Origin of the sequence: Lysinibacillus sp. NPDC096382 (genome assembly GCF_044762845.1) — a bacterium.
Lineage (GTDB): Bacteria > Bacillota > Bacilli > Bacillales_A > Planococcaceae > Lysinibacillus.
In genome coordinates this window covers 1-115343 of the sequence record NZ_JBIWFC010000011.1, presented here as the reverse complement: position 1 = coordinate 115343, position 115343 = coordinate 1, and the positions used below count along the sequence as shown (strand labels likewise).

109 protein-coding genes and 7 pseudogenes (1 of these 116 running past the window's edge) are annotated in these 115343 nt (G+C 34.9%); 84 read left to right on the top strand and 32 right to left on the bottom strand.

The window, feature by feature from the left end; all coding sequences use genetic code 11:
• Positions 1–160 carry the final stretch of a GNAT family N-acetyltransferase gene (locus ACIQZA_RS16115; RefSeq protein WP_402882422.1) on the top strand. The gene continues 248 nt to the left of window position 1, outside the view, so only the last 160 of its 408 coding nucleotides appear in the window; its start codon lies beyond the left edge, outside the window; the stop codon is at positions 158–160.
• Between the two features lie 92 nt (positions 161–252).
• Here ACIQZA_RS16115 and ACIQZA_RS16110 read toward each other — a convergent pair whose 3' ends face one another.
• Entirely contained in the window at positions 253–627 is a 375-nt protein-coding gene (locus ACIQZA_RS16110) for a hypothetical protein (RefSeq protein ID WP_402882423.1), read from the bottom strand.
• 1 nt (position 628) lies between these two features.
• The gene (locus tag ACIQZA_RS16105; RefSeq protein WP_402882425.1) at positions 629–1012 is read right to left on the bottom strand and encodes a class I SAM-dependent methyltransferase; all 384 of its coding nucleotides are present in this window, start codon (positions 1010–1012) and stop codon (positions 629–631) included.
• Positions 1013–1313: 301 nt separating this feature from the next.
• Here ACIQZA_RS16105 and ytaF point away from each other — a divergent pair, with 301 nt between their 5' ends.
• The 4 genes from ytaF (at position 1314) to ACIQZA_RS16085 (ending at position 4192) form a co-directional block, all read left to right on the top strand.
• Positions 1314–1943, top strand: coding sequence for a sporulation membrane protein YtaF (ytaF, locus tag ACIQZA_RS16100; protein ID WP_402882427.1), 630 nt, complete (start codon positions 1314–1316; stop codon positions 1941–1943).
• A gap of 99 nt (positions 1944–2042) precedes the next feature.
• Positions 2043–2696, top strand: coding sequence for a DUF1232 domain-containing protein (locus tag ACIQZA_RS16095; protein ID WP_402882428.1), 654 nt, complete (start codon positions 2043–2045; stop codon positions 2694–2696).
• Positions 2697–2726: 30 nt separating this feature from the next.
• Positions 2727–3665, top strand: a complete 939-nt coding sequence (locus ACIQZA_RS16090) for an LCP family protein (protein WP_402882429.1) — start codon at positions 2727–2729, stop codon at positions 3663–3665.
• A 314-nt stretch (positions 3666–3979) separates the two neighbouring features.
• The gene (locus ACIQZA_RS16085) at positions 3980–4192 is read left to right on the top strand and encodes an Ig-like domain-containing protein (RefSeq protein WP_400935888.1); all 213 of its coding nucleotides are present in this window, start codon (positions 3980–3982) and stop codon (positions 4190–4192) included.
• A 189-nt stretch (positions 4193–4381) separates the two neighbouring features.
• Here the strand turns inward: ACIQZA_RS16085 and nhaC are convergent, their stop codons facing one another.
• Together nhaC and ACIQZA_RS16075 are read right to left on the bottom strand one after the other, a co-directional pair.
• Positions 4382–5764 (bottom strand): Na+/H+ antiporter NhaC, encoded by a 1383-nt coding sequence (gene nhaC / locus ACIQZA_RS16080; protein WP_400935614.1) that lies wholly within the window; start codon positions 5762–5764, stop codon positions 4382–4384.
• A gap of 122 nt (positions 5765–5886) precedes the next feature.
• Positions 5887–6654 (bottom strand): sulfite exporter TauE/SafE family protein, encoded by a 768-nt coding sequence (locus tag ACIQZA_RS16075; RefSeq protein WP_402882430.1) that lies wholly within the window; start codon positions 6652–6654, stop codon positions 5887–5889.
• A gap of 399 nt (positions 6655–7053) precedes the next feature.
• Here ACIQZA_RS16075 and ACIQZA_RS16070 point away from each other — a divergent pair, with 399 nt between their 5' ends.
• The 4 genes from ACIQZA_RS16070 to ACIQZA_RS16055 all read left to right on the top strand — a co-directional run bounded on the left by ACIQZA_RS16070 (position 7054) and on the right by ACIQZA_RS16055 (position 10233).
• Positions 7054–7674: a DUF47 domain-containing protein gene (locus tag ACIQZA_RS16070; RefSeq protein ID WP_132363005.1), complete on the top strand. Its 621-nt coding sequence runs from the start codon at positions 7054–7056 to the stop codon at positions 7672–7674.
• A gap of 15 nt (positions 7675–7689) precedes the next feature.
• Positions 7690–8706 carry an inorganic phosphate transporter gene (locus ACIQZA_RS16065; protein ID WP_142507818.1) on the top strand — a complete coding sequence of 339 codons (1017 nt, stop codon included), beginning with the start codon at positions 7690–7692 and terminating at the stop codon, positions 8704–8706.
• Between the two features lie 316 nt (positions 8707–9022).
• On the top strand, positions 9023–9169 hold the full coding sequence (locus tag ACIQZA_RS16060; protein WP_402882433.1) for a hypothetical protein: 147 nt from the start codon (positions 9023–9025) through the stop codon (positions 9167–9169).
• A gap of 347 nt (positions 9170–9516) precedes the next feature.
• Complete coding sequence (locus ACIQZA_RS16055; RefSeq protein WP_400935609.1) at positions 9517–10233, top strand: hypothetical protein; 717 nt, start codon at positions 9517–9519, stop codon at positions 10231–10233.
• Between the two features lie 349 nt (positions 10234–10582).
• Here ACIQZA_RS16055 and ACIQZA_RS16050 read toward each other — a convergent pair.
• Together ACIQZA_RS16050 and ACIQZA_RS16045 are read right to left on the bottom strand one after the other, a co-directional pair.
• Positions 10583–10817: pseudogene (locus tag ACIQZA_RS16050) on the bottom strand (IS110 family transposase); the annotation flags it as partial.
• A 337-nt stretch (positions 10818–11154) separates the two neighbouring features.
• A complete protein-coding gene (locus ACIQZA_RS16045; RefSeq protein WP_402882434.1) occupies positions 11155–12216 on the bottom strand; it encodes a hypothetical protein in 1062 nt (353 codons plus the stop codon).
• Positions 12217–12499: 283 nt separating this feature from the next.
• On the opposite strand from ACIQZA_RS16045, the gene ACIQZA_RS16040 reads away from it, so the two are divergent.
• Together ACIQZA_RS16040 and ACIQZA_RS16035 are read left to right on the top strand one after the other, a co-directional pair.
• A complete protein-coding gene (locus ACIQZA_RS16040) occupies positions 12500–12859 on the top strand; it encodes a hypothetical protein (protein WP_402882436.1) in 360 nt (119 codons plus the stop codon).
• A 394-nt stretch (positions 12860–13253) separates the two neighbouring features.
• Positions 13254–13706, top strand: coding sequence for a GNAT family N-acetyltransferase (locus tag ACIQZA_RS16035; protein ID WP_402882437.1), 453 nt, complete (start codon positions 13254–13256; stop codon positions 13704–13706).
• Positions 13707–14092: 386 nt separating this feature from the next.
• On the opposite strand, the gene ACIQZA_RS16030 is transcribed toward ACIQZA_RS16035, so the two are convergent.
• Positions 14093–15799, bottom strand: coding sequence for a methyl-accepting chemotaxis protein (locus ACIQZA_RS16030; RefSeq protein ID WP_402882438.1), 1707 nt, complete (start codon positions 15797–15799; stop codon positions 14093–14095).
• A gap of 378 nt (positions 15800–16177) precedes the next feature.
• Complete coding sequence (locus tag ACIQZA_RS16025) at positions 16178–17293, bottom strand: hypothetical protein (RefSeq protein WP_402882441.1); 1116 nt, start codon at positions 17291–17293, stop codon at positions 16178–16180.
• A gap of 478 nt (positions 17294–17771) precedes the next feature.
• Here ACIQZA_RS16025 and ACIQZA_RS16020 point away from each other — a divergent pair.
• The 3 genes and pseudogenes from ACIQZA_RS16020 to ACIQZA_RS16010 form a co-directional block, all read left to right on the top strand.
• Positions 17772–18442, top strand: a pseudogene (locus tag ACIQZA_RS16020) (HTH domain-containing protein); the annotation flags it as partial.
• 50 nt (positions 18443–18492) lie between these two features.
• Entirely contained in the window at positions 18493–18771 is a 279-nt protein-coding gene (locus ACIQZA_RS16015; protein WP_403009922.1) for an SPOR domain-containing protein, read from the top strand.
• 715 nt (positions 18772–19486) lie between these two features.
• A complete protein-coding gene (locus ACIQZA_RS16010) occupies positions 19487–21043 on the top strand; it encodes an esterase/lipase family protein (RefSeq protein ID WP_402882442.1) in 1557 nt (518 codons plus the stop codon).
• A 208-nt stretch (positions 21044–21251) separates the two neighbouring features.
• On the opposite strand, the pseudogene ACIQZA_RS16005 reads toward ACIQZA_RS16010, so the two are convergent.
• Positions 21252–21356: pseudogene (locus tag ACIQZA_RS16005) on the bottom strand (flagellin N-terminal helical domain-containing protein); the annotation flags it as partial.
• A gap of 450 nt (positions 21357–21806) precedes the next feature.
• Here ACIQZA_RS16005 and ACIQZA_RS16000 point away from each other — a divergent pair.
• Positions 21807–22892: an SH3 domain-containing protein gene (locus ACIQZA_RS16000; RefSeq protein WP_402882443.1), complete on the top strand. Its 1086-nt coding sequence runs from the start codon at positions 21807–21809 to the stop codon at positions 22890–22892.
• A gap of 614 nt (positions 22893–23506) precedes the next feature.
• Here ACIQZA_RS16000 and ACIQZA_RS15995 read toward each other — a convergent pair.
• Positions 23507–23776, bottom strand: a complete 270-nt coding sequence (locus tag ACIQZA_RS15995) for a hypothetical protein (RefSeq protein WP_142507808.1) — start codon at positions 23774–23776, stop codon at positions 23507–23509.
• Positions 23777–24688: 912 nt separating this feature from the next.
• Between ACIQZA_RS15995 and ACIQZA_RS15990 the strand changes: the two genes are divergently transcribed.
• Genes ACIQZA_RS15990 through ACIQZA_RS15965 form a run of 4 tightly spaced genes read left to right on the top strand, consistent with a single transcriptional unit; the run spans position 24689 to position 28132 of the window.
• Positions 24689–25387 carry a response regulator transcription factor gene (locus ACIQZA_RS15990; RefSeq protein WP_402882445.1) on the top strand — a complete coding sequence of 233 codons (699 nt, stop codon included), beginning with the start codon at positions 24689–24691 and terminating at the stop codon, positions 25385–25387.
• Positions 25384–26832 (top strand): HAMP domain-containing sensor histidine kinase, encoded by a 1449-nt coding sequence (locus tag ACIQZA_RS25570; protein ID WP_427495207.1) that lies wholly within the window; start codon positions 25384–25386, stop codon positions 26830–26832. Before ACIQZA_RS15990 ends, ACIQZA_RS25570 begins: the two co-directional genes overlap by 4 nt.
• The gene (locus ACIQZA_RS15970) at positions 26832–27899 is read left to right on the top strand and encodes a LolA family protein (protein ID WP_402882447.1); all 1068 of its coding nucleotides are present in this window, start codon (positions 26832–26834) and stop codon (positions 27897–27899) included. The genes ACIQZA_RS25570 and ACIQZA_RS15970 overlap by 1 nt, the downstream gene beginning before the upstream one ends.
• Positions 27900–27910: 11 nt before the next feature.
• Positions 27911–28132 carry a hypothetical protein gene (locus ACIQZA_RS15965; RefSeq protein WP_402882449.1) on the top strand — a complete coding sequence of 74 codons (222 nt, stop codon included), beginning with the start codon at positions 27911–27913 and terminating at the stop codon, positions 28130–28132.
• A 254-nt stretch (positions 28133–28386) separates the two neighbouring features.
• Here ACIQZA_RS15965 and fabF read toward each other — a convergent pair whose 3' ends face one another.
• The gene (fabF, locus tag ACIQZA_RS15960) at positions 28387–29622 is read right to left on the bottom strand and encodes a beta-ketoacyl-ACP synthase II (RefSeq protein WP_400935578.1); all 1236 of its coding nucleotides are present in this window, start codon (positions 29620–29622) and stop codon (positions 28387–28389) included.
• A 122-nt stretch (positions 29623–29744) separates the two neighbouring features.
• Between fabF and ACIQZA_RS15955 the strand changes: the two genes are divergently transcribed.
• Both ACIQZA_RS15955 and ACIQZA_RS15950 read left to right on the top strand, forming a co-directional pair.
• On the top strand, positions 29745–30596 hold the full coding sequence (locus tag ACIQZA_RS15955) for a helix-turn-helix transcriptional regulator (RefSeq protein WP_400935576.1): 852 nt from the start codon (positions 29745–29747) through the stop codon (positions 30594–30596).
• A gap of 194 nt (positions 30597–30790) precedes the next feature.
• Positions 30791–31735, top strand: a complete 945-nt coding sequence (locus ACIQZA_RS15950) for an MBL fold metallo-hydrolase (protein ID WP_402882451.1) — start codon at positions 30791–30793, stop codon at positions 31733–31735.
• Here ACIQZA_RS15950 and ACIQZA_RS15945 read toward each other — a convergent pair.
• The 3 genes from ACIQZA_RS15945 to ACIQZA_RS15935 form a co-directional block, all read right to left on the bottom strand.
• A complete protein-coding gene (locus ACIQZA_RS15945) occupies positions 31718–32266 on the bottom strand; it encodes a YrdB family protein (protein WP_402882453.1) in 549 nt (182 codons plus the stop codon). The genes ACIQZA_RS15950 and ACIQZA_RS15945 overlap by 18 nt on opposite strands.
• 283 nt (positions 32267–32549) lie before the next feature.
• The gene (locus tag ACIQZA_RS15940) at positions 32550–32903 is read right to left on the bottom strand and encodes a DUF4260 domain-containing protein (protein ID WP_400935570.1); all 354 of its coding nucleotides are present in this window, start codon (positions 32901–32903) and stop codon (positions 32550–32552) included.
• The gene (locus ACIQZA_RS15935; RefSeq protein ID WP_402882456.1) at positions 32890–33330 is read right to left on the bottom strand and encodes a MerR family transcriptional regulator; all 441 of its coding nucleotides are present in this window, start codon (positions 33328–33330) and stop codon (positions 32890–32892) included. Before ACIQZA_RS15935 ends, ACIQZA_RS15940 begins: the two co-directional genes overlap by 14 nt.
• Positions 33331–33481: 151 nt before the next feature.
• On the opposite strand from ACIQZA_RS15935, the gene ACIQZA_RS15930 reads away from it, so the two are divergent.
• The 7 genes from ACIQZA_RS15930 (at position 33482) to ACIQZA_RS15900 (ending at position 39248) form a co-directional block, all read left to right on the top strand.
• Positions 33482–33706, top strand: a complete 225-nt coding sequence (locus tag ACIQZA_RS15930) for a sigma factor-like helix-turn-helix DNA-binding protein (protein WP_402882459.1) — start codon at positions 33482–33484, stop codon at positions 33704–33706.
• Entirely contained in the window at positions 33703–33930 is a 228-nt protein-coding gene (locus tag ACIQZA_RS15925) for a hypothetical protein (protein ID WP_400935564.1), read from the top strand. Before ACIQZA_RS15930 ends, ACIQZA_RS15925 begins: the two co-directional genes overlap by 4 nt.
• 131 nt (positions 33931–34061) lie before the next feature.
• On the top strand, positions 34062–35510 hold the full coding sequence (locus tag ACIQZA_RS15920) for a GGDEF domain-containing protein (protein WP_402882462.1): 1449 nt from the start codon (positions 34062–34064) through the stop codon (positions 35508–35510).
• Between the two features lie 244 nt (positions 35511–35754).
• Positions 35755–36270: a sigma-70 family RNA polymerase sigma factor gene (locus ACIQZA_RS15915; protein WP_400935560.1), complete on the top strand. Its 516-nt coding sequence runs from the start codon at positions 35755–35757 to the stop codon at positions 36268–36270.
• Positions 36257–36919 carry a TIGR04104 family putative zinc finger protein gene (locus ACIQZA_RS15910; protein ID WP_402882464.1) on the top strand — a complete coding sequence of 221 codons (663 nt, stop codon included), beginning with the start codon at positions 36257–36259 and terminating at the stop codon, positions 36917–36919. Before ACIQZA_RS15915 ends, ACIQZA_RS15910 begins: the two co-directional genes overlap by 14 nt.
• Before the next feature lie 146 nt (positions 36920–37065).
• The gene (locus tag ACIQZA_RS15905; protein ID WP_402882467.1) at positions 37066–37641 is read left to right on the top strand and encodes a biotin transporter BioY; all 576 of its coding nucleotides are present in this window, start codon (positions 37066–37068) and stop codon (positions 37639–37641) included.
• A 32-nt stretch (positions 37642–37673) separates the two neighbouring features.
• Positions 37674–39248 (top strand): amidohydrolase, encoded by a 1575-nt coding sequence (locus ACIQZA_RS15900; RefSeq protein ID WP_402882470.1) that lies wholly within the window; start codon positions 37674–37676, stop codon positions 39246–39248.
• A 128-nt stretch (positions 39249–39376) separates the two neighbouring features.
• Here the strand turns inward: ACIQZA_RS15900 and ACIQZA_RS15895 are convergent, their stop codons facing one another.
• Complete coding sequence (locus tag ACIQZA_RS15895; protein ID WP_402882472.1) at positions 39377–39595, bottom strand: hypothetical protein; 219 nt, start codon at positions 39593–39595, stop codon at positions 39377–39379.
• A 256-nt stretch (positions 39596–39851) separates the two neighbouring features.
• On the opposite strand from ACIQZA_RS15895, the gene ACIQZA_RS15890 reads away from it, so the two are divergent.
• From ACIQZA_RS15890 to ACIQZA_RS15855, 8 genes are all read left to right on the top strand, one after another.
• A complete protein-coding gene (locus ACIQZA_RS15890; RefSeq protein WP_402882474.1) occupies positions 39852–41621 on the top strand; it encodes a glycerophosphoryl diester phosphodiesterase membrane domain-containing protein in 1770 nt (589 codons plus the stop codon).
• 218 nt (positions 41622–41839) lie between these two features.
• Positions 41840–42772 carry a stalk domain-containing protein gene (locus ACIQZA_RS15885; protein ID WP_402882476.1) on the top strand — a complete coding sequence of 311 codons (933 nt, stop codon included), beginning with the start codon at positions 41840–41842 and terminating at the stop codon, positions 42770–42772.
• A gap of 233 nt (positions 42773–43005) precedes the next feature.
• Complete coding sequence (locus ACIQZA_RS15880) at positions 43006–43437, top strand: NUDIX hydrolase (RefSeq protein WP_402882478.1); 432 nt, start codon at positions 43006–43008, stop codon at positions 43435–43437.
• Positions 43438–43627: 190 nt separating this feature from the next.
• Positions 43628–44161 (top strand): cysteine hydrolase family protein, encoded by a 534-nt coding sequence (locus ACIQZA_RS15875; RefSeq protein WP_400935544.1) that lies wholly within the window; start codon positions 43628–43630, stop codon positions 44159–44161.
• Between the two features lie 14 nt (positions 44162–44175).
• Positions 44176–44727 carry a GNAT family N-acetyltransferase gene (locus tag ACIQZA_RS15870; RefSeq protein WP_402882479.1) on the top strand — a complete coding sequence of 184 codons (552 nt, stop codon included), beginning with the start codon at positions 44176–44178 and terminating at the stop codon, positions 44725–44727.
• 742 nt (positions 44728–45469) lie between these two features.
• On the top strand, positions 45470–46060 hold the full coding sequence (lepB, locus tag ACIQZA_RS15865) for a signal peptidase I (protein ID WP_402882480.1): 591 nt from the start codon (positions 45470–45472) through the stop codon (positions 46058–46060).
• A gap of 224 nt (positions 46061–46284) precedes the next feature.
• Positions 46285–46836, top strand: a complete 552-nt coding sequence (locus tag ACIQZA_RS15860) for a DUF6773 family protein (RefSeq protein ID WP_402882482.1) — start codon at positions 46285–46287, stop codon at positions 46834–46836.
• Positions 46802–46996 carry a helix-turn-helix transcriptional regulator gene (locus ACIQZA_RS15855; RefSeq protein ID WP_053482180.1) on the top strand — a complete coding sequence of 65 codons (195 nt, stop codon included), beginning with the start codon at positions 46802–46804 and terminating at the stop codon, positions 46994–46996. The genes ACIQZA_RS15860 and ACIQZA_RS15855 overlap by 35 nt, the downstream gene beginning before the upstream one ends.
• Positions 46997–47164: 168 nt before the next feature.
• Here ACIQZA_RS15855 and ACIQZA_RS15850 read toward each other — a convergent pair whose 3' ends face one another.
• Positions 47165–47758 (bottom strand): YdeI/OmpD-associated family protein, encoded by a 594-nt coding sequence (locus ACIQZA_RS15850; protein WP_402882484.1) that lies wholly within the window; start codon positions 47756–47758, stop codon positions 47165–47167.
• 717 nt (positions 47759–48475) lie between these two features.
• Here ACIQZA_RS15850 and ACIQZA_RS15845 point away from each other — a divergent pair.
• Entirely contained in the window at positions 48476–49225 is a 750-nt protein-coding gene (locus tag ACIQZA_RS15845) for a hypothetical protein (RefSeq protein WP_402882485.1), read from the top strand.
• Positions 49226–49316: 91 nt separating this feature from the next.
• Here ACIQZA_RS15845 and ACIQZA_RS15840 read toward each other — a convergent pair whose 3' ends face one another.
• Positions 49317–49451 (bottom strand): hypothetical protein, encoded by a 135-nt coding sequence (locus tag ACIQZA_RS15840; protein WP_402882487.1) that lies wholly within the window; start codon positions 49449–49451, stop codon positions 49317–49319.
• A gap of 103 nt (positions 49452–49554) precedes the next feature.
• On the opposite strand from ACIQZA_RS15840, the gene ACIQZA_RS15835 reads away from it, so the two are divergent.
• Positions 49555–50004 (top strand): HTH domain-containing protein, encoded by a 450-nt coding sequence (locus ACIQZA_RS15835; RefSeq protein WP_402882489.1) that lies wholly within the window; start codon positions 49555–49557, stop codon positions 50002–50004.
• Positions 50005–50601: 597 nt separating this feature from the next.
• Positions 50602–50796 carry a hypothetical protein gene (locus ACIQZA_RS15830; RefSeq protein ID WP_402882493.1) on the top strand — a complete coding sequence of 65 codons (195 nt, stop codon included), beginning with the start codon at positions 50602–50604 and terminating at the stop codon, positions 50794–50796.
• A 258-nt stretch (positions 50797–51054) separates the two neighbouring features.
• Here ACIQZA_RS15830 and fumC read toward each other — a convergent pair whose 3' ends face one another.
• Positions 51055–52446 (bottom strand): class II fumarate hydratase, encoded by a 1392-nt coding sequence (gene fumC / locus ACIQZA_RS15825; protein ID WP_400941009.1) that lies wholly within the window; start codon positions 52444–52446, stop codon positions 51055–51057.
• Positions 52447–52810: 364 nt separating this feature from the next.
• Entirely contained in the window at positions 52811–53026 is a 216-nt protein-coding gene (locus ACIQZA_RS15820) for a hypothetical protein (protein ID WP_370083458.1), read from the bottom strand.
• Positions 53027–53365: 339 nt separating this feature from the next.
• Here ACIQZA_RS15820 and ACIQZA_RS15815 point away from each other — a divergent pair, with 339 nt between their 5' ends.
• From ACIQZA_RS15815 to ACIQZA_RS15805, 3 genes are all read left to right on the top strand, one after another.
• On the top strand, positions 53366–54388 hold the full coding sequence (locus tag ACIQZA_RS15815) for a trypsin-like serine peptidase (RefSeq protein ID WP_400941011.1): 1023 nt from the start codon (positions 53366–53368) through the stop codon (positions 54386–54388).
• Between the two features lie 704 nt (positions 54389–55092).
• Positions 55093–55824, top strand: coding sequence for an AAA family ATPase (locus ACIQZA_RS15810; RefSeq protein WP_400941014.1), 732 nt, complete (start codon positions 55093–55095; stop codon positions 55822–55824).
• Positions 55821–57044 carry a GNAT family N-acetyltransferase gene (locus ACIQZA_RS15805; RefSeq protein WP_400941016.1) on the top strand — a complete coding sequence of 408 codons (1224 nt, stop codon included), beginning with the start codon at positions 55821–55823 and terminating at the stop codon, positions 57042–57044. The genes ACIQZA_RS15810 and ACIQZA_RS15805 overlap by 4 nt, the downstream gene beginning before the upstream one ends.
• Positions 57045–57295: 251 nt before the next feature.
• Here the strand turns inward: ACIQZA_RS15805 and pdxR are convergent, their stop codons facing one another.
• Positions 57296–58684: a MocR-like pyridoxine biosynthesis transcription factor PdxR gene (gene pdxR / locus ACIQZA_RS15800; protein ID WP_400941018.1), complete on the bottom strand. Its 1389-nt coding sequence runs from the start codon at positions 58682–58684 to the stop codon at positions 57296–57298.
• A 112-nt stretch (positions 58685–58796) separates the two neighbouring features.
• Here pdxR and ACIQZA_RS15795 point away from each other — a divergent pair, with 112 nt between their 5' ends.
• The 8 genes from ACIQZA_RS15795 (at position 58797) to ACIQZA_RS15760 (ending at position 63942) form a co-directional block, all read left to right on the top strand.
• Entirely contained in the window at positions 58797–59237 is a 441-nt protein-coding gene (locus ACIQZA_RS15795) for a GNAT family N-acetyltransferase (RefSeq protein WP_402882496.1), read from the top strand.
• Between the two features lie 15 nt (positions 59238–59252).
• Positions 59253–59681: a GNAT family N-acetyltransferase gene (locus ACIQZA_RS15790; RefSeq protein ID WP_402882498.1), complete on the top strand. Its 429-nt coding sequence runs from the start codon at positions 59253–59255 to the stop codon at positions 59679–59681.
• Positions 59682–59741: 60 nt separating this feature from the next.
• Positions 59742–60143 (top strand): hypothetical protein, encoded by a 402-nt coding sequence (locus tag ACIQZA_RS15785; protein ID WP_402882500.1) that lies wholly within the window; start codon positions 59742–59744, stop codon positions 60141–60143.
• A 539-nt stretch (positions 60144–60682) separates the two neighbouring features.
• Positions 60683–61135 carry a CPBP family intramembrane glutamic endopeptidase gene (locus ACIQZA_RS15780; protein ID WP_402882503.1) on the top strand — a complete coding sequence of 151 codons (453 nt, stop codon included), beginning with the start codon at positions 60683–60685 and terminating at the stop codon, positions 61133–61135.
• A 356-nt stretch (positions 61136–61491) separates the two neighbouring features.
• Positions 61492–61677, top strand: coding sequence for a helix-hairpin-helix domain-containing protein (locus ACIQZA_RS15775; protein ID WP_402882505.1), 186 nt, complete (start codon positions 61492–61494; stop codon positions 61675–61677).
• A gap of 168 nt (positions 61678–61845) precedes the next feature.
• Positions 61846–62469, top strand: a complete 624-nt coding sequence (locus ACIQZA_RS15770; protein WP_402882507.1) for a hypothetical protein — start codon at positions 61846–61848, stop codon at positions 62467–62469.
• 122 nt (positions 62470–62591) lie between these two features.
• Complete coding sequence (locus ACIQZA_RS15765) at positions 62592–63110, top strand: RNA polymerase sigma factor (RefSeq protein WP_402882508.1); 519 nt, start codon at positions 62592–62594, stop codon at positions 63108–63110.
• On the top strand, positions 63076–63942 hold the full coding sequence (locus tag ACIQZA_RS15760; RefSeq protein ID WP_402882511.1) for a hypothetical protein: 867 nt from the start codon (positions 63076–63078) through the stop codon (positions 63940–63942). The genes ACIQZA_RS15765 and ACIQZA_RS15760 overlap by 35 nt, the downstream gene beginning before the upstream one ends.
• A 104-nt stretch (positions 63943–64046) precedes the next feature.
• On the opposite strand, the gene ACIQZA_RS15755 is transcribed toward ACIQZA_RS15760, so the two are convergent.
• Positions 64047–64544, bottom strand: coding sequence for a DUF1648 domain-containing protein (locus tag ACIQZA_RS15755; protein WP_402882512.1), 498 nt, complete (start codon positions 64542–64544; stop codon positions 64047–64049).
• Between the two features lie 91 nt (positions 64545–64635).
• Here ACIQZA_RS15755 and ACIQZA_RS15750 point away from each other — a divergent pair, with 91 nt between their 5' ends.
• The 4 genes from ACIQZA_RS15750 (at position 64636) to ACIQZA_RS15735 (ending at position 66994) form a co-directional block, all read left to right on the top strand.
• On the top strand, positions 64636–65376 hold the full coding sequence (locus ACIQZA_RS15750; RefSeq protein WP_400941035.1) for a sulfite exporter TauE/SafE family protein: 741 nt from the start codon (positions 64636–64638) through the stop codon (positions 65374–65376).
• A gap of 195 nt (positions 65377–65571) precedes the next feature.
• Positions 65572–65952 (top strand): hypothetical protein, encoded by a 381-nt coding sequence (locus ACIQZA_RS15745; RefSeq protein ID WP_402882514.1) that lies wholly within the window; start codon positions 65572–65574, stop codon positions 65950–65952.
• Positions 65953–65997: 45 nt separating this feature from the next.
• On the top strand, positions 65998–66519 hold the full coding sequence (locus ACIQZA_RS15740) for a PD-(D/E)XK nuclease family protein (RefSeq protein WP_402882516.1): 522 nt from the start codon (positions 65998–66000) through the stop codon (positions 66517–66519).
• A 247-nt stretch (positions 66520–66766) separates the two neighbouring features.
• Positions 66767–66994, top strand: coding sequence for a hypothetical protein (locus tag ACIQZA_RS15735; protein ID WP_400941041.1), 228 nt, complete (start codon positions 66767–66769; stop codon positions 66992–66994).
• Positions 66995–67169: 175 nt separating this feature from the next.
• On the opposite strand, the gene ACIQZA_RS25565 is transcribed toward ACIQZA_RS15735, so the two are convergent.
• On the bottom strand, positions 67170–67661 hold the full coding sequence (locus ACIQZA_RS25565; protein ID WP_427495236.1) for a tubby C-terminal domain-like protein: 492 nt from the start codon (positions 67659–67661) through the stop codon (positions 67170–67172).
• 504 nt (positions 67662–68165) lie between these two features.
• On the opposite strand from ACIQZA_RS25565, the gene ACIQZA_RS15725 reads away from it, so the two are divergent.
• Positions 68166–68390 (top strand): YfzA family protein, encoded by a 225-nt coding sequence (locus ACIQZA_RS15725; protein ID WP_402882520.1) that lies wholly within the window; start codon positions 68166–68168, stop codon positions 68388–68390.
• Between the two features lie 53 nt (positions 68391–68443).
• Positions 68444–69333, top strand: a pseudogene (locus tag ACIQZA_RS15720) (IS30 family transposase).
• Between the two features lie 229 nt (positions 69334–69562).
• On the opposite strand, the gene ACIQZA_RS15715 reads toward ACIQZA_RS15720, so the two are convergent.
• The gene (locus ACIQZA_RS15715) at positions 69563–70054 is read right to left on the bottom strand and encodes a 4'-phosphopantetheinyl transferase family protein (RefSeq protein WP_403009920.1); all 492 of its coding nucleotides are present in this window, start codon (positions 70052–70054) and stop codon (positions 69563–69565) included.
• A 46-nt stretch (positions 70055–70100) separates the two neighbouring features.
• Positions 70101–71060, bottom strand: coding sequence for a helix-turn-helix transcriptional regulator (locus ACIQZA_RS15710; RefSeq protein ID WP_400941051.1), 960 nt, complete (start codon positions 71058–71060; stop codon positions 70101–70103).
• Positions 71061–71229: 169 nt separating this feature from the next.
• On the opposite strand from ACIQZA_RS15710, the gene ACIQZA_RS15705 reads away from it, so the two are divergent.
• The 17 genes and pseudogenes from ACIQZA_RS15705 (at position 71230) to ACIQZA_RS15635 (ending at position 99140) form a co-directional block, all read left to right on the top strand.
• Positions 71230–71838 carry an MptD family putative ECF transporter S component gene (locus tag ACIQZA_RS15705; RefSeq protein WP_142507764.1) on the top strand — a complete coding sequence of 203 codons (609 nt, stop codon included), beginning with the start codon at positions 71230–71232 and terminating at the stop codon, positions 71836–71838.
• A 16-nt stretch (positions 71839–71854) separates the two neighbouring features.
• Positions 71855–72589, top strand: a complete 735-nt coding sequence (locus ACIQZA_RS15700; protein WP_402882522.1) for an energy-coupling factor transporter transmembrane component T — start codon at positions 71855–71857, stop codon at positions 72587–72589.
• Complete coding sequence (locus tag ACIQZA_RS15695; protein WP_402882525.1) at positions 72583–74043, top strand: ABC transporter ATP-binding protein; 1461 nt, start codon at positions 72583–72585, stop codon at positions 74041–74043. Before ACIQZA_RS15700 ends, ACIQZA_RS15695 begins: the two co-directional genes overlap by 7 nt.
• Before the next feature lie 87 nt (positions 74044–74130).
• Positions 74131–75882, top strand: a complete 1752-nt coding sequence (locus ACIQZA_RS15690; RefSeq protein WP_402882526.1) for an ABC transporter ATP-binding protein — start codon at positions 74131–74133, stop codon at positions 75880–75882.
• A gap of 66 nt (positions 75883–75948) precedes the next feature.
• Positions 75949–77661, top strand: coding sequence for an ABC transporter ATP-binding protein (locus tag ACIQZA_RS15685; RefSeq protein WP_402882529.1), 1713 nt, complete (start codon positions 75949–75951; stop codon positions 77659–77661).
• A 40-nt stretch (positions 77662–77701) separates the two neighbouring features.
• Positions 77702–79345, top strand: a complete 1644-nt coding sequence (locus ACIQZA_RS15680) for a (2,3-dihydroxybenzoyl)adenylate synthase (RefSeq protein WP_402882532.1) — start codon at positions 77702–77704, stop codon at positions 79343–79345.
• Positions 79342–85251 (top strand): annotated as a pseudogene (locus ACIQZA_RS15675) (amino acid adenylation domain-containing protein); the annotation flags it as partial. The gene ACIQZA_RS15680 and the pseudogene ACIQZA_RS15675, both read left to right, overlap by 4 nt.
• Positions 85252–85296: 45 nt before the next feature.
• A pseudogene (locus tag ACIQZA_RS25560) lies at positions 85297–86814 on the top strand (amino acid adenylation domain-containing protein); the annotation flags it as partial.
• Positions 86803–87141 carry a phosphopantetheine-binding protein gene (locus tag ACIQZA_RS25555; protein WP_427495234.1) on the top strand — a complete coding sequence of 113 codons (339 nt, stop codon included), beginning with the start codon at positions 86803–86805 and terminating at the stop codon, positions 87139–87141. The pseudogene ACIQZA_RS25560 and the gene ACIQZA_RS25555, both read left to right, overlap by 12 nt.
• The gene (locus tag ACIQZA_RS15670) at positions 87138–88106 is read left to right on the top strand and encodes an ABC transporter substrate-binding protein (RefSeq protein WP_402882537.1); all 969 of its coding nucleotides are present in this window, start codon (positions 87138–87140) and stop codon (positions 88104–88106) included. The genes ACIQZA_RS25555 and ACIQZA_RS15670 overlap by 4 nt, the downstream gene beginning before the upstream one ends.
• Before the next feature lie 15 nt (positions 88107–88121).
• Positions 88122–88880 carry an ABC transporter ATP-binding protein gene (locus ACIQZA_RS15665; RefSeq protein WP_402882539.1) on the top strand — a complete coding sequence of 253 codons (759 nt, stop codon included), beginning with the start codon at positions 88122–88124 and terminating at the stop codon, positions 88878–88880.
• Positions 88864–89625, top strand: a complete 762-nt coding sequence (locus ACIQZA_RS15660; protein ID WP_402882542.1) for an ABC transporter permease — start codon at positions 88864–88866, stop codon at positions 89623–89625. Before ACIQZA_RS15665 ends, ACIQZA_RS15660 begins: the two co-directional genes overlap by 17 nt.
• 14 nt (positions 89626–89639) lie before the next feature.
• Positions 89640–90677 (top strand): methyltransferase, encoded by a 1038-nt coding sequence (locus tag ACIQZA_RS15655; RefSeq protein ID WP_402882545.1) that lies wholly within the window; start codon positions 89640–89642, stop codon positions 90675–90677.
• Position 90678: 1 nt separating this feature from the next.
• Positions 90679–96192 carry an amino acid adenylation domain-containing protein gene (locus ACIQZA_RS15650; RefSeq protein ID WP_402882547.1) on the top strand — a complete coding sequence of 1838 codons (5514 nt, stop codon included), beginning with the start codon at positions 90679–90681 and terminating at the stop codon, positions 96190–96192.
• Complete coding sequence (locus ACIQZA_RS15645; RefSeq protein WP_402882550.1) at positions 96176–97297, top strand: saccharopine dehydrogenase NADP-binding domain-containing protein; 1122 nt, start codon at positions 96176–96178, stop codon at positions 97295–97297. Before ACIQZA_RS15650 ends, ACIQZA_RS15645 begins: the two co-directional genes overlap by 17 nt.
• A complete protein-coding gene (locus ACIQZA_RS15640; protein WP_402882552.1) occupies positions 97294–98379 on the top strand; it encodes a Gfo/Idh/MocA family oxidoreductase in 1086 nt (361 codons plus the stop codon). Before ACIQZA_RS15645 ends, ACIQZA_RS15640 begins: the two co-directional genes overlap by 4 nt.
• Positions 98367–99140, top strand: a complete 774-nt coding sequence (locus tag ACIQZA_RS15635; RefSeq protein WP_402882554.1) for a thioesterase II family protein — start codon at positions 98367–98369, stop codon at positions 99138–99140. The genes ACIQZA_RS15640 and ACIQZA_RS15635 overlap by 13 nt, the downstream gene beginning before the upstream one ends.
• Before the next feature lie 308 nt (positions 99141–99448).
• On the opposite strand, the gene ACIQZA_RS15630 is transcribed toward ACIQZA_RS15635, so the two are convergent.
• On the bottom strand, positions 99449–99694 hold the full coding sequence (locus ACIQZA_RS15630) for a YkuS family protein (protein ID WP_132358618.1): 246 nt from the start codon (positions 99692–99694) through the stop codon (positions 99449–99451).
• A gap of 278 nt (positions 99695–99972) precedes the next feature.
• Between ACIQZA_RS15630 and ACIQZA_RS15625 the strand changes: the two genes are divergently transcribed.
• The 3 genes from ACIQZA_RS15625 (at position 99973) to ACIQZA_RS15615 (ending at position 102231) form a co-directional block, all read left to right on the top strand.
• A complete protein-coding gene (locus ACIQZA_RS15625) occupies positions 99973–100407 on the top strand; it encodes a MarR family winged helix-turn-helix transcriptional regulator (protein ID WP_142507747.1) in 435 nt (144 codons plus the stop codon).
• 53 nt (positions 100408–100460) lie between these two features.
• Positions 100461–101657 carry a serine hydrolase domain-containing protein gene (locus ACIQZA_RS15620; RefSeq protein ID WP_402882556.1) on the top strand — a complete coding sequence of 399 codons (1197 nt, stop codon included), beginning with the start codon at positions 100461–100463 and terminating at the stop codon, positions 101655–101657.
• 175 nt (positions 101658–101832) lie between these two features.
• Positions 101833–102231 (top strand): hypothetical protein, encoded by a 399-nt coding sequence (locus ACIQZA_RS15615; protein WP_402882559.1) that lies wholly within the window; start codon positions 101833–101835, stop codon positions 102229–102231.
• Positions 102232–102319: 88 nt separating this feature from the next.
• On the opposite strand, the gene ACIQZA_RS15610 is transcribed toward ACIQZA_RS15615, so the two are convergent.
• The 5 genes from ACIQZA_RS15610 to ACIQZA_RS15590 form a co-directional block, all read right to left on the bottom strand.
• On the bottom strand, positions 102320–103477 hold the full coding sequence (locus tag ACIQZA_RS15610; RefSeq protein WP_402882561.1) for a hypothetical protein: 1158 nt from the start codon (positions 103475–103477) through the stop codon (positions 102320–102322).
• Positions 103478–104096: 619 nt separating this feature from the next.
• Positions 104097–105242, bottom strand: a complete 1146-nt coding sequence (locus ACIQZA_RS15605; RefSeq protein ID WP_402882562.1) for a hypothetical protein — start codon at positions 105240–105242, stop codon at positions 104097–104099.
• A gap of 506 nt (positions 105243–105748) precedes the next feature.
• Positions 105749–106900 (bottom strand): hypothetical protein, encoded by a 1152-nt coding sequence (locus ACIQZA_RS15600; protein ID WP_402882564.1) that lies wholly within the window; start codon positions 106898–106900, stop codon positions 105749–105751.
• A 455-nt stretch (positions 106901–107355) separates the two neighbouring features.
• A complete protein-coding gene (locus tag ACIQZA_RS15595) occupies positions 107356–108162 on the bottom strand; it encodes a hypothetical protein (protein WP_402882566.1) in 807 nt (268 codons plus the stop codon).
• Positions 108147–108503: a hypothetical protein gene (locus tag ACIQZA_RS15590; protein WP_402882567.1), complete on the bottom strand. Its 357-nt coding sequence runs from the start codon at positions 108501–108503 to the stop codon at positions 108147–108149. Before ACIQZA_RS15590 ends, ACIQZA_RS15595 begins: the two co-directional genes overlap by 16 nt.
• Positions 108504–108723: 220 nt before the next feature.
• On the opposite strand from ACIQZA_RS15590, the gene ACIQZA_RS15585 reads away from it, so the two are divergent.
• Together ACIQZA_RS15585 and ACIQZA_RS15580 are read left to right on the top strand one after the other, a co-directional pair.
• Positions 108724–108912 (top strand): transmembrane Fragile-X-F protein, encoded by a 189-nt coding sequence (locus tag ACIQZA_RS15585; protein WP_402882588.1) that lies wholly within the window; start codon positions 108724–108726, stop codon positions 108910–108912.
• A gap of 158 nt (positions 108913–109070) precedes the next feature.
• Positions 109071–109721, top strand: coding sequence for a DUF4085 family protein (locus tag ACIQZA_RS15580; protein WP_402882569.1), 651 nt, complete (start codon positions 109071–109073; stop codon positions 109719–109721).
• Between the two features lie 350 nt (positions 109722–110071).
• Here the strand turns inward: ACIQZA_RS15580 and ACIQZA_RS15575 are convergent.
• A pseudogene (locus ACIQZA_RS15575) lies at positions 110072–110320 on the bottom strand (LOG family protein); the annotation flags it as partial.
• A gap of 216 nt (positions 110321–110536) precedes the next feature.
• On the opposite strand from ACIQZA_RS15575, the gene ACIQZA_RS15570 reads away from it, so the two are divergent.
• The 5 genes from ACIQZA_RS15570 (at position 110537) to ACIQZA_RS15550 (ending at position 112454) form a co-directional block, all read left to right on the top strand.
• Positions 110537–110854: a MazG nucleotide pyrophosphohydrolase domain-containing protein gene (locus ACIQZA_RS15570; RefSeq protein WP_142507928.1), complete on the top strand. Its 318-nt coding sequence runs from the start codon at positions 110537–110539 to the stop codon at positions 110852–110854.
• 24 nt (positions 110855–110878) lie between these two features.
• Positions 110879–111322: a GNAT family N-acetyltransferase gene (locus ACIQZA_RS15565; protein WP_402882571.1), complete on the top strand. Its 444-nt coding sequence runs from the start codon at positions 110879–110881 to the stop codon at positions 111320–111322.
• A gap of 266 nt (positions 111323–111588) precedes the next feature.
• On the top strand, positions 111589–111690 hold the full coding sequence (locus ACIQZA_RS15560) for a DUF6440 family protein (protein WP_402882573.1): 102 nt from the start codon (positions 111589–111591) through the stop codon (positions 111688–111690).
• Positions 111659–111727, top strand: coding sequence for a DUF6440 family protein (locus ACIQZA_RS15555; protein WP_402882592.1), 69 nt, complete (start codon positions 111659–111661; stop codon positions 111725–111727). Before ACIQZA_RS15560 ends, ACIQZA_RS15555 begins: the two co-directional genes overlap by 32 nt.
• A 220-nt stretch (positions 111728–111947) precedes the next feature.
• On the top strand, positions 111948–112454 hold the full coding sequence (locus ACIQZA_RS15550) for a hypothetical protein (protein ID WP_402882575.1): 507 nt from the start codon (positions 111948–111950) through the stop codon (positions 112452–112454).
• Positions 112455–112532: 78 nt separating this feature from the next.
• Here ACIQZA_RS15550 and ACIQZA_RS15545 read toward each other — a convergent pair whose 3' ends face one another.
• Positions 112533–113705 (bottom strand): multidrug effflux MFS transporter, encoded by a 1173-nt coding sequence (locus ACIQZA_RS15545; RefSeq protein WP_402882576.1) that lies wholly within the window; start codon positions 113703–113705, stop codon positions 112533–112535.
• A 500-nt stretch (positions 113706–114205) separates the two neighbouring features.
• On the opposite strand from ACIQZA_RS15545, the gene ACIQZA_RS15540 reads away from it, so the two are divergent.
• The gene (locus ACIQZA_RS15540; protein ID WP_402882578.1) at positions 114206–115072 is read left to right on the top strand and encodes a GNAT family N-acetyltransferase; all 867 of its coding nucleotides are present in this window, start codon (positions 114206–114208) and stop codon (positions 115070–115072) included.
• Positions 115073–115343 lie beyond the last annotated feature (271 nt).

Genomic DNA, 115343 nt, shown 5'->3' with positions numbered 1-115343 from the left:
CAAGGAATTAGTCAAACAAATGTTAAAGGAACTTGAAGATATCTATATGATTGATTTATGTTGTGATGATGACTTAGTTCCTTATTATGAGAAGTTAGGAATGTTAAAATCAAACGGAATGCTCGTTAGAAATTACGAAATGCAGTCTGGAATTAAATAAAAATAAAGAAAAACGCTTGGATATTTTCAAGCGTTTTTACGTGCTACGTTATTCATCAAAGCTTTCTTTCGATTTCATGTGTGAAAGGGCTGTTATTTTTTTATGGCAACAAAGCGTAATCTGCAATAATCAGCAAACCATTGATGATTCTGATAAAATTCTGACTGTAATAATTTTTCGCATTTTGCATAAATCTGTTCTTTTTCAGTTTCTGATAAATACTTTAGCATATTATTACTGAACATTTTTAGCCAATTACGTAACCCGTCTTCGCCTAGAAGCGGTGTTGGGCGTTCATATAGCGTAATCATTTCAACTGTCAATCCAGCGCCTTCTAATTTCGACTGATATTCTTCTAAAGTTGGAAAATACCATGGGAAGTAATCCTCAATATAAGAAAGTTTTAATTCCTCCATACTTTTTTGCAGTGCCCAAACAATAGAAGCAATATTACCGTGACCTCCCATTTTAGCAACGAAACGACCCCCCTTGTTTCAGTGCATTGTAAATATTTTGAATGACTTCATCCGGCTGTTTCATCCAATGTAATGCAGCATTTGAAAAGACTGCGTCGAATTGATTTGTCAAGTTAAGTACGGTAGCATCCATTGTGTGAAACGTAATATCTGGGTATTTTTGCAGTGCAGCGATAATCATGTCATGAGAGGCATCTATCCCATGAATTTTGGCACCAAGAGCTGCAATTTCATGGGCTAAATCACCTGTGCCACAACCTACGTCTAAAATTTCTTCATTTATTTGTGGTGCAAGCAGATCTACTAAGCTCCCTCCAAATTTTGAAACAAAGTCATGCTTTTGATCATATAAATTGGCACTCCATTTTGTTGTCATCTCTCCTCTCCTTTCTTTGAGCTTACCAAAAAGTTTAATTGACAGAAATGCGTAAAATGATCAGCTTTGATTCCATATTGGAATCTAGAGGGATAAACGCTATAAACAATGCGATACTGCTTTCTGACTAATACCCGTTGGCTTAATTGGTTCATTGAAACCGCTGAAAGCCAATATTTTTTTTCATTCGCACACTTTATTGTGTTACCAAAATATGTTGTTTTTTTGTCAATGTTTTTCGGATAAATAGGTACCATTTGTCAATACGAGTAATATGATATAAAAAAATAAGGGATGTGGTATGGTGACTTGGTTAATCATTTTGGCTTTTACTTTTTCATCTAGTATTGATAATTTGGGTGTCGGACTTTCTTACGGCATTCGAAAGATAAATGTTAGATTTGATAAAAATATTTTAATTTCGGTCATTTGTTTTCTAATGAGTATGGCAGGCATTACATTTGGAGTATGGCTGTCAAAAATTCTTCCAGGTATGCTTCCTGTCGTCATCGGAGCGATATTATTATGTATAATCGGAATTCGGATTATTCTTTTGGCGAAACCGCGGAAACAAGAAACTTCAAAAGTGAATGGAAACAATGCTAATAATAATGTTCAAGATATTTTAAGAAATCCCGAGGAAGCTCAATTCAATAAGTCTGGAGAAATTGGATGGGGAGAGGCTGTACTTCTCGGCATTGCCTTAGCGGCGAATGCATTAACGAATGGTGTAGGTGCAGGTCTACTTGGTCTTTCACCACTTGTCATCTCGATACTTGCTGCAATTGGGAGTTTTATTACTGTTTGGTTAGGTGTCAAGTTAGGGGGTAAAGTAGCAGATGTTCGGATCGGTTCATTTACTGTAGGGCAATTTGGAACAATAATTAGTGGAGTAATGTTGATAATAATCGCTTTTGCTGCTTTCTTCTAATTAATTTGTTGACAAAATGTCAACATAATTATACACTTCTTGAGAATGATCATTTCATGTTTGACAACTACTTTAGTCTGTAAGAAGGGAGAATCGAAAATGGCTGAACAGAGAAACAGTACACTTGGTTTATTGCTAAGAGGGTTATTGAAAGAACGTTCATTATCTATGCGGAAGTTTGGTGAACTTACTGGAATCGACACAGCTACGATCTCACGGATAATAAATGGTAAGAGAAATGCGACACCACAACATTTAGAAAAATTTGCAGACTGCCTTGATGTTCCTTTAATCAATCTTTTTGAAGCAGCAGGATACCCAATTGAACAGAGACAAGAAGAGTCAGAATCAGATTCAGATTCAGATATTCATACCTCTGTTGACGCAATACAATCTCTTCTTAAATCTTCTAATGTTTATGATGATGAATTTTCGGTGTCTCATGTTGAACAGAAACTAGAAAGCTATGGACTCTATGCGCAAACAGAAGAAGGGAAAAATTCGATTCTTAAGGATTTTGACGAAAAAATTAAGAGTGTAGGAAGCATTGGACCGTTTATAAGCAAATTAAAAGAGTTATATGAGAAGTTTACATTGGGGAAGGGAACCATTTTTGAACTAACTTTAATTGGAAGTACATTATTATATTTTATTATTCCAGTAGATGTTATACCGGATTATTTATTTCCTATTGGTTATCTAGACGATGCAATAGCTGTGCAACTTACTACAAAGGCATTACTAAAAAAATAACTTAGACTTAAGTGATAGGTGGATTTATTTATGAAAAGAAGCAAAAAGGGCAGTAAATGGCTAAGGAATTTGTTCTTAGCATTCGCATTAGTAATCGTAGCAGGGATTATTTATGGGGTTTATCAATATAATAGCGGATTGGCTATGGCAGACGATAGTCATTTAAAAGATAACGAAAAGGCGTTTGACCCATTTGAAGGAGCTGATGTGCAATTTGGTCAGATTAATGTGTTATTAATGGGAAGTGACGCTAGAGACGAGGATGGTAGATCGGATAGTTTAATGATTGCACACTACGATCAAACGACAAATGATGTCAAACTTGTTTCGATTATGAGGGATACGTATGTCGACATCCCAGATCACGGAATGAATAAAATAAATGCTGCTTTTGCTTTAGGAGGTCCTGAACTTGTAAGGAAAACAATTAAGCAAAATTTTGATATTGATGTAAATTACTACGCTCTTGTAGATTTTAAAGGATTCCCTAAAATTATAGATCTTTTAGCACCTGATGGGATAGAGGTTGATATTCCTTATGAAATGTCTCATGGAATTGGTATGACATTACATCCTGGGGAACAAGTTTTACATGGTAACGAGTTATTAGGTTATGTACGTTTCCGTCACGATCGCTTAAGTGATTTTGGGCGAGTGGAACGCCAGCAAGAGGTTTTGGGTAAGGTGAAAGAACAAATCGGTGTTTCGAGCTTAATGAATTTGCCAAAAATACTTGGCGTTGCAGATTCCTACATTGATACAAATGTTGATAATAAAACAATCCTTACAATTGCAAAAGGGATAGTAAAAGGAAACTCTAAAGGTATTGACACTTTACGAATTCCTGTTGCAGATGCTTATGAAGACAAACGTGTCAACGTAGGTGACGTCTTGGATATTGACTTAGATAAGAACAAACAGGCATTAGAAGACTTTTTATCATCAAAGGACAATGAAAAAAATGACTAAGATACTTGATGGGACAAAAGGTAACAACAAAATTAAGTAATCAGCAGGGCAAAAATTAGAGTATGTTTTGAACAATTATTTCAAAACATACTCTTCTGTTATTTTATGGGTTCCTTTATCAGCAAATTACATTACCATCAGATTCGTGAAAATTCTCATATTAACGGATGAGCTAAATCACTTTTGCTACATCCAAAATTCCTTGTGCAAGCAAATCTACTAAACTATCTCCAACTAGGCAGCTATGGTTATATCTCTAGTCTGCTTCCTTTAACAAATATGCCAAATTTCACTGCACCTAAAAGCTCCTTGAAATAGATAAAGTAACAGTAAAACCTAAAACAGTTACAGGTACAACTGAAAAGAATGCTACTGTACAAGAACGGGGAAACATTATTAGGGGAAGCAAAAGCAAATTCACAGTGAAGATTAAAGCCAAAAAGGCAGGCACAAGCCTAACTGTTGAAGCTAAAGACAAGGATGGAAACAAAATTGAATCAACAGTCATAGAAGTTGTTTTTAAATAACAAACACTGACATTTTATTGTGCAAGTAAAAAATGAAAAGGGCTGTCATAAAAGTGACTTTTGTGACAGCTTTCATTCTATCCAATGGTTTTCCGTAATAATAGATTAATTCCATAGTTTTAGATATTAAAGTACCGCCTAGATCGGACTCTTAAAAAAGGTAGCTGACGAATTCATCAGCTACCAATCTTATTTTTCAAGCTTCGTTAATGTTTTACCGCTCCAACCAAAGATAATCGTCAAAATTGGTCCGAGTAGACAGAAGAAGGTAAAGGGCAAGTAAGTTGTTGTTGGTATATCTAGTACACTAGCAATGAAAATACCACAAACACTCCATGGAACAAGAGGGTTGACTACAGTACCTGCGTCCTCCATAACACGGGAAAGATTTTTAGGGGCAAGTCCAACCTTTGCAAACTGTGCTTTAAAAGCTTCACCAGTAAGTAGGATAGATAAATATTGCTCACCAATTAATGTGTTAACACCAATCCCCGTAATGGCAGCTCCTGTAATGACAGAGCCAGCGCTTTTAAATAAGCTCTCTACCTTCGCTAAAATACTTTGAATAATGCCGAGCGTAAATAATAGACCGCCCATTGTTAAAGCTAATAAGACTAAGGAAATTGTAAATAGCATACTGTTCATACCACCGCGACTCAGTAATGCATCCACGCCTTTATTCCCTGTAGAAGATACATAGCCCTCAAAAAGGATTTTAAAGACATTCGATAGTGCAATCGGTTCTTGTATGTAGGCAAGCCCGACACCAAGAATTGAGACGACTGCGAGTGTGATAAGTGCAGGCGCTTTGTAAAAAGTCATAATAACAAGAACAACAATTGGCAATAATGTATACCAATGAATAAGTCCAGTAGACAGTAATCCATCTTTAAATTGCTCAACTGTTTCAAATGAAGTATTTGCTTCTGTTGGTGATAATATTGCATAAAGGACGAATGAGATTACGAATGCTGGAATCGTTGTCCAACCCATATTTTTAATATGCTCGAAAAGATCGACGCCAACCGTACCAGATGCAAGATTTGTTGTATCCGATAACGGAGACATTTTATCACCAAAAAAAGCTCCTGAAACAATTGCACCGGCCGTTATCGCTAAAGAGATGTCCATTGCACCAGCAATTCCCATAAAGGCAACGCCCACAGTTGCTACAGTAGTTAAAGAACTACCAACAGAAACACCAACAATACTACAAATCAAAAATACGATTGCAAAGAAAAAACTTGGTGAAACAGTTAAAAAGCCGTAGTAGATAAGTGTTGGAATTGTGCCACCCATAATCCAACTCGAAATTAAAATACCAATAAAGAAGAAAATAAAAACTGCCCCAAGTCCAGCACTTGCACCAGCAATCATACCAGTTTCAAGCTCACGAAAAGGAACTTTTTTTAGTAATCCATAGGCAATTAAAAGTGAAATGACAAGAAAAATAGGTATATGGGGTGTTGCTTTTAAAAACCCAATACTGAGCGCCATCATGGCAATTATTAATAATATTATAAAGCTTGCCTCAATAAATCGAGGGTTACTCTTAGCTTCTATTCGAAACATACTAATCCTCCTACTTGTTACTTCTTCGCTTCAACGCGGTGAAGCCTAAAAGAATTATAGCACGCTAATAAATTTTGTCAATTGGCTGATAAATTTCATTGATGAAATTGGTAGTACTTTACTTAATGGGTGATGAAATAATCCCATGCATTTTTGACAATTAATGTACAAGTCATGATGATAAAAATAATACGCATCATTTTTGTCCCACGTTTCAGCGCAAATTTTGACCCCATTATCGCACCGAAAATCATAACGAAGCCCATAGGTAGACCGTATACAAAATTAACCTTTCCTAATAGTAAAAACATAGCAAGCGCGGCTAAGTTCGATGTGAAATTAAAGGCTTTTGCATTTCCCGCTGCTTGTAAGAAATCATTTCCCATCATTAATAAAAGGAAAATAAAAAAAGAACCAGTACCAGGCCCGAAGAAACCATCGTAAAAGCCAACAGCAGCAAAAACGCCGACGAAGGCTATTTTCTTAAGAGTACTTAATGATCGCTCTTCAGGTTTTTGACCCCAATCTTTTTTGAAAACCGTATAAGCTGTTACTAGTACGAGCATAACAAGCATTAGAGGCTTTAAAATAGCTGGAGATACGAGATGCACCGTATATGCACCAATGAATGAACCAATAAAAATAAAAGGCATTATTTTTTTATTCTTTTTCACATCAACTTTACCAGCTCGTAAAAAAGTTAACATGCTAGTCCCATTGCTAATTGTATTGGCGAGTTTGTTTGTCGCAATAGCTGTACTTGGGGGTAAACCAACAGCCAAAAGCGCAGGTAACGAAATTAATCCTCCGCCACCGACAATCGCATTTAAAAAGGATGCGATAAAGCCAAGTACTAAAAGGATAACAAGTGATAGTAAATCGATGTCCATTTGTATGATACTCACATCCTTATTTGTAAGATAAACTTTTCTTATAACAGTACTGCGAATTGCAATAAATGACAATGGAGTTTATCTTTCGTCATGTAAATATCGTTTACAATCCCTTAACATTGAAAACGAAGAAAAAAATGAAGAAAAAATTGTTTTTTCAAGTATTTTTATAAAAATAAAAGAAAAAAAGGTGATTTTTAAGGAAAATTGATGTTTTTTGTTATCGAGTTTCCAACGTTTTCAACTTGGAAAAATACTTAAAAATAATTGTGGCGAATTTTATATTACATTTTTGTAAATTCAACTATTTTATCTTTAAAAATTTGTAGAACTATGTGAAAGTTTTGTTATGATGATTGCAGAAATCGACAATATTCATTCAACAGGAGGAACATGATGTTCAACTCAAACAAGCAAGATCCATTTTTTAAAGCATTATTAAACATTTCTAAAAACGTTAAAGAAGGTATTTATTACGCTCATAACGCACGTATTGAAAATATAGATTCACTAAAAGAAATCGCAGACACAATGAAGCGATATGAAACAAGTGGAGATAAATTGATTCACGAGCTTATCGTCATGCTTAATAAATCATTTATGACACCAATCGAGCGTGAAGATATTTTATCACTTGCCAATAAGTTAGATGATGTTATTGATGGAATGGAAGGCTGTATTGCTCATTTTGACATGTACAATTTAACAGAAGTTACAGACCCGATGCGCCAATTCTTAACATATATTGCGAAAAGTACAGATGAAATGGTCCAAGCAATGGAGCTATTAAATAGTAAAAAGCTTGTTGAAATGCGTAAACATGCTATTCAAATTAAGGACTATGAGCGTGAATGTGATGAAATTTTCCGCTCATCAATGAAGCAATTATTTATTCAAGAAAAAGATCCGATGCGCCTCATGGTATTCAAGAGTATCTATGAACAATTTGAAGATATTGCAGACTACTGTCAAACTGTAGCTAATACAATTGAAACAATAATTATGCGTAACGCGTAAGATGGAGAGTACGAAATGGATACAATATTACTGATAACAATATTAGTCGTTATATTCGCGCTTGTGTTCGATTTTATTAACGGCTTCCATGATACAGCCAACGCGATCGCAACTTCTGTATCAACAAGGGCTTTAAAGCCACGTACAGCAATCTATATGGCTGCGATTATGAACTTCATCGGAGCTATAACATTCGTTGGGGTAGCAAAAGCATTAACAAAGGATATTGTTGACCCGTTCAGCTTAAATACTTTTACTGGAGATACTACAGGTTCTGTCGTTATTTTAGCGGCATTATTATCAGCGATTACATGGAATTTAGTAACGTGGTACTTTGGAATTCCATCTAGTTCATCGCATACATTGATCGGTTCTGTGGCAGGTGCTGCAATCGCGGCAGCCGGCTTTAATGCCTTGAACTACAGTGGCTTTATAAAAATCATTCAAGCGCTTATTTTCTCACCATTACTTGCGTTTGCAGCTGGTTTCTTAATGATGTCTTTATTCAAAGTACTATTTAAGGATATGAATTTATATCGAACGAATAAAGGCTTCCGGACAATGCAAATTGGTACAGCAGCTTTACAATCATTTACTCACGGTACAAACGATGCGCAAAAGGCGATGGGGATTATTACGCTCGCTTTAATCGCAGGAGGCTTGCATCACACAGATGACATTCCTTTCTGGGTACGTTTTGCAGCAGCATGTGCAATGGGTCTTGGTACATCTGTAGGTGGTTATAAAATCATCAAAACAGTCGGTGGCAAGATTATGAAAATCCGTCCAGTAAATGGGGTTGCAGCAGACCTTGCTTCTGCATCCATCATCTTCGGTGCAACATTAATTCATTTACCAGTTTCTACAACACATGTTATTTCTTCATCTATCATGGGAGTAGGAACAGCACACCGTGTAAGAGGTGTTAAATGGGGCATGGCACGAAAAATCGTGACAACATGGGTAATCACCATGCCAATTTCCGCAGTCATGGCGGCAGCTATTTATTTCATATTAAGTTTATTTTTCTAACATAGTGGGGGGAATGCACAAATTGCGTGCATTCCTTTTTTTGTTTAATTAATTCGAAATGGATTGACAGAAAGACAGGGTAGAGCATGGAAAGAAAAGGCGAAGCGACGGAAAGGCAGATGAAATCAATAACTATACTGAATTAGAAGTCGATTATAAAGAAATTAAGAGTGGCGTTTGAAATCTTTTGGTCTAAGGGCGAGGTGATTAGTGCAGCGAGTGCAAATCAACTGAATGAAATTCACAAGTACTTTAATGCGATTATGGAAGATACATTTAAATAGGTATGACTGATACCGAGAAACGGGATAAAGGATTGAGTATATTAACATCGGCCAAGGGAATTGAACAAGAAATAGAATCCGAAGAAGTCTCTGCATCCATGGCTGATTTTCTTATTACTAATTTAAAGAATATGCTGGCTCAAATGTTGAAGAAAATGGAAAACACCACAGTTTTGTAATTAGCTTGAAGAACGAGATGAATAATATCACTTTAATTTTTGTAGTACATGTTGAATAGTTCAATGTTTAAAAAAGCCGAACTTAGTTTTTAAACCTAAGTCCGGCTTTTTATTTATCTAGGTGATCAGTAACTATAATTGACCGTTTAGAGAGGGTGTCTGAATAGAAGTTAAATATAATCAACATTTGGTTGAATACTTAAAACAGGAGTTTTATGATTTATATAGATACATGAGTAATGGAGAAAAGATAAGTGAATTTACTTTATAAGCTAGACTAACTATGAACTATTATTTTTGAGGTTAAAAATAGTTAAAAGAAATCAAAGACTAAAAGGAGAATGGTTATGCCCCATGCACTAAATAAAGATAATAATAAAATTGCTGTATTCTGTGAGGAAGTTTTAGAACTAGAAAGTGCAAAACTCCCTGATGAATATTATTACTCAAGTCTTCCACTTTGTGTTATTGACTCAGTATTTTCTATAGGTGTTCGGTATGAAGGGGTTAAAAATACTGTAAATAGGTTTTGTAGTTATTTTAAACTTAATAAGGAACGCTTTGGAACCGAAATTCCTGAAATAAATGAACAATTTTCAATTGAACAATTTCTATGTTCTTTTGAAAGTTTAGAATTAGAAATATTTGTGAGCGATGTATTCAAGAATAAGCAAAGAACCTCCCCAACAAACGGCATATTAAAAGCAGAAGCAGTTTATTTATTCTGTAAAGTCTTAATTAAGCATGGAGTAAACTATTTACAAGATGTAAAAAAAATATACGGTAATGAAGAATTTGAAAAAGAAATTAGAGCCATACCAGGTCAAAAAAGTGGTATTTCACTTGTTTATTTTTACATGTTAGCTGGAGATGACCAGTGGATAAAACCTGATAGAATGATAGTACGATTTTTAGAAAAAGCGCTTCAGAGAAAGGTTAAGATTGAAGAAGCGCAAAGTTTATTAGAGGAAACTACTAAAATACTTATAAAACAGTATTCGAATATTACCCCACGATTACTTGATTATCAGATATGGAATTATGAAAGAAATAGCAGTAATTAAACTAAACTGCTACTCATTAATGTTCTTAATAAAGACGACTATCTCAATATAAAAAAATCATTTAGATACACAACGGTGAACCGTATCATAAGTAAGAACGGTTTTTAGAGGAGTATCATTCATATAAAGAATGATACTCTTTAATTTTAATTTAGAATCAGTCTCTTTAGAAAGAGATATATTGAAATAACTATTTGTGAATGAATACACTTAAACTAAACCAGCTAATAGAATGTCAAGAAAAACATTGATAATCCAAAAACACTTCATGTTATACTAAAAATGCGCAAGACAAATAACCCTCCTTATTCAGTGTGGAAGGTTTTTGTTTTATTTGAAAATACTGTTATTAAATAGTTTCCTGGAATGATGCTTTCGTTTTTAAAATCGCATAAATCCAGTGTAAAAGCTTATTAGCAAGCAATAATGGCTACTTTATACGGCTTTCCTTCCTCACGTTTTAAATCGTAGAAGGCTCGTAATCGTTTGTTTCGAGCAATAGTTTCATCTGTTGTTTTCTTTTTACGGCTATCTCGAATGGAACAGCGAACGGCGGTATAAAGCATATGGCGAAGCCTAGCTGAACGGTGCAGTTTAGTTGACGAAGGAAAAAATTACATATATGAAATAAGGCAATACATTGTTAAGGTTTGAGGTTAAATATTCTAAGGAAAAATCTTTAGAACGAAGGGAAGTAACTTAATGTGGGGATGGGGAGAGATTCTTTCAGGTTTTATCCTTATAGATAAAGCTCAAATAATTAGTGATACCCAATTTTAGCAGTTTTACCGTTTTCCCTAGTTTTACGTTCCAAGATGTTTCTGAATGAATATTTTATTATGATATGTAGAGAACCCTGTAGCTCATCGGAGAATTTACGATAAGCTACATGGTTCCCTTATTTAACGAGAAATTCTTAAATTACTCTGTAATCAGTATCGCCGCTGGGGTGTTAAGCGAGCCAGCTGTAGAAGTATAGACTGGATGTGTAACACTAGTTCCTTTAGGTACAGTAAATGTAGCAATCCGAACACCTTGGGTATTGGAAGCCAGTGTAGGAACACCGTAAGTTGGACCATTGTTCCAACGTACAGCGCCGCCGTATGGACCTCCACGACCTGTCAAATATACCTTTAATGTTTTATCGGCTTGAGTTGGGTTTTTGAAAGTGATATTCGCCTTGTAAATAACACCATAATGCCCCTTATTAGTTGCTACAGCATCGCCAGGCGAATAGCTAGTGGCTTTAGTCATTAAGTTGTCATTTCTTCCATTATTTATGGAGAAACTTTTATTGCCGTCTCCGACGGTATATAGAGCAGCAGCGCCATCTGAAGTACCAAAGCCGTCGATATTAGAAAAGTTCCAAGAACCACGCGGATGAGTCCCAACTGGTGACACAACTGCATTTTGATTACTACGAAGATCGGCAGTAGTATTTTTAGCAGCTACTGTTCTGACTTTATAAGACATTGGAGAACTAGACGATAACGTAAACTCAATAATTCCCCCCACCAAATAACCATTTGGTACTTTCCATTCTTTAACTAATCCAACTTTCCCCGCTGCAATGGAACTATCAACCGGAGAACTAGGCGTTAATGTATTTCCAAGTAAAGCTTTTGCGGCACATTTCCCATGAGCTACAAAGCCGGTAATAGTATCGATACAGTCTTTAACACCAGAGACTTTATAAGTACTGCCACTTGAACCATTACCAATGGTAACACCGAACTTGATAGTCGCACCTGTGTTATTGAGATGCCAAACAAACATTCGATAAGTTACACTCGGTAATCCAGATGCAGCATCTGCCCAAAGCGTTGCATAACCATTAGTAAATGGAACAGAGCTATTAATAGTTTCTGGATTATCAGACAAGAAAAAACGTTGATTATTACTTGCTTTACCGTATAAGTTTAAAGATGGTAAAACATTTGGGATTGTCACAGCAGTTAAATCAGATTGAGAACATGAAGCCATAATTATTTCCTCCTAAAAGTTATTTGAGATGTGAGACCAGTAGATGTCGTTGATTAAGGTTATCCACGATTTCTAGCTCTCATATAATTAAAGTGATTAAGAGGGGGAATAAAACAACCTTCATTTTATTTTTTTTATGCAATCGATTAGGTTACTTGGGGTGCTTTACTTGAAGATCATTGAGTTGCATATGCAGCTCTTTTTTTTATTGAACTAAAGGAGTAGAATAGTTTAACAATTTAAGTGGATTTTTATAGTAAAATATTTAGTGAGGTGGGGGGATTTGTTCAAAGAAGAAAGAAAATTTATAAATAGTTTATCTAAAAGAACTAAATTTGTTTCTTTAGGCGTAATCATAAGTTTTTTGAGTATTTTTATTGTGGATTTTTCCTTTATATTTTTCTTGATATGTTATTTGCTTGGAGTATTTTTAATCTTTATCAGTGCATTCATTGGTATAGAGAAGTTTAATAAAAACGTAATAGGAGAGATAACTTCAAGTTTTGGATTAGTATTGATTATGTTAGGGGTATTTGCACCTTTGGGAATTAACCCTAACTTCTATTATGTTCAGATAATAGGGATTTTTTTTATGTTAATTGGATCAACACTAGAGAGTCTAGGAAAGAAAAAAGGTTCTTAAAATAAAGAGAATATTAGAGAAGGACAGATATTAGAACAATGGAGAGTATGGATTGGTCATGACGATAATGAATTAAATATACCGGATATATGTTATTATGAAAAATTATCTCTAAATCATTTAGTACAAATGTACGATTGGAACCAAAAAATATAAAGAACAATATTGTATAGTATTAGAAAGATAAAAATATAAATAGTTCTAATTGAACTCCCATGAAAGAACTAAATCATCTTTCATTTTCTGTGGTGTAGCGCTGGTTTTTGAGCTACATGGATGGCTAATGGGGTGCGATTGTTCAATTAGAGAAATCGCTTTTTCACTAACGGACAGATTAGTTTAAGAAACAATGATATATTATCAAAGAAGTCAGAGGTTAAAAAAGGAGATTAAAATGGATATTAGGAAACTTAATAAAGATGAAAAACTTCCAATGGAATTGTTGCTATTGGCTGACCCTTCAAGAGAAATTATTGAGGAATATGTCAATAGAGGCGAATGTTTTGTAGCTGAAATCGAACAGCAAATTATTGGAGTTTATGTATTACTTCCAACAAGACCAGAAACAGTGGAGCTGGTGAATGTTGCAGTCGTAGAGGAACAACATGGTAGAGGTATAGGGAAAAAGTTGGTAATGGATGCAATTAAGGTAGTTAAGACAAAAGGATACAAAACAATAGAAATTGGAACTGGAAATTCAAGCATTGGGCAATTGGCTCTTTATCAAAAATGCGGTTTTAGAATAATTGGTGTTGATATGGACTTTTTTGTTAAGCATTACCCAGAAGAAATTTTTGAGAATGGTATTCAGTGCAGGGATATGGTTCGTTTATCTCAAGATTTATAGAGGTTCTTTCATTGAGAGAAAGGTTATAGAGGAACCACTTTGGAAAGTTTGTGAAAATGCATTAAATAAATTTCTAAATAAAAATGGAGAAGAAAAAAGGTATTTAAATAATGATTATTAGATTTACCAATAAATGTAGTAATTGAGAAAGCTATTCCTTCATACTTAAAAGCTTATATCTTTTACTTAGATAGGTATCCAGAATTAGAGAGTGATTCAAAATTTAACGATTTATTTAATTGGTATATAGGACTGGCTTAATATAATAGAAGAAGCGGTTTAGATCAAAAAATAATCTTGCCGCTTCTTTTTATATGGCTGATGTTATTATTCCTTAAAAAACGTACAAAGTTACATTTAAATGTTAAGAGTGGAGTTGTCTGAGATTATACACGGAATTGAGCTGCCAATCCTCTTAACTCCTCTGCCAAGTTTGCAAGTGCATAAGCAGATGATGAAATTTCCTCCATTGATGCCGTTTGTTCTTCAGTCGTAGCAGAAATACTCTCTGTGCCTGCTGCGTTAGATTTAGTTATGGAGTGGATCGTATTCATACTACCAACAATTTCTTCGGTGCCTGCTGCCATTTGTTCGACTGCTGCAGATACTTCTTCTACCTGCATCGTCACACTTTGAATGGCACTTTGAATTGAAGCGAAAGTAGTACGTGTATTATCTGTTGTTTTAATTCCTTCATTAACTCCCGCTGTTACTAACTTCATTGATTCAACAGCCGTTTGAGTATCTTTCTGTGTCTCTGAAATCAACACTTCAATTTGGTTTGAAGAAACAGCAGACTGTTCTGCTAATTTTCTAACCTCATCTGCAACGACGGCAAAGCCCTTCCCATGCTCGCCAGCACGTGCGGCTTCAATTGCGGCGTTCAGGGCAAGGAGATTTGTTTGTTCAGCAATTGCTGTAATCGAATCAATAATTTGACCGATTTCATTAGAACGTTTTCCTAACAAGTCGACAACGTCGGATAAGCCTTTTACTTGTTCTGTGATGTCTATCATTTGTTGATTCATTTGATTCGCAGCATTCATACCATTTATCACTAGGGATAAAGAATCCCCAGAAAGTTCGCTTACAGCTTGAGCATTTCCAGCCACTTGTTGAACACCTGTCGAAAGCTCATTAACGGTATTGACTGTGTTGGAAACACTATTCAGTTGCTCTACTGATCCATGAGCGATAGTTTCCATCGTATTTGCAACCATCTCTGTTGCTTGTGTAGTTTCTGCTGCATTAACATTTAACTCTTCAGATGCTGAGGCTACATGATTAGCAGTTTCAGTCACTTTTATTACTGTATTACGAATATTATTAATCATCGTGTTAAATGATTGTGTTAATTGACCGATTTCATCTTTGGATGAATATGTACCTTGGACAGTCAAATCACCGTTGCCTGCCTTTAACATATTTGCCTGTAACTCTTTAACTGGATTCACAATTAAGCGTGCAATCCATGTTGCCAATGTAATAAAGAAAATAATGGCCACAACAGAGAGAATGGAAGCAATAAGCATAGTAGTGAATAGACTTTGTTTATTTTCTTCATTCAGTTGATTGGCATCTTCAGAACCTTGAGTCATAAGATCGCGTGCATCACTTGCCATATTCTCAGCAAAATCATCTAAAATTGTGGTGTAAATAGAATAGGCTTCTGCGTTTCGGTTCTGACTAGCCAAATCAATAACATCTGCCATAGTGCTAAAATAACTATCAACATTGGATTTAAGTGATTTTAACATTTTTTGTTCATCTTCATTTCCTTTGTAAATGGTTTCAAATTTCATGATTGAGTCTTTAACACTTTCAGCTCTCTCGGAGATCATTGTCTTTAGCTCAGCATTATCATTTGCTTCCGTAGTAATCATGAGTTCTAAAACGAAAGAATCCATCGCACGAATATCAGTTCGAGCTTGACCGATATATTGAATTGGCAAAAGTGATTCGTCGTACATTTCACTAGATTTTTTTGCCATATCGTTCGTGTAATAAAAACCGCCACCAGAAATAAATAGCAAAAATATAACAGCGGACGTAATAAGCGTTAGAATTTTCTTTTTAATCGATAAGTTTTTCAAAATATTTCCTCCATCAGCTCAACTATCTTCGAAAAAAGTGGGATATAGTAATAACATTGGATATATTGAGTAATTTAGATTTTGTAATAATATATCACATTTAAGATTTAAATAAGAGATGAGAGAATTATGGGATTTTTATGAAAGATGAAGAGTTACAGCTTATTGCAATCGAGTTCACTCGGAGAAAATCCAAATAAGGGAACACGAAATTACCGTATTTGTAGGACGTATAGTAAGGCTGTTTGAATAGGAAAGTGACTAAATCATCATCTGTAGTGGCCAAAGAGCACTGTACTGATCTATAAGGAAATAAGAAAGGGGTTAATCCCTAAATCATTGTTTAATGACAGTTTGGATAACCCCGAAATATATTTATTATTGCTTTGGAAGATAAACTTTACCGTTTATCGTTACTTTAGATGCTGAAATAAGAATTTCTTTATTTGCTTTATAATATGGATCTAAAATTTTATCGATAGCAACCCATTTTTCATTAGCTTTTTCATCGTCACCTGTTTTAGCAAGAGCTGTTGCTTCTTCATAAAGCTTTTTTAATTGTTTTTGATCATTTGCCTTGATTTCGAAATCAAAGTTAGACAAGTAATCTTCAAAGCTAAGTGGCTTAAAATAAGGAGTAATCATTTCATCAAATTCACCCCATAGCTTTTCAGATAATTGATCATTTTTATCTTTATCAGCTTTTTTAGCATCATTGTATAAAGTTTTTAGTTTTGGCATGGCTTCAGCCGGAATATCTAATTCCAAATCTGAGATGTATTCTTCAAATGTTAACGGTGGATTTAGAGCATCTAAGTATGGTAGAAGAACCTTCTGAAATTCATCAAATTTTTCTTGTGCTTTTTCCTCTTTACCAGATTTCTCTAGTTTTATCCACTGTTGATAAATATCTTTCAATTGTTTTTGATCATTTTCTTTAATAACAATATTTTTTTCACTAAATCCATACGCTTCAATGAACTCTTCAAAGGATGCAGGTACCCAGCTAGCTAAAATATACGGCTTTGTGATTTTATCCATTTCAAGATTAATTTTATCCATTTCATCATATTTCTCTTCTTTTTCTAACTTCTTCGTTTGATTAAACAACTTTTCTAATTTTGCTAGGTCTTCTTTTGTTATTTCTTTAGGTAAGCTTTTTTTATATACGTCAAACGTATAGAAGTCTGAATAATCTTGTACTAAGCTACCTTCTACAGAGATTTCTTGACCTTCTACTAAGTTCATTTTTTCTAATTGCTCATCTGAAAATTTCTGCATTCCAATATAATAGTTTTTGCCGTCTTTCCCTTTAATTGTGATGCTATCTCCGTAAACGCCTTTAATTGTTCCTTTAATTTGTTGCTCAGCTTTAACAGTTATTTCGTTTGTTGTTTTTGCTGATGCTGCCTCAGCTTGATGTGGTGTGAAGACAGCCATTCCTATTGTTAGTGCTGATACAATCATCCAAGATTTTTTAGTTGTTTTTTTCATAATTATTTCTCCTTTTATTTAAATGGTTTAGTTACCAACTATTAGACGTATTCCCAATTAAAAAGGTTAGTTAAAATTTTAAAAAATTTTTGAACCTGTAAAAGCCAATAAGGAGACGCCAAACAGAGGTTTAGGGTTGTTTTAATACTAGAAAAATTACCTTTCACATAGTGGAAGGTTTTTTATTTTGGGAAAGTAGGTGAGAACATTGATGGAAACAATCAATAATTGGTTGCATTGTATCAGCGCTTATTGGAGGTCTTTTATTCATTTTGCGCAATAAAACAATCTAAATAAAAGGCTACTTAGTTTAACGACAGATTAAACCAACATTTAAAACAAAGTTGATGAGGCTTCAATATCAAAAAAAGACCGCACCTAAAATAAACTGTACCCTATAAGATAGACACTTTGAAAAAAGTCTATCCTATAGGGTACTTTTGTTTATAATTAGAAAAAAGATGTCGGAGCGGAATAAATGACGAAAAGATTATTTACTAAAAAAGAGCAAGAACAACTTAACTGTAATCCTAATGTCCAATCTATTAGTGATAAAGCGATTACTTATACTGAGGAATTTAAACGCCATTTTATTGCAGAAAATGAAAAAGGAAAACTCCCAAGAATGATTTTTGAAGAGGCCGGTTTAGATGTTGAACTGATTGGTTTGAAGCGCATTAGTTCAGCGGGAAAGCGGTGGCGTGCAGCTTATCGTACAACTGGAGTAGCGGGTCTACAAGATACACGGAAAACGAATTCAGGTCGTCCAATAGAACGAGAATTAAGTTTAGAAGAAAAAATTGCACGATTAGAAGCGAAAAATCGATTATTACAAGCGGAGAATGAACTTTTAAAAAAGCTCGATCTACTCGAAAGGCAGATGTTAAAGAAGAAATAACAATCGCAACAGAACTAAAATTTGATTTAATCCGTAAAACGATTCAAAAATATAAACTAAAACGTTTAGTTAGCTATCTATGTGAAATCATGGGCGTATCTCGTTCAGGTTACTATAATTATTTCACAGAAAAATCAACACAAAAGCGTGCAGCCCATGAGTTAGCAGATGAAGCTATCAAAAAAATTATTTTAAAAGCGTATCATTTCCGAGGACGTAGGAAAGGTGCTCGTCAAATTAAAATGACGTTAGAACTCGAAATATGCGAGAAGGTAAAATCTCATGGTCAAAGTTTATTACTATGGTTAAAAACGCAAGTGGCGATGCACAGCAACAAAAGTCAGCTATCGACAATAATAAATACCGTGTACTTACTGGAACATACGACACACGACAAACGGCTGAAAATGTACTTGATGTATTAAAGCATCGTTTCGGTTGGGTGGTATACATCGAGCCAGATGGAGCTAAATGGCGTATTAAAACAGGAACATTTACTGGGATGGCTGTAGCACAAGCGGGAGCAAATAAAATTAAAACAGCTAAGTTAGCCCAGGTAACTAATATAGTAGCTGAATAACCAGAAACGGGCCTCGTATAAGAGGATATATTGTGAGGAGATAGATTTAAAAAGGACACCTTTTCTAACTGCCCCGTAAAAGGTAGACACAAAATCTAACTTTTACGGGGTGTTTTTATGAGCAAAATTACATCAAAGAATCGTATTACGTTTTATAAATGCACAAGAAAGTATCCATCATATTGCTCAAGAAGAAGGGGTTAATAAACCAGAATAAAGAACTTGGATTCGTTTATATGAACAAGATGGCGTTGGATGTTGGTCGTTTTGTTCTATGCTATTTTACTTGCTAACGCAATCTATTACGCTACTTCACAACGTTAGGCTTCGGCGCAGTATAAGATAATACTATTTTTTTGTCTAAATTAGAAGGAAATCATTTCCTTTTTGTAGAATGTTGATATAGATGGAAGGTGGGGGTAGTTTGTCTCTGTATGGAAATACATCTTTGAAGACATTATCATTAATACCTATTAATCAAAACCCATTTTTGTAGACTTTGCATATAGCTGAATATCTCTCAAGTGATCAAGGATGGCACTAACAAATGAGACAATACCGATACACCTTAAAAGTACTTGGTTACACAAGATATGTCTCGCTAAGGAAACCGTTACGATTATGTAGTAATCGAGAGTTTTTTTGAATTATGGAATCTGAATTGCTTTTCTACAGCTTTATGAACTTCATTTATAATGATTAGGAGGAAAACAATTTGAAAAAAATAGTTTCGTTATTTGTAATGGTCACAATTATTCTTTTTTCTACTCCAGATGTTTTTGCCTCAAACCAGGTTGAACCTTATGGATTGAAGCTACCAGGCGAAAGCTTTACTCCTGGAGAGTGGTTTCTAGGGGAAACTCCACCTAATATTGATCCGAATAAGCCACCTATTGTTTTCGTTCAAGGGAAAAATGGTAACGCTACAAGTTGGTATGGTAATACAGAATATTACGGTCTTAATGACATGTATACAAAAGCTTATGAAGCAGGGTATCAAACTGTATTTGTTCAATTATACGATGCGGCAGGTAACGGTTCTTATAGTCAATACGATAATGGAAAATTATTAGCTTCTATGTTAAAAGAAATCAGTCAACATTTTCACGGAGAAAAATTAAATATAGTCGCTCATAGCAAGGGTGGGCCCGATACCCAAGCAGCATTAGTTCTTAATAATGCTCATTCGTACGTGGGTAGGGTGTTTACTTTAGGTTCCCCTCATTATGGATCAGAGTTAGCTGATCTTGCATATAGCTGGTGGGCAGGTTGGCTAGCTACATTACTCGGTCAAAAAGATGATGGTACTTTTTCACTTCAAGTTGGGGAAATGGAACACTTTCGCTCACTAATAGACAATCACCCCAACGTAAGTAAGAACAACTATTATACAATTGCTGGCACTAATACAGGACCATTTCTATCTGCACTCTGGATGGGTGGGCTATATCTTTCCGATCCAAATGATGGATTAGTCAAAGAGGCAAGCACTAAATTATCTTACGGAACACATTTATTTACCGATGCCTCACTTGACCATGACCGTATTCGCATGGGATCTGCAGTATTTTCTAGATTGGAACAGTATCTACAGTCTGCTTCTACTGATCGTATCATTGCAAACAAAGAATACTTTTCTCAATCTGATACCTTTCAAGAGTTGGATGCGTCTCATTATTTTTATGGAGGAAAGTTGCAATCGTCAAATGATGTGACACATTCTTTCTATGTGGATACTGCACTCGATAATGTTAAACTGTGGACTGGATCAACTAGTGATAAAATAGAGTTGGTAGCTCCTTCAGGGAAAAAATATACCAACCAGACAATCGAATCATTGGAGGAAGCCTCCTTCTTTAATGGCGTAGTACCTCATATATTTACTGACATTATTTCTGAGAAGGGAGAATGGAAGATAAATATAAGTACGCAGGCAGGAGATAATGCGTATTTACTGGCAGTTCAACACGGGGGTCCATCTTTGATTAAGGTGAGCATTCCGACAGTGGCATTAGAAACGAATAATATCATTACAGTGCAAGCGAATCAACAATTACAAAAACTTACTTTCGATGTAAAAGTACTAGATCCAACAGGTAAAGACATTGCTTCTTCACTACAATTGCAGAAGGTTAATGAACAAAACTTTATGGTAAATTTTCCAGAGAATAAAGAGTCTGGTGTATATAATATAACTTTAAATATTTCGGGTGAAACGTTACAGGGTGAGCCATATAAAAGGACTATTGTTCGTTCTAAGTATATAAAATAGTCATATACAATATAATTTCAAAATAGTTTATAAGTGTAAATGACACTAAAAAACTATTTTTGTACTCTGAAGGGTAAATTCTAATTATTTATCAAAACAATTTAAAGCTAATTCCTTATACAATTCGGTAAAGGTAGCTTTTCTAAAAATAATGGGGCAGTAGTATAAAGTTATTTGCCACAACCTCGATAAAGGGAAATAGCAATACCGCATCATCACTTGCACGATTAATCTGAAAGCCAGAAGAGAGTTTTTCTAAATTTTTTTGAATTTTGTTGTTACTTTGTTTTAGCTTATTATTTGTATTTAAAGCATATGTTAGTCCTTATTCTCATATATCCCCTTATTTTGATAGATTTTAAGTTGAAATGCCTTTGTTTACAATATATGTAACGACATATCTCCTATTAGTATAATAATTTTTAATGCGAAGCAAAATATTTTAAAATAATAATTGTGTAATTTAGAGATAATACGACATCTATCGTTTAGATTTGTGAGATGAGAGGGTCTGTAAGAAAAAAAGTTTAGTTGAGCTTGGAAAGCCTATAAATAATAGGTTTTCTGAGCTTTTTTAGATGTGATGAGAACAATTTTGATAAATTAATTTATAATTTGTTTTCTATCGAAATTTTCTTTGGTTTATATATATGTTAAAAATGTTTTATGGATATTTACACGTTTAGTAATAAAAAATATGAAAATATATACAATCAATAGGATAAATGGTAGAATTGTAGAGTTGTAAAAGGAGGTAAATTGATTGAATATACTAAAGAAATGGTTTGTTGCAGTTTTTGTACTCATGATGCTATTTAGCATTCAGTACCAAGTAGCAGATGCGGCTGATTATCGAACAGTGAAGGTTGTAAGTGGTACGAACTTGGTTGTGAGAGAGTCGCCAAATGATGCATCCGGTTCCATTGGTAATCTAGCTAAGGATGAATTTGTGATAGAGTTTTCTTCCTCAGATGGTTGGTCTCACATTCAAACAGGTGATGTAAAGGGATATGTTTCTTCCTCCTTTTTAAGTGTTCCACCTTCGACGATTAAAATTGCAAATTCTAAAAGTGGTCTCGTTGTGAAATCTAAGCCATCTCCTTCAGCACCAACATTAGCTACATTAAAGTATAATATGATTGTTGAAGACTATGGATCAGTAGGCAATGGTTGGTCATTTGTGCAATATGGCAATGTAGTAGGTTATGTTAAGTCCGATTTTATTGGGCAGACTAAAACAACGACAAAGTACGTTAATACAGGTAGTGGGGTCATCGTTCGAAATATTGCCAGTCAATCGGGAGCATCAGTAGGTTCATTAAGTAATGGTACACAGGTAACTGTACATTCTACATTAGTAGGTTGGTCCTATGTGACTGCTGGTAATATCAAAGGATACGTAGTAGATGCATTTTTATCCACAAAGAAGCCTGTTGTGCCTTTCAATAATATTAACTTTAAATTGACTATTCGTGATGTAGAGAAAAATGAAAAATCAAAGCTTATACAAAAACTTCAGGATGGTAGAGATACTTATTTAGTCTACGGAACGACAAAATATGGCTTTTCAGCACAGTTGACATACTTTTTTACTGGTGGGCAATTAGAGATGATTAGCTATGATTTCCTTCCCGAACAAAATAGTTATCACACATGGGATCAAATGTCTTCTTTACATGACCGACTACATAGGCAAGGGGTAGTGGAATTCGGTAATGATTACCGATTTACCTATACAAAATATAGCCATTTATATTCGAGATGGGAAAAGAATGATTATACTGCTTTGATCTCTGTGAATGATGACAAACTTTATACAACAGCAAGATTAATATATTATCGTAAATAAAATTTCGCTCTACCAGCGATGATTGAGTAGAATAACTAAGGGAATCTGTTAAAAGATTCTCTTTTTATTTTGCAGAAATGGGATATAGTGTTTAATTAAGATTTAATAAACCAAGTTCAAATTAAATGTAATACACCTTATCCATATAAATAATGTATAGAGTGCCATCTGTGTTACTGGCTAGAGATTCAGGTTAGCCTATAGGACGCTTGTTTGTCGGCATAATAGTCATTTTATATCAGCTAAATTCTTTACCTCGGTCTGTTGGGGCTGTTTTTATAGTGCCTTTTGGTAATTTAGTATGAAGTCGACGTACTGCTCTTTCCATTGATTGAGCTGAGCGATCCGGTATCAAAAAGAGGAAGAAAAATTAAAAAAGTGCAGTACTATATGCAGGTAGAATTGCAGTAAATGTAAAATATTCTGGAAGAGTTTGTATAAAGAATACATTGGCTGGATATATCAAATAATAAATCTCTGACTTAAAATGATGTTTGTATAATTCCTGATACTAACTAAACAACTAGGTTTCACTCCCTAAGAAACAAAAAAAGCGCACAACTCGTTAATGAGTCAATGCGCCTTTTTTATTATTCCAATAAATACTAAATGCCCTATCTTTCAACTGCTACATGACACTTACTACCAACCATTTTATCACATTTTACTTTTGTTTCGTATATTCTACCATCAGATCCTCTTTCTTGTACTAGTACATACTTGTCATTTGCTCCATTATTTACAAATACATAATCAACTGCATCCGGATATAAGTCCTTGACATAAACATACTCAGTCCATGCATTCGCTGATACTGCAGGAATAAGTATAGCTCCTGATAAAGCAAGTGATCCTACCATTTTTGAAATTTTTGATTTTAACATAATTAACTCCCCTTTGTATTAGTTTTCTCTATTAATAAGTTGCATTTAATAGAACAATACAACCATAACACAACAAAAATGAAAATGTTGTCGGAATTTGTATTTATTTAAATAAATTACAAATATTGACCATTTTGTCACATTTATTTACTTGGTACCACCAACCATCACCAAGCCACTTTTAGAATGTCCTAAAATGAAATGAACAAAATCCGTTATTTTGAATAAAAAATACATATAGATCTATGATCGTTTTAAAGGTTAATAGTCGTATCGTTTCGATAGCGCAGCCATTAGAGGATGCGAAAGTGATAGTTCAAAGCGGAGACGGACAATCAGTATTCAAAACGAAAGTTGAAAAAAAACAGCATTCTCGAGTTGTTCAGTGGCAGCCAAATAGTAGATGTTGAAAAAAAATCTATTGTTTAATAAAGGAAATCTAACTGTTATATTAATATCAATAAGTGAATTGCTTATTCCAGAAAAAGGATTTTGATAATGATCAAACTTTTTTACAAAAAATTTCATACTTATCTAAAAGAGTAACTCCATTTCGAACAATCTTTTTCGAAATGGAGTTTTTGAAGTTGTTGTAGATAAGGATTGAGGCGCATTTTGGGTAGAACGAATGATAGAAAAGGCGAATCGACGGAAAGGCCGAACAGAACGAAGGATTGGAAAGCAGGCGACGGAAGGCTCGAGCAGAGTGACGGAAAGAAAAGGCGAATCGACGGAAGGCCCGAACAGAGCGACGGATAGCCAGCCCAGCTCGACGGATACAAAAGAAACCAACCCTTACTAACAAAAAAATGAGAAGTGACGGATAACCAAATCTATGATAATTATAAAGAAAGTATAAAGTTCGAAAAAAATGTCTTTTTACATAGTAAGGTTAGTTCAGGAGGAAAACAGATGAGAGAAAAGCTATTACTGATTGAGGATGATACGGCGATAGGGCGTATTGTGAAGGATACGCTTGAGCAAGAGGGTTACCAAATTACTTGGGCAACAACAGGACTTGAAGGATTAACTGATTTTCAAGCGGATACGTTCGATTTAGTGTTAGTCGATTGGATGTTACCTGAGATGGATGGTCTTACCGTTTGCCAAAATATTCGTTGGGAAAGTGATGTTCCTATTTTAATGATGAGTGCGCGTAAGGAAGAGGCAGATAAGGTTGAGGGCTTGCAGGGCGCTGACGACTATATAGCGAAACCATTTAGTTTAGAGGAGTTAAAGGCACGTGTAGCCTCACACTTACGTCGCTGGAAACGTTATATAAAAAAAGAAATAGCTGGAGATGTTACATCCTTTGCACACGGTTTAAAAATTGATTGGCAAAAGGAATCAGCGCGCCTTAATGATCAAGAGCTTGCTTTAACACAGAAGGAATTTGCTCTGTTAAAACTACTTGCGAAAAATCCAAGCCAAACCTTTTCAAAAGAAGAGCTCTATCAACATATTTGGCAACAGGCGAGCGTAGATGAAACACATACAGTAACAGTACATATAAAGGCACTACGGGAAAAGCTAAAAGATCCAGTAAAATCACCGTATTATATACAAACAGTATGGGGCAAGGGTTATCGTTTTATCGGTGAGCTACTATGAAAATTAAAACATGGTTACTCATCACTTTCTTCATCGTGATGGTTTTACCAATAACAGGTGCTTATAGCCTTTATGTATGGATTAATGCCTATTATCAAGATAAAAACGTTGGTGAGTATTTCGAAAAATTAACAGAGCTCAATCAGGTGAAATCTGTTCTGGAAAATCCCCTGTATTATACAAAAAATGCAGATATAAAAGATATTGAAGCACTAACGAATGATCAGCTCTCAATTACACTTTACTCGAAATCAGGCTTACGTTTGTATTCCTCTGATCCATTGAAACTGGTGTTTGATTCTAAAGATAGAGTTTTTAAAGGTTTATATGAGCTAAAGCAAAATTACAATGCCTTTACTTATAAAGAACCTGTTTATCAAGATGGAGATTTGCTTGGGGTTTATGAGATTCAATTAGTTAGGAAGGACTGGGTAAAAGGCGTAGAAAGACGTTCTTGGCTTGTAATAGCTAGCTCTATTGTATTATTTCTCCTTATTTATTTTGCAGTTATGATGCTGCTTAACCGTAAATTAAATCGCCCGTTACATGAACTGATGCGGCAAATGCGTACTTTTGCAAAGGGAGAGCATGTGGAGTCAAATTTAGTGGCAAGAAAAGATGAAATTGGGGAACTTGCTCAAACCTTTCTTGCCATGCAGGACGAAATCGAAACAGCGCGTGCTCACTTGAAAACTGAACAACACCAGAAGGAGTTAATGATTGCAAGTATTTCCCATGATTTAAAAACACCTCTTACAGCTATTCAAGCATATGCTGAGTCTTTACAAAGCAAGGCGTTAACAGAAGAACAGCAAGACGAGTACCGACAGATTATTTTAACAAAGTCTGAAACGATGAAGCATATGTTAGAGGATTTACTAATGTACACTTTACTGCAATCGACAAGCTATCATTTAGAACTAGTTGCAGTTGATGGGGCCGAGTTTTTTGAAATGGCACTGTCTGATTATGAGCAGCTATGCAAAGATCAAGGATTTAGGCTTGAAGTTACTTGTGACATAGCGGGTATGTATGCAGTGCATCCGAAGCAGCTACAACGGGTGATCGACAATTTAATGAGTAATGCTTGGCGTTATGGAGCAGTAGGGACAACGATAGGTTTAGCAGCCGTGAATGCTGGACAATGTCCTATAGGGTGCTTTGATTTTGTTTCGCCAGCACTGAATAAGCAGCATGGTATGTATATCATTGTGCAAAATAGCGGGCAAGGTGTCAAAAAAGAGGATATTGAGAAGCTATTCGAGCCCATGTACCAAGCAGATACAGCACGGACAAAGGCTGGGGAGCGCGGCACTGGACTAGGATTAAATATAGCAAAACAAATAATAGAAAAACACGGTGGGACAGTAGAGCTTGTATCGAAAGAAGGCTTTGGAACAGCTGTACTTTGCTGGCTACCACCATTTAAAGGAGAGAATTCATAATGAATTGGAAAAAATCATTACGTGCAGCAGGTTTAGTTGCCGCACTAACATTTAGCTTAGTAGGTTGTAATACAGAGGGGGCATATTCACCACAGGAAATTATTGATCATGCATTACAGGAAACGAAGGAACCACTTGCTTATTACGGTGAATACACAATGGATATGGGCGAGGCTGGTGGAAAAATTCAAGTCAAAGAGTGGACTAAAGATGGTAAACGACGTATTGAGACAACAGCTGAAAATGGTGAACATAGCATCTCAGTCAACAATGGTTCACAGGTAATTATGTATGATGTTGTGAAAAACACTGTTCATAAAATAGATATTAGTAAAGGTGGGGTAGATGAAATCCCATCACAAAGAGACCAGTTAGAATTACTATTTAACGCTGTAAAGGAGACACATGATGTGAAAATGGCAGGAGAGGAGAAGATTGCTGGAAGAGATACGTATAAAGTTGTAGCGAAAGCTAAAAAAGATGATACTTTAATAGGCGATATAGAAATATGGGTCGATAAAAAAACATGGGTAACGTTAAAAACAATCACAAATGGCGCTGGAAATAAAATGACAACAGAGTATACGAAAATGGATGAAAAGGCAAAAATTGATGATGCACAATTTACACTTGATATTCCAAAGGATGCAAAAGTGGAAGAAATAAGTGTACCTGAATCTGAGTCAGTGACACTGGATACAGTGAAAGAACAGCTTGGCGAATTTTTAATGGTGCCAGAAGGAAACGGACTAACTTTGGAGGAAATTTCATTAGATAAAGGGATAGAAGATCGTTCAGAGTATACCTTTAGTTATGCGAAGAATGGTCAGCAAGATATTTCAGTAACAGTATTTAAAGCAAATAGCAATGCTAAGAAGGTAGAGCCTATTAAAGGTGAAAAAGAAATGGACATCCGAGGTCAAAAAGGTACTGTAATGGACGAGAATAAATTCCATTCGATTAGCTGGCAGGAACATGGTTATCAATATAGCATGTTTACTGTAGACTCTAAGCGAACAATTGAAGATTCTGTAGCCTATACAAAACAAATGACCATCGTTAAGTGAGGTGAATGGGTATGAAAAGAAATGAATTTATAAAATGTCTCGCATTGTTTTTATTTAGCACAGTTTTTTTATACGGTGTAGGTGAAACATATGGCGTTCCATGGCTACAATTTCATTTCTTAGGACAATACAATGGTGAAGGTTTTTATTTTAGTTTTAGTTCTTTAACCCCTATACTTGGTAGCTTACTAATTGTTGCGTTATATGAAACGAAGATTAAGCGACTTATTTAATATAATGAGAAAATCCACTTTGAAAAAAAAGAGTGGATTTTCTTTTTCTCTTGATTGTGTAATGACAATAAAGTTATTTAATATTGAAGTCTAAAATAAGCATTAGTCCGCATATGTGGACGGATGCGATTCAAAATCTTCATGCGAAAACCTAAGGGTACTCCGTTTCCTACTTGTTCAACAAAAGGGCCATTGAACGGAATAAATCTAACCATTTCCTTAAGAAACGGTTAGATTTACTAGAGAAAATTTATTCACTCGTATTTCTTGAAAATAATTGCCGCATTATGACCTCCGAAACCGAATGAGTTTGACAGACCTGTATTTATCTTCACTTTGCGAGCGATAGATGGTACATAATCGAGATCACATAAAGGATCAGGATTTCCTAAGTTAATTGTTGGAGGAATTATACCTTCCTTTAAACTCATCGCTAAAGCAATTGCTTCAACCCCGCCTGCTGCCCCTAACATATGACCGAGCATAGATTTATTAGCTGTTACTGGAATCTGATAAGCTTGTTTACCAAACAGTTGCTTAATAGCCTTCGTTTCGGAGATGTCTCCCACTTTTGTACTTGTTGCATGGGCACTAATAACATCAATTTCTTCAGGCGATAAATTTGCATTTTTTAAAGCTGATTTCATTGCAAGGTAGGCACCTTTACCTTCCGGATGAGTAGCTACGATATGGTGTGCGTCTGAACTTGCACCGTATCCAATGACTTCTACATAAATCTTTGCCTCTCTACGTAAAGCATGAGATAAAGATTCTAAGATTAGAATTCCAGCTCCTTCTGACATGACAAATCCATCTCGTTTATCATCAAATGGACGACTAGCTTGAGTGGGGTCATCGTTTCTTCTTGATAATGCTGTAGCATTACCAAAGCTAGCTATTGATAAGTCTGTTATAGCTGCCTCTGTTCCACCTGCGAACACAACGTCAACTTCTCCAGAACGAATGAGTCTAAAGGCTTCACCAATAGCTGTATTTCCAATTGCACAAGCGGAAACGGGCGACATAGAAGGTCCCATTGCGTTCCATTTGATACTAATTTGTGCTGCAGCAGCATTAGAAATCATAGCAGGTACTAGGGTCGGGCTAACTCTTCTAGGCCCTTTCTGTCGAAGCACATCAATATTTTCAATCAAGGTTTCAATTCCTCCAATACCTGAGCCTACATATACGCCTAACCTCTCTACATCTATACGATCGAGGTCTAACTTAGAATCTACCCAAGCTTGTTCGGCTGCGGCCAAAGCAAATTGAGAAAAACGATCTAAACGTTTAGCTTCGTTCATTCCTAAAACTTCAGCTGCATCAAATCCTTGGACGATTCCTGCAATTTTTGTCTTATGATTAGTAACATCAAACGTATCGATAGTGGATATACCAGATTCCCCGTTAATCAAATTGTTCCAAAATGTTTGGATGTTGTTTCCTAAAGGAGACACTATCCCCATACCTGTAATCACAACTCTTTCCAATTTTCATACCTCCAAATAAATGATTTACTTGTATTTTACATCTCTTTTATCCTATTACAAGTAACAGTTTATCCTGGTATAATTACTAATAGAATAAATTGATAAGATGGGGAGTTTTAAAAATGAATGATAAAACAAGGCTTGAAGCTTTGTCGACTTTCTTAAAAGTTAAACGTGCTCAAATCAAGCCAGAAACTGTTGGTTTACCTGCCGGAACTCGGAGAAGGACCCCAGGATTACGAAGAGAAGAAGTTGCACAATTAGCAGGTGTAAGTACCACTTGGTATACATGGCTAGAGCAAGGAAGAGATATAAAAGTTTCTTCAATCGTACTTGATTGTATTTCTACAGCTCTACAATTAAATAATGATGAAAGGGACTACTTATATGACCTGGCATTAGGGACAAAATCAGAAATTACAAATCAAAAAAATAATCAATCAGAGCTTAGCCCTTCTTTAAAGCGTATACTAACTGAATTAACATATTGTCCAACTATTATTACAGATCGACATTGCCATATAGTGGGCTGGAATCCGGCAGCTGCTCATGTTTTTTTAGATTTTGAACAAATACCAAAAGATCAAAGAAATTTGATTCGTTTAGTGTTCACTAGAAAAGAATTAAAAGCATTGGCCGTCAATTGGGAGCATTTTGCGAAAGGTTTTCTTGCCATTTTCCGTACCTATTATGGACACTATTTAGGCGATGAATGGTACAACCAATTTATTAATGAAATGAGTTATTCACATTCAGAATTTCAGGATTTGTGGCAAGAAAGTCAAGTAAGTAAGGCTCCAGAAATGATAATTGAATTCAGACATGCTAAAGCAGGCAAAATGTTGTTTAATTTAACTTCTCTTCAGGTTCAAGGTGAGATGGATTTACGGTGCAGTGTCTATACACCAGTAGAGGAAACGGATACAGAGAATAAATTAAAGCGATTAATGAAAAGGGTTTCAGTTAAAAATTAATAAAGTTTTTCGTTATTCCATTAAATGGAGCTATTGTTGACAAGTAGTAAAAGGGTGATACATATTATTGATAACTAATATATATCACCCTTTATTTTTTATGGCTTTTCTTGATAATAAATTAAACAACTTAATTTTCACGAAAATTTATCATTAAGAATGAATCTATAATATGTAAAAAGGGGGAGTTATAAATGGAACAGGGGATTGTAGAAACAAAATATTTTACTTTGCGTACTTTATGTGACGGTGTGTTTGCTGCTATTGCTAAGCAAGGTCAGGGTGCTTGGAGTAATGCAGGAATAATTGATTTAGGTGACGAGCTTCTAGTTTTTGATTCGCTAAGTACTCCTTCAGCGGGGGATGAGTTAAGGCGCCAAGCTGAAAGTTTAACGGGTAAGAAAGTAAAGTATTTGATTAATAGTCATTATCACGGGGATCACGTTTTTGGAAATCAAGTATTTTCAGATACAACGATTATTTCTACATATGTAACGGAGAAATTGTGCAAAGAAAAGAACATGATTGAAGACTATGAGAAGGAAAAGCAGGACATGAATCAATACCTGCATCAGCTAAAAAATCAAATCGATTCAACAGAAGACAACATTATAAAAGCGAGCTTAATCAATCAATATCAAGAAATGTCGAAAGTGTTAGATGACCTATCTCAATTACAAATTGTACTACCATCCTTGTTGTTTGAAGAAAAATTAACTATCACCGGATCCGATAGAACTGTGGAATTATACTGTTTAGGTGGTGGACATTCACCGAGTGATACATTTATGTACCTACCTAAAGAAAAAATAGCTTTTATGGGTGATTTAGCGACTGAAAACTTACATGTACCGATCCATAATCCTGAAGAATTTTTAAAGATATTAAAGCGAGTTAAACAAATCGATATAAATATACTTGTACCTGGTCATGGTAATATTGCTGATTTGACTTTATGCGATACATTAATTGAGTATTTATCTTTCATGACTCAACGTGCAAAAGAAGCTCTTCAACGAAAATTGTCACGAGAAGATTTTATTGCTGAATTTGAACTACCTAAGGAGTGGAAGGGAGTAAACGGTATTAAAGCTAACCTTACAACGATATACACATACCTTCTAAAAAATCCACTTTAAAAAACGTGGGTTTTTTAGCGTTGATGAAAATACGGACAATAAAATCTGATTGATGATTATTTGTATAGCTAATTGTGTTCGTCCAGTTGCATACAGAGCTATAACGGCTAAAGAGAAGATCGTAAATTCAAACATAAAATGCCAAATCCCATTCAATGGAAATGTTGCTTTGGGTGAACCAAACATACTCCAACTAACTACGAAAAAAGCAGGTGCTCCAATGCCAAGTAAAAGCTTGAAGAACATGCCTTTCCCAGTTTGTATACCCCAAGATCCATATGCCATTAACACGCAAATTTCTAATATCCCTCCGAAAAATTGGTTTTTGTAAGGGGAAACATCAACGCTGATAAAGTGAACAGACTTGGTGATAAAAACGTTCATCGCTGATAGAACCGCGAACATCGCTGATAAAAGTGCAAGAATCGCTGATAGAACCGCGAACATCGCTGATAAAAGTGCAAGAATCGCTGATAGAACCGCGAACATCGCTGATAAAAGTGCAAGAATCACTGATAGAACCGTGAACATCGCTGATAGAACCGCGAAAAAGCTTTTTAGCAGCGAAACTCTATGGTTTAGCGGCGTTCTTTGCGTGGTTGGCGGCGAAACTCAAAGTTTTAGCGGCGAATTCCAACGCAAGCTGTAAAAATTAGGAAAACTAAAATCGGGGTTGAAAAACTTTGTATAGAATTTTACACAATATTAAGGACTTGACTCGAACATAGCTGATAGAACCGCGAACATCGCTGATAAAACTCAAAACATCGCTGATAAAACCATCCAACCTATCGATATAATCGCAGCTTCTAACTTAAGCTATTTGTTGTAAATGAGTTTTAGTAAAGGCATCATCATATTTTAAACCATAGCCTAGCATACGATCTAAAAATATATGAGCAAGCCAAATGATAGTGGCCATTAGCAGCGGGGTCGATACTGTGATAAAGCCTATAGTCAAGAGAATGGCAGGCACGACTAAACTATGGCCAATATTGTAAAATAACGCGCCAATTTTAGTGTTTACGATGTAGCCTAACATCGTTATATCTGGTAGGAATAAAAGCAGGAAAAAATAAAGGAACGAAAATTCAAAATACCAGTAGAAAAATACACTTACTAAAAATGCTATTAAATATTCTAATGCGATAATTTTACGTATTTTCATAATGAACATTTCCTTCTTGTAATTTATTATACATATCCTCGATAAGTGAGCCGATGACCAACTTATTTTCTGCGTATTTTCCTTCAGCCATTAATGTTTGAGTGAGCTGTAAGGATTGAAGTGCCTGCTGATAAAAAAATAACTGCTGTTCAATGTTGGTGATTTTTGTTGAGAATAGTTGTACTGTTTGTTGATTGCAGGCATTTGAAGTTGGCTTTTGCTCTTGTGTCAGCAGCTGTTTAATTTCTTGTAATGTAAAGCCGAGCTGTCTTAATACTAAAATAAATTTTATAGTATGTTCACAAGTGACATCATACACTCGATAGCCATTGTCCTGTTTATGTGGATGTAGTAATCCTTCTTTTTCATAGTAACGTACGGTATCAGTAGATAAATTATACTTAGTTGCAAATTGTTTGATAAGCATGTGAGCACCTCCTAATTTTATCCTAACATTGGAGTATGCTCCAAGGTCAATATGAATATTCGAATTTTTATGAAATAAATAATCCTTGCCTTGCTTTTATTACCGTTAACCTTGATAAATAAGCACGTAGCTGTCCACGTTCTTCATAATCATGCTGCGAAAATTTGATAAAAGCCTTTTGCACAATGCTATTTTAAAGCTTCCATTAACATATAGAGAGTCTAACATCCTTTACTATAATGAAGAAATGAAGATTGCCGACATAGCACAAATTCTAAGTATTGTAGAAAACATAGCGAAAACAAGGCTAAAAAGGGCGGGAGAAGCCTTAAAGTCTCATTTACAGCAAGCGAAATGGGAGGTGCTTTGGACATGAATGAATGGCAAAAGGAATTGGTGAAAGTAGCAAGTAGCTGGGGATATGGAAGAGAGCAAAGAGTGTGTCAAAAAGCGCGTCTTACAGCAGCAACCTGCCAAGTCTCTTTAAAGAAGGGGCTTGTTTTTTCTATGTTGGGAAATTATAGTTTTTGTACTATCATAAATATTCAAAGTATAAAAAGAATCGTTTTTATAGGGGTATATATTATCTTTTTGGGATAAATGAATTACTGTATGGTATTTTAAGGTTAAATTTACTCATTAATTTACAAATAAATGAGTCTGAGGAATTGTAATATTATGCACATAAAGATAGTATTAAAGAAGTAGGGGTTAATATAAGGAGGGGCGGTATGAATACACAGGAGTTTGAAGAACTATGGATTACACTAAATGAATTGTATGATGCAAATCGCTTTATAGAATATATAGAATTAAGTAGTGCCGCAATTGAAAGTGCTATTGAGCTTGGTATGTATAAAAAAGCAATCCTGTTATTACGCTTTAGCTGTGCAAGCTATTTCCAAACAGGTGATTTGCAAGTTTCCATTAGTGTACTTGAGAAGTATCGCGAATTAACCTTTCACTATGGCGATGATATTGATTTAATTCATCATTATATTATTGTAGCTATTTATTGGGGAACGTTTGGCCATATAAAGAAGTCTAAAGAGTTTATGATTAAGGGACTAAAGATTGCTGAGCGTATTCAACATATAGATAGTATAGGGAAAATTTATAATAATTTGAGCGACTTAGAAAACTCTTCAGGGAACTATCAAGAAGCAAAGGATTTTGCATTAAAGAGCTTATACTATGCCAATTATTTTGAGACCAAGCATGAAAATCCATATTCAGGGATTATGTATTCAAAAATAAACTTAGCTGTTGCGCAAATTAGTTTGGAGGAATTTGATGAAGCAGCTGAATTATTGCAAGAGTTGTTAGTGACGATACAGAAACCACCTTATTCTAAGCTACAATTGGAGGTTATGAATGCCTATGCTTTACTTTGTGAAAAACAGGGACGCATTTGCGAGGCCATTGATTTGTACCAAAAGTCGAAGCACTATGCCTTAAAAAATAATGATTTATCTATGCTTCAAACGATCTACAATTCTTTGGTGAAGCTAATAGAAAAGCAAGGTAATAAACTTGTATTGTGCTCGATACAAAAGGAATATATTGACGTTTTATTAGAAATTCAAAGGGAAAATTATACTCATTTATTATTTGAGATGGAGTACGATGACCAGAAAAAACATTTTGAAAAAACTTCTTACATTGATCCATTAACGAATATTTATAATCGACGCTATTTTGATCAGAATGCAGAGAAAATGGTGGAGAAAGCTTCAGTAGATAATCAGCAATTAGCATTAATGATGATTGACTTAGATCATTTTAAAGAAATCAATGATACAAATGGTCATTTGTTTGGTGATGATGCTTTAACGATTATTGCAACTACATTAAAGGACTATTTTCAAGCATTTGAATCGATAGTAGCTCGTTTTGGTGGAGATGAGTTTATTGTACTTTGTAAATTACAGGAAGGTGAATCTGTTCAAACGATGACGGAAAATCTTTATCAAACATTAAATTCTCTGTCTTTAATAATTAATGATGAGACTGTCCATTTAGAATTTAGTATTGGTGTAAGTACAAATAAACAAGGCCAAATTACCGCGGTCGAAGAGCTGATCCATAATGCGGACACAGCACTGTATACGTCCAAGCGCAATGGCCGTAACCAAATTACGTTCTTTAATCATTATAGTGATGTGGGAAATAGTATATAAACAGGTCCGATCATGGTACTGGCGAATTTTAAAATGTAAGCGTTCTATTCAGCGAAATATTTTTAACTTCTTTTAGCGGGTATCTAAACATCCGCTAAAGATTTAATCATAAAGGATCTGCTTCATTTCAACGAACAGTCGTTGGAGTTTGGCAGATTCTTTTCTTTTAAAAAATTTTTTTTAAAAAATGAATCGGAAATGAAGTGGCATCCGTCAGTAGTTTAGAAAGAAGGTGGGACAACAAATGGATATCGAAAAAATTATTGCAGAGCACGGTGATTACTTACTAAAGGTTGCTTATTTATATGTGAAAAATGAAGCAACAGCTGAGGACATTGTGCAGGATGTGTTTATCGCCTTTTATCAAAAGCAGGAGCAATTTCGTCAAGAATCATCATTACGTACATATTTAGTAAAAATGACGGTCAATCGAAGCCATGATTATTTGCGTAGCTGGAAAAGTAAACGACTGACACTCTTTGAAAAAATAACAGGGCGTACGACAGCAGTCACGCCTGAAAAGGAATTTCTTGCTAAGTCTACAAAACGAGAGCTAGTAGAAGCTTTGTTTACATTATCTGTTACATATAGGGAAGTACTAATTCTCTATTATTTTGAGGATATGACGACAGTGGAAATTGCACAGCTCGTATGTTGTCCAGAAGCAACAATACGTACAAGATTACAACGTGCGAGAAAGCAACTTGCAACAGCAATCGGTGATTATGATTGGGAGGTGTTACGCCATGAATCAATTTAAAGAAGATGTGCTAAATGAACTTCGGGATGTAAAGCTTACAGATGAAAAAAAACAAGCAATAGCCCAAAAAGCTTATAATAAAACGAAACAAAGAAGAAGTAGTCCATGGCAATATCGTGTGGTACTAGCAACGTTTACGATTTTTGTCATTGGTTTTAGTTATTTATTATCACACAAAAAAAATTCAGGAAGTCATCAGGCAGCTAGCTTACAGCAAGAAGCGGATACATGGAGTATATTGACATTTTTACAAAACGATTTCGTAAAAGGTATTTTGCTTTTTAGCTTTCTGGTAGGTGTTTCCTCTATCGTTAAACTTGTGCTAATTAAGAAAGGATATGGCCTACCGGTGTGCATTGAGTGTGGGGAAACTTGGTCAGAGAAGCAATCACGAAAAATGTACCGGAAAAATGGACAACTCGAATGTCCTTATTGTGGGAAAAAACAATATCGTACAAAAAAATCTATGCAAATAGGTGGCATTTTAGCATTTCCGGTTCCTTTTATTTCTTTTATGCATTTTGTTTTTAATAATATTACGATTGGGATTATTTTCTTTATAGTTGGCGTTCTTATTTATTATCGTCAATTAGCACCATATGTCTTTGATTTGCAAGAAAATGATCCTACCAACGATCCGCTTTGGTAATTTGTGAAGAGAAATTGCTAGTTCACTATAGCAATTTCTTTTTTTTAGCTATTTTTCAAAATAGATTGACAACAGTTTTTATTTGCTATATCTTTGTGTTAACTTATTTGCAACATGAGTTAACGTACAAAGGGAGGCAATTTAGTTTGAAAAAGAGTAGTACATATAATTTTGTGTTAGCGGCATTTGGTGCAGCGATTATTGCTGTTCTTGCACAAGTAACGATTCCGCTACCACTTATTCCAATTACAGGACAAACATTAGCAGTAGGCTTAGTCGTAACGATTTTAGGGACAAGAGTTGGTACGCTATCAGTACTGCTTTATATTTTACTTGGTGCAGCTAGTCTTCCGGTATTTAGTGGTATGTCAGGGGGATTAGTTATTTTAGTTGGTCCTACAGGTGGCTATATTGTTGGATTCCTTGTTATGGCAATTATAATGGGCTTATACTTAGATACATTTGGACTGACTATTTTCCATGCAATTGTCGCGAACATCATTGGAATGGTTGTGACATTGGCGTTTGGAACGACTTGGTTAAAAATTGCCGGAGATTTAACTTGGACAGCTGCTTTTATGGGTGGAGCGGCACCATTTATCGTCGTAGGTATTGTGAAAGCTGTTCTAGCAGCATGGTTTGGCGTAATAGTACGTCGTCGTTTAGAGCGAGCACATTTAATTTCTTTCAGCGGGGTCCAAACACTCGCTGAAAGAAATTAAAGCCGATTCCGTATTGGATAGGAGGGATTGTTTTGGCAACGTTATGGACTGGTGGAAAAATTTACACGATGGCGCAAGTTGGCGAAACAGTTGAAGCAGTCCTTGTAAAAGAAGGAAAAATTGTGGCGACAGGCTCGGTAGATAGCTTGTCGCCACATGCTACTTCTATTCAACATTTACAAGGGAATGTGATGTATCCAGGCTTTGTCGATAGTCATTTACATATTATTGGCTACGGGGAGAAATTAAAGCATATTGATGTATCGAACGTCAGAAGTAAGGACGAGCTACTGGCAATTATTCATGAGCGGATGTTAGAAGTTCCCGCAAATGAATGGGTAATCGCGATAGGGCTTAATGAGACACAATTTATAGATCCTATTTTCCCAACATTAGCGGAGCTTGATGCCTTAGGGGAAGCACATTTAATCATTAAGCGCAGCTGTCATCATTTAATTTTGGCTAATTCCAAGGCGCTGGCATTTGCGGGAATAACTAAGGACACACGATCTCCAGAAGGTGGGTTCATTGATAAGGTGGATGGACAGCTAACAGGGGTTTTAAAAGATGCAGCATTGTATATGATTGTCAACCATATGCCTCATATTACGTCTGAGTATATTGAGGATGCTCTCGAAAAGGCGGTAATATCGCTGCAATCATATGGTTTAGTGGGTGGTCATTCTGAGGATTTAAGCTATTACGGGCCACCGCTTCAACCAATACATGCTTTTCGAAAGATTATCGAGGCAAAGCGATCGTTTAAAGTTCATTTATTACAACACCACACGGTATTTGAGGAAGTTGCTAAGATGGAAGAAGTATCTTCTCCGTATTTAGAGTTTGGTGCCATGAAGATCTTTATCGATGGTGCCTTTGGAGGACGTACTGCTGCTCTTCGTGAACCGTACTGTGATGAACCAGGCAATTGCGGTATGCTTGTACATACAACAGAACAACTAGTGGAATATGTTCAACTTGCACGTCAACATGGACAAACAGTGGCAGTGCATGCCATTGGCGATTTAGCCATTGAAACAATTTTAAAAGTATTTGCTGCCCATCCGCCTCGTGAAGGTCAATTAGATCGTGTTATTCATTGTAGCTTAGTCGATGAAGGGATTTTAGAAAAACTCGCTGCGTTGCCTATCGCAGTGGATATGCAGCCTCAATTTGTGCAGGGAGAGTATGAGGCAGAACTAGCTAGGCTAGGGGAGGAACGAGCAAAAGGCTTACACCCATTAAAATCGCTACTAGATCGTGGATTAGTTGTTGCAGGCGGCAGTGATGCCCCGATTGAAGTGCCAAATCCATTATATGGTATATATGCAGCAGTAACAAGGCGGAATTTTGGGGAATCGCATAATGGCTACGGTCCAGAAGAGAAAATTTCACGCTTTGAGGCAGTACGACTCTATACGATAGGAGCTGCACAAATAATAGCTCAAGACCATGCTCGAGGTAAGATTGAAAAGGGCTATACAGCAGACTTCACTGTTTTAGAAGAAGATCTTTTTACAATAGCTATCGAAAATATTCCACAAGTAAAAGTCGCCTATACGGTTGTTGATGGCCGTATCGTTTATGATAAAAGCGCCCAGTCGTAACGGAAATCAACCCGTGTTTTGCCAAAGAGTCTTTTATAACATCTTAATTCATTGACATAATAATTTTATAAGAACATGAAAAACGCTGTGAAGAATAAACTTTACAGCGTTTTTTCATTCTTTAGGAGCTAGCGTCTTTCTGATAAATTTTCCACTTGTTGCTCAAGTATTGTCACTCGTATTGTTAAATCATCTACTTGTTGCTGAAGTGTTTCTTGTGGAGGCAAAGGAGCAGTCGATTTCATTCTTTTTATCGTATTAATCATCACGAAAAATATCGCTAGGAAAATGACAAAAAGTACGGTTGTACTAATAATATCACCAAGATGAAACATTGTTTGTCTCATAATTATTAGCCCCCTTATTTTGTATCGATTCTATTATTTACCGAGTTACATACAAAAAAGTTTCAAGAAAATATTTATAGACACTAAAAATACAGAAATCTTATCATTTTTCCTTGCATATTATATGGAAAAATTGTATTTCAAGAGCAGAAAATAATTAGAAATAAATGGCTTTACATATCATATAGGAAGAGCTTATAAAAATCGGAAAGATGCTTAAGATAGGGGATACGATAGGTATGACTGAGGTGAGTAAATGCATAAAGAGGGACAAGTAATGCGACAAGCTGTCTACAATATTTATATGTATCGCATCGATTATATACAGGTTTTCGCGCTGATTAAGTTATTTCAGTTTTTATTAATTGTTCCTATGACGGCTATCGTATTTAAGCTAATGCTGCGAGTAACGGGCTACACACATATTACGGAGCAAAATATTCAAAGTTTTATGGTGCATCCCTTTGTCATTTCGATGTTTATTCTTTCGATTGTGCTTATTTTTCTCTTTATTTATTATGAAATGGGCTTTCTTTTTTTAATGGCTTTTTATCAACAACGAGGAATTCGATATCGATATCTACACATATGGCAACAGCTCAATCGTAAAGTACTTTCTTTTTTTAGTATTCAAGTCATTTTTTTATTTATTTATATTGCACTTTTATTGCCATTAGCTACATTTATATTTCCACTAACGTTAACACAAGCAATGACCATTCCGCACTTTTTGACAGATGAAATAATGAGTAGTCGTTCGGGTCGTTTACTTTATGCCGCTATGGTAATTGTTTTAGTAATAGTGGGCATACGTAGTATATTGGCTTTGCCGATCTTTACAATCCAGCCCAAAATATCACTATTTCGTTCATTCATACACAGCTGGCGTTTTTCAAAGCAGGACTTGTTAAAACTTCTTGGATTATTAGCTATACTAGTAACAGTTCTTTTACTTGTGATGCTTGGAATTACACTTATAAGTATATTGCCATTATATATGTTGGAGCGTTTGATACCGAGTACAGCACTTGTCACAGCGGGGATTACTATTGCTTTTTTAGAAATGGTTTTCGTCGTGTTATTTAGTATACTGCAAGCAATGATTTCACAAGTAATGGTGGCTTTTACTTATTACACCCCTTTAAGCAAGACAAGGTTTACACCGAAATTTCGAAGAAGGCGCTATAAGCCATTGTTATTTATCGTTTTGTTTGTTTTTATCGCATTAAGTGTGATGAATATTATTTCGTTAGAGAAAAGTGTTTATGCACCAGATACAAAAATTATTGCTCATCGTGGCTACACAGAGGGTAATGTGGAAAATACAATCAGTGGCCTTGTCAGCGCAGCAAGTGCAGGTGCAGACTTAATCGAGGTCGATATTCAGCAAACGGTAGATGGACAATTCGTTGTATTTCATGATCGAACATTAAGAAGACTTACAGGTAAAAATGGTGTTATATCTAATATGACACTCGGTGAATTAAAGACGTTAACGATTCATGCCAATGGTTTTAATGACAAAATTTCATCTTTAGATGATTTTATTGAAATAGCAAAAGCTTTAAATGTTTCCTTACTGATTGAATTGAAAGTTCATGGTAAAGAAACAGAAGATGTATTGCCCAAGTTAGTTGAAAAACTAAAAGCTTATAAGGTGCTCGATACGTATTATGTGCAATCATCAGACCCACAAATGATGTCACAGTTAAAAAAATTGGCGCCGAATTTACGTGTAGGGATTGTCTATGCATTAAACATCGGGCCGATGGATGAAACAGTTGATTTTATATCACTTGAGGAAGCATGGGTAACAGATCAGCTGATTTCAGAGATGAAGCAACAAAAAATTAAACTGTTTGTCTGGACATTAAATAAAGATCAGTCATTACACGATTTTATTCGGAAAAATGTCAATGGCGTCATTACCGATCTCCCAGATATGGCTTTGAAAATAAGGAAAAAACAAAATGAGCGTGACTATTTTTTACAGCGTATATTAAATCTACTTCAATTTATGTTTTAAATTAATACGATTAAACGCAATAACCTGCGCGAAGCAAGGAAATACTCGCGAACCGAAAAAATACTCATCCAACCAGCATAAGAGAAAGCTGTGATTCTTTACCGTAAAAGAATCACAGCTTTTTTAGCGGAATGGAATAAATGTTGGCAATGTTGTAACCTTTTTCTTTCATAGCCGACTACTACTATGAATTCGTGAAATGAAGGAGATGCTTTTTTATGAAAATGACGAAAGTTGTACCATTAGCCATGTCAGCATTATTAATCGGGGGCGCTGTAGTAGCTCCAACTGCATCAGCAAACGAAGGAGAAGCGGTTGTGACGAACGCTACTGATAATAATGAGCAAAATCCACAAGTTCAACCTATTTTTATTAAAATAGCTGGAACAATTGAGAATGTTGAAAAACGTGACGATTCAACATATTACACTGTAAAAGAGGAAGAGAATACGAATGTTTTTGTCGTAAATGACGATACACTAGTTTTCGATAATACTGGTAAAGAAGTTAAACTACAAAAAGGTGATAAAGTAACGGCATACACGTATGCAAATAAGCCAATGCTGATGATTTATCCACCACAATATAACCCAGAGGTAATTATTGTTGAAACAAAAGAAATGGGAATTGTAGAAGTAGACTTTTTCAATAAAGAATTAGTGAATACTGATAATACGTTAAAACTAAATGTTGGTAAAGAAACGGAATTACTTAGCCTGTCTGGTAAAAAAGTAAAGGCAGAGGATTTAACAGAACAACATTTACTAGTGTTCTATACAATTGCAACAATGAGCATCCCAGCACAAACACCACCTTCAAAAGTTGTCGTTTTAGATACGATTGCACAAGAGCCAGGTGAAGTGGATCCATCTAAAGCTGCAGTACAAGAAATTATTAATAAAGACTTTTATGAAGTCGAAGGTACTAAAATGGTACCACTACGTTTAATTGCCGAAGAGTTGGGCTTTAAAGTAGAATCAACAGGAAATGGTGCAATTATTTCTAAAGGCGCATTATCTTATACAATTACACGTGATCAAAAAGAATATGGCTATAATAAAGCACTTCGTTATTTTAAAGTAGCACCAGCTTTATTAGAACCAACAAAAACATATATACCAGTTGATTTTGTTGAAGAATTAATGAAATAAAACAATTGAACTTCTTCTTCTTGTCAGGTGACGGAGGAAATAGTAAAAAATATTTTGAGCGGCTTAATCCCTTTAAACTAATGGGCTTAAGCCGTTTAATCGTTTTTGATAACGTTCGTTTTTACAACGACTCCTACCATGCAGAAAAATACTTACGGTAAAAAAATCGAAAAAGGAGAAGACTCTTCTGATGCAGAAAATACATATAATATACTTTTTTAGGAGGCGATAATATGTTTATCGTTAATGTTGAAGCTGCAATATACAAAAATAAAAAATGGCTGTTAATAAAACGTAGTGAAAAAGAGGAACATGCAGGGGGAGTATTGTCTCTTGTTGGTGGGAAGGTCGAAAAGGAAGGGTTCTCAACAAATATTTTAGAAAGAACACTTATAAGGGAAATTGCCGAAGAAGTTGGGGTGGAGGTTTCAAATCTAAGGTATGTTAATAGTTCCTCCTTTTTGACAGATGCAGGTATTAGTGTAGTAGACATCGTATTTCTTTGTCATCATCAGCTCGGAGAAGCCTTTGCAAAGAGTCCTGATGAAGTTGACAGTGTCGTGTGGATGACAACTGAACAAATACTCGATAATTCTTCTATACCAAATTATTTAAAGGAGAATATAAAACTTGCTGACACATTTGTACTTGCAATCCAAGGGTAGAGGAAAACATCACGTCCTCTGATAACCCCTTCATACCAACATCGTGTCTCCTCAAGTGGCTCATCAGTCACCCACCTGAACAAGTTCATCTAAAATGGAAATCTCCCTCTCTTTTCATAATTCTCTTTAAATGGAAAAAAATTTTTTGTACAATAAGAGAATTAAATTCAGATTCCAAAAGGAGAACTATATGAAGCAGGCATTAATGATAGTGGATATGCAGGAAGCATTTTTTTTGGATAGTGAAAACTACTTATTTGATTACGAAAAAGTAATAGAAAACATTAATATGTTAATAACTTGGGCACGGCACAGCGAAGTTCCAATTATTTTTATCCAGCATACGGATTCAAATAAAGATGACGATTTTGCGTTTGGCAAACCAGGCTGGGATCTATATCACGGACTTCTACGACAACCAGATGATAAAGTAATTCAAAAAACAACGTGGGATGCATTCTATCAAACAGAATTAGCGCAATACTTACAGGAACAACAAATTGAGCAGCTTATTTTCGCGGGTGCTCAAACAGAATTTTGTCTTGATACGACTATCCGAAATGCCTATAGTCATGGATACCATCATAATATTTTAGTTGAAGGTGCACATACCACCCTAGATAGTCACGTATTAAACGCACAGCAAATTATAAAGCACCACGAGTCCGTTTGGCACAATCGATTCGTGAACATTAAGCTAAGTACTATCTTTAAAACTAAGTAAAAGAGGTTTCAATAATGCGCATAAACAGCCAAGAATTTACTATAAATGAACTTCATTATACAATTAGATCTGCCAATATAGAAGATGCTCAAGCATTATCAGATCTGAGGCTACAACTTGATGGAGAGACGGAAAACTTCGATAGAGAACAAGGGGAAGGCTTTATCGATACGACAGGATTTGAAAAAATCATAAAGGAAGACACGGTAAGTCCAAGGAATTTGTGTTTAGTAGCAGTAGTTGATAATCGCATTGTCGGATTTTCTAGATGTGAGGGGTCTCGATTAAAAAGATTTGCCCATAAAGTAGAGTTTGGTGTAGGTGTTTTAAAGGAATTTTGGCATTATGGGATAGGAAAAAACTTCCTAAAAGCATCAATTGAGTGGGCTGACACGAATGACATAAAAAAAATGGCCTTGAATGTTGTAGAGACAAATGACAAAGCAATTTTGCTCTATAAAAAGCTTGGCTTTGAAGTTGAAGGCGTCTTAAAAAATGATAAACTCCTTTCAGATGGCAACTATTATAATACAATTGTCATGGGAAGAATAAAGGCACAATTTTAAAATAAACCCAGCTAAGCAAATAGGTGCTTAGCTGTTTTTTTTACAACAAAAACAACTTTCTTCTCCTATTAATTACGAAAAAATGACCTGGATAACAGCTCGATTTTGTTATTAGCCCCTCAAAGCTTGCACTCTTTTTTTTTATTCATAAACAGTATCCTTCTTCCAGAAAAAACATATCAGTTAGTTTAACTACATTAACGATTCGCTACCTTAACTTTATGGGAAAATTCTATTAGCTATAAAAATTCATATCATTGATCCAGTTGCAACAGATACTCTAAGACTTTAAAGTAATCCTTTTGAATGTAGGTTAAGTACAAAAAACAAAAAAGAGACGTATCCTTTTCACACCCCCATATTGGGCGATGAACAAAACAAATAACATTACATAATATAGAAACATGAAATATTATTAAAAAGGATGATGTGTTATTTCTATAGTAAGAAATGGTACCCTTCCTAACGGAGAAATACATGACGGCTGGGAAGATGTTGATGTTGTTTGGGACATTGATCGTTGGGAGAATGACGGCGGTAGAAGTGTTGGAACGAGTTCGAGGACGTGAAAAGGCTGTCTATATTAAATGATGAGGGAGACGAACTTGTCTCCCTTTAAAAATGTTCCTTATGTAAATAGAAATACCCTTTGTATTTGTTTTTTTAAAAATTACGAACAGAAAATTGAAACTATTTTCCTTTTTTTACGTATTAATTAAGAGAAATACTAGGAGGTGGAATTTTGGGAGAAGAAATTCAGGGAAAACAGACAAATGAGTTTGTTGAATGGGTAAAAGCAATTGCATTCGCTTTATTGGTGGCATTTTTAATCAAGCAGTTTTTATTTACGCCAGTACTCGTAAAAGGTGCTTCTATGGAACCGACACTGGAAGAAAGCGATCGTGTTATTGTTAATAAAATCGGTCCGAAATTTAAGTCAATTGATCGATTTGACATTGTCGTTATTAATAACATTATGATAGACAATGAAGAAAAAAATATTATTAAACGTATCATTGGTCTACCAGGAGATAAAATCGAGTATAAGGATGATCAATTATACATAAACGGAGAAAAGTACAGTGAACCTTATTTAGATCAGTACAAGAAGGATTTAAAAGATCCTGGGTCACTTACATATGATTTTACGTTAGAACAAGACTTAGGTGAAACTACCGTACCTGAAGGGCACTACTTTGTATTAGGTGATAATCGTCGTGTAAGTAATGATAGTAGAAATCCTGAGTTAGGTTTCATCCCTAAAGAAAAAATTATGGGTACAACAAGTATCGTCTGTTGGCCGATCGAGCATATTGACTTTAGATTTAACTGATAGATCGAAGGCTTAAAACTTGATAAAGGTAATAATAATGACCACTCCACAAATGAGTGGTTTTTTTGTTTTGTCTTTTGTAAAAACCGACGTCTGGGAGACGCACGCACAAAGGTTATCATTTTATTAATGAATAATATAATTAACTTTATGTAATATATATATTGCAAAAAGACAAATATTCTGTATAATTAAAATCATAAAATAAAGGGAGGAAAATATGGATGTTTTGGAAAAGTAAACACGTCGATGAACGAATTAAAAATCAGCAAAATAAAATTTACAAGGAGATTTTTTTCTTTGTCATTGTAATATGTTTAATATCGATCCTAATAAAATTCATAACAGAGGGAGTGTCCTCAGAAAATGTATTTACAGAACGGTTGATTATATTATTCTCAGCTGTTTATTATTGTGGCAGAGCAGCCTATCTTGGCATATTTACTGATGAAGTAGAGATTCACGATAGTACAAGTAAATTTAAATTAAGTACTAAATTTATTATTTTCGGTGTTGCTATTGGCATGATTATTGCAATTATTATGGGTGTTAACAGTGCATTCAACTATGCAGAAAGTACTCCACAAGCAATATATTTTTTCTTTTTGGTATTTTTTGTATCACTGTTATTGTATTCAACATTTATTGCCGGAATTTTACTCTTATTTTATGGGCTTGCTAAAAAGAAAAGTGATCGAGTTATTCAAAGAATGTTAGAAGATGAAGATAGTGGTGATCAATGTGAAAAACATACGCTTAAAAATGGCTCGAATTGAACATGATTTATCACAAGGTGAATTGGCTGAAAAAGTGGGGGTCACTAGGCAAACAATCGGTTTAATTGAATTAGGTAAATACAACCCGACTTTGAATTTATGTATTGCGATATGCAAAACGTTAAATAAAACCTTAGATGAATTGTTCTGGGAGGAGTAAGACTGTTTGGTTTAAAATGTTAAATAATGTTATTATTTAAAATGGAGACTATCAACTAAGGTAGTCTCTTTTGTTCTTTGGATTTCTAGAACAGCCGAAATAAAAAAGATCGAAGCAATTTGCTTCGACCATTTTTATAACAGAGTTATTTATTTTCCCATGAATAAACTAATCATTTAATCCTTTACCATCAAGAATGTGTTGCGTGTATTTTTCAATTCTTGACACGCGAGTTTTGGATTGTTTAGGTTGAGAGAAATGTAGAATGTATGCTCTTTGTCGTCCTGGCGTCAATTTTTCAAAAGCAGTTTTTAAGGTAGGCATTTCATTGAATTTATTGTGAAGTTCTTCAGGAATTATGTATTCCTTATGCTCTTTCATGGGCACTTCTAAACCTGCTTTTTCAACTTCGATGGCTTCAAGAATATAATCTTTTATAATAGTTTCCATGCCAACTATTTCTTGAACGTTGGTGAAACGAATTTGGCGCGCCGCCTGTACATTTTCAGTCTGTTGAATTAGAATCCCGTGGGCATCCTTTAACAAGGCTCCTTTATGAAACAGAAGCGCACAATAATCTTTAAAACCATGTATTAACACGATGTTTTTTTTCCCAAGCGTGTAACAAGGATGCATCCATTTAAATTCTTCAGTCAATTCACAATCAAGAACGATATTTCTCAACGCCGAATATTCTTCCTGCCACTTTTTAGCTTTACTTAAAAATTCATCAACCTTTAAATTCATTTTGCTATTTGTCATCAAGGAACACCCCTCTACAATTTTTTAATCAGCTGATATTCTCTAATTGATTTATAATAAAACATTAACTAGTGTCATGTCTAGTTAAAAATAGGGAACTAATATCGCTCATTTACAAAGAATAGTGATGAGTTGAAAAAGCCTTTGATACATGTAGGTTCAATCTTTTTTGTATATTTTTATTGGTAGAACATTATATTATTGGTAAAATATTAATTCACCACCAAAAGTTGAGAATGACTTTTGTTAAAACTTCTATATGTAAATAGTTGATTGGAGTGGAGACTGGGCGACTCCTCGGGATCAGCGATAGAGGAACGAAGGCTAAAAGCATCACATCCTGTGATAACGCCTTCGTGACCAACATCGTGTTGGCCCGAGACCCTGCAGCGCAGCGGATGTTTTCTGTCCGAAAGCGTAGTGTTAACGTAGCAGCAGCACCAAATGTATTCTGTAGCGAAAGCGAAGCGTCAGCTACAAATGTTTTGACTGTGCGAAAGCGTAGCGACAGCAACACCAAAAGCGGTTCATCGGACGCCCCCAGGAAGCTTTGCTCTGTGCGAAAGCGTAGTGCTAACGTAGCGGCAGCAACAAAGCGCCCAGTCGGAACGGAAATCAACCACATGTTTTGGTAATGATCCAAAATATTAGAATATATTGGTATATAATGCTTATTGGAGTGTGTTATTTAAAATAAAGCTAAGTAGGAGGAGAATTATGAAAAAATTTTTTATTGTGTTACTAGTAGCATTTGTATTTGCAGTAGTACATCCCTCAAAATCGGAAGCGAAAGTGATGTATGATGGAGCAGAGGTTGTAAAAGACCAAACCGGAAAAATGACCTTTAAAAAAGACATCAAAGTATACAAGAAAAATGCAAATGGTGCATTTGATTCGTTAGTGGTCAAGCGAAATAACTTCTTTAGAACGTATGATATTGAAAAATATGATGGCAAAACGTTTTACCAAATGGGGCAATATCGAGTACAAGCAACGGATTTGGTAGTTTTCAAAGAAGTACCAATAAAAATTCGTTCATCTTTCTATAACAATCCAACTTATATCTTTATTAATCGTGATAGTAATACCGCAACTTACGGAATGTGGTTCAATGAAAGAACCAACCCGGGTTTTTCTTTTACAAATAATGGACAAGTAATTTCTTATTGCGGTGCCAATAATGTTAGTTCCAAAGAGTGTATACAGTATCATAGTACAGATCTAAAAATCGCTGAGACGAAAAGAAGCGAAATAGGCGTGCGTTTTGAGCTAACAAAAGATGCAGATTTTAAACAGGATCCAATACAAGGATCTGCAACAATAAATACATTGAAAAAGGGAAGAATTTTATATTCAGAAGGTCTTGAAATTAATGGATATCAATATGTAACCTGGAAAAAGGATGACGGCAACGAGTCTACACATTGGATTCCAGTGAATTTATTAAAACAAGTTGTAGATAAGTAATTAGGAATTTACAAAGCTCTCTTAAACGCTGCTCCATCTAGTTTTATGTATTGTAAATAAAGGTACCCTTTAAGAGAGACTTTTTTGGTGTCTATCTTAGAGGATACTTTTTATAGAGATCATCTGCTAAAGTAACAGCACCAGTTATTGTTGAACGGAAAGCATGACCGACATATTGTACAATGAAAATAGATCCGCTTTTATCAGAAATTTGTTTTTGCGACAAACCCTATTATCCATTGTAGATATTACACCGCTAAAAAATTTATACGCTTTGTTCATAACAACATATGAATATTTTCACTAAAATAAAGTAGAGGTGAAATAGAATGGATGAAAATCAGAAAAAAGTAGAAATATCTTTTCTCACTAATGGACCGACCCAATCTGATTATTTTAGAGAACAATTTCAAGATTTAATTAAAAAATTTAATTTACGGCTTCAACAACTCTCTAAAATGTTTGATATACCCATAAATGACATAGAAAATATAATGCAAGATTCAATTAGCATCACAAATGAAAAATTTGAAGAGATTGAGTATAAATTAACAATGTTGAATTTTGGTTTTGATGATTTTAATGCTAAAGATAGGGTAAAGTCAATATTGAATAGTTTGTTAGTGGAATACGAGATAACAACAGAAAGCTTGTCCAAAATTATAAATGTAGCAGAAAAAGAACTTATAGATTTTAAAGAAGATCAATTACTAGAGAGGAATATAGAAATTGAGATATGTGTAAATATTATCTTGCTTAATTTTGCTTTACATAAATAAATTTAAAGCCCGGTTACTCGAAATGAAATGCTCCCAATTAGGTAGACAGATTAGAAAATAAAATCTATCTACCTAATGGGATTATTTTTATGGAGCGAAACAAATTGAAAAATATGCACCAAAATAGGCTTAGGGTGATGGTACAAAAACCATAAAAAAGTTGTGGGATGAGGTCATTCAATATGTGGGTAATACTATCCACACTTCATTGGTAGAAAGAAAAAGAATTGAGGGGAAGGAATACAAAAATTAGCTAATTAATGTATAATTAAGTCGGTATATTTTGACATTAGTATCGAGGAAAGAGAACGTGGTGGAAAGATGAAGAATAAAAAAGGGATAGTTATTGCTAGCATTATATTATTATACTGTGTAATGGATGTTATCTATACGCTTTTATTTGTTGGAAAAATCAATTGGTCTATATTATTTTTAGCAATATGTATGATTGGTTTAATAGAAGTTGCTATCTCCAATAATAAATTACTTAAAAAGAACTTGAATAAGTAAATATAAGGGCATATTCTAAAACTTAATTTGCACTTTATACCATACGTAAAAGTGCAATTAACAATTGAATAAGAAGGGAGGATTCTATTGTTTAAAGATGTTTCAAAACTTCAATTGGTACTATCCTTTTTGATGATTTTTAGCGGTTTTTCGCAAGCGTTTAACAACTGGGGAGAAAAGAGGACTTTATCTTTATTCTTTTTGACTTCTAGTATTTTACTTTTAATTCTTGCGATACTTGCTTTAATTGTCTATAGAAAACGGCAAATATCAAAAGACTGAAAAGCCTCAAAGGGTTTCTTTACAATGTGTGGGTAATAATGAAAAAAGATTGAAGCCAATTGATAGCTCCAATCTTTCTTACTCACACATTCCTGTACACACGCTCGCCGTATTTTATTAGCCCCAATTTAGCCCCACTTAGCCCCAAAAACATGCAGTAAAATACACCAACCTGTTAAGTACATAATGGAAAAAATTATCTAAAAACGTTGATATATCAATGTTTTGAAGGTGCTATGTGATTAACTTGCACGCCTGTTATTTTACATTTGGATAAATCATCGTTGCAGGGTCCACATATTCATCGAACTGTTCCTCTGTTAGTAAACCAGATGCAATCGCTGCTTCTTTTAATGTTGTGCCATTTTTATGGGCTTTCTTCGCAATTTTTGCCGCATTTTCATAACCGATATAAGGGTTTAATGCAGTTACGAGCATTAGTGAATTTTGTAAATTATGGTTAAGTACTTCTTTATTTGGCTCGATACCGACAGCGCAATGATCATTAAATGATTTCATTGTGTCTGCTAGTAGACGAGTTGATTGTAAAAAATTATAGATAATGACTGGTTTGAAGACATTTAGCTCAAAATTACCTTGGGAAGCGGCAAAGGCAATTGTTGCATCATTACCAACAACTTGTGTAACAACCATGGTCATCGCTTCACTTTGAGTTGGATTTACTTTACCAGGCATAATAGATGAGCCTGGCTCGTTTTCTGGAATCGTAATTTCACCAATACCAGAACGAGGACCACTCGCTAACCAGCGAACATCATTGGCAATTTTCATTAAGTCAGCCGCAAGAGCCTTTAATGCGCCATGTGCGACAACAGCTTCATCATGACTCGTCAGTGCATGGAATTTATTTGCAGCTGAAGTAAAATGTTTTCCTGTTAATTGACTAATTTCCGCTGCTACACGCTCACCAAATTCGGGATGTGCGTTAATACCCGTACCAACTGCTGTTCCACCAATCGCTAATTCCTTCATATATTCAATATTTTGGACAATCATTTGCTCAGATTTAGCAAGCATTGCTACCCAGCCACTAATTTCTTGACCTAAAGTTAAAGGTGTAGCGTCTTGTAAATGTGTACGACCAATTTTAATAATATCTTTAAATTTTTCTGCTTTGTCATCAAGTGTATCTTTTAGTAAGCGTAGTCGCGGTAGTAAATAATCTTCAACTTTTAACACTGCAGCAATATGCAAAGCCGTTGGGAAGGTATCGTTTGAGCTTTGAGATTTATTGACATCATCGTTTGGATGGATGCGTTCAGCCTCTCCAACATTTTGTAAAAGTTGATTTGCACGGTGAGCAATTACCTCATTGACGTTCATATTTGACTGTGTACCACTACCAGTTTGCCAAACTACAAGAGGGAATTGATCGTCCCATTGACCCTTTAAAATTTCGTCTGCTGCTTGCACAATCGCATTTGCTTTTATATCTGAAAGCTTACCTAATTTATTATTGGCCATCGCAGCACTTTTCTTTAAAATGGCCATTGCTTGAACTAGCTCAATAGGCATTTGTTCTGTTCCGATTTGGAAATTCTCTTTACTGCGCTGCGTTTGAGCACCCCAAATTTTATCTGCAGGTACTTTAATTTCACCCATAGTGTCTTTTTCAATACGATAATCCATGAAAACAGCTCCTTTATTTATGTAAATCTCTCCAATTAATTAAACATCCGTCGGAGAATTAAACTTCTTAACATCTGCTGAAAGAAGTTAAAAAAAAGATATTCTTAGTCTGATGTAAGAATATCTGTTTGATACATGCTTATTTCAAAAAAATAGGGGGATTCTGAACTAAGCATTTCGGAGTAAGAAATAATCTATTGATAATGATAATTATTATCAATTAAAAAGTCAAATGCTTTTCTTGAAGACATTTTATCGTTGAGAATAATTCGCAGTGGATTTTTCTCTTATAGTTCGATTCCCGCTTTTTTAAAGTTAAAACGCTATCATTAAATGATAGCGTCGGAAGGTGAATAGGGAAGAGCTATCTCTTTTTCTTGCCAATTTCTTTTAACGGTTGTTTTTTAGGTATTTTTTCAAAAATGATACTTACTTGATAGTTGTTGTCGTCTATTTGAACAATCTGAACAACTTTAGCTTTACGTCCTTTAATTTTAATGTTCTCTTCGACAGTAGGTAAATTTACGAGCAGCTGACTTAAAACGGACGTCTTGTTTTCATAGAAATGAGTTACAAACATAATCCTTCTCCTTATAAATGTTTTATTGAACCTAGAAAAAAACCTTCCTTTATTATTGCTTGTATGTAATGTAAAAGAGATAGGGTTTATGAGGATAATGAGCAAGGGGAAGGTTTTACTCAATGTATGATAAGAGCTTTAAATCTAGAACATTTTTAATTAGGGGTAGATCATAGAGAAAAGACTGTAATCCTAAAGATTGAAATGGATAAAACGATCACTAAATTTTTAATCATATTCAGAATTATTTATATTTTGCCAATTTTTAATATTTTATCTTTATTTTTCCTTTCAATTCTATTAAACTATAAATAGACTTAAACCAAAGGGAGGAATAACATGAAAAAAATTACTATTAGGTTGTTCTTTATGCTTATCTTTTTATTAGTGCCAATGAATGTTTTTGCAGATGAGTCTTTAGGTGAATTTTCATTTGATCCAAGTAAAATGTCACATCCTTATGACATGGTAAACTCGAAAGGTGAAATCATTAAATATGAGGAGTTTAATGTTAGCAATTCGCCATTAATTAATGAAATACCAAGTGTTCAAGGTTCGGGGGAAATTTCGCCCATCCAGATTGATTCAATAATGGAAGGTCACTCGTTTATCGATATTACACCACCACCAGTTGTTATTAATGATTCTACTGCTAGAGGACCATTACAAATATCACCACGCATTGTCATCGGTGACGATAGTAGAAAAAAAGTAGAGAATACTAAAGAATTGCCATATAGTGCAATTACGTATATTGAAATAAATTGGCCTGATGGAAAAGGTGGTTCTTGTACAGGTTCTTTAGTTGGCAAAAATAAAGTTTTAACAAATGGACATTGTGTAATAAACCCAGAAACAAAAGAAACTATAACTAGTGCAAAGGTTTACCCTGGCGTAAGTAATAGTGTTGGATTATTTGGTTCTTATAAAGTTAATGATTATTATGTAGCTGCTAATTGGGCTTCAACTGGTTCGAGCTCTGAAGACTTCGCTATTCTTGTTTTGGATGTATCAAAAGACAATAAACAGGCGGGAGATGTTGCAGGAACTCTTGGAATTAAACAGGTGAATAATCTTCTTAATCAAAATATCGGTATTTATGGTTATCCGGGAGATTTAATGCAGGCGAGTGGTGAAATTTCTCAATTTGGTACGAGAGGAAATATTACTAGAGAAGATGCATCTGTAGCCTTTTATACAATTGATACCGCACCAGGACAATCGGGTTCAGCATTAATAAACACTGATAATCAAATTATAGGCGTTCATAGAGGTTCATTTGTTATTAATGGGAACCCGATGAATGGAGGACCTAAGATGAACTCTTATATGTTTAATTTTATTTCCAAAGCTTTAGAGTAAAACTACTAATAATGTAGACAAACTGAGAATTTCGGTTTGTCTATTTTTTTTTGACGCTAAAAAATAAGAGTTGACTGAATTGGGCATCCCAAACCATAAGGTGGTATATTTATTTGGGAAATTGATGTGGACAATCTTCAACGGTCATTATCTCAGCTTTTTCAAGGAATAACCCTTCTGTCACCTGTTTTACATCATGGGATAGAAAAATGGGGGGTAATAAAGATTCAAAAACAAAATATACGGAATCTAAGGGAAGCTATTTTCGGAATTAACAGATTATGTTATAGGCACTTTTATTGCAAGTACTAAATTAATATTAGCTGTAGCGGGAAAAATAGCAGTTCAAAATGGGAGTGAGTCTGATTATGCTATTTCATTATTTTTTGTAAATCGCTATATTATGGCATAATTTTATTATTTTTTATTGCAACTTTCGACATATTTTTTATTTATTTCTCGGGAAATATTTCATAGATATTTGTAGTTACAACTGTGTTTTTGATGCTCATAATATAGTTTTTGTACCTAGGGATTAGGTATTGTTATAGGTCAAGTTCAATGATGAGTTTATGATTTGTACTAATGTTTTGATTTTTCGGCCTTTGTTTTTTTATGATCATTGATTTCCTTTGAAGCGATGCGTGGCTTATGTTTGGAAAAAAGCGTAGGCACGTTATAATAGTAGTAAGGGAGGAAACGAAATGTATTTAAAGTCATGTAAGGTATTACAGGGGGAAATAGCAGTGAAAGATCAATATCCCTTTAATATACCAAGTTTGCAGGATTTACAGGAGCTAGAGTTTCCTACGAACGTTACCTTCTTTGTAGGGGAAAATGGCTCTGGGAAATCAACCCTATTGGAGGCTATAGCTGATCGCTGTGATTTTAATACAGCGGGGGGCGGCCGTCAAAATTTATATGAAGTACATAAAGCGGAATCTGCACTTGGAGAATTCATCCGTTTATCCTGGTGGCCAAAGGTTTCAAATGGCTTTTTTCTACGTTCTGAAACGTTTTATCAATTTGCGAGTCATATTGATTTGTTAGATGGTCATCCAAATAAGTATACCGCTTTTGGGGGGAAGTCGTTACATCATCAATCACATGGTGAGTCCTTTTTATCACTATTTATGCATCGCTTCAAAGGCAAGGCAATTTATTTATTGGATGAGCCAGAAGCGGCGTTGTCACCAACGAGACAGCTAAGCCTACTCAAAATTATCAAAAATTTAGAGCATGAGGCACAATTTATTATCGCCACACATTCACCTATTTTACTTGGCTATCCAAATGCTACAATCTATAGTTTTGATAATGGGGAGATTGAAGCTATTCGTTATGAGGATACTATACATTACATTGTTACGAAGCGTTTTTTAAATGCACCGGAAACCATTTTTTCAGAGTTATTTGATGAGGAGAGAGGATCATGAATCAACGTAAAGGCTTAGTTATGCGAGAAATTCGATTAGATGAAATGGCACAGTTTATAGATTTGCTTAATTATGTTTTTCAAATGTCCATGTCCATTCATAAGGATCGTCGCTTTGTGAATGCCAAAAGTAAGCAATTTAATGAAGGACATGCGATTGGTTGGTTCGATGGCTCACATCTAGTATCTCAAATTTTATGCCTACCTTTTGAGGTAAACGTTCATGGTAGGATTTATGAAATGGGAGGCATCACTGCTGTCGGAACGTACCCTGAATATTCTGGGCATGGTTTGATGGAGAGCCTTATTATTGAGAGCCTAGAGCGGTTGCGAAACGAAGGACAATGTATCTCCTATTTATTTCCATATTCTATCCCTTATTACCGAAAAAGGGGTTGGGAAATTATGAGTGATATTGTGGAATTTCAAATCAAAGATACGCAGCTTCCTCGTTATGGAGGCCTAAATGGAAAAATCCGTCGTGTCGATCCGAAACATGAAGACGTTGTGACTATTTATGCGTATTATTCAAAGAAAACGCACGGTGTCATGGTTCGTAATAGTATCGCTTGGAATGAAAAGTTTCAGGAAGATTTTTGGGAAGAAAAATTTATCGATAGTGATGTGAACCTTCAGGCAGCAGTTTATTATGATGAGGATGATATACCACAGGGTTATATGTTTTATCGTATTATGGAGGAAAATTTTTATATCGATGAAATTGTCTATTTGCAGGAAGAAGCGCGTAAAGGTTTATGGAATTTTGTCTCAGCACATAACTCAATGATTTACAACGTCTATGGTAAAACAACTGGCAATGAAGCCGTTGCCTTTCTGTTAGAGGATAGTGAAATTATTCAAAAGGTATCCCCTTATTTTATGGCACGAATTGTTGACGTAAAAGAATTTCTGTTACGCTACCCATTCACGGGAAATGATTTTCAGCTTAGACTAGCTGTTAGTGATCGCATTGTGGCATGGAATAATGGCACATTTGTTATAACGAAGCACGACGGAAAAGTTGCAGTTGAAAAGGTAAGTGAGACACAGTCAGAAAATGCTATTCAGCTAACGGTTCAAACACTTGCCACGATGTTACTAGGCTATAAACGACCGAGCTATTTAGAAAAAATCGAGCGTTTACAAGGCAATGCCATTGAAATTGCACTACTAGAGACGGTACTACCAGTAGGCATTCCAACGTTTATTGATTATTTTTAAAAAAATTTTGGGGGATTTGTGCAGAGGCAATCTGTGCAAACTCCTTTTTTATAGGTTCAAAAGAAAACCAATCGGGTCAACGCAAAAACTGCTCAGCTCCAAGAGAAAACTGCAATCAGATCACCCAAAGACGCAATATCGGAAAAGTGGAACATACATTTTCTGGAGCGACTATGTTGAATGTGCTGATGAAACATATGATGATCGAGATAAAGAGTAGCCATAACCCTAACGCTTGCAGTTATGGCGTATTATTCCGTAATCCAAGCTTTTCTTAGCAGTTGTACACCGAGAATGATGTCCTCCATTTTTAATTTACTAAAGCCTAATTGTATAATGGGTATAGAACTTGGCTGTTGTAGGAAATATGGGCTGGTAGGGTAGACCTTGACTCCGTATTGTTGTGCATTTTGAATGAGCTGCTCTTCTGAATATTGAGTTTGCACCTTAACTAATATATAAAGTCCAGATTGTTCTCCAAGTATCGTAATTTTTTCTCCGAACTGTTTGTTAAGCTCCTCTACAAGAGCATTTATTTTATATTTATAGGTGATACGCATTCTTTTAATATGCCGTGTCCATTCACCTTGTTCCATGAATTTCCCCATTGTTAATTGATGTAAGGACGAGGCGTTATGTTCAAAATGAGCAAAGCGTTCTTTATATGGCTGTACAAGTGATTTCGGTAGCACCATATAGCTTAAACGAATAGCTGGTAAAAATGATTTTGAAAATGTCCCCATATAAATCACACGTGACTTGTCGAGTGAGGCGAGAGCAGGAAATGGCTGTTGCGTATAACGAAATTCACTATCATAATCATCCTCAAGTATATAACCATCAACTTTTTTAGCCCACTGAATTAAAGCTTGACGCTGCTGAATGATCATGGAAACGCCGTATGGAAAATGATGAGAAGGTGTGACATAGAGTAAGCGCGAATGTAAATGCTTTAAATGCTCAAGCTTTGCACCTTTTTCCGACACAGGTAAAGTTTCTATCTGAAAGTCATGCAGCTTGAACGCTTCTCGTGCACCGTTGTAGCCAGGGTCTTCTAAAATAACACTTGGGAAATCTTGCTTTAATAGAAAGCCTAGATAAATTAACATTTGTTGCGTGCTACTACCGATAATAATGTCCTCTTCATTTACATGTACGCCACGAGCTTGAAGCAAATAATGTACAAGCTGTTCCTTTAGAAGTGGCTCACCGAAAGGGTCGCCATATTCATAGCACTTTTGTAAAGGTAACACTTGATTAGCCATTTGCCGCCATATTTTTAAAGGAAAATGTTGTTGATCGACAGCTCCAGCCCGAAAGTCAATGATGACATCTCCACTGTTAGTTTTAATTTCTTGACTAAGGCTAGGCCATTCCTCCTCTTGAAGAAAAACTTTTTCAAATTCATTCACGAAATATCCCTTTCGTCTTTCACCACGTATGTATCCTTCCGCTACGAGCTGCTCATAGGCAGTTAAAGTTGTATTCCGACTAACATGTAAAGTTTCGGCTAGCCTTCGAATAGAAGGAAGCGAATCATTCGTTGTTAATCTCCGTTGTTCGATTAACCATTTGATTTGTTGATAAATTTGTTTATATTTTGCCTCTTCATCTGTAAATAAGAAAATAAAATCCTCCATAAAGTCCCTCCTTGACATGTTGGAATGTGGAAAACTGTTTCTTTTTAAATGTCAGTTAGTTTTTTATCATAATACAAGAATTACATATTAAAAGAAATGGGGAGAAACGATTATGGAGATTTGTACAGTTACCTTTGCAACTGTTGGAGACGTCGTGCCATTATTTAATGCCTATCGAGAATTTTATGGTCAACCATCAGATTTAGAACAGGCTGAGCAGTTTCTAATGGAGCGTTTAAATAAGGAGGAGTCGGTAATTTTTTTAGCTTATTTGGATGCGCAGCCAGTTGGTTTTGTCCAGCTATATCCTATTTTTTCATCTGTTGCAATGAAACAGGCGTATATTTTAAACGATTTATTTGTGGCAGAGCATGCTAGGAAACAAGGTGTAGCACAAGGCCTAATTGAACAGTGTTATTCATACTGTTTACAGAAAGATGCGCGTTATATAGCTTTAGAAACAGCGACAGACAACGCTCGTGCTCAAAAATTATATGAGAAGCTCGGGATGAAAATAGACGATGGAATATTTCATTATATTAAATATTGGTAAGAGGAGTTTCGAATAATGACTATAGCAATCAAACAATTAACAACGCAGCAGGAGTGGATGGAAGCATATTACGTTATGGTGCAGCTTCGTACGGAATTAACAGTAGAAAAATACCTCCAATTATTAAAAGAAATGACCCAAGATGGCTATTTGTTATTTGCTTTATACGAAAATAAGAACATTGTGGCTGTCGCCGGATTAAGTTGGAGAGTCAACTTTTACAGTGAACGCCATATTTTTGTCTATGATTTAGTGACGGATGAGGAGTATCGTTCAATAGGTTATGGAGAGAAATTATTGCACTATCTTCACAAATGGGGCAAAGAAAATGGCGCGCACTATATTGCTTTAGAGTCTGGTATTCAAAGGACTAGTGCGCATCGTTTTTATGAAGATCGATTAGGATATGAAAAATGGTGCTTTTCTTTTCGAAGAGCATTGTGATCAAAGGAATATGATTTTTTTAAACCTCACACACTAGTGAAAACATGAAGGAGGTTTAACATGAAAGCACCATTCAAAAAAATATTTCTCACGAGCCTACTTATAATGAGCTTTACACCAGTTTGTTATGCAAATAATGTAATTCAACAACATGCAAATGGTGAAGATGGACAGCTTGTTTACCATGTGAAATACGATTATGATGCTATTTGTAAGGTGCTTGGGATAACGCAAGACGTGTATGATCAATACTGGAAAGAAGGTCTTTCTATTGTCGATATGGCAAAAAAGGAAGGGATAGAGCGTCGAGAGATTGAAAGTTATTTTATCACATTCCACTATCAAGAAATGCAAAAATGGCGCAAGAAGGGTGCAATGAATGAGCGTCATTATTTTCATTTAGTTTATGAATTAAAAGATGAAATTACAGAATTTATTGAGCGAAATCCAAATAAAGAGTGAAAGCGACTAGAGTTTTTCTAGTCGCTTTTTAAATATTTATTTACTGAATAACATTTAATATTTATTTATAATGGATAATTATTTAACGATTATCATTAAAAATATCTTGATTTCAACTCTGCTGTTTAATATGCTTAACATGAAGAAAGACGCAATATAGAGTACCTACGAAGTTTCCACATCAAGCGGCGGAAAAGCAAGAGTTAGCGGCGAAGTTTCCATATTAAGCGGTGGAAAAGCAGGAGTTAGCGGCGCAATTCAAACATTAAGCGGCGAAAAAGCAGATGTTACCGGCGAACTTCAAACATCAACTAGCGATTTCCGGAAAACAGCTAACCATCACTTGTCATTCTTCATGTAAAACATTTTGAACAGGGGGGGAATTATGGTTTTGGAAAGTGTACTAAGCGCAATTTTTCAAGTCATATTATTTTCAGTTATACCGTTTATTTGGTGGTTTTTCTCAGCAAGAAAGGAACAATCATTTTTAAGATGGATCGGCCTCAAAAAGCTTGTCATTGAAAATAAAGGGATATATTTTGTATGGTTTATTCATCATTGTTTTATTAACCTTACCACTCACTATAATTACTTATCTTTACCTAGACAGTTCAATTTTAGCGTCCAATCGTTTTACAGGACTTGGTTTTTCAGCACTCATACCAGTCTTTTTCTATGCTATTGTACAAACTGGATTTTCAGAGGAGCTATTGTTCCGAGGCTTTTTACTGAAAAGATTCATGCATAGGTTTGGTTTTCAAATAGGAAATATCGTACAAAGTTTACTATTTGGCATTTTACATGGATTGATGATGTTTTCTTTTATTCCTTTTGGAGTCATCGTATTAGTTGTTATGTCAGCCGCGTTTGCAGGTTATTTATTGGGGTGGATCAATGAGAGAAAATCTAATGGCTCCATCTTAATAAGCTGGGGCATACATGGCATTAGTAATCTGATTGCCTCTTTCATGGCAATGTTCAATGTGCTCTAAAGACCTAGCTTATTTGCATTTCATCCTATTCGATTGCATAATAAAGCAGAGAGGTGATTGAAGTACAGTTCATCGAGCAGGTAGTAAAGGGTTGCTTGATTGTAGGTTTTATATTAACTTCTTCAGCAGCTGAAAGAAGGTAAAGTCTCCGGCGGAAGACACGGAATCGGAAAGGGAGTTCTTTGTGCAGGCACAAAGCGGATTCAGGACGTGATTTTCACCGCAATATACCGTTATAATAATATAGCATTTACGACTTTTTTGTTAATTATCATGTCGTCTCACTTGCTATACTATTATTAGGTATTATAGGAAAAGCGTTATTCAATAGACGAAAAAAGAAGGGACGAGCATAGATGACGGAATGGCCAAAGGGAGTAGCGAAACCTGCTATACGTGCATTGAATGCAGCAGGCTATACACAATTAGAGCAATTGGAAAAGGTTGATTTATCAGCGTTAAAAAATTTACATGGGATGGGACCGAAAGCGCTAGCGGCCATTGAAACAGCACTGAATGAAAGTAGGAAGCACAGTGAATAGACTGACGTTATTTTTACTGTTAATGGTAGTCTATTATATTTTGGTTGTTTTAGTGATTAGCAAGTTATTTATTATTCCTCTCATGAAGTTTATGGCGCTTGTATTCTTCCTTGGAGCTGGCTTTATTTTTTCTCGAAAAATGCGGAGGAAACTACAGTAGGAGGAATTATGAGAATTACAAAACTAGTCATATTTTATTTGTTCATATTTATTTTAACAATTGTACTATCACTAGCAGGAGTGCACCTATCCATGACAATCTGCATTATTGCCCTTACTGTGATTGCAATGCTTTATAGACATATACATATTTTATTTAGGACAAATAATATGAAGATGGTAGATAAATTAGTAAAAGATCGTAAAAATGATCCGTTTTTTGCCTATCCTTACACTCTTGCTTATGGGACAAGGGAAGAGCAGTTTCACTCATTAGAAACAGCCATCGTAAAATATAAGCAGCCAGCAATGAAGTATAACTGTAAATTTCTGATGGCGATCATGAAAGAGAATTTAGAGGAAGCAAAGGATGCGGCCGATAAAATAAAAAAAGAGCCATTAACTAGCTATGCAAAATGTTATATCGCTGCACTTGAAGGACGAACAACTGACATGCGCAGCGATCAGCTTACAAAGCCGTGGATGCAACCAGCAATTGAAGCGGTTTATGCATACAAAACGAAGAATGAAACAGCCTTTCATCATCATGCCCAGGAAAGCATTGAAATGGCTCGTGGTGTACAAAAGTATGTGTTAATACATGCATTTGAAAATATGAAAACGGATCTTTAAAAAATTTAGGCTACTTGATACTATATGGTGTCAGGTAGCCTATTTTTTAACTTAGTAAATTTACACTTAAACATACAAATCTTGTTTACTCATTCGTCTAATAAAGTAAGAGAGGTGAGAAGATGGAGTTTGATGAGCTTTATGAACAATATTTTCAATGCATTTATCAATTTATTTACTATATGGTCTCGGATCCAGGTTTAGCGGAGGACTTAACGCAGGAAACCTTTATCCGTGTTTATAAAGGACAGTTTAGAAATGAGGCTTCTATGGGCACTTATATAAGGAGAATTGCACGAAACCTTGTCTATGATACATATAGAAAAAAAGCACTTATTAAATGGTTGCCATTTCAAAGAGAACATGAAAAATGGGAGACACAATATGTACCGCATGATTGGATCATGCAGTCTGAGGAGCGTCGACTGTTATATGAAGCAATCCAATTATTAAAGCCTGAATATCGAGAGGTTCTTATTTACAGAAAAATTGAAGAGTTGAATTTAGCCGAAACTAGTGAAATTTTAGGGTGGTCTACAGTGAAAATAGCGAATACACAGAGAAATGCTATGAAGGCTTTAGAGAAGATACTTGGAGGTGATGAATTTGGATTTAAACAAACGACTGAAGGATCTCAATAAATTACCAGAAGATCAGGCTGTAAAGGCCCGTATTTATGAACACATTCACCATAAGAAAAGAAATGGCTTAACTTTATGGAAGGAAAGTTTTTTACTACTAACGATTGCCATGATTGCTCTATTTTTAATTTTGATCCCACAAAATTCATCACCACCTCAAACTGCTGATCAATCCATCCAAGCAATTTATAAGCATTTCGGAGGAAAAGGAGGGAAATTCTTTGCGCGAAGTTCGAGTTTGTATATTTCTATAAAGAAGGTTGAAGATACAATAGTTTATAGCTTTTTTGAAGACTTAACACAGTATGTCGAAAAGGCAGATGGAAAGTTAGGTAACCATATTGCAGATGTAGTAGTTGTTAAAGATCATCGGGAAGAGCGCTATCAGATTTCAGATACAGGCATGCTAAATGTTGATTCGGGCCAATTTTTTGTTGGGAATTCTGACATGTATGATGAAGTATTTCAAACATTATACTCTGTAGAAACAATACCATGGATATTTATCCTGCCACTTATTGTGGTAGTTGTAAATATATTCTCTATGTACTATTATAAACGTCATAATCTAGAAGGATCGAAACCGAAACCATCTAAGCGTATATGGTGGCTGTTAGTACTTGTACTTGCGATGCTTTCAAGCGTTTTTGCTTGGGCAACATGGGTCGGTCCATTGTATAAACCATTAATGATTATGTTTGCGTTTTTATATGGTTTCATTATTTGGCATAATCTAAAGCGAGAGGTACAGACATATTCCATATATAAAGTAGAAACAATAAAAATTAGTATTATTAGTGCAACACTTGTTTTAATTATTATGCTTTATTAATTGATTTAATAATAAAACCACCTATACCTTTTGCATAAGAGACAATTGCAAAGGTATAGGTGGTTTTAATTTCCCATCAACACAGTATCGGAGTGAGGTACGCTTTATTCCTTCTTACTCAATAAAATCCCACGAACGGCTCCTATTATAAATATAGTACATAGTACAAATAGAAATAAATAAGCATGCCACTGCTGTAAAATGCGATGATGGCCTAAAGCCACTGTTAAGTCATTGAAAAGTGAATATGTAAAGTACAGTAGTATACTATTTTTGATGAGACAGAAAATAATGATCCCATTTTGTCGCTCTGTATGAGATAAGGTAGGCTTATTTTTACGTGGGATAGGATAAGCGGCTCTAATCTCTAAGTATTGTAAAAGTAAAAATAGCATGAAGGCAATAAAGGGTAAATAAAAAATAGCGATTTTCGGACCAAATTGCGCATGTTCACTTGTAAAGCTCTGCAAAACGGGTATAGTTGCGGGGAGCTTACTGTATTGGATAAGCGTTGCCGTAATGCCAGCTAAAAAAATGGTCGCGACAATAAGCGTTAGTGGCTTACAAAAACGCGGTGTAAGTGTTTTTTGTTGTTCAAGCATTCGTTCACCTCGTAGTTTATCTTAAAAAGTAGCAGTCTGTTATACTGTATCATATGAATACCATCATGTGTGTCATAGAAAGAAGGATGAGATGGAATACTTGTTGTTTTTACTAATAGGCATCACAGGCAACGTCATTGGAACATTAGTTGGAGGCGGAGGGTTAATTACATTACCAACTATGATGTTAATGGGGGTACCGGTCCATTCAGCGATTGGTGCGAATAAGGTTTCAAATATGGTCAGCGCCTTTTCAAGCTTCTACACGATTTATAAAAGAAAAGAATTGTCATGGTCAGAAATGCGTTCAGTACTACTTGTTTCCCTAGTAGGTGGTACCCTTGGAGGTCTGTTTGCATCGTTTATGAGCAGTCAAACATTGACGTTCATCGCGATTGTTTTATTAGGTTTTGCCCTTATTATGTCCTTTATAGGTGGGGCTGAATTTGGAGAAAAAGAAAGCTTTACAATGAATCGTAAAAACGGTCCAATACTTCTTGGTGTTGGTTTTTATGATGGGATGTTCGGTCCTGGGAGCAGTACGCTGGCACTTTATACATATGCTCATGAGAAAATCTCTTATATGAAAGCTGTAGGTCTGTCACGTGTAGGTGTTTTTGCGATGTGCTCTGGAGCCGCAATTACGTATATTGCCACAGGTAAAATTGATTGGCCATTGACTATCGTGTTAATGGTTGGTTCTGTCATTGGTGCGCAAATAGGAATTATCCTTGCAAGAAAGGTTAAGGCAAGTCAAGTAAAGCTATTACTACGTATTGTAACCATTGTGCTAATAGTACAACTCTTATATGATTTTATCTTCATTCAATAGAAGACACATCTACGTATGAAGGTGATGAGATAAATGGAGATGTGATTCCTTTTCAGCGGATATCCAAACATCTACTGAATGAAGGTAAAGCCTCCGGCGGATGTCACGGATTGTTTATCTGCGCGAAAGCGAAGCGGCAGCGGCAATTACGCCAAGTCGAAATTGATAAAATACACATATAGGGAGGCGATATCCATGTTTGAAATCTCACCTTTTCCATCTTTTTCGTGGTCACTGTCACGTCATAAAACGTTAACAAGCTGTGCGCGAAAATATGGCTATGAATATTATTTTTCTCATAATGGCTGGCTAAGTTACAATGTGGAGCCGTATCATCAACATGTCTATCGCTTAAAAAAGCTGCAATCCATGCCGATTTTATTTGGGCAAATCGTCCATCACTTAATAGAGCAATCGATCAATGATTATTTGCAAACCGGCAAGGCCCCAACTGTTGCTGAGCTAGTAAATCGTGCACGTGGCCAGCTTAATGCCGCTTTTATCGATTCTACACGCCATGTAGATTTATGGAGACATAAGCCGAATAAATTTTATATGATGCAGGAAATTTATTAAGATGGGCAGTTAAATCCTGAACTTGTACAAGACTATAAGGAGCGAATGACCGCAGTCTTTGACAACTTTCTTAACAGTGATACTTTCCAGCAAATTACCGCTCAAAAAGGCTCCCTAAGAATTGGTGAGCCTGAACAATTTCGTTCCATGAAAATAGAGGGGATACAAGTTTTCGTCGTAATGGATTTTCATTATTACGATGAAATAGCAGACAAGTGGATTATTATCGACTGGAAAACAGGCGGAGAATCTGATGATGATCGCCAGCAATTAGCGCTCTACGCATACTATATTCAACAGAAATATCGTGTATCTCTTGACCAGATTGATGTTTATAATGAATATTTATTGACGGGTAAACGAAAAAAATATGCCTTTACAGCATTTGATATGGACAATATTTTACATACGTTTCAGCGAAGTGTATTAGAAATGAAAAAATATCAGGCAGATATTTTCTTCAATGAGCCCGTGGACTTTGAGGAATTTGAACAAACCCTTGAAAAATGGCACTGTAAAGGGTGTAATTTTAAAGAATTATGTGCGCAGAATAGCTCTCTTATTTAAAATAATGGGGCTATTTTATAGAGTAATGCGGATAAGATGCTTGTGTTTTCTCCAATGACCCAATGGAATTTGAGCAAAACCCTAAAAAATAGCACTATAAGGTTGTAATTTTAAAAAATTATGAGTGTAGAGTTAAGTAGAAGATGGAGCATATAAAATGTCATACCTAACTAGGTGTGGCTTTTTATTATGTTTCATAATTTTTGTACTTACAACCCATTATATAAGTAGATGGGAGGTGTGATTTATGGAGTATGAATATAAAGTAAAGTTTTACTTTGACGAAGGCCGTGAAGAAGAATATAAAATCAAAAATAATATTGAACAAGAAACATTTACGGAAGAACTTTCTAATGGTTTCAATGAGAAGTCTTGGTATTCATTTACTGAAACAGAACATTATAAAACGATTTTAATCAGTACTAAAGAAGTTTTCCAAGTAGTAGTAGAAAAAAATGTTTTAGAATTTGATTAATCAAAAGTATGAAGTGACATCTAACTTGGTGTGGCCTATTAGCATTAAAAAAGGCTGTTTTCTATAAGTGTTGCTGTTATAAAATAAAGACAGGATAAATCTACAAATTCTTGTAGAATTAATGCTGTCTTTATTTGGTTTTTTCATTGAAATATTAAACCTTTGCTATCAAATATTATTTACGTACAAATGTTTGATACATTATAGCAGTTAGAGATGCGATTTCATCATTGATTGCTTCAATGTGGATACGATTCGTTAAATTTGTATTTGTACGATCTAAATTTTTAATTACAGCAATTTTTTCACCATTTAACGTTAAGGTTCCTGAATTAGTGTAATCTTTCTCAAATTGGTACATGTCCCCGTTGATCAGAAAAGATTGCACCTTTTCAATTAATTGCACACGCTTTTGTGTAATTGAAACCGTATCCATTGCATTGCGGCTATAGAGTGTATAACGAAAACCAGTAAATATGCAATCGATTTTGTATATTGGACTTTTATCAATCGAAAAAGCATTATAGCAGTATGGCATTCCATATCGGAGAAGCATATGAAACAGTTGTGTTAGGATACGATGGCGATTCTTTTTGAGGATACTTATCACTTTGTTGTCCTTGTTATAAATGGGAATACTTGTGTGATGAAAATCTAATTCTGGGATGTTATATGAATAAATTGCAATGATGTCTCTCCTCGATTATCTCTTAAATAATTCAATCAATGTCAATTTTAATATGAAATTGATATTTTTGTCCAAATAAATTGTACCGTTAGTTGAATAGCAACGATTTTTTTAGAAAACTTCCTTTTAAAGAACTATATAACGTCATGATTTTTCAATAGCCGATGCAGAAAATGTAATTCATTTTGATTCAATAATTAACAGAAGTCTCTTCAAGCGTTGTGTATAAATGGAAATATTTATGTGAATACATCTGATTTGAGGTATTATTAAATGAAAGATGTCTTTTTTTCGAGGAACAAAATGCTGGAATAGGAGAGGTTTTATTGAATGATAAAAAATGGGGGATAGTGTTCTCGTTTATTTTCGGTAGTATAGCTATTTTCCTTATATTGATTCTATTGTCTGTTTCGTTTTTTGGTCAAGAAATACTGGAATACCTTAGAGATGGGTTTTCAGAGAAATACTAGGTATATTTCATTTTTGAAAAAAACTTGGGTATCTTCTATTGGTGTATTCGTTTTGTCACAAATCATCTTTATTACATTAGAAGCAACAGGGTGGATTCCTAATTATCGAGATATTAGTGGAACATTATTTGGAAGAATTACAGACTCTTCAATTTTCAAAGAGTGGTTTACTTTTTATGAAAGACGGATTGTAATATTAAGTGCAACACCCAGAAGTCAATATAAAGGAAGCCCATAACGACCTCGTGTAGAATGTAGTTACCACACAAACATTCAAACGGAGGAATCGTTATGAGCTATACCCATCTTACCATATCAGAATTTGTAAAAATAGAAACATGATTATTCGATTCGTAAAATAGCGAAACTCTTAAATCGTCAACCTTCTACGATTTCCAGAGAAATAAAACGCCACGCCGGTAGTACGGCTGACGAAGCGCAAGTACGTTACCACCAAAATAAATCCAATTGTGGTGCCAGGTCAAAATGTACGCCAGAAGTAAAAGAAGCTGTTCAAGAAAAGTTGCGGGATACATGGTCGCCTGAACAAATTGTCGGCCGCTTGTATCAAGGACAGCTAAGTTTTAAAACCATCTATCGCTGGATTTACGATGGTCTTTTAGAAGTGCCTATAACCGTTCTCCGTCAAAAAGGAAAGCGCCAAAAGCCCCGCGAAACAAGGGGGAAGATTTAACATTGGCACACCAATTTCTAAACGCCCAAAAGAAGTACGTAAACGTGAAACCTTTGGACATTGGGAGTTAGATACAGTTGTATCTGGACGTGGGAAAGCAAAAGGGTGTGTCGCAACATTTATTGAGCGAATGACACGGTGGTATATTGGCTTTTTGATACCAGATCGCTCAGCTCAATCAATGGAAAGAGCAGTACGTCTACTTCATACTAAATTACCCAAAGGCGCTATAAAAACAGCCACAACAGACCGAGGTAAAGAATTTAGCTGCTATAAGTGTTAGACCTATTCTTCTTGGCAACGCAGAAGTAACGAAAATGGAAATGGATTACTTCGCGAGTTCTTCCTTAAGCAAACAAATTTCGATGAAATATCACCAGAAGAACTAACAGAATCATCAAACTATATCAACAACCGACCAAGAAAATATCTTGGTTGGAAAACTGCAAACGAGGCTTTTAATGAGCAATTGTTGCACTTAATTTGACAAATCATCATTTGGATACACTCTTTTGTATTATATGAAAAATAAATCATTCATCGTGTTGCTGGAAAAAAGATGAAATAGTATGTAAAGAAATTTGTTCAATAGCATTCGCTTCAATTTGCTCATTGGAACAGCAAGCTATAGAATACTGCTGTTCAACACTGGTAGTCAAAAAATATAGAGAATCCAATTGGTTTGTAGCATATAAATGAATGCCGCCACCATTAATTTAAAAAAAGAAGGATTGGAGTGGCAAAGACAAGCCTACACCACAATATTTAATATAGGCTTCCTTCAATGTCCATAGTTTATAAAAATAATCAAATTGATGTTTGTCAGATAAAGCTATTAAATCTTGATATTCCTCGGGAGCAAAAATATGTTGAGCGAGGTTGAGATCCAGTATTTTTTGCTTTTCAATATCGACACCCAATCCCATATTACTGATACCACAAAGAACATAATTTCCTGAATGTGAAATATTAAAAAACGCGTAAGGTAGATTTTTTACATATGGTTTACCATATGGATTATTGTCAAATTCAATAGCTGATGGGGCTATATTAAAAGTCGTTGAAATTAAATATCTAGCCAATATGTCAGCTAATAAACCGCGCTTATAGTCATCTTTAAAATGGAATTGCTGAAGTTTGTTCTGTTTGTCATTTGAAATGAAAGCTGTGAATTTTGAATGGTATTTATCGAAATGTGAATCTGTAATGGAAAGTAGAGCAAGTGTTATGATGGTCAGTTACCCCCTACTATGTTTAACCTCTAAATATTTGCTGCCTATATTCTTTCGGTGTTAAATCGGCATAGCGTTTAAATAACTCTGAAAATCTACCTGCACTTTGATAGCCTACTGTTCGAGCAATTTCGTTAATAGGGAGCTCTGTATGAGCTAGTAATTTCTCAGCCTGATGAACACGTTGTTTTTGAATATATTCCGTAATTGTGCAATGATACACTTCTTTAAATAATTTTTTTAATTTTGTAGCACCCATACAAGAAATTTTAGTTAAATGATCTAAAGTTAGTTGTAGGGCGTAGTACTTTTCTATATGAGTGGCTACATGCTCAATTTGGTGAATATCTTCTTTAGAAATTTGTGAGCAATGACAAGTTTCATTGAAAAGTACACGTTCCATTATAAGGGCTAATGCTTCATATACTTTCCCTTCATAAAAAAGTGCAGAGGTCAGATCAGCACCACGATAAGCCGCTATTTGTCGAAACAGGATTACCATTTCTGGAAAAGTAGTTGTGGCTTTTAGTGTTGTTAATGCTTGACGTGGATTCACATATTTTTCACCATATTTATGTGCTAGAAATTGATCACAAAAAATAGGGGTAAACTCAATACCGATTGATTGTACTGGAATATTTTTATGAATAATAGCGCTATATTTTTCTCCTTTTCCCCAATAACTCCTTATATAACCTGGCTTTAATTGTTGGTAAGGGTTAAGCTCCTCACCTGAAATAGATTCATAGTATGAGACGGTTAAAAGTTCAGGCATTGTTAATTCTAACTGATAATCCTCAAAAAAATAAAAATCATGAATAAGAATAGAAAACATTTCCTTGTAATGATATATCCAATAATAACCTTTACCTAAAGTTGGATCGATTGTATATGTAGTACCCACTGAGTTATATTTGCTCATTTGGTCAAATTTTGAAAAACCATTCTCTAATAATAGAGGTTTAAAATGATGAGATGTCATCTGTTTTCTCCTTTCCTCAATTAGACTTTCCTCTTCCTTGATTAGACGAAAACATAGTGTAGTTATTTTTTTATGTACTACGATTCATTATAATGGTAATGATAATCATTATCAATGAAATAAAGTAAATATAGTAATAATTACTAGAGGAAGGAAGGGAAGTATAAAAATGTATTCGCAAACAATACAACAAAAAACTTTAAGTATTAAAGATTTAATTACAGTCGGTATTTTCTCAGCACTGTTCTTTATATTCATGATGATTGGATCAGCCCTTTTTGCCCCCAATCCTGTATTAACGTTTTTAATGCCAGCTGGCGCTGCTCTATTAACGGGACCTATTTATTTATTAATGATTGCTAAAGTACCAAAATTTGGTCCTATTCTTATTTTAGGAATATTGTTAGCGATTATTACATTTGTTACAGGGATGTACTGGTTATGGTCATTAGCTTGTATAGGAGTAGCTATAATTGGTGAATTAATAGCAGCGATTGGTAAGTATAAAAATATTTCAATAAATATTTTAAGCTATATTGTTTTTGCACTTCATCCAATGGGTTCTTACGTAATGTTGTGGCTTAATCAACAAGCGTATAAGGAGTATTTGGTAGGTCAAGGAACAGAACAAGCTTATATGGATACGATGTTAACAACCGCCCAAAATTGGATGTTACCAACAATGTTTGTTGGCACAATGCTATGCGCTTTGATCAGCGGTTTATTGGGAAAAAAATTATTGAGAAAACAGTTTGAAAAATCAGGAGTGCTTGCATAGGTAGGGCGGTGAAATTATGAATAAGGGAGAAGAATTGCAGGGCAATATGCATATGCATGTTTATACCGTCAAACTTGATCCAAGAACGAAAATATATCTACTACTGTTAGTAAATGCAGCGGTTTTTTTGTCACCTTCTTTTCAATTCGAACTCATATTAATGGCCATAATATTTAGTCTTTGCTTTCTAATGGGAATGTTTTCTTTTTCATTGAAAATGATGCTTGGTTACGTGTTAATTCTAGGAGTTCACTTAGTAAGTGAAATGTTTTTGTCAGGTGCGTGGGAGCTAATGTTTGTATCATTTACAATGTTTATTAGGAAAATATTCCCGTGCGTTGTAATGGGTGGATTGTTAGTTGGAACAACAAAAATAAATGAATTTATGACGGCTTTAGGAAAAATAAGAATTTCCAAAAAGGTAATTATTCCATTAGCTGTAATGTTGCGCTATTTTCCAATGATTGGTGAGGATTGGCGATATATAAAGGATGCTATGAAGTTAAGAGGCATCTCACCCTCCATAATAGGTTTTCTAAAAAATCCTGTGCAAACGGTTGAATGTATTTACGTTCCTTTATTGATGGCAGCCTCAAAAATTGCTGATGAATTATCTGCTGCAAGCATAGCGAGAGGGATTGAAAACCCGAAAGAGCGTTCTTGCTTTCAACATGTGTCATTCCAATTCAGTGATAGTATTGTAATGTTTATATTTACATTTTTTGTGTTTGGAGGAGTGTTCATATGTTGAAAATCGAGCAATATTCATTTCATTATACAGATGAGAAAAGTGAAGGTATAGAAAATATAAATATTCATGTCAAAAAAGGACAGTGCATTTTACTGTGTGGTAAAAGCGGCTGTGGTAAAACAACTATTATCCGAGCAATTAATGGTTTAATTCCTTATTTTTATTCTGGAAAGCTAAAAGGGCAAGTGTTGTTAAATAATCAACCTGTAGAAAATAGGAAAATGTATGAATTAAGCGAACAGGTTGGGACGGTGTTCCAAAATCCGAGATCACAATTCTTTAATGTGGATACTGATAGTGAGATTGTATTTGGAATGGAAAATATGGCATATCCAAAAGAAATGATGGAAGAACGAATGCGGCAAATTACGTCTGAGCTTCGTTTAGAAAGGCTTCGTCGACGCAATATTTTTCATTTATCGGGGGGAGAAAAGCAAAAGATTGCTTTTGCAAGTGTGTATGCTGTAGCACCCGATATTTTTGTATTAGATGAGCCTTCCTCTAATTTAGATACGGCTGCTATTGAGGATTTAAAAGACATGATTGCATTACTAAAAATGCAAGGTAAAACAATTATTGTATCGGAGCATAGACTTTACTATTTAAAAGAATTAATTGATAGAGCCATTGTATTAAATAAGGGACAAATTGTATCAGTTTACTCACAAAAGGATTTTTTACAGCTTTCAGATCTTCAACTGAGGCAATTAGGACTCCGCACACTTTATTTAGACAATGTACAGTTTCAACATAAATCGCTACCTGCTGAACAAAAAGTTCATGAGCTTGTTGTGAAGGATGTCACAATATCGCACAAAAAAAGAAAGGTATTAGAAAATATTCAATTCACAGCAAAAAGCGGAGAAATAATTGCAATCACAGGACATAATGGTGCAGGAAAAACGACCTTTGCTAGAACGATATGTGGTCTACATAAACTATCATCAGGAAATATTTATTTTAATAAACAAAAACTAACATTGAAAAAACAGGCTCAGCTTTCCTATATGGTAATGCAAGATGTCAATTATCAGTTATTCGCAGAAACGGTTGAAAAAGAATGTGTATTTGGGGTGAAAAATCTCAATCCGAATTTAGTACGAAAAGTATTGGAGGAAATGGATTTATTAGAACTGGTCAATCGACACCCGAATACATTATCAGGAGGACAAAAACAGAGACTTGCTGTAGCTGCAAGTTTAATAAGTGAAAAAGAAATTATAGTGTTTGATGAACCGACAAGTGGATTAGATTTTGACAGTATGCAAAAGGTTTCTAGTATTTTACAGAATTTAGCGGAGGCTAATAAAATTATTTTTGTCATTACACATGACTTAGAATTTATAGCATCTTGCTGTCATCGTATACTTCGCTTCGGAGATGGAAAGAAGCAAGATGATTATAAGTTAAATAAAGAAAATCATCAGTATACAATTGAAACTTTCACTAGATAGCAGGGAATGGATCTAACGTAACTGACCTGCAATGTGCAGAGAAATGTACGATACAAAATTACGATGCAAGGGAAGGGCTGAACGATAATGGGGAAAGTTGTAAAACAAAATAAAAATCCAATCTTTATGCTTCTTTCTTGGGCTGGAAAGGATAAAAAATATTTATATTTGTCTGTTTTATGTTCTTTAATTAGTGGTCTTTCGACAATTGTACCTTATTTCATTATTTATCAAATAATTAAGCAAGTCTATCACAATAATTTAACAGAAGCTTTGTTAATTCACAATTTATTGATTTTGGCTATTTCGATAATTGTTCGATTTGGGCTCTTTGCTATTTCTGGTACCCTATCGCATAAGGGTGCCTATCGAACGTTATTTAAAGTGCGTTGTCAAGTAACAGAGCATATGGCGCAAGTTTCACTAGGTTCTTTAAATGAACGAAATACAGGAGAAATTAAAACACTATTAAATGAAGAAATTGAAAAGCTAGAGTTATTTTTAGCACATCATTTACCAGAGTTAGTGTTTTACTTGAGTGGTCCAATTGCTGTCTTCATCTATTTATGTACAGTTAACGTACCGTTAGCGCTTATTTCGTTTATTCCATTAATTGTTGCAGTGGCAGTAATGGCAATAATGTTTCGGGGGACGAATCAATTAATGGATCGAGGAGCACGTTCCATAGCCAATCTAAATGCAATCATTATCGAATATATTCAAGGAATGCGTTTAATTAAGGCATATAACATGAGTAGTTCATCATTTAAAAAGTTTACAAACGCAGTAGATGATGAATTTAATATTTGGAAAGAAATGTCTTTAAAAATGGGTCCACCATATGCGAGCTTTGTCATTATTATAGAATGTGGCTTACTCCTTATGGTACCTATTGGTGGAATGTGGTTTTTAAATGGTAGTTTAACAGGAAGTGTCTTTATTCTTTTTGTATTTGTAGGCTCATTGTATTTAACAGAATTACGACCTTTACAGGAATTAGGTTCAAACTTTGCACAGGTTTTAAATGCTGTAAAGAAATGCGTAGCCTTTTTAGAAACACCTGTTTTTGGGCAAGGGCAAGCATTTCCGAACAATTACAATATCGAACTAAGAAATGTCAATTACTCTTATGATGGGCAAAAAGAACATTTAAAGAATGTGAATCTGTCTATTGCTGAAAATGAAAAAATAGCTATTGTAGGTGACTCAGGTTCTGGGAAAAGCACCATTGTACAGTTAATTTCACGCTTTAATGATGTTCAGCAAGGAGAAGTTTTGATTGGTAATCAAAATGTGAAGGATATTGATTATGAGGAATTATTAAAAAATATAACAACAGTTTTCCAAAAGACCTTTTTAACAAGTGGTACAGTGTTTGAAAACATTGTCATGGGTTCTAATGCCACACTCGATGAGGTAAGAACTGCGGCGAAAAAAGCGCAAATAGATGATTTTATTATTTCATTACCTGATGGTTACGATACGAGGGTAGGGAGTTTTGGAACTAGATTTTCTGGTGGAGAAAAGCAGCGAATTGCTATTGCACGTGCCATTTTAAAAGATGCACCGATTTTAATATTAGATGAAGCAACATCCGCAGCAGACCCAGAAAATCAGGCCGAGATTGATCAAGCCATTGCTGAACTTTGTGTTGGTAAAACAGTAATTATCATTGCACACCGTCTTGGTATTATTAAGCATTGTGATCGAGTGGCAATTGTAGAAAATCAAACACTACAAGCATGTGGAACGCATCAAGAAATGCTAGAAGAAAACCCTTCATATAAAAAGACTTGGCAGGATTATAGTAAAGCTAGAGAAATTACGTATGAATTTTAACGATGTTGTACTTGTAGAAAAAAAGGGTCTTTCAAGGGAAAGCCTATTTATGAAGGAGACTTAAGTATGGACAAAAAAAATGCATTTACAAAAAATGCTTCTTTTTATCTTTCTATTGTTTTCAATGTCATCGAGGGTATGCTAGCTGGTTTTAATTTTATCGTACTATATTACACGATTAATGCTTTATTAACAGAGCAATTAACGATGAACTTGTTAACTCGAATTCTGTCATTGTTAGGCGCTGTTTTTGTTATTCGTTTAATCATCTACGCGTTTGGTTATACGAGAGGGCAAATCGGAGGTGCCCAGATTAGTAGAATTCTTCGCTTGACACTGGGCGATAAAATGAAAAAAATACCGCTTTCCTCCTTTACGAAGGCACAAACAGGAGAGTACATTAATGCAACGACAACAAGTGTCAATAATTATGAAAATATTTTGACTCATAAAATAGGAGATATTATAAAAAATTCTTCATTTACTTTACTGCTAATTGGCTTTATTTCGACTATTTATATACCTGCTGGAGTAGTTCTGTTATGTTCAGGTTTATTGTTAATACCAACTCTTTACTTGTCCTTTTTAATGGTAAAAAAATACGGAAATCAAAAGAAAAATATTATGACAAGTAACACAAGTGCTGTAGTTGAGTATATAAATGGTATTCAAACGTTGCGATCATTTGGTTTGGGTGGTGTTAAAAATAAAGCAACAACCTCATCAATGAAGGACTATAGTGATGTTAGTTATTTATATGAGATAAAAGTAATTCCAATTGGTACAACGTTTAGTATTTTGTGTTGGCTAAGTTTACCGATTGTTCTTTATTTAGCAGGACATCAATGGCTGGAAGGGAATTTAGATGCGTCTTCTTTCTTTCTAATTAGCATTTCCCCTTTATTTACATGCAAATTATTTGGCACACTTTTTATTGATTTAACCTCTTATAAAAACTTAATGATTGCAAAAAGACAAATTGAGTGTGTCATAGAAGAGGTGGAGGAGTTATCAAATGAGACTTCTTTTGAACCTGAACAGTATAGTATAGCTTTTCAAAATGTGAATTTCGCTTATAACCAAGGGGAACCTATACTACGAAATGTCAATTTTGAAATTGATTTTTCACAGTTTGTGGCGATTGTTGGACCATCGGGTTCGGGAAAATCAACTATTTTAAATTTAATAACAAAATACTATGAGCCTGAACGCGGTGATATATTAATCGGTCAGCAAGTTATTCAATCGATTGCTTCTGAAAAAGTATTGCAGAAAATTTCACTAGTCGACCAAGATATATTTTTGTTTAATGATACGATTTTAAATAATATTCGCTATGCAAAGCCAGAAGCGACAGAACAAGAAATTATTAATGCTGCGAAAGAAGCAAACTGCCATGATTTTATTGAGAAATTAGAGTATGGCTATGGCACAATTGTTGGAGAAAATGGTAATAAGCTATCGGGCGGTGAAAGACAACGTATATCCATTGCACGTGCTATTTTAAAGGACAGCCCAATACTTTTATTAGATGAAGCAACAGCGTCGTTAGATATCGAGAATGAGCTGGCTGTAAAAGAAGCGATTAAAAATCTTTTGAAAAAGAAAAAAACGGTTGTGATGATTGCCCATACGCTTTCCATTATAAAAAATGCAGACAAAATCCTAGTTGTTAATGAAGGACAAATCGTAGAAGAAGGTTCACATGAAAAGCTCATTGCTAAAGAAGGCAAATATGCAGCAATGTGGAGAAAGGAACATCAATTAAGTAGCGTATAACAAAATGTATTTTGTAGATGAGAGGAAGGGAGCGAAAAGCATGTCTTCACAAATGGATTGGTATTTACATGAGGTTGAACGATATGAGCAATTGGGTTTCTTAAGAAAGAAAACATTAATGGAGGAGCTAGAAATTATCGCTGAACAATTTCCTCATAACATAGCAGTTGTGGAAGGAAATCGACGCCTAACTTATCAAGAATTGCTTCAAGAAATTGAGCAATTATCGACAGGCTTTTTGTCATTAGGTTGGCGGCAGGGTGATCGGGTTTTATTACAATTACCAAATACAATTGAGTTTATTACTGTATTATTTAGTCTACTAAAAATAGGTGTGCAGCCTGTTCTGATGTTACCTTCTCATAGAGAAATAGAAATTGATACAATCGCAAAGATGGTACAGCCAATAGCTTATATATGTTGCAACGCTCATCTTGGTATTCAGTATGAGTGCATGGCTGCACAAATCGTCCCTCTGCATAAAAGTATTCGATATATTGTGACGGTTGGTAAATCTACCGTACAGTGGCCAGCAACTTTTACACATGTAACATTAGATCAGCTTAAAGAAAGTAGCTATTCATTAGTGGTTAGTGATTTACCACATTATAGAGATACTGCGTTATATTTATTGTCTGGTGGCACTACAGGTATTCCGAAAATTATTCCGAAAATCCATGAGGCGTATGCTTACAATGCACTAGCCTCTGCTGAAAAATGTGGGATGACTCCTGAAACTGTATACATGGCAGTACTATCTATTTCACATGATTATCCGTTATGCTCTCCAGGCATATTAGGCACTCTTTTTACAGGAGGCAAAGTGGTATTATGTCAAACTTCTAGCTTTGATGAAGCATTTCAAGAAATAGAAAAGGAACGTGTGACACATACCTCAATTGTACCAACAATAGCTAGCTTATGGTTAGAAGCTTTTGAATGGTATGAAGAATTGGATATGTCGAGTTTAGAGGTTGTTTTAATTGGTGCTGCTCACATAGAGCAAAAAACAGCTGTTCATTTTATGGATAAATTTCAATGTAAAATACAACAAGGATATGGATTAGGGGAAGGAATAACTTGCTTCACAGCATTAAATGATCCTATAGAAACTGTTACGAGCTGTCAAGGGCGAGCAATTTCTTTAGGTGATGAAATAAAGATTATAGATGAGCTAGGAAGAGAAGTTCCTCAAGGTGAGCTTGGGGAATTGGTGGCAAAAGGACCGTATACATTTGGGGGCTACTATCAAGCACCTGCTTTAAATGCTGATATTTTCACAATAAATTATTTTTTACGTACTGGTGATAAAGCACGTATAACACCAGAGGGGAATATACAAATTGTTGGTAGAGTAAGGGAACAAATTAATCGTGCAGGTGAAAATATTATACCCTCTGAAATCGAAAGCTTTCTACGAGCACATCCAATTATTAAAGATGTAGCTGTTATCGGTTTGCCAGATAAAGAGTTAGGAGAGAACATTTGTGCATTTTTAGTTACGGATGGACAAAGAATTGAACGAGATGAGATATGTAGTTTTCTAATCCAACTAGGCGTTGCTCAATATAAACTTCCAGATCAAATCATATATGTAGAGCGGTTACCATTTATAAATGTAGGGAAGGTTGATAAGAACAAATTAAAACAGATTACTATAGAAAGAGAGGTGTCAAAGTATTGAGATTAAAGAATGATCTAGATAATATCCAAAGTCTAGCGTTGGAAGTCAATCATCTACTCGGTATACAGAAAGAAATACATGAGGATCAAAATTTATTAGAATTAGGCTTAAACTCCTTACAAGTGATGAAATTAGTTGGCAAACTAAAAAAAGTTGGGGTAACAATTACCTTTAAAGAATTAATATCCGAGCCGTATTTAAGTGCTTGGAATAAATTAATAAATAGAGATTATGTATATACAATTAATAATGATAACGAACTATTAGAAAATCAAGATAAGACTGTAGCTAATATGTATGAACCTTTTCCATTAACAGATGTACAGTATGCTTATTGGGTTGGACGACAAAGCGGTCAATATTTAGGTGGAAATGGCTGTCATGGTTATATGGAAATTGATGGGCGGAAAATTGATATAGAGCGGCTTAAAGCAGCATGGGCATTAATAATTCAGCATCATCCTATGCTCCGTGTCAAATATACAGAAGATGGTCAACAGCAAATTTTAAAAGAATCACCTTTTACAACTATTGATGTCCACGATTTTACAACTTGCTCGCAAGTCGAGATTAGCAAAAAGCTAGAAACTATTCGCGCTAATACCTCACACCGACTATTGGCAATTGATCAAGGGGAAGTAGCTTGCTTACAGCTATCTCTATTACCAAATGGTAAAACTCGTCTCCATTTCGATATAGACTTACTTGTAGCTGATGTTCAAAGTTTCCAAATCATTTTAAGAGATTTAGCGGCAGCTTATTCTAGACAGCAAAAACCGAAGGCACCTGAAAATTGGAACTTTGCAAAATATCTACATGATAAAGCACTAGCAATTGCCAATGAAGAAAGTTACGCAGAAGCTTATTGGAAAAACAGGTTAACTACTTTGCCATTAGGTCCAAAACTACCGTTATCAAACAATGCTGAGTTGATACAACACACTCCTAAATTTAAAAGAAGGGAGCATTTTTTAGAAGAACAAACTTGGAGTAAGCTTAAATTGACTGCCTCACACCATAACGTCACACCTGCAATGGTATTGTTAGCAGCTTATGCCTATACATTAAGTAAATGGAGCAGTGAATCTCGTTTTATTATTAATATTCCATTGTTTAACCGAGATACTTTGTCTGAAGAGATAGAGCAAGTTGTAGCTGATTTTACTACGCTACTATTATTGGAAGTCGATAGTGAAAATCGACAACATTTTTTAGCATTTACGAAAAGTTTACAACAGCAATTTCATCAAGATTTAAACTATACCGCTTATTCAGGTGTGAAAATTCAACGGGATATGGCTAAGTATTTCCCAGATGAAAAAGTGTTTGCTCCGATAGTTTTTTCATGTAATTTAGGCGTACCACTTATAAATGAGGAGTTTAAAGATGCATTTGGTACTATTCATTATATGATTTCACAAACGCCACAAGTTTGGTTGGATTTCCAAATGTTTGATATGGATGATGGTTTGTTATGTATTTGGGATGGTTTAGATGAATTATTCCCTTCAGGTTTGTTGGATGACATGTTTGAACTGTTTATCAAAACTATTGATTGGTTAATTGAAGATGAACAGCATTGGCTTCAACAGCCAGCTATCGAAACAAAAGCACAAGAAGTAAGACGTCAATTAATTGATAATGCCACAATAGAAGATCATGCTCAAGGCTTGCACACGTCTTTCTTCGAAAAAGCAAAGCAACAACCACAAGTTATAGCGCTTATAGATGGTATAAGTCATAAAGAAGTTAGTTATGAGACGCTGTCTTTACAAGCGGAAAAGGTTGCTGCGGCCCTGTTACATAATGGTTTTAAACAAGGTGATCGAGTAGCTATTTCATTGCCAAGAGGATTAGAGCAAATACAAGCGATTTTAGGCGTACTAGCTATTGGAGGCTGTTATGTTCCTGTACATGTGACACAGCCGATTGAACGTTATAAAAAAATTATTGAGAAGGCAAATGTTTCTTTTATTCTAACAACGGCCTCCTACGAAGAAAAGTACCAAGATATTGAACAAGTACAAGTTATTATGATGGAACAGATACATCAATTTGGTCATGTGAAGTTTCCTAAAGTAGATGTAAACAGTTCTGCTTATATTATTTTCACATCAGGTTCAACGGGAGAACCAAAAGGTGTAGAAATTAGTCATAAGGCCGCTTGGAATACAATTGCAGATATTAATAAAAAATATGATATTAGCAAAGAAGATCGTATTCTAGCATTATCATCATTAGATTTTGATTTATCTATATATGATATATTTGGTCTTTTAAGTGTTGGTGGTAGCCTTGTCCTTATATCAGAAGATACGGCTCGAAACGCAGATATTTGGTTAAAGTTAATATGTAATTACCGTATTACATTATGGAATTCAGTACCTGCTTTATTGAAGATGTTATTAATAGAAGCCGAGAGCGTAAAGATGATTTGTCAAAATTTACGTATTGTGATGTTGTCAGGAGATTGGATTAGTTTAGATATTCCTGAGAGACTGTTAAAAGTAGCACCGAAAGGGCTATTAGTAGCAATGGGCGGTGCGACAGAAGCGGCAATTTGGTCCAATTATTATGATGTCAATCATCCAATACCAGCAAGTTGGCGTTCAATCCCTTATGGAAGACCCCTGAAAAATCAGTTTTATAGAATTATTGATACAAATGGGGAAGACTGTCCGAGTTGGAAAGCAGGAGAGCTGTGGATAGGAGGTGCCGGTGTAGCCAAAGGATACGTAGGAGAGCCACAATTAACTACTGAACGCTTTATTGAAGAGAAAGGTATTCGTTGGTATAAGACAGGGGATATCGGTCGATTTTGGAACAACGGCCTTATCGAGTTTTTAGGAAGAAATGATTCACAGGTAAAGGTACGGGGTCACCGTATTGAATTAGGTGAAATCGAAAGTGCTATTAGAAGTTATGAAATAGTTGAGGATGCTGCTGTCACGGTCAGAGGAGAGGAAAACCAATATTTAGCCGCTTATATTGTAAGTAGTTCTAAAAAAGAGCAAGCACAAACTATTAAATATAATAAACCAATGATTGATTGGTCTTATATTGTTCAATTAAAAGAGAATGGGGATTTTACTAAAACTTACAATGAGAATGAAAATCGTTATCGGTCGTTAAAGGATTATTGCGAATATCTTACTATGGAAATGATTAGTAAAATAATTTCCAAATTAGGATTTCCGCTAGAAAAAGATGTTCGTTACAATATTTTAAAAATAATAGAGCGAGAAAAAATTAACAGCAGATATCAAAGTTTAATATATCAATGGTTTAGTTTTTTAGAAAAAAACAATTTAGTTTCTTGTGAAGGATCTACTATTCATAATAAACAATGTTTAATCGTTAATAGTGAAGAACAGTTTAGTAGTTTAGAGAAAATGCAAACAACATATATAAGGGCGTTTGTTTCTGACTTTTTTGAAAAAAGCTATGCACTTTTAACGGGTGAACTAGAGCCTTTAGAATTATTGCTTCATCATAACATACATCCTTTAGAACAATTGACTGAAAACATGTCTGATGGAAAAAAACAGCAGGATTTAATAGCGACTCTGATTCAAACCGTTTTAAGTAATCGAACAGAACGCCAAGCACCACTCAAAATATTAGAGGTTGGGGTGCGTCATACGAACACACTTCGTATGCTAGCAGAGACTTTTTCAAAAGATGACATTCATTATACTGCTACAGATGAGTCCAACTACTTTATAAATCGTGTTCAAAAAATAGTAGGTTTACAGTCCAATATCCATTTTAAAGTACTTGATATAAATAAATGTCCAATTTCTCAAGGTTTTATAGATGGTGAATATGATTTGATTGTGGCGTCGCACTCTTTGCATAGAGCAGTCCATATTAGAAATTCACTTAAAGATTTAAAGAAGTTATTAAAGCATGGTGGGCTATTCGTTAATTTAGAAATGACGGAGAATAATCCTCTGCAATTAGTCAGTACAGCATTTTTAGAAGATGGTTTTACACATTATAAGGATGAACGGGAAAATACATGTCTTCCATTACTATCGGAAGATCGTTGGCTCTCTATTTTTAAAGAAGAGGGCTTTACAAATATTACGCTTCAGCCTATTGATACAGCCTTTACTCAGTATTTATTTGTAGCTCAAGTTGAAAGACAATCATTTTCAGAATTCCAGCTAGAGCCACTTAAACATTATTTAGAAAAACGATTACCAAGTTATATGATTCCTCATGTAATTATTCCATTAGAGGAGTTACCTATTACGGCCAATGGCAAAGTGAATCGAGCAGCATTACCAATCCCTGAAATTGAGCAAGTCAATTTAGCTACAAAAGAATTTATTGCACCAGCAACCCTAATCGAAATAAGGTTAGCAGAAATATGGACCGAAGTATTAGGGGTAGATGCAATTGGCATACGTGATCATTACTTTGAGCTAGGCGGGGATTCATTATTAGCTACTCAGCTTAGTGCAAAAATAAAAGAGCAATTTGCTGTCAAAATCAGCTTAGAAGCAATCTTCAATCAACCTGTTTTTCAACAGATGGCACTGTTATTAGAGGAATTAGTGCTACAAAAGACAAACGAAGAAACGGAGAAAAAGCTACCAACTATAGTGCCTAATGAGCGGGATCGTTTCGAGCCATTTCCATTAACAGAAGTTCAACAAGCATATTGGCTAGGTCGTAGTGGTATTTATGCATACGGTGATGTATCCACTCACTGCTATTTTGAAATGGATTGCCCAGCTCTAAATCATGTAAGAGTGGAACAAATATGGAATCGTCTCATACAACATCATGATATGATGAGGGCCGTCATTTTAAATGATGGACAACACCAACAGGTTCAAGAGTTTGTAGAGTACTATTCTATTGCATCGTACAATCTTACAAATCTTTCAACAGAACAGCAAAAAGAACAGCTTACATTAGTGCGAAGTGAGATGGAGCATCAAACATTTAATCCAAGTGAGTGGCCATTGTTTGATATTCGAATGTCGACTATAAATGAACATAAAACAAGACTACATATTAGTTTTGACAATATTATTTTTGATGGTTTTAGTATGTTCTATTTATTTAAAGAGTGGAAGCGCCTATATGATGATTCTTCTGCAAAACTACAAGTGCTTCACACTACATTCAGAGATTATATATTGGCTTATGAAAAAATTCGGGAAACAGAAATGTATGAGCAGGATATGCAATATTGGAATCAACGTATTGATAATATGTACCCTGCACCAGATTTACCTCTACTTGATTATAAAGGAGATTTATCTAACTGTAAGTTTACGAGATATGAAGAGAAGCTATCTTCACAGCAATGGCTAGCCTTAAAGCAATTAGCTACCAAAATGAACTTGTCTCCAGCATCCTTGTTAATCGCTGCTTATGCAGAAACTTTAGCAAGATGGAGTAGTCAACCAAAATTTACAATAAATCTTACTCGTTTCCATCGTGTGCTATTTGAACCGGATGTAGAACAGCTTATAGGTGACTTTACATCGCTTAATCTTTTATCTATTGATATGTCAAAAGGAGAATCTTTTTTAGAACGTGCTAGAAATGTTCAAAAGCAACTATTGCAGGATTTAGAGCATCCTTATGTGGGTGGTGTATATGTAGAGCGTGCACTAGCTAAAAAGTGGAATCGTCAAATGGGCATAATGATGCCATTTGTCTTTACGAGTGGATTAGGGCTTGAAAAAAATAATGGGGCAACAACAATGGGTGGCTATTTAGGAGATATTGTATATGGATTATCTCAAACTCCTCAAGTTTGGCTTGATCATCAAGTTTCAGAGCAAAAAGGTGAACTATGGCTAAGCTGGGATGCAATAGAGGAGATTTTCCCACAGCATTTAGTCATTGGCATGTTTGAGGCATACAGCAGTATTTTAAAAGAGCTTTCTACGAAGAAAGATTTATGGAAAAAAAGAATTGGAAGTCTTGTGCGTTTACCATCTCAAGGGCAAGTAGGAAAAATTAAAGGGCAGGACACAGAAATATCAAATGAGACGTTGTTAAGTCTTGTTGAAAAACAAATAGCTGAAAATCCTACTAATATCGCAGTGTTCTCAGAAGAAAAAACTATTACGTATCAACAGCTATGTCATTTAAAAAATCATACTGCTCAATCATTACTTGAACGGGATAGTACTAAAGGGAAATTAGTTGCTATTGTTATGGAAAAAGGATGGGAACAAATAGTTGCTGCATTGGGGATTATTAAAGCAGGGAAGGCATATTTACCGATTGATTGTACAACGCCTATTGAACGGATGGAATTTCTTTTAAAAGAAGGAGAAGTTCAATCTATAGTAACACAAGCACATATACTCACACAGCTACCCTTCCTAAATGATTATCATGTGACGGTCGTTGATGCTAAATGGGCACATCAAGAATGTCTAGTCGATAGTCCTGACTTGTTGCCTTCAGATTTAGCGTATGTCATTTATACTTCGGGTTCTACTGGTAAGCCGAAGGGTGTCATGATTGATCATAGAGGTGCAGTAAATACCGTATTAGATATTAATCATCGACTTGCTGTTTGTACGGAGGATCGTATTCTTGCGTTATCTAACCTAACGTTTGATTTATCCGTATACGATATTTTTGGCATACTTGCTGCTGGTGGTGGAATTGTTATACCAAAAGCGGAGCATGTAAAAGAACCTGCATATTGGAAAAAATTAATACAAAATCATCACATCTCCATTTGGAATTCAGTGCCGGCCTTTATGCAAATGTTAACAGAATATAGTAGGAATATAGAGTCTGCTCAGTATCCAACACTAAGGGCTGTGTTATTGAGTGGTGACTGGATTTCATTAAGCTTGCCTACAGATGTTTGGGAAATTGCGCCAAAGACTCGAATATTGGGATTAGGTGGTGCGACGGAGGCGTCTATATGGTCAAATAGTTTCGATATACAAACAGTAAATAGGGATTGGAAGAGCATACCTTATGGCAAACCTTTAGCCAATCAATATTACTATATACTAAATGATCAAATGGCAGCTTGTCCTGTGAATATACCAGGGAAATTGTATATCGGAGGATTAGGACTTGCTATGGGGTATTGGAAAAATGAAGAGCGGACAAATGACCAATTTTTACTTCACCCAATTACAAATGAACGTCTATATGATACAGGAGATTTAGGGCGATATTTACCTGATGGCAATATTGAATTTTTAGGGAGAGCAGATTCACAAATTAAACTAAATGGCTATCGGGTTGAAATAGGTGAAATAGATTATCACCTAGCTAAATTGCCTACTGTGAAGGAAGCGGCAACAATTGTTCATAAACGTAATGGAGCAACAATATTAGTGGCATATGTAGTATTAGAAGATGAACAAAATGGTCTAACTATTGAACAAACCAAAAATTTATTGGCACAAAAATTACCTAATTATTTGTTACCTACTGTGTACAAATATATTGATAAAATGCCACTGTCAGAGAACGGAAAAGTTAACCGTAAACTTTTACAACAGTTACCTCTAGAGCAAGAGGAGTCATCTGAATATAGAGAGCCTTTTACAGAGATGCAAAAAGAAATAGCGAAAATTTGGGAAGAAATATTGTCTTATTCACATCCTGGAATTGATGATGATTTCTTCGCATGTGGAGGTAATTCTTTAATGGCCATTCAAATTATCGGAAAAATAAAGGAGAAATTTAATATAGCGCTTTCTATTCAAACATTATTCACTCATTCACGTCTTGAACAACTAGCAGCATTCGTTGAGGAAAACAGTGTCACTATGGAGGAAGGTGCTCTATGAGACAATATCACCTTTCTCGAATAATTTTTATGATTGTCATTTTGGCTTTCATAAGTGGGTGTAGTGAAGATACAAAAATGACCAAGCATTCTTCACTAAAAATAGGTGTGTTGCGTATCGATGATAGTCTGCCTCTTTATGTTGCAGAGAAGGATCAGCTTTTCCAAAAATATGGTGCCGATGTTGAGCTTATAGAGTTTAGCAGTGCCTCTGATCAATCGAAGGCGATGGAGGCTGGTGAACTAGATGGCATGATGACTGATATGATCGTTCAAAATTTAATAAAAAAGGGGGGCATTGATGTTAAAACGATTGCATTAGCATTAGGTGCGACGGAGAAGGAAGGAAGATTTTTAGTCGTTTCTTCTCCACATAGCTCTATTGTTGAACCGAAGCAGCTAGTAGGGCAATCTGTCATGATCTCTGAGAATACAATGATGGATTATTTAATGGAGCAATATGAACGACATTTGAAACTAGATTCTTCTGAAATAACGAAAATTCATCTTCCGAATCTTTCATTACGTGTAGATACAGTATTAGCTGGAAAAGAAGCGCAAGCAGCTATATTACCTGAGCCATTGGCAAGCTATGCTGTTGCACAAGGTGCAAATATTGTCATTGATGATACAACACTTGGAGAGAACTTTTCCCAATCAGTCATCGTTATGACACAAAAAAACATAACAGAAAATAGAGCTGTGATTGAAAACTTCCTAAGAGCTTACAACGAAGCGATTAAACAGTTAAATCAGCACCCAGAAAAATACTTTGAACTTGCTCTAAAAGTGGCAAACGTACCGGAAATTTTAAAAGGGCATTATGCAGTTCCAGTTTTTACTCCTAATTGTGTGCCAGCACAAGAAAATGTCGAGCGTATATCTGATTGGTTAGTTTCCAGAGGATTATTGGACAAAGCTTTTCCATATGAAGATCTAGTAGAAACGTCATTGGAAGAACAATAAAAAGGGGGATATGTCGTGTATAGAATTCAGCATGTTGACTTAGCGTACAAGACAGCCTCAGGTACGGTTAATGTCCTGCAAAACATTAACCTTCAAATATCTTCTGGTGAATGTGTAGCTATTGTTGGTGTTTCTGGTAGTGGGAAATCCTCTTTATTAAAAATTGTAGCTGGTTTGGAAAAACCGAATAATGGAACCGTTTATTTTGATGGAAAAGAATTGAAAGGACCACAGCATGAGATAGCGATTATTTTTCAAAATTACGGCCTGTTCCAATGGAAAAGGGTGAAAGATAATATAGCTCTCCCTTTAAAGCTGGCCAAACGACCCAAGCAGGAACGGGAAAAAGAGACACAATTTATTTTATCACAATTGAATATTCACAATCAGCAGTACAGTTATCCTTTTCAACTATCTGGGGGACAGCAGCAAAGGGTTGCAATAGGGAGAGCTTTAATCCAAAAGCCAAAAGTTTTGTTAATGGACGAGCCATTTTCAGCGTTAGATATTTTAACGAAGGAGCAATTAATACTAACATTGCAGAAAATACGTCATGAAAGAAATTTAACGCTACTATTTGTGACACATAACATTGATGAAGCGTTGATGATGAGCGATCGCATCGTCGTTTTTCACGCGAATGGAAAAACAATTGCAGGCACCATTGAGAATGATTATCAGATAGAGGAGCGACGTAATCCTGCTTTCATGTATCGTCAACAACAACGAATTAAACAATTACTAAAGGGAGAGCCGTGTGAAGAAGACATATAGTATAGTCATCGCTACCATTATCATTATTTTATTATGGCATCTATCTAGCATCTCATTGAATAAAGCTTTTTTACCTACACCTTTTGAAGCGGGACAATCATTTTTAACAGTAGTAACTAGTGGTGAATTAACACAGCATTTTTTCATAAGTAGTTATCGAGTAGGTATCGGTATAATCTGTGCTCTCTTTTTCGCGATTCCTACAGGTTTACTTATGGGGTGGAATAAAAAGATAGATCTTTTATTAAGTCCTTTATTATATGTGCTTTATCCTATCCCAAAGGTTGTTTTTTTACCAATTATTCTCGTGCTATTTGGATTAGGGGATGTCCCAAAAATCATGTTAATTGCCTTTGTTCTTTATTTTCAATTGGTAGTAGTAATTCGTGATGCCGCAAAAGGAATTCCTTATTCTCAGAAACAAGTTATTCAATCATTGAACGCTACAAAACTACAAACACTGTGCCATTTGACACTACCCTATTGCTTACCGAGCGTAATGACTTCCTTGCGAGCTTCATTAGGAACAGCATTAGCAATCCTATTTATAGCTGAAACCTTTGCATCATTTAGTGGATTAGGTTATTACATTTTAAATCGAATGGATAGTAGAGATTACTTAGCTATGTATGCAGGTGTAATAGGGCTAGCTTTATTAGGAGGAGGGCTATATGCCCTTATTAATATCGTAGAAAATACTATTTGTAGATGGTATAAATTGATGGCAGATAGCAGCAGTAATTAAAAAGGAGATTAACTATGGATATACAAGAAAGTATGATACGTTCAACGATTCAAGGCTTTTCTACTTCTTATTTGCTATATACAGCTTGTGAATTAGGAATATTTGATGCCATATTCGATGAACGAAAGCATGTAACGTTATTGGCACAAGAATTAGCGCTTGACGAAGAAATGCTCTTTCGTTTTATGCGACCATTAGTAGCTTTGAAATATATGGAGGAAGAAAATAATTATTTTAAATTACTTCCTTTAGGGGAGAAATTATCAGGACAAGCAAGTGATTCATTAAAGGATTTTTTATTATTCACAGGCAGACAGGCAATGCCTTATTGGTCGAAGCTTTATGAAGCGATGAAAACGAAGAAAATCCCTTATCAATTAGTAGAACAACAGTCTTATTTTCAAGCGCAAGTACAGCAAAATGAAAAATTTGAAGTGTTTAATAAGATGATGAGTAAAACAAGTGAACGGCTTCAACTAGAAGCATATTTTGCAGAAAAAAAAGATTGGTACTGCATCAATAAAATTATCGATGTTGGTGGAGGATCTGGAGAGATAATTACGAAATTTTTGGAATTTTACCGCAATGCTCAAGGGATTGTAATAGATCTGCAACATGTACAACAAAAGGCAGAAGGGAAATTGGAGCTTTACGGCATCAACAGTCGATGTACATTTCAGGCAGGAGACTTTTTTCAAGAGGTACCTAAATTGGGTGATCTCTATATTTTATCGCGAATCCTCCATGATTGGGAGGATGAAGCAGCAATCACAATTTTACGTAATATCGCTCAAAGTATGGGCGAAAATTCTACACTAACTATCATTGAAAAATTATTACCAGAGGTTATTGAAGGAAATGCCTCGCATTTATATATGACGGATTTAAATATTTGGACGATGTGTGGAGGTAAGGAAAGAACACAATCCCAATTTGAGGTGCTATTTCATCAAAGTGGATTAACGATCAAAGCACTTTATTCATTAAAAGAAGATGACTATCTAATAGAAGTTGTGAAAAAGGACTTCGAATATCAGGAGGGAATATTATAACATGAAAAAATTATTAGAGGAGTATAGCGAGCTGGGAGTGAACCTTTGGGTAGAAGATGGAAAATTACATTTTAAGGCTCCAACTGGTGTACTTACAAATGAACATAAAGAGCGATTGAAAGAATATAAAAAGCAACTCCTTGATTATTTACAGAAGGAACAACAATCAATTATTCATGATACTGAAAAACGCTATGATTCCTTTCCGCTTACTGATATTCAATCAGCCTATTTAGTAGGTAGAAGCAACAATTATCGTTATGGAGGAGTAGGTTGTAAAGTATATGCAGAACTAGTTGGCACTACTTTTGATCCTACACGGCTTGAAAAGGCATGGCACCAAGTCATAAAGCGACATGATATGCTCCGTGCGATAGTGCATCAGGAGGGTTATCAGCAAGTATTAAAAAACGTAGAGCTCCCAACTATACAAGTTATTGATTTATCAGATGAAGTACCTGAAGTAGCCAATCAACGATTATTACATGTAAGAAATGAGTTATCTGTTAAGCAATATGCTCCTAATAAATGGCCGTTGTATGACCTAGTCCTTACACAGCAAAAAAATCAAAGTGTTATTCATCTATCTATTGATATGTTAATTGCTGACTTTGTCAGTATCAATGTATTAATAGCAGAATTAGAACACTATTACTATACAGAAGATACTCCATTACCAGCTTTAGATATTCAATTTAGAGATGTCATGATACAACAATATGAACAACATGATCGCTCGATTGCCAATGAAAAAGCTAAAAATTATTGGACTAGTCGTTTAGAGACTTTCCCAGAGACGCCAGAGTTACCCGTTCAAAGCGACAAAATTCATAGCAATACAATTCGTTTTGAACAATTTAATTTCCTGTTACCTAATCATAAATGGCAATTTTTAAGTCAGAAGGCAAAAGATCATCGGCTAACTCCTTCCAGTATTATTTTAACAGCTTTTGCTGAAATTATTGGCTTATGGTCAAAACAATCTCATTATTGTATGAATATAACGATGCTTAATCGACCTAATATTCATGCTCAAATTCATGATGTAATTGGAGATTTTACGACCATCAATCTGTTAGAAATACATGCAAAAAGAGATAGAGCATTTTATGAGCATGCGGCTGAAATACAACAGCAGCTATGGACAGACTTAGAGTATCGCGATTTTTCAGGAATTGAAGTATTGCGTGAATTAAAGCGACATCGTAATCGTGATGTTATTATACCGGTAGTTTATACAAGTACATTAGGTGCAGACGCGAATAGTCATATGTCTGAAAATGAGCCTAAGTTGAAATTAGCATATAAAATTAGTCAAACACCTCAAGTATGGATTGATTGTCAAGTATCTGAACAACCGGATGGAATATTAATAAATTGGGATGTACGTGAAGGTATTTTTCCAAGTGGGCTAATCGATTCAGCCTTTCAATTTTTTGTAGATCACTTAACAAAACTTGCAACTAACGAAACAGCATGGACAGAACGTCAATTATTAGGTTTACCTGAAGCAATGCAAAAGATTAGAAATGAAGTAAATAAAACAACGATTGATTTACCTAAGGGGTTACTTTATGACAATGTGCTAGATGCTATTGCACAATATGCTAAAAATATAGCTATTTACGCAGATGGTAAATATTTTACATATGAGGAGCTCGGTCGTTATGTTTATGCCATTCAACAGGCATTGATTAATAAAGGTGTGCGGCAAGGAGATTTTGTAGCAATTGACTTACAGAAGGGTATTTGGCAAATTGCTGCTGTAATAGGAACATTAACAGCAGGTGGCGTGTATTTACCTTTAGATATTGAGCAACCGATTGCTCGTAAAAAAAATATTATAAGTGAATCACAAACCACTTTTATTTTAGGTCATGCTAGCCATAGTGATTTATACGAACAAGAATCTCTTTCCTTTATTGAAGTCGAGCAATTAAACACTGCTTTAGAAGCACAGTTAACTCCTGTACGTGTAGATGTAGAACAGCCAGCTTATATTATTCATACGTCTGGCAGTACAGGAAAAGCGAAAGGCGTTATTGTTAGTCATAGGGCAGTACTGAATACAATAATGGATATGAATCATCGTTTCCAAGTAACAGAACATGATCGAGTTTTAGCAATTGCTAATTTAGCTTTTGATTTATCGGTATACGATATTTTTGGATTATTAAGTGTTGGTGGTAGCGTTATATTACCAGAGCATAAACGTCTTAAAGATCCAAAACATTGGTTGGAGCTTTTAACATCTCATCAAGCCACTATTTGGAATTCAGTACCAGCCCAATTGCAACTTCTTCATGCATACATGCAGGATACGACAACAACTCTTCATAAAAAATTACGTTTAGTATTTTTATCTGGAGATTGGATACCTGTTACATTACCAAAACAAATGGCACATTATTTTGAACAAGCGAAATTTATCAGCCTTGGTGGAGCAACAGAAGCAGCAATCTGGTCTATTTATTATCCAATAGATATAAATACTACCTATAAGAACAGTATTCCTTATGGTAAGCCATTAGCAAATCAATATTTTTATGTGTTGAATAAGGAGCTAGAGTCATGCCCTGATTGGACAATTGGTGATTTATATATTGGAGGAGAGGGGCTTGCTACCGGCTACCTACAGAATGAAAAAAATACTACAGCGAAATTTATTGTCCATCCTTATACTGGAGAGCGTTTATATGCAACTGGAGATATAGGGAGATTGCTACCAGATGGTGTGATTGAGTTTTTGGGGAGAGAGGATACTCAAGTTAAAATTAATGGGCATCGCATTGAGTTAAGTGAAATTGAAAGTTCGATGCAACGTATGCAGCAGATAGAGCATGCAGCGGTTATTGCAAGTAAAGATTTGGCAAGTAAAGAATTTAACATTTCAGCATTCGTGCAAGCAAGGAAAAATGCAAATCAAATAAAAACATTGGTTTCTTCAGAAAGATTAACAACTGTAGTTAAAAACGCTGGAGATCAAGCGACCCATAATGTAGATCGAGAGTTATTTGCACAATGGTCTACAATTTCAAATTGGACAGCCGTACTAGATATTATGAAAACATTCCAAGACTTAGATATTTTTATAGATGATCGAGAATTTTCTATAAGTGATATTCAGCAAATAGTCAAAGTACATCCATACTACCATCAGCTACTAAGAAGATGGCTGAATGTTTTATGTAAAGAAAATCTTATAAAGCAAAATCCAGCAACGTCAAACTATTATCTAGTCAATAAAGATTTACCACACAATGCATCAGAAATCTCTTGGCTAAAATGGAGAGACATTGAAGAAAAAATGCAGTATGGAAAAAAACTTGTGGATTACTTTGAAGATTCAAGTAAGCATCTTTTAGGTTTACTTCGCGGGGATATTGATTCATTAGATTTATTTTTCCCTAAAGGAAGGTTTGATATTGCTTTAGCGGCATATAAAGACAACCTAATTAGTCGTTCATTAAATCAAGTTACAATTCAAGCTGTCCATACAATTGTAGATGAATTTAGAAAGGCTTATCCAGAGAAAACGTTCCGAATTTTAGAGGTAGGAGCTGGCGTAGGCGGTGTAAGTTTAGAGTTAATACCAACATTAAATCATAAAAATGTAGAATATGTTTTTACAGATTTATCACAATTCTTTTTAAATGAAGCGCGAAAATCGTTTGAACCTTATAAGTGGGTTACATATGGTTTGTATGATATCAATCAATCCTATTGGTCTCAAGGAATTCAAGCATCTTCCTTTGATTTGATTTTATGTAATAATGTTTTACACAACGCTAAGAAAGCTCCACAAGTGTTACAAACCTTTAAGGAAATGACAGTTGAAGGAGGAGCGTTAATAGTAGCAGATACGACTGGGGAAAACTATTCACTTCTTACATCAATGGAATTTCATGCTGGTCTAAATGATTTTGAAGACTTTAGAAAAAACAATGATCAAGTATTTTTCAATCGTGAACAGTGGCATGAGTTATTTGCAGCAACAGAGGTGGAGATAGCCGGTGTATATCCTACAAAAAATGATCCATTATCCGCTGCGAATCAGGCAGTATTTGTCGGTCAATTTATAGGTGAACGTAAGAGACTTTATGCGAGTGAGGTTCAGCAACATTTAGAAAGACAACTACCAAAATATATGATACCAGCGCATATTGAAGTGCTTCGTGAACTACCGTTATCTGAAAACGGCAAAGTGGATCGAGGTGCATTACAAAGTCGACTAGAAGCATCCAATCCATTTATTGCACAATCCGGTGAATCTCCGCAAGGTGACTTAGAGAAAAGAATTGCAGAAATTTGGGCGAAAGCACTAAATAGAGAAAGTATTTGGCGCAATGAAAACTTCTATCAAGCAGGTGGCGATTCATTACTAGTTGCACAAGTTGTGGCAGCAATGAGAGATACACTTTCAGAAGTGGCGCATTGGGAGTGGGATCAATTAATGGTAGAGATTTTACAAACACCGACGATTGCAGAAATTGCAGAAAAGATAAGTCACTCGCTTGAAAATCATCAAACAATGCAGGATGAAACTGCCTCAGATACGAAAACATCTTTCGTTATATTAGCTGAAGGAGAGGTTGGCGGAAAAATTAAAGTACTATTCCACGATGGAACGGGAACACTTACACCTTACAATCAATTGCTCCCTTATTTAATAGATGAACCTAACCGCAAAGACACGATAGCAGGATTTATTTTTGGTGATGAAGCAGATTATTTAGCCTATACATCTGAAACACTTATTCAAAATTTAGGGCAAAAATATGCGCAACAATTGTTAAAGCTAAACGCTTCAAACTTTGAATTAATAGGGTACTGTATGGGAGGGCTTATTGCTGTTGAAACGGCAAAGGTGTTACTTGCAGAAGGTGTTCAAGTTGAACCAGTCATTACAATAGATACTACGCCTTGTGATGCAAAGCTTCGAAATGATCTATTAATGGAAAGAACATTTGGTTTATTAATAGGCGCTGATCTTGTAAAAAGTGGTCACGATGTCGAGGATGAATTACTTAAAAAAGCACTACATGATTTAATCAAAAAAGAAGCGAATACCATTACAATTGAAGATTTATGTAATCTAACCGGAGAGTTTGCACCAATTGCACAATGTTATCAAAAGCTTGCTAGCAAGTCTCCTAAACAGAGATTAGTAGATTTATATACTACCGTTCCAGCTTTGCAAGGTGATATTTCAGCTTTTCAAAAGCAACGAATGGTAACGCTATATCAAATCTTCTGTCAAAGCTTTAAAGGTGTTGTATCGTATGGAACAGAGCCTTTCATGGGAGACGTAGTTGCATTTAGTTGTATTGATAAAATATCATCCTTTTTACCGGTAATTGGTACAAGAAACGAAGAATTTTGGAGAGATATTACATTTGGTCATTTAAATATCATTCCTATAAATGGTAATCATATTACGTGTTTGCAGGAGCCTAATGTGAAAGAGACTGCTCAATTACTGCTTAAAGGAGTAAGCCATGAACCATCAATTTAAAATAGGAATTATTGGCTACAATGGGGCTGTTGGACAAGCGGCTGTACGATATTTAAAAGATAAATATCCATTACGCTGTGGGAGTAGAAGTGAGCATAAAGAACATTCTCAATTAGACAAATTTATGGAATATATGCAGGTAGATATATATGACCAAATAGCGCTAGAGACATTTTGTGCAGGTTGTACAATCGTGTTAAATTGTGCAGGCCCCTCGTATAGCATTATTGATAGAGTGGCTCAAGCTGCCATAAAAGCTGGGGCCCATTATGTCGATGCATTTGGGGCAGATTTATTGGAGAAGAAATTTATACAACAGGAGCTAACAAATATAATGATACTTTCAGCAGGAAGTTTTCCCGGTTTATCGGGGATTCTTCCTCGCCTATTAGCTCAAGAAGGATTTGATCAAATAGATAAAATAAGCGGCTATGCAGGAGGAGAAGAAGCATATAGTAAAGGCGCAGCAGCTGATATAATGCTTAGCTCCATCTATGGTTTTGGTACAGCGAATGCCTTTTATAAGGATGGAAAAATAGTACGTGAACTAGCACAGACAGAAAAAATAAATGTGACAATTAATGGTGAGGAAAATACAGTCTATGCTCAAAGGTATATAACAAATGAAACAATTCGCCTTGCAAAAAAGCTACATATAACCGAAGCACATTGGCATAATATTTATCCAAATAAAGCTGTTTTTTCATTATTACAACAAGTGTGTATACAATTAGCAATGAAAAATACGCCTGACCATTTACATCAAATTGTAGATGACCTGATGGAAAAACTTATCATTTTCCCTGTTCGACAAACATGGTACACACTCGTCATAGAGATGATTGGAAAATTTAAGGGACAATCGATACGACGACAAGCTCAATTACTTTGTCAAAATAGCTTTACGATTAGTGGAATTATTTGTGCGTTATCTGTAGAAGCCATTATAGAAGGGATAATTCAGGAAAATGGAGTTTATTGGGCTTGCGACATATTGAATCCAAGTAATGTCATGCGAGAATTGCATGAACAGTGTGTGATAGAAGATTTTATCATTACTTCACAGACAGAAAATCACCTAGACTTGGAGGAAGGGATATTATGAGGCCATTAAGAGTAGTCGTTTGTGGTACGAAGTTCGGTGCTTATTATTTGCAGGCAATCTTAAATTTACCATCTCTTTATAAGCTTGTAGGTATTTTATCTAATGGTAGTAAACAGTCGCAAGAACTCGCCAATACATTGAATGTTCCACTTTACACAACTGTAGAAGATATAACAAATGAGCAGGTGGATGTTGCGTGCGTTGTTGTTAAATCAACGATCGTGGGTGGAGAAGGGACAACTATAGCACAAGCATTTTTAGAGAAAGGTATACATGTTATACAGGAGCATCCTGTTCATGAGGATGACTATGTAAAGCTAATTAAAAGTGCGAAAGTAGGTAATTGTAAATATCACTTAAATAGTTTTTATCCAAATGTCGATGCTGTACATTCCTTTATACAAACGGCGAAAACATTAAGAGAAGTTAGTGATATTATTTATTTAGAGGCGGCTTGTAGTATCCAAGTATTATTTCCAATGCTAGATATTATAGGGCAAGCCCTTGGTAGTTTACAATCCTGTATATTTGAACCAGTTAATGACCCTACAGAGCATAATCCTTTTTATATGCTATCTGGACAAATACGGGACACCCCTGTAACATTACGTGTTTTCAATCAAATGGATTTAGCTAATCCAGAAAGTAACATTTATTTATTGCACAGAGTGACTTTAGGAACGAATAGAGGAACATTGTATTTACCGGACACGCACGGTTCAGTGCATTGGATGCCGTGTATGAGTTCGTCATTAAACGAATCGCCTATATTAAATAAGAGAATAGACAATAAATTTCTAAGCTATCCAGTAGAGGAGATTGTCTTTACTGCACAAAACAATAGCTTCGAAGATCACTATAAAAAAGTATGGCCTAAAAGCGTTGAACGTTCTCTTCTAACATTTTATGAAGATATTTGGAATCGTTCTTACTTTAATCAAACAACACAATATTATTTAACAGCTTGTAAATTATGGAATGATATTGGCGGAAAAATAGGACCCTCTCAAAAAGTTTACATACGGGAACGAGAACCATTAAGAATGAAGGATATCAAGGAGGATGAAGAATGGGTGTGGTAGACGTTAAAAAGTGGTTTCCTTTTGTGGACGAGTTAGATTACGAAAATAGTAATAAGCTTTTCTGCTTCCATCATGCTGGAGGCAGTGCCGCCGCTTTTAGAAATTGGAAAACATGGGAGCAGAACTTAGCTGTATTTCCGATAGAGCTACCTGGTAAATCAACAAGAATAAAAGAACAGTATATTACAGATTATCTTCATGTGATGCCACAAATTGCAGAAGCAATTAACAGAGTAACAAACCAAACGCGAATATATTTTTATGGTCATAGCATGGGAGCTATTCTTGCTTTTAAAACAGCCTGTTTACTAGAAGAAAAATATAAGAAAAAAGTGAATTTATTAATAGTAGCAGGTCGCCATGCACCTCAAGATCATTTCCCTGATGACTATCAAACATATATGGATGATAGTGAATTAGTTAAAGAATTAATACGAGTAGGAGGTACACCGAAAGAGTTATTGGAAAATAAAGAAGTTTTACAACATATTTTACCAATAGTGAAAAATGATTATCGTTTGAATGAGTCTTTTGATTATCGTAATGAATTATTTCATGGTCCGATTGTTGCTCATTGCGGAACTAATGATCCAGACGCACCAGCAAGTAGTATGAAAAATTGGGGAAATGTCACGACAAATTCTTTTAATTTGAAAGAGTTTTCGGGAAGTCACTTTTTCCCATATGAAAATAAACAGGATTATTATAAGAGTTTGGAGCAGAACTGTATACAGAGTTCTTCTAAGATTTGTATTAAGTAAAAAAAATTTTAAAATGAGGGTATCTTAAAATTAGAGATACCCCCGTTTTGTATTCATATAAAGTATTTATTGAACCTGTAAAAGCTGTAATATGAGAATTAAAATGATGCAAAGAAAGTATTCTAAAAAAGCACAACAAGATTTTTTTAAAGTAAGAGCTAATGAAAAAAAGAATAGGTAAAATTTGTAAGAATCCAAGCATAGAAATTATTAAAGACCTGGGCTAATGAGTATTCTATAATCACATAAATAGTAAAAGGTGCTGCTCTATAGTCAACAAAGCTATAGCGACAGCACCTAGTCATTTATTAGTGGAAATATTTATCGACACGTTGAAGTACTTCGTCAGCAGAAAGACCATCAGCGTCAATAACAGGTCCTGCCATGATAGGATCACTAATTCCCATTATATCTCTGTCTTGCCCAGTGATTACGCAGGCATCACATTTTTTTGCATCTTCTTCAGTACGAAGTTGAATAACTTCATAACCTTTTGCCTTTAAAGCGTCTTCAACGTTTGTTAATGATTGTTCCACACCAATTATTTTAGACATTACTCTTCCACCTCCTATATGTAATGTGTCAAATAGGCTTGCTAATTATTCACTTAATTCATTTTTTTGTTATACATAATTTAATGGCAGGAAATTAGTGAAATTCATTTTCCACTGCAACGAAATGATATGAGCAATTATATATGATTACGGCCAGCGATCTGTACCACCAACGACATACTTTGTACCAATGAGTGATGACATTTTTTATATAAGATTGACGTTTGACAAATCAATTGTTAATATATTAGACATCTAACACATTAGTAGGTGATTTTTTGTCCTTATATGAACAGGTTAAGCGCATTAATGAAGCAGAATATACGATAAACCGTTTGATATATAAACATTATAAGCAATATTTAAATAGCGGCATTACAACACAACAAGCGGTTGTATTAGATATTGTGTATTTAGCAAAACGTATTACGGTGGGTGAAATTGCGATTGAAATGAATATTAGCTCTAGCGCAGTTAGCCAATTAATAGCGAAGTTGGAAAAGAATAAATATATCAAACGAGAAATTAATCTACAAAATCGCCGTGAAGTATTTATAACGTTAGCTGAAAACGGATTGGAGTATTTTTCGAAGCAAGATTATGTAGAACAGCAAATTGCAGATAAAATTTACAGCAAAATTTCATCAAATGAGTTAAACGAATTAGAACGCATTGTTGAAAAATTAAGGGAGATCGCAATGGAGGAATTATAAAATTTCTTCATGTCTAATATGTTAGGTATCTAATTTATTTAGGAGGTTAACAAGTGGAGGATTTACTTAAAAATATCTCGTTTAATGGTGCAATGTATTATGAAAAACATGAACAAATCAAGCAGTATTATCATGGTTATCAGGATATCTCAGAGCAACATCTTATTACTGAAAATACACAATTTAATCTTGCGTCGTTAAGTAAAATGTATACAGCGGTAATGACATTTCAACTAATTGAAAAAGGACAGCTACAGTTAGATGATAAAATTACAAATTGGTTTAACGCACCTCATTTTACAAATGTGACAGTTGCACACTTACTTACACACACATCTGGTATTCCAGAGTATATTGCAGAAGATTTTACAAAAAGTGTTGAAACATTTGTCGAGACGGCACTGCCACAACATATGCCGAATGAGCATTGGTTCTATAGCAATACGAATTATGTTTTACTTGCAAAAATTATTGAAGAAGTGAGTAGCTTATCGTATGAAGTATATTTACAACAATATATTGCAAGACCATTAAATCTCACTAGTACAACAACACAGCCTACAAAACAATACGAAGCGCAAAATCATACGTATGATTACGAGGAACAACGATATAAAAAGGTAAATAATGACCCATATTTTTGCAAAATTGAAAAATATAATAATATATTTGGTGACGGTGGTATTTATGCAACGGTGGCAGAGGTAGCAAAGTTTTTAAAAGCATTTTTGCAAGGACGGTATATTAGCAAAGAGATTGTGCAATCCATGTTAACACCAATAGAAGTCGCTGAGCATTATAGTTACGGTTTTATCGTACAAGATGACTGGGTTGGTCATACAGGTGGATGGATCGGTTGTTCAGCACAAGCTTTTATTAATACTTCCACAAAGGATATGATTGTATTAGCAATGAATCAAGAAGTGTTTCCGCAATATGAACAAGAAATTGTGAATTACTTAATGGGAATACAATATTCTGTAGAAGCACCAAAACATATAGAAATATTATCGCTTACTAATAAGGATGATATTACAGGCCAATATGAATTAGCAGATGAACTTAGCACAAAATTTACGATCATAAAGGATAGACAATTTATGATTTCATTTGAACATCAGTTGTCTGTGCCACTTTATAAAATAGATGAGTCGTATTATTGGGTACACAATACGATGAGTTATGTAGATGTTGAGAATCAATTATTTATCGATGAAGGTGTTGAAGTACCTTATCATAAAGTCAATTGATCTAGTCATAAAAGTCGTACTTGTAATAAAGAGCATTTAATAGAGCTAGGGCAAATATACGGCAAATAAAAGAAACCATTTTGAAAAATTGATCAAAATGGTTCTTTACATAAATGTAGATTATGTCGATATTTTTGTTCAAACCGTATTTTATGCCGAAAATGGAAGTTTTTTTATGATCCATTATCGGAAGATATTGGAATTTGGAAACTCTCGTCAAAAGGTAACAGAGGTCATTCAACTAGCCACAATGAAAGGATTGAACTGTCCATTTGATGAAGAGATGGACGACAAGTGGATTGAAGAATTTCTATTCCCAGAGAAGTCATTGGAAGGTTCGGGGAGGCAACCACTCAATTTTGAATACATTCATGAAGAATTAGCCAAACCTAACGTGACTCTTTCTCTTTTACACCATGAATCAGCAACTTTATCAATGGATTTACCTTCTTGGATAAATGCACATATTCATGCGTATGACTATTTCGGTGGAGTTACCCAGATTGTTGTCCCGGATAATCTGAATATCCAGATTAGAGGAAATGAAATTAAACGGAATGGCCGAGGCTTATAAGGACCAATCTTTAAATAAAGAATACCAATTAAAAAGGGGAAGCCACCAATCATTTTCAATGAATGGTGGGACACCCCGTTTTCTTTACCTATTGTGGAAAATAGTCTTGACCGTTAACTGTTAGTTTAGAAGGTGAAATTAGAATTTCTTTATTTGCTTTGAAATATAGGCCTAAAATATTGTGAAATGCTTCCCAATTTTCTCTGATTTTTTCTGCTTCTTCTTTTTTATCAAGCTTAATAGCTTCTTCATAAAGCTGTTTTAACTGCTTTTTATCCGCCTCACTTATTTCGAAGTCGTCGTATATAGCAATGTATTCTTCAAATGGTTGAGGTTTAAAGAACTGATCAATGATGTCATAGAATTCACTCCATATTTTTTCAGCCAACTCATTATTTTTAGCTTTTTCAGCTTTTTGAGCATCTTCATAAATAGTTTTTAGTTTTGTTAAAGTTTCACTAGGGATATCTAACTCCAAGTCTTCCATGTACTCTTCAAATGTTTGAGGTGGATAAAGTTCATAAATATAGGGTTCAAGGATTTTATGAAATTCATCATATTTATCGTTAGCCTTTTCCTCTTGACCATCTTTTTCAAGCTTTACCCATTCTTCATAAATAACTTTGAGCTGTTTTTTATCATTTTCTTCTATCACTATATTTTTTTTACTAAAGCCGCTATTTTCTATATACTCTTCAAATGATTCAGGTTGCCAATTAGCTAAATAATAGGGGTTAGTAATCTTATTCATATCTGCATAAATTTTCTGCAATTCTTCATATTTCTTTTCTGCCTCTTCAATTGCTTTATTTCCCTCCGCTTTTGAAGCTTCTTTTTCCAACTTCTTCACTTCGTTAAACATTTTTTCTAATTTTGTTAAATCATCATTTGTTACTTCTTTAGGCAATTCTTTTTTATAAACTTCGAATGTATAGAAGTCTGAATAGTCCTCTACTATGCTACCTTCAGCTGTAATTTCTTGTCCTTCTACTAAGTTTATTTTTTCTATTTGCTCTTTATAGAATTTATGGAAGCTAATATAGTAGTTTTTACCGTCTCTACCTTTTAGATAAATCCCATCATCACTGATGCTTTGAATCGTCCCTGTAATTTGTTGTTCAATTTGAACAGTAACACCATTTGTTGGTTCTACTGGAGTAGCTTCTGCTTGAAGCGGCGTCAGAACAGCCATTCCTATTGTTAATGCTGAAGCAATCATCCAAGTTTTTTTAATCGGTTTTTTCATGATCATTTCTCCTTTTATTTACTCTGAAGATTAATGTTTCCAATATTTAGACGGATTACCAGGTAAAAAGGTTCTTGTTTTTCAATAAATTAAAACATTCCATGTTAAGTACCCATAACATTAGAGTTTGAGATTAAATAAAACACAAAAAGTACAAGGTAAAGGAGAAGGGGACTTATTTCGGAGGATGGGCAAAAGGAAGTTCTACTTATATTTTTTCTATAAAGATAGCATACTTTTAAAAACTGATTTATTACCAAAAGTTGTGGATGACTTTTGTTAAAACGTCTACTATGTAAATAGTTGATTGGAGTGGAGATTGGGAGACTCCTCGGGGATCAGAGATAGAGGAACGAAGGCTAAAAGCATCACATCCTGTGATAACGCCTTCGTGACCAACATCGTGTTGGCCCGAGACCCTGCAGCGAAGCGAAGCGGCTCATCGGACGCCCCCAGGAAGCTCTGCTCTGCGCGAAAGCGAAGCGTCAGCGGCAAAGCGCCCAGCAACCACACGTTTTGGTGATGATCCCAAAAAATTCGAAATACTATTGTGGAATTAACAAAAAAGGAATCCCAACAATCATCCTAAATGATTGTTGAGACACCTCAATTCTCTTCCTTATTGTGGCGTATATTCTTGGCCGTTTATTGTTACTTTAGAAGCAGTAATTAGAAGTTCTTTATTTGCTTTGAAATATGGTTCTAAAATATTATTAAGTGCTTCCCATTTCTCTTCAATTTTTGCTTTGTCTTCTTTTTTATCTAACTTTAAGATTTCTTCATAAAGCTGTTTTAACTGCTTACTATCCGCTTCACTAACTTTGAATTCATAGTCAGCCATGAATTCTTCAAATGTTGGAGGCGTTATGAATTGATCAATGATGTAATAGAAATCCTCCCATAGTTTTTCAGACAAATCAGCATTGTCATCTTTTTCTGCTTTTTGAGCATTATCATAAATATTTTTTAGTTTTGCTAAAGCTTCATCTGGGATATCTAACTCAAATTTTTCCATGAATTCTTCAAATGTTGGAGTTGGATAAAGTTTATCAAAATACGGTTGAAGAATTGTATATAACTCATCCATTTTTTCGATTGCCTTGTCCTCTTGACCATCTTTTTCAAGTTTTACCCATTCTTCGTAAATACCTTTAAGCTTTTTATTATCATTTTCTTCAATAACTATATTTTTTTCACTAAATCCGAAATCTGCTATATACTCTTCAAATGTTTGAGGTTGCCACTTAGCTAATATATATGGTTTTGTGATTTTATCCATTTCTTTATATATTTTATCAATTTCTTCAAATTTCTTTTCGATTTCTTCTTCTGTCATGTCATTTGACAATTCTTTTTGCAGCTTTTTCTTTTCATTAAACAATTTTTCTAATTTTGTTAGCTCTTCTTTCGTTACCTCTTTAGGTAATTCTTTTTTATAAGCTTCGAATGTGTAGAAATCTGAATAATCCTCTGCTACGCTACCTTCAACAGTGATTTCCTGGCCTTCTACAAAGTTCATTTTTTCTAGTTGTTCATCCGAAAATTTATAAAAGCTGATATAGTAGTTTTTACCATCTCTACCTTTTAGGTCAATCCCATCCCCGTAAACGCCTTTAATCGTTCCTGTAATTTGTTGTTCGATTTGAACAGTAACACCATTTGTTGGTTCTACTGCAGTAGCTCCTGCCTGAAGTGGTGTCAGAACAGCCATTCCTATTGTTAGTGCTGATGCAATCATCCAAGTTTTTTTAATCGGTTTTTTCATAATCAATTCTCCCTTTTATTTACTCTGGAACTAATGTTTCCAATATTTAGACGTATTTCCAGCTGAAAAGGTTCATTATTTTTAAAAAAATTTTAAAACATTCCATGTTAAGTACATAAATAAAGGTACATATTGTTGGCAAAACCTTATAAATAATGATTGCGTTGATAAAAATTCTACCACCAGAAATTATTGCTAATAAAAGAATTGTTCCGTTTTCAGTTTCACCACAAGTGAAATAAAATTAGATTTAAGAAACTACCTATTAAGGGGATAGAAGTAGAAAATGGTTAAGCAGTGATGAAATTGAACTTGTAAAAGTACAAGGGAATGTGTTCTCTGTACCGAAAGAGAAGGGGACTTAACTATATATTATTTCAGAAAGATGAGATAAAGGAGGTACCTCTTATATTTCTGCTATAGAGGTAAAATGGATAAATTAAGTCTAAAAAGGGGAATCCGACCAATCATCTTCATTGATTGGTGAGACACCCCGTTTCTTTTACTTATTGTGGAAGATAGTCTTGACCGTTAACTGTTAGTTTAAAAGGTGAAATTAAAATTTCTTTATTTGCTTGGAAATATGGTTCTAAAATATCGTGAAATGCTGCCCATTTCTCTTCAATTTTTACTTTGTCTTCTTTTAGATTTAGCTTTAAGATTTCTTCATAGAGCTGTTTTAATTGCTTGCTATCCGCTTCGCTAACTTTGAAATCATAGTCAGCCATGTATTCTTCAAATGTTTGAGGCTTAATGAATTGATCAATGATGTAATAGAATTCTTCCCATAATTTAACAGAATCATCGGTATTGTTATCTTTTTCTGCTTTTTGAGCATTATCATAAATATTTTTTAGTTTTGCTAAATCTTCAGCAGGGATATCTAACTCAAATCTTTCGATAAACACTTCAAATGTTGGAGTTGGATAAAGTTTATCAAAATACGGTTGAAGGATTTTGTGGAACTCTTTCATTTTTTCGTTAGCCTTTTCATCTTGATTATCTTTTTCAAGCTTTATCCATTCTTCATAAATAGCTTTAAGCTGTTTATTATCATTTTCTTCTATTACTATATTTTTTTCACTAAAGCCGATATTTTCTAGATACTTTTCAAATGGTTCAGGTTGCCAAGTAGCTAAATAATATGGCTTAATAATTTTACCCATATCTAAATAAATATTATGAATTTCTTGATATTTCTTTTCTGCATCTTCAACATTATTTTTATATGCTTTGTCAGCTTCTTTTTCTAGCTTCTTCGCTTCGTTAAACATTTTTTCTAATTTTGTTAAATCTTCATTTGTTACCTCTTTAGGCAATTCTTTTTTATAAACTTCGAATGTATAGAAGTCTGAAAAACCCTCTACTACGCTGCCTTCAACTGTGATTTCCTGTCCTTCTACTAGGTTCATTTTTTCTAGTTGTTCTTCAGAAAATTTATAGAAGTTTATATAGTAATTTTTACCATCCCTACCTTTTAGAAAAAGCCCGTCATCACTGATTCCTTGAATTGTTCCTGTAACTTGTTGTTCGATTTGAACAGTAACACCATTTGTTGGGTCCACTGCAGTAGCTCCTGCTTGAAGTGGCGTCAGAACAGCCATTCCTATTGTTAGTGCTGATGCAATCATCCAAGTTTTTTTAATTGGTCTTTTCATGATTATTTCTCCCCTTTATTTACTCTGGAACTTAAAGTTTCCAATATTTAGACGTATTTCCAGTTAAAAAGTTTCGTTGTTTTTCGAAATTTTAAAACATTTCATGTTAAGTACATACATAGTTGTATAACATCAAAGTTTGAGCAGTCTGATCATATAAAGCACTAATAGGACAAGGTACATATTATTGGAAAAATCCTATAAATAATGAATGCGCTGATAAAATTCTATCACCAGAAGCTATGGCTAAAAAAGAATCGTCCTGTTTTCGTTTCATCTTAAGTGAAATTAAAATGTTTTCTTTGTTTCAAAAGAGAAGAGGACTTTTATCGGACGATGGGCAAAAGGAGGCTCTTCTTAATATAAAAAATCTCTGAATAGTATTGTGGAATTAACAAAAAGAGGAATCTCAACCGTCATCTTAAAGGATTGTTGAGATTCCTTGATTCTTTTACTTATTGGGGAAAATATTCTTGGCCGTTAATTGTTATTTTAGAAGCTGAAATTAGAATTTTTTTATTTGCTTTAAAATAAGATTCTAAAATATTATTAAATGTTTCCCATTTCTCTTCAATTTTTGCTTGTTCTTCTTTTTCATCTAGCTTTAAAATTTCATCATAAAGCTGTTTTAATTGCTTGTTATCCGCTTTACTCACTTCAAAATCAAAGTCTGCCATGTATTTTTCGAATGTTAGAGGCTTAATGAACGGATCAATGATGTCATAGAATTCATTCCATGCTTTTTCAGCTAATTCATCATTTTTAGCTTTTTCAGCTTTTTGAGCATCTTCATAAATAGTTTTTAGTTTTGCTAAAGTTTCTGTAGGGATATCAAATTCTTTGTCTTCCAAGTACTCTTCAAATGTTTGAGGTGGATAAAGTTCATAAAAATATGGTTCAAGGATTTTATGAAGTTCATCATATTTTTCGTTAGCCTTTTCCTCGTTACCATCTATTTCAAGCTTGACCCATTCTTCATAAATAACTTTGAGCTGTTTTTTATCATTTTCTTCTAGCACTATATTTTTTTCATTAAATCCGTAACTTGCTATATATTCTTCAAACGTTGCAGGTTGCCAGTTAGCTAAAAGATAAGGTTTTATAATTTTATACATGTCTTCACGTATTTTCTTGATTGCTTCAAATTTCTTTTCAAACTGTTCTTCTGCCATTTCATTTGACAATTCTTTTTGCAGCTTGATCTTTTCATTAAACAATTTTTCTAATTTTGTTAGCTCTTCTTCCGTTACTTCTTGAGGCAATCCTCTTTTATATAAACTTCAAATGTATAGAAGTCTGAATAATCCTCTACTACGTTTCCTTCTACAGTAATTTCATGTCCTTCAACTAAGTTCAAGTTTGCTAATTGTTCTTCAGAAAATTTATTGAAACTGATATAGTAGTTTTTACCGTCTTTACCTTTTAGATTAATCCCGTCTCCGTTAATGTCTTTTATCGTTCCTGAAATTTGTTGTTCAATTTGAACAGTAACATCATTTGTTGGTTCTACTGCAGTAGCTGCTGCTTGAAGTGGTGTTAGAACTGCCATTCCTATTGTTAGTGCTGATGCAATCATCCAAGTTTTTTTAATCGGTTTTTTCATGATCATTTCTCCCTTTTATTTACTCAGGATCTTAAAGTTTACAATATTTTGACAAATTACCTGGTGAAAGGTTTATCTTTTTTGAAAAAGTTAAAAAGTTTAAATATTTCATGTAAAGTGCTTAAATAGTTGTATAACAATAAAGTTTGAGATTTCAGAAGAATTAACGACAAGAAACTAAATTCAAAATGATGAAAATTAGGTGTATGGTGGTGTGAATATGGGAATCGCTGAAGTATTAACAATTGTCTTGATAGTATTAAAGCTCACGGATGTTATCGCATGGTCTTGGTGGTTAGTGCTTTTGCCAGCGATCATATCCTTTAGCATTTACGCATTAATTTTGGTGATGAAGTTAGTAATGGTCATGATAGCGGTAGTGGCAGTGAAAAAACGAAAAGAGTTGTAGAATGGAGATTTAAATAAAGGGGTCGCATACGAATGATTCAAGCGGTGATTTTTGATTTAGATGGAACATTGTTAGAGCGTGATAGTTTAGTTCTTTCATTGATCTTCACCCAGTAGAAAAAACAAGATAAAGATCAGTAAGAGAAGGGGGATTTTTAATTGAAATATTTCACTAAAAATTGGTATCGTGAAATGCAAGTCTTTGGTTTTTTAACTTTTCCTGACGCTAGAGAAGATTGGGAAGAAAGTTTAAATTGGAAAAACGAAGATGGGACAAGCTATATTGAAATGTTACAAGCAGAGTTGGAATGGCGAAAAAATGATTTATTAACGTTTCTTCCGGCGCCATTTCATCCATATATTTTAGATGGTTCTCTAAAAACACAATATCCATCTAAAGAATTAAGAAAAATGGCTGAAGAGTGGAATGAAAATTATCAAAGTCGTAGTCAAGATATACGTAAACAGTATTTACAACAATTTGAAGAAATAAAAGAGCAGCTACCATCTCAAGTTCTTGAAATACATACAAAATCATTACATGATGGAGAAGTATTATCTTTCTCCTCAACTGAAACTACAATTACGCTTATGATAGCTGGAACAAGTGTAGGTTGGTACGACACAAATGTAAAACTAACTTTTAGTGATATAGAGAAATGTTCGATTCCAGAACAATTAGAAGGTTCTTGGTGGCTATATGATGAAATCTATAAAACTAAAACAGGGTTTGAATTACACGTATTATTTGACTGTCCACTTTGTGAATTAATGATACAGGCTAGGGAATTAAAGATTGAGACACTATAAAAATAGACTGTTATTTACATAAGCAACGGAAGCATCTGTTACCAATAGATACATGCTATGTGGATTGGTTGATTGGAGTGGAGTCGAGAGACCCCTTAGGATTAGCGTCACAGATGATACCCTGGAGTGAAAACGGATGTTTTCTGTGCGAAAGCCAACAAAAGTGGCTTATCGGGAGCCTCCAGGAAAGCGCTCAGTCGGAACGAAAATCAACGACTCGTTGTGCAGAAAGATATATTTTATTTAAATCTCATAGACAAATGAAAAACAGCTGATTTCATAGATTTCAGCTGTTTTTTGTAAGATAGTGAAGAATTTTTATTAAATTCAATCCACTATCCTAAATTTATTCATTTAATCGTTTGATACGTTTTAACTGCAGGAGGAACATAGGCTGCACATTTATCTATAAGTCCCACAACGTCTTCATCTACAAGTAGGGCATTTCGATATTGGGCTTGTAAAAATTGTGCGTTTTGCATATGGTCAAATAACCCAATGAGTAAATCATAATAATGATTGATATTTAAAAATCCGCAAGGCTTTTGCAGAAGGCCGATTTGATTCCAAGTGAATACTTCAAAAAATTCTTCTAACGTAGAAGAATAGCTCCTTCTTTATATGCTTCAGAAGCACCGATGCTTGATCCGCAAAATACTGCAATACTATCCATCATTGTTCCTCCATATCTGATAAGTATATTTCCACATTAACGGGCAGTGAACTTTAAGCGGGGGATGAAGAAACCCGCTGATTCACGTTTCACTTTTATAGTATAATTTAATTTCGAGAGGAAAGAAATGGAGGAAATAGAAATGGAATTAAATGAGTTTCAGAAATGGCTAAAGGATTACTATGATACACGTGGTTGGTCTGATTTAAGCATTTTTACGCGTATTGGTTTTCTAGCTGAAGAAACTGGAGAAGTGGCGAGAGCTATACGAGCGTTAGAGATTGGTAGAGATAGACCAGATGAAAAGATTCAATCATATGAAGAAAATAAGCAAGAATTAGTAGAGGAGCTTGGAGATGTTTTAGGAAATATTATTGTTATCGCTAATAAATATGATATTTCACTGGAAGAAATTTTTTCAGCGCATCAGGAAAAGCTAATGAAGCGTTATAAAGCATAGAATACATATGGAAGGGGGATTTATATGGATTATCAAATTGAGATTTTATTAGAAAATCACGATGACTTTACTACGTTTTTAAATACAAAATTAAAAGAGTACAACGATGAACATTCACCGTATCATAATGAAAGTAGACAAAAGGGTTCTATTCGTTCGTTAAACCTAATCGTTACTGATCCTCAACAGCAATGGATAGGCGGCATCACAGCTGAGGTTTATTGGGGTTGGGTAGAAATCAATAAATTTTGGTTTAGTAAAGAATACCGTGGAAAAGGTATTGGTGGACAGCTACTGGCCAAAGCTGAAGAAACAGCCAAGCAAATGGGCGCTACGAAGGCATTATTAACTACATATGACTTTCAAGCACGTACGTTTTATGAAGCGAGAGGTTATCAAGTTGTTGGGGAAATAAAAGATTATCCGCCTGGAAGTAGCTATTATACAATGGTTAAACATCTACTTTAAGTTTAGAAAGGCTGTCTGCTTACCTCTTCTAACGGGAACTTTCGTATTATATGTTCATACAATGGGTAGTTTTCAAGAAAATTGTTGCCCTTTTATTACTTTTGTAATAATCAACTGATAAGTGCATAGTATAAAAAGGTGTTAGTTGAAATTACAGTAATAGTTAACATATACATGAATATGGGGGCGAAAAAATGTTTAATAAAGACGCAGAGAAGAACAAAGGTTCATAGAAGAGATTTGAATAAATCCTTACAGAAAATGGTGTGGCAAATGGAAACAGAATAATAGTAGATAAAGAAACAGGAATTCATTATTTATTTAGTTGGGGTGGATATGCGGGGGGGAATCACTCCATTATTGGATAAGGATGGAAAACCAATGATAAAACCAAATAATGAATAACATTCTTTATCCTGTTCAACTATAGGGGCTTTAGTTAAATATTAGCTTTACGCAATATCAAACATAAAAACAGAGTTGATTCTACACATTTTGTAGATAGTAACTCTGTTTTTATGTTTTAACAGCAACAATCTTTTAGAAAACAGCCTAAAAATATATGGCTAAAAGATGACTAAAAAAACGCCCTAATGTCAAACTTATAATAAAGGGGAGATTTAGTGTGTACTCGATATCAAACTTTAAATTACTCGTTGATAATCAGACAGAAATTGATACCATTCATCAAAATTGTGATAATTTAATCCAGAAAACTGTAACGCCTAAAATGGATGCGGAAGTCAATACTTTGTTAGATGCTATTAATAAAAAACTAACCGAACAAGGCTTTACAATTACAGTGACATCTACTGGACTAATTGCAAAATATAGTGAAGCAGTTATTAATGTTGACAAGCATTCGAAAGATTTGGAGGAGTGCTTTTTCATTAATTTAAATAATTTTGCGGAGGATCAAGTTTCCATTGTTTTAGATGTTTCCGATATAATGATGCCGAAAATCTCCAATAATCTTGATGGCTACTCTGAAATTATTGAGCAAATGACAGATACATTAAAGTACGCAAAAAGTCTCGAAAAAGCTTGTACTTCACCAAAGTTTATTTATAAAACCCAAAGTAATATTATTTTTCATTCTGCTGAAGAAGTCGTCAATTATTATTTTCAATAAAGAGGCAGCCACCCTCATAGTAATATAGGGTGGCCGATAAATGAAGTGCTATTGATTATATATTCCCGCTACAATATTTTAAACAATAAACTTTCTTCCGAATAATAACAGTATCAACGATAGGATGAAAAAATATAGTGGCATGATCGTTAACGAACCATTATGCAGGAAACTCATACCTGATGTTATTAAGCTTACAAGTAAGTAATAGCCTAAGCTGAAAATTGCGCCAGCTGTCCCGATAACGTCCTGAAAGTTGACAAGTGCAAGGCTTAAGCAATTAGGTAGAGCAATTCCTGATCCTAATAAGGTAATAAAAATGGTTACTAAAATGCCCACTAGTAAGACAATATTAGGCAATGGGAAAGAACTAACGATTAGTAGCATTACAGCGCCGACAGTCATCACAGAACAACCGAGATGAATTACTTTCTCTGGCTGATAGTTGCTGACAAGTCTTTTGGAAATCATGGCACCAATAATAGAGGCAAGCGCCACAATTATACCAAGAAATCCATAAAGTCCTGGTGATAAATTGAAATGGTCAATAAAGATAAAGGGAGCTTCGGCATAGTAACTAAATAGCACACCATTTATCCCACCAATTAGCAATCCAAAGGCAAGTACCCGTGGAGATGAAATAATACGTTTTACAACTGGAAAAATAGCAATTGTTTTTCTCATTGATGTATCTGTTGTTTCTGGAAGTCTAAAATAAGTGTAAATAAACAACAAAATACTCATTGCAACGAGCACAAAAAACATAGCTCTAAAACCAAATGCTTGATCGACCCAGCCACCAATCAGCGGCCCTACTGCAGGGGTAAAGGCAATTACCGCAGAAATTTGCGCAAACATAGCATGTCTTTTACTGCCAGATACGCTTTCTCGCAAAATGGTTTGCGTTATTATCGAGCCTGTCGCCGCCCCAAAAGCTTGTATAAATCTACTAACTAATAGAAAAGTAATAGTTTCTGCGTAAAAACACATGAAACTGCCAATACTATAAAAAATTAAACCGCCTAGCATGGCCGGTCTTCGTCCAATAAAATCAGAAATCCATCCCCAATAAAAGACCCCAAAAGCAAACCCTATAAAATAAATACTTAAGGTTAACTGTACAGAGCGATTTGAAGCATTCAAAGCGTCTGAAAGATCAGGTAGAGATGGTGAATAGATTGTCTCGCTAATCTGTGGAAAAGCTACAAGAACAATCATTAATAGTAAAGATGGTGCTACATGTTTTTTCAACTTATTGCCCTCCTACAAGCAAAATCTACTTCTTTAGAAAAAAGTAGACGTAGCTAGGGAAACGGCGGGACCATAATAAGTATTCGTTCATAAGATGTCATTTTCAATCACCTAAATATGCTTAAAGTAGGAGTGCATAGTTCTAGTTACAATTATAAAGATATTTGCAATTTTTAAAAGGAATATATAGAAAAATTATGAATAACTTTAATAGTTTGGGTTAATTCCCGAAAGCCGTAGTGCTAACGTAACGTCAGTGGCAAGAATAATTGGTCACGAAGGTGTTTTCACAGGACGTGATGGTTTTAGCCTTTGTTCCTCTATACCTGATTTCCAAGGAGTCACCCAGTCTCCATTCCGATCGACGTATTAAAAGTGCTGTGTTTTATAAAATGGTCATTCCCAACTTTTGATGGTAAATCTAAACTTTCAAAAAATTACTTGTACATAGTATAGAATCTGTGTAAAATAGCAACAAACGTTCTTATAGGGGGGATTAAATGACTACATATCATAAACAGTTACAGTTAGTATTATTCGATGCAAATGATATTCCAGGATTAATTGATCTTTCTGACTCTGTCGGGTGGGATTATGATGAATCTGAAATTAGAACGGTGATGATGTCAGGTAAAATATTTGGGTACAAAAATGCTGAAGGGAATATTGTTTCAAGTGCTGCCATTATTACATATGATACAAATTTAGCTTCGATAGGTATGGTCATTGTGCATGAAAATTACAGAGGACTTGGCCTAGGGAAATTAGCTACTCAAAAATGTATTGAAAGTGTTTCACAACATACAGCTATTATGCTCGTCGCAACGAAAGACGGAGAACCATTATATAAGAAAATAGGTTTTACCACTGTAGATTATGTGCATAAATATCTGGCTGACAAGTATAGCGGTGCACATAACTTAACTTCTAATGACTTTACGATTGAAGATTATAATGAGAGTGATTTTGCTGAAATTGTCCGCATAGATGCAGCTGCCTTTGGAGATAAAAGAAGTAATTTTCTACGGAATAGGATAAACCAAGCTAAGCATTGTAGCGTTGTGAGAGATCATCAAACAAATATTATTGGCTTTGGGTTGTCCATTCAAGGTCCAATTAATCTAATTTTAGGCCCAATCATAGCACCTGATTCTATAACAGCCAGTCTCATAATTAATACTTTAGCGAAAGACCATCATGGAAAATTAAGAATGGATGTACCATCTGGACATGCTGAAATGATAAAGTGGTTAGTGCAAAATGGTTTTACAGAGGTAAATAGACCTCCAGTTATGATTCTTCATGCAGAAGAAATGCCGACTAGAAATAATACGCTATTTGCCATAGCTGCACAAATTTTTGGCTAACATCACTTTAACAAAGTGAGCACACTTTCTATTGAGGGCACTGAAAAAGTCTATATCTTTTCACATTGCGAGGTATTCAACGATTAAATCGTTGAATACCTCGCTTTTTTCATTTGGCACTGTGACTCTACTGTTGTTTTCCGAAGCATTCTGCTCGCTTTCCGCGGGCGAGCGCCGAGCCTCCTCCTACGCTTCGCTTCGTGCGGGGTCTCGTCTGTCTCGCTTTCCCGCAGGAGTCGAGCGATGCTTCTCCAAACAACGCAATGTATCA

Bases quoted from the DNA above. Each gene is read 5' to 3' on its own strand.
- ACIQZA_RS16110 (WP_402882423.1), bottom strand. From the start codon at position 627: ATGGGAGGTCACGGTAATATTGCTTCTATTGTTTGGGCACTGCAAAAA.
- ACIQZA_RS16105 (WP_402882425.1), bottom strand. From the start codon at position 1,012: ATGACAACAAAATGGAGTGCCAATTTATATGATCAAAAGCATGACTTT.
- ytaF (WP_402882427.1), top strand. From the start codon at position 1,314: ATGGTGACTTGGTTAATCATTTTGGCTTTTACTTTTTCATCTAGTATT.
- ACIQZA_RS16095 (WP_402882428.1), top strand. From the start codon at position 2,043: ATGGCTGAACAGAGAAACAGTACACTTGGTTTATTGCTAAGAGGGTTA.
- ACIQZA_RS16090 (WP_402882429.1), top strand. From the start codon at position 2,727: ATGAAAAGAAGCAAAAAGGGCAGTAAATGGCTAAGGAATTTGTTCTTA.
- nhaC (WP_400935614.1), bottom strand. From the start codon at position 5,764: ATGTTTCGAATAGAAGCTAAGAGTAACCCTCGATTTATTGAGGCAAGC.
- ACIQZA_RS16075 (WP_402882430.1), bottom strand. From the start codon at position 6,654: ATGGACATCGATTTACTATCACTTGTTATCCTTTTAGTACTTGGCTTT.
- ACIQZA_RS16070 (WP_132363005.1), top strand. From the start codon at position 7,054: ATGTTCAACTCAAACAAGCAAGATCCATTTTTTAAAGCATTATTAAAC.
- ACIQZA_RS16065 (WP_142507818.1), top strand. From the start codon at position 7,690: ATGGATACAATATTACTGATAACAATATTAGTCGTTATATTCGCGCTT.
- ACIQZA_RS16055 (WP_400935609.1), top strand. From the start codon at position 9,517: ATGCCCCATGCACTAAATAAAGATAATAATAAAATTGCTGTATTCTGT.
- ACIQZA_RS16045 (WP_402882434.1), bottom strand. From the start codon at position 12,216: ATGGCTTCATGTTCTCAATCTGATTTAACTGCTGTGACAATCCCAAAT.
- ACIQZA_RS16035 (WP_402882437.1), top strand. From the start codon at position 13,254: ATGGATATTAGGAAACTTAATAAAGATGAAAAACTTCCAATGGAATTG.
- ACIQZA_RS16025 (WP_402882441.1), bottom strand. From the start codon at position 17,293: ATGAAAAAAACAACTAAAAAATCTTGGATGATTGTATCAGCACTAACA.
- ACIQZA_RS16015 (WP_403009922.1), top strand. From the start codon at position 18,493: ATGGTTAAAAACGCAAGTGGCGATGCACAGCAACAAAAGTCAGCTATC.
- ACIQZA_RS15995 (WP_142507808.1), bottom strand. From the start codon at position 23,776: ATGTTAAAATCAAAAATTTCAAAAATGGTAGGATCACTTGCTTTATCA.
- ACIQZA_RS15990 (WP_402882445.1), top strand. From the start codon at position 24,689: ATGAGAGAAAAGCTATTACTGATTGAGGATGATACGGCGATAGGGCGT.
- ACIQZA_RS25570 (WP_427495207.1), top strand. From the start codon at position 25,384: ATGAAAATTAAAACATGGTTACTCATCACTTTCTTCATCGTGATGGTT.
- ACIQZA_RS15970 (WP_402882447.1), top strand. From the start codon at position 26,832: ATGAATTGGAAAAAATCATTACGTGCAGCAGGTTTAGTTGCCGCACTA.
- ACIQZA_RS15965 (WP_402882449.1), top strand. From the start codon at position 27,911: ATGAAAAGAAATGAATTTATAAAATGTCTCGCATTGTTTTTATTTAGC.
- ACIQZA_RS15955 (WP_400935576.1), top strand. From the start codon at position 29,745: ATGAATGATAAAACAAGGCTTGAAGCTTTGTCGACTTTCTTAAAAGTT.
- ACIQZA_RS15950 (WP_402882451.1), top strand. From the start codon at position 30,791: ATGGAACAGGGGATTGTAGAAACAAAATATTTTACTTTGCGTACTTTA.
- ACIQZA_RS15945 (WP_402882453.1), bottom strand. From the start codon at position 32,266: ATGTTCACGGTTCTATCAGTGATTCTTGCACTTTTATCAGCGATGTTC.
- ACIQZA_RS15940 (WP_400935570.1), bottom strand. From the start codon at position 32,903: ATGAAAATACGTAAAATTATCGCATTAGAATATTTAATAGCATTTTTA.
- ACIQZA_RS15935 (WP_402882456.1), bottom strand. From the start codon at position 33,330: ATGCTTATCAAACAATTTGCAACTAAGTATAATTTATCTACTGATACC.
- ACIQZA_RS15930 (WP_402882459.1), top strand. From the start codon at position 33,482: ATGCTGCGAAAATTTGATAAAAGCCTTTTGCACAATGCTATTTTAAAG.
- ACIQZA_RS15925 (WP_400935564.1), top strand. From the start codon at position 33,703: ATGAATGAATGGCAAAAGGAATTGGTGAAAGTAGCAAGTAGCTGGGGA.
- ACIQZA_RS15920 (WP_402882462.1), top strand. From the start codon at position 34,062: ATGAATACACAGGAGTTTGAAGAACTATGGATTACACTAAATGAATTG.
- ACIQZA_RS15915 (WP_400935560.1), top strand. From the start codon at position 35,755: ATGGATATCGAAAAAATTATTGCAGAGCACGGTGATTACTTACTAAAG.
- ACIQZA_RS15910 (WP_402882464.1), top strand. From the start codon at position 36,257: ATGAATCAATTTAAAGAAGATGTGCTAAATGAACTTCGGGATGTAAAG.
- ACIQZA_RS15895 (WP_402882472.1), bottom strand. From the start codon at position 39,595: ATGAGACAAACAATGTTTCATCTTGGTGATATTATTAGTACAACCGTA.
- ACIQZA_RS15890 (WP_402882474.1), top strand. From the start codon at position 39,852: ATGCATAAAGAGGGACAAGTAATGCGACAAGCTGTCTACAATATTTAT.
- ACIQZA_RS15885 (WP_402882476.1), top strand. From the start codon at position 41,840: ATGAAAATGACGAAAGTTGTACCATTAGCCATGTCAGCATTATTAATC.
- ACIQZA_RS15880 (WP_402882478.1), top strand. From the start codon at position 43,006: ATGTTTATCGTTAATGTTGAAGCTGCAATATACAAAAATAAAAAATGG.
- ACIQZA_RS15875 (WP_400935544.1), top strand. From the start codon at position 43,628: ATGAAGCAGGCATTAATGATAGTGGATATGCAGGAAGCATTTTTTTTG.
- ACIQZA_RS15870 (WP_402882479.1), top strand. From the start codon at position 44,176: ATGCGCATAAACAGCCAAGAATTTACTATAAATGAACTTCATTATACA.
- ACIQZA_RS15860 (WP_402882482.1), top strand. From the start codon at position 46,285: ATGTTTTGGAAAAGTAAACACGTCGATGAACGAATTAAAAATCAGCAA.
- ACIQZA_RS15850 (WP_402882484.1), bottom strand. From the start codon at position 47,758: ATGACAAATAGCAAAATGAATTTAAAGGTTGATGAATTTTTAAGTAAA.
- ACIQZA_RS15845 (WP_402882485.1), top strand. From the start codon at position 48,476: ATGAAAAAATTTTTTATTGTGTTACTAGTAGCATTTGTATTTGCAGTA.
- ACIQZA_RS15835 (WP_402882489.1), top strand. From the start codon at position 49,555: ATGGATGAAAATCAGAAAAAAGTAGAAATATCTTTTCTCACTAATGGA.
- fumC (WP_400941009.1), bottom strand. From the start codon at position 52,446: ATGGATTATCGTATTGAAAAAGACACTATGGGTGAAATTAAAGTACCT.
- ACIQZA_RS15820 (WP_370083458.1), bottom strand. From the start codon at position 53,026: ATGTTTGTAACTCATTTCTATGAAAACAAGACGTCCGTTTTAAGTCAG.
- ACIQZA_RS15815 (WP_400941011.1), top strand. From the start codon at position 53,366: ATGAAAAAAATTACTATTAGGTTGTTCTTTATGCTTATCTTTTTATTA.
- ACIQZA_RS15810 (WP_400941014.1), top strand. From the start codon at position 55,093: ATGTATTTAAAGTCATGTAAGGTATTACAGGGGGAAATAGCAGTGAAA.
- ACIQZA_RS15805 (WP_400941016.1), top strand. From the start codon at position 55,821: ATGAATCAACGTAAAGGCTTAGTTATGCGAGAAATTCGATTAGATGAA.
- pdxR (WP_400941018.1), bottom strand. From the start codon at position 58,684: ATGGAGGATTTTATTTTCTTATTTACAGATGAAGAGGCAAAATATAAA.
- ACIQZA_RS15795 (WP_402882496.1), top strand. From the start codon at position 58,797: ATGGAGATTTGTACAGTTACCTTTGCAACTGTTGGAGACGTCGTGCCA.
- ACIQZA_RS15790 (WP_402882498.1), top strand. From the start codon at position 59,253: ATGACTATAGCAATCAAACAATTAACAACGCAGCAGGAGTGGATGGAA.
- ACIQZA_RS15785 (WP_402882500.1), top strand. From the start codon at position 59,742: ATGAAAGCACCATTCAAAAAAATATTTCTCACGAGCCTACTTATAATG.
- ACIQZA_RS15775 (WP_402882505.1), top strand. From the start codon at position 61,492: ATGACGGAATGGCCAAAGGGAGTAGCGAAACCTGCTATACGTGCATTG.
- ACIQZA_RS15770 (WP_402882507.1), top strand. From the start codon at position 61,846: ATGAGAATTACAAAACTAGTCATATTTTATTTGTTCATATTTATTTTA.
- ACIQZA_RS15765 (WP_402882508.1), top strand. From the start codon at position 62,592: ATGGAGTTTGATGAGCTTTATGAACAATATTTTCAATGCATTTATCAA.
- ACIQZA_RS15755 (WP_402882512.1), bottom strand. From the start codon at position 64,544: ATGCTTGAACAACAAAAAACACTTACACCGCGTTTTTGTAAGCCACTA.
- ACIQZA_RS15750 (WP_400941035.1), top strand. From the start codon at position 64,636: ATGGAATACTTGTTGTTTTTACTAATAGGCATCACAGGCAACGTCATT.
- ACIQZA_RS15745 (WP_402882514.1), top strand. From the start codon at position 65,572: ATGTTTGAAATCTCACCTTTTCCATCTTTTTCGTGGTCACTGTCACGT.
- ACIQZA_RS15740 (WP_402882516.1), top strand. From the start codon at position 65,998: ATGACCGCAGTCTTTGACAACTTTCTTAACAGTGATACTTTCCAGCAA.
- ACIQZA_RS15735 (WP_400941041.1), top strand. From the start codon at position 66,767: ATGGAGTATGAATATAAAGTAAAGTTTTACTTTGACGAAGGCCGTGAA.
- ACIQZA_RS15710 (WP_400941051.1), bottom strand. From the start codon at position 71,060: ATGACATCTCATCATTTTAAACCTCTATTATTAGAGAATGGTTTTTCA.
- ACIQZA_RS15705 (WP_142507764.1), top strand. From the start codon at position 71,230: ATGTATTCGCAAACAATACAACAAAAAACTTTAAGTATTAAAGATTTA.
- ACIQZA_RS15700 (WP_402882522.1), top strand. From the start codon at position 71,855: ATGAATAAGGGAGAAGAATTGCAGGGCAATATGCATATGCATGTTTAT.
- ACIQZA_RS15695 (WP_402882525.1), top strand. From the start codon at position 72,583: ATGTTGAAAATCGAGCAATATTCATTTCATTATACAGATGAGAAAAGT.
- ACIQZA_RS15690 (WP_402882526.1), top strand. From the start codon at position 74,131: ATGGGGAAAGTTGTAAAACAAAATAAAAATCCAATCTTTATGCTTCTT.
- ACIQZA_RS15685 (WP_402882529.1), top strand. From the start codon at position 75,949: ATGGACAAAAAAAATGCATTTACAAAAAATGCTTCTTTTTATCTTTCT.
- ACIQZA_RS15680 (WP_402882532.1), top strand. From the start codon at position 77,702: ATGTCTTCACAAATGGATTGGTATTTACATGAGGTTGAACGATATGAG.
- ACIQZA_RS25555 (WP_427495234.1), top strand. From the start codon at position 86,803: ATGCCACTGTCAGAGAACGGAAAAGTTAACCGTAAACTTTTACAACAG.
- ACIQZA_RS15670 (WP_402882537.1), top strand. From the start codon at position 87,138: ATGAGACAATATCACCTTTCTCGAATAATTTTTATGATTGTCATTTTG.
- ACIQZA_RS15655 (WP_402882545.1), top strand. From the start codon at position 89,640: ATGGATATACAAGAAAGTATGATACGTTCAACGATTCAAGGCTTTTCT.
- ACIQZA_RS15650 (WP_402882547.1), top strand. From the start codon at position 90,679: ATGAAAAAATTATTAGAGGAGTATAGCGAGCTGGGAGTGAACCTTTGG.
- ACIQZA_RS15645 (WP_402882550.1), top strand. From the start codon at position 96,176: ATGAACCATCAATTTAAAATAGGAATTATTGGCTACAATGGGGCTGTT.
- ACIQZA_RS15640 (WP_402882552.1), top strand. From the start codon at position 97,294: ATGAGGCCATTAAGAGTAGTCGTTTGTGGTACGAAGTTCGGTGCTTAT.
- ACIQZA_RS15635 (WP_402882554.1), top strand. From the start codon at position 98,367: ATGGGTGTGGTAGACGTTAAAAAGTGGTTTCCTTTTGTGGACGAGTTA.
- ACIQZA_RS15630 (WP_132358618.1), bottom strand. From the start codon at position 99,694: ATGTCTAAAATAATTGGTGTGGAACAATCATTAACAAACGTTGAAGAC.
- ACIQZA_RS15615 (WP_402882559.1), top strand. From the start codon at position 101,833: ATGATCCATTATCGGAAGATATTGGAATTTGGAAACTCTCGTCAAAAG.
- ACIQZA_RS15610 (WP_402882561.1), bottom strand. From the start codon at position 103,477: ATGAAAAAACCGATTAAAAAAACTTGGATGATTGCTTCAGCATTAACA.
- ACIQZA_RS15605 (WP_402882562.1), bottom strand. From the start codon at position 105,242: ATGAAAAAACCGATTAAAAAAACTTGGATGATTGCATCAGCACTAACA.
- ACIQZA_RS15600 (WP_402882564.1), bottom strand. From the start codon at position 106,900: ATGAAAAGACCAATTAAAAAAACTTGGATGATTGCATCAGCACTAACA.
- ACIQZA_RS15590 (WP_402882567.1), bottom strand. From the start codon at position 108,503: ATGAAAAAACCGATTAAAAAAACTTGGATGATTGCATCAGCACTAACA.
- ACIQZA_RS15585 (WP_402882588.1), top strand. From the start codon at position 108,724: ATGGGAATCGCTGAAGTATTAACAATTGTCTTGATAGTATTAAAGCTC.
- ACIQZA_RS15570 (WP_142507928.1), top strand. From the start codon at position 110,537: ATGGAATTAAATGAGTTTCAGAAATGGCTAAAGGATTACTATGATACA.
- ACIQZA_RS15565 (WP_402882571.1), top strand. From the start codon at position 110,879: ATGGATTATCAAATTGAGATTTTATTAGAAAATCACGATGACTTTACT.
- ACIQZA_RS15540 (WP_402882578.1), top strand. From the start codon at position 114,206: ATGACTACATATCATAAACAGTTACAGTTAGTATTATTCGATGCAAAT.